This is a genomic window from Gordonia sp. Swx-4, from assembly GCF_030316175.1.
GTDB lineage: Bacteria > Actinomycetota > Actinomycetes > Mycobacteriales > Mycobacteriaceae > Gordonia > Gordonia alkanivorans.
In genome coordinates this window covers 4,826,378-4,940,796 of the sequence record NZ_CP128197.1, presented here as the reverse complement: position 1 = coordinate 4,940,796, position 114,419 = coordinate 4,826,378, and the positions used below count along the sequence as shown (strand labels likewise).

The window sequence follows — 114,419 nt, the reverse complement described above, 5'->3', positions numbered from 1 at the left end:
CCAGCAGGGTCCACTCGACGTCGATCCCGAACGCCGGTTCGTAACTGACACAACCCGGTTGCTCGAGGCCGATCGATGGCGTCTTGATCGACTGGTGGGCGCCGCCCTCGGCCGCCAGCGTCACCCCGGAGGGGGTGCCGACCAGGATCGACTGGCCGCCGGCGTAGATGCCGTACGACCAGGGTTCCAGGGCGCGTTCGACGAAGGGGTCGTAGAGCACGCCGATCGGCAGCAACGGCTGTCCCCAGCGGCTCCACGTGGCACCGAGTTCGCCGATCAGACCCACCAGATTGGTCTCGGCGATACCGAGTTCCATGTGCTGCCCGGTGGGCCGCTCGTTCCAGTGCATGATCGTCTCGGGGTCGTCGGCGAACCAGTTGTGCCGCTCGGTGGGCGACCAGACGCCGACCTTGTTCACCCAGCCACCGAGATTGGTGGTCGAGCTGACATCCGGGCTGACGGTGACGACTCTTTTCGCCGCATCCGGCGACTGGCGGGTCAGGTCGAGCAGCGACCGGCCGAGCGCGGCCTGGGTGGTGCTGGTGCCCTTCGGGGTGCGTCCGAAGTCGGACGGGATGTCGACATCGGGCAGCGGCGGGACCGGATCCCGTTGCAGCCGTTGTGCCGCAGCGGCACACAGTCGGCCCGCCGGGTCGTCCTCGGCGAAGCGACCCCACGGCTGGTCCGGGTCCATCCGGAGGGTGGCCGCCAGCTGTCGGTACTCCTCGACGGTCAGCAACGCCGAATGATTCTGTGGGTGGCCCTGGGTGGGCAATCCGTAACCCTTGATGGTGTAGGCGATGATCACCGTAGGGCGGGTGTCGTCGATTTGTCGATACGCCTGCGACAGTGCCTGCAGATCGTGTCCGCCGAGGTTGCGAACAGCCGCCAGGAGTGTCGAGTCGTCCAGCGTGGCAATGAGATCGGATATCTGCCGACTCTCGGAACCGGTGCCGGGCAGGCGGTCCCGGACCTCGTCCGCGGTGCAGCGAAGAAGTCGCTGGTACTCCGGGTTCGGCATCTGCAGGATGCGGGTCCGCAGTGCGTCGCCACCGGGGCGGGCGAAGAGCGATTCGAGCAGCTGACCGAACCGTACGGGGATGACCTGCCAGCCGGCCGCCTCGAACATCTTCTCCAGGCGACGGGCGGCGATGTTCGGTACGACGCGGTCCAGTGACTGGCGGTTCAGGTCGACGATCCACACCACCTCGCCGAGATCGGCGATCCCCGGATCGAGGATGGCCTCCCAGACGGCGCCCTCGTCGAGTTCGGCATCTCCGACGAGCGAGTACTGCCGGCCGCGGCCGGTGTCTCCGACGTGGGTGTCGACGTAGCGTCGTGCCATCGCGCCCCAGATCGGGGCGGTCGCGCCGATGCCGACCGAACCGGTGGAGTAGTCGACGGTGTCCGGATCCTTGGAACGGCTGGGATATGACTGCAGACCGCCGAACTCGCGAAGCGTGGTCAGGTACTTCTCGTCCAGCGTGCCCAGCAGATAGTTGATGCCGTGGAGCACCGGCGACGCATGCGGTTTCACCGACACGCGATCGCCGGGACGCAAGTGCTCGAACCACAGCGAGGTCATGATCGAGACCATCGATGCGCACGACGCCTGGTGGCCGCCGACCTTCAGCCCGGTGGGGTTCGGCCGAACCCGGTTGGCGTGGTGGATCATCGAGGTCGACAACCAGAGCACACGTTGCTGGATCGACTCAAGCGCGGCAAGCTCGGCCGTCACCGCGCCGTCCGATGCCGGCGGAGCGGTGACGGTCTCGAGGAACGCGGACTGGGGCACGGGAACTCACTTTCGAACACCATCCACGCGAACCGCGGCACGGCGTGCGGATGTGAATGTTGAATGGCGCCCCCTCGGCGGCGACGGATCGATCGCGGCCGACGGGGCGAAAACCGGGTCGCCGACGGGATCGTGTTCCGTCGAAGCTGGCCGGTTCTACGAGAAGGGGTGCACACAGTCCAACAACACCATTCTCTTTGCGCAATACTTGACGTCGAGACTGGGCAATATGCACAACCCTGATGGGTGTGTGTGGAACGGAGGTTGGCATCGTGCCAAGCGAACATCGGGCCGACCGGATCGACGCCAAGATCCTGACGGCTCTCGCCGACGACCCGCGAGCGACGGTGATGGCGGTCGCCGAACGGACCGGGCTGTCCCGCAACACCGTTCAAGCCAGGCTGAGCAAGCTTGATGCGGCCGGCGCCTTGCGGTCCTTCGAACGCCGCGTCGATCCGGCTGTCCTCGGATATCCACTGCAGGCCTACGTGCTCACCAATGTCACCCAGCGCAAGCTTGATCAGGTCGGTGCAGCGCTCGAGGCGATACCGGAGGTGCTGCAGGTCCACGGCCTCACCGGAGTTGCCGACCTCCTGGTCCACGTCGCCGCCAAGGATGCGGATGACCTGTATCGCATCGCCGGGGACATCCTGGACATCAAGGGTGTCAAGCGCACGACGACCGCCCTCGTGATGAGGGAGATGGTGGACTTCCGGGTTCGACCGCTCCTCGACGCTCTCGCGGAGTAGGCGCCTGGCGTCGATCCTGCCGAGCGGGTCAGCAGCGCGTACATCGAGCAGGAATCGAGAAGCTCCTCCGGGTCGTGCCGGATAGCGTCGAGGACGACCGTATGGGGAGCGAATCTAAGGAGGATCATGTCGATCTGGCAGTGGTATCAGCGGAAGGTGAACGAGCGCACCGTCAAACGGATTCGCAACAAGAGCGGGACGATGTGGGGCATGGACATGGTCATCCTGCGCACCAAGGGCCGCAAGTCGGGTCGGCAGCGAGAGACGCCGCTCAGCTGGTTCGCGCATGACAACGGCTGGCTGGTCGTGGCTTCCGGTGGCGGAAAAGGCAATCCGGACTGGTACGCGAACCTCGCGGCCCACCCCGACTCCGTAACCGTGGAACGGCATGGCGGACAACCGGTCCCGGTCACGCCGGTGGTGTTGACCGGTCCGGAACGAGAGGCCGCGTGGGATGCCGTCGTCAGTGCGCAACCCAGGTACGCGAAGTATCAGAAGAAGGCGACCCGCGAGTACCCGCTGGTGAAGCTGGTGTCCGCCTGACCCGGGCGAGTTACGACGGTCGATGAGTTTTTCCGACGAGCTGTGTCTATCCCTGCACGACCACCACACCGCTCGACCACCAGGGAGAACATCATGGCCACCGACATCACCACACGGAACTCGTCCGAGACCACCGCCAGCCGCAACTGGCACCGCATCGTGGGAATCGTCATCAGCGTCATCGTCGGCGCATTCCTCGCCTTCGACGTCGTCGGGAAGCTGGCTCGCCCGCAGGCGGTGATCGACGGCACCGAGAAGCTCGGCTTCGACCCCGATCAGGCCATCGTCATGGGTGTGGTGTTGCTCGTCTGCCTTGTCGTGTACGCGATTCCGCGTACCGCGGTGCTCGGCGCGCTCGGCATCACCGCCTACCTGGGCGGCGCGGTCACCGCGAACTTGAGGATCGAGGAGCCGCTGTTCAGCACGGTTCTGTTCGCGGTCTACCTCGGCGTCCTGATGTGGATCGGCCTGGTCCTGCGTCGTCCGGAACTGTTGAAGGTTGCCGGCTTGCGCCGCTGACCAGCACGAGAAGGCGTCGCGACGGCCTCGTGCCCGTTACCGATCTGGAATCGGACGGGTGCGGGGCCGTTGCGGTGGTCTCGCACTGTTACGCGAGTGACTGGTGTGACCAGAGTTAAGCGTATCCGGCTGGCGGCTGCCGCGACCATCGCGGTCGCCGCGCTCGGCGGTGTGGCCGTCGGATCTCTCCCCGCCGACGGGGCGGGCGTCGTGACAGTGGCGGACGCCGTCGACCCGGCCGGACTGTACAACGAGGCCCAGTCGAAGTTCGCGAACGGAGACGTCGCCGGCGGCCTGGCGGCGTTGCAGAAGGCGTTGACCCTGGCTCCCGCGGATACCGATGCGCTTGCATTACAGGCGATCTGGGCCGATCAGATGGAGCAGGCGTCGGTCAGCAATGCCGCGCTCAGCCGTCTGCGGGTGCTGAACCCGCTCCTCGCCACCACGGCCCGCAACGTGATCTCGGGAGTCGCCACCGCTGCGCAGATCGTGCCCGACACCACGCCCAAACCCGTGTCGGGTCGGGTCGCGATCGTCGTCCTCGGCTTCGGGTTGAACGCGAACGGAAAGATGGCCCCGGAGTTGGTGAATCGGGTGTCGGCGGGTAAAGCACAATCCGAGATCACCACCGCCGCACCGATCGTCGTCACCGGCGGGGCCCCCAAGAACGGCATCACCGAGGCCGCCGCGATGAAGACCTGGCTGGTCGAGAACGGCGTCGACACCGGCCGCATCCTGACCGAGGACAAGTCGGGTTCGACCGTGGCCAATGCGCAGAACACCTCGGAGATCCTGCGTGCGAAGGGTATTCGCGACATCATCCTGGTCACCTCGCCCAACCACATCCGTCGCGGGGCGGCGGACTTCGGTGCGACCGGGCTGCGAGTGGTCGGAACCCTCACCACTGCCACCGATCTCAGCAAGTACCTGACGCCGCTGACCAAGGATCAGACGCGGGGAATCCGGCTCGAGGCCACGCGTGCCGCTCGAATCCCCGCCACCCATCAGCCCGGTGCGCTCCCGCAGAATCTGCCCGATCCCGGGCCGGGTCTGCTCACCGATCTCGGCGGCCAGGTCCTGAAGCAGCTGCTCGATGCCGGATCGTCGGCCATCGGTTCGGGTACCGAGGGTTAGACCGAACGGGAGTTCGGTCAGAACACCACCGAACGGTAGTGGGTGACGAGGCGTCCCTTGTCGTAGATGTGGAAGGCGATGCCGGGCGGCTGTCCGCGGTTGACGATCTCGGTGCCCTCGAACGGCAGGTTGAGCGTCGATGCGACGCCCGGTGCGACGCACAGCGGGCGGTCGGCGAATCGGGTCACCGCGGGGGTGTGGGCATGTCCGCACAGGAACGCGACGATGTTCGGGTGGCGTTCGACGAGCGGGATCAGTCGCTCCTCGCCGGTCTGCCGGATCGAATCCATGAACGGCATGTGCAGTTCGACCGGCGGGTGATGGAAGGCGACGAAGACGGGCGTCTGCGGGTCCTCGGCCTCGAGGCGGGCCGACATCCAGGCGAGCGTCTGGTCGTCGATGTATCCGTCGTTTCGTCCGGGTATGGAGCTGTCGCACATCAGGAACAACACGTCGCCGACGCGGCGGGAGTGGTTGATGGGCCCGGAGGTCTCGGCGCCGAGCAGGGTGGCGCTGAACGGTTCGCGGACATCGTGGTTGCCGGCGGTGATGAGCATCGGCAGTGGACTCTCGAGAACGCCGTAGGCCTCTCGGTATTCGCTCGGCGCCCCCTCGTCGGCGAGGTCACCGGTGACCAGCAGGACGTCGATGCCGGCCGCGCGCGCGTTGATGTAACTCAGCGTCGACTGGATGCGGCTGCGATTGAACTGCGTCCCGTTGAAATGAAGGTCGCTGATGTGGGCGACAACGAACACGAAGAGCTCCTGTCACGGTCACTGACTCCCATGAGGCTAGTCCCAGGAACCGCGTGTACGCGCACCACGGGGGCGCCGCGAGTCGAAACACACTTCGCTCGCAATGGTGTGGCTCAGTCGTCCTACCGATCGGTAGGTTCTCTGGCGCACTGGCCCCGGCCGGCGCTCAGGCGGTCAGGGTTCGCCGGAACAGCGCCTCGAGCTCGGCGAAGTGGTGCTCGGCGGCCTCGTGGTGGTACGCGGGGATGTCGGACATCGTGTAGCCGTGCGCGGCACCCGGGTAGACGCTTGCCGAATGTGTGACGCCGCTCGAGATGAGCGCATGCTCGAATTGCGCGACCGCGGTGCGGGGAAGCGAGCGGTCCTTGTCGGCGTGGATGGCCAGCACGAACGCGTCGATGTCGACGAGGTGCAGGTGAGGGCTGTCGGGCGCGTCGGTCACCAGGTTGCCGGTGTGGAAGATCCCGACGGCGGCCACCTCGGCGGGACGCGCCGCCGCCAGGTTCAGGGCCAGTCGCCCGCCCATGCAGTACCCGGTGACGCCGATCGGGCCGGCGGAGACACCGGGCACCGAGCGGAGGGCGCCGAGGTAGGCGATGAGGTCGGCGCGGGCGACGTCGAAGGTGAGGGTCGATGCCCGGGGCATCACCGCCCGGAAGAACGCGCCGAGGGTCTCGGGCAACAGCAGGTCGTCGACCGGGGCCCACTCGTCGGCGGTCCCGTAGCGATAGAAGAGGTGAGGCACCGCGACCACGTAACCCCACGACGCGATGCGGTCGGCCATCGCGCGAATTCGCGGGCGGAGTCCGATCACATCGGTGATGAACAGGACGCCGGGCAGCGGCCTGCCGTCGGACACGGCCGGACGGGCCACGTACATCTCGGTGTCGCCGAAGGCCGCGGGGACCGTGATCGTCTCTCCGTGTACGTCGGGTGTCATTCGTGACTCCTCCTGGTGGGCTGCTGGTTCGGGGCGTTCGTCGAAACCGTCAGATCCCGGCTGGTGGCGCCGGGGTCGCGTCCGCGTCCCGGGACCGGTGACGCGGCAGGAACATCGCGGGAACGAAGATCACCGCGGTGAGCGCGAAGGCGACCCAGAATGCGTAGCCGAAAGCGTCCGCCAGAAGTGGACCGATGACGGGCATGGCTTCCGGTGGGACGGAACCGATCTGATCGGTGCCGCCACCCGAGGACGGGATCCGGTGGGCGTTCAGCTCGTGGGTCAGTCGCTGAGTCAGCGCCGTGACGAGCAACGCGCTACCCAACGACGCGCCGACCTGCTGGATCGCCGAGAGCGTGGGGGCGGCGCGGGTCACGACCTCCCTGCTCAGGTCGCTGTAAGCGGCCGAGATCGTCGGCATCATCACCGAACCCAGGCCCATGCCCCGGACGAACAGGGCGACACTCAGCCACAGGTAGGAACTGTCGGCGCCCACGTGGGTGAACGGGTACGTGCCGATCATCGCCAGCACGACGCCGACCGGGACCACGTACCCGGCGCCGATGCGGTCGGTGATCCGTCCGCCGATCACCATCGCCACGATCGCGCCGAGGCCCTGCGGGGCGAGCAACAGGCCCGCGTTCAGGGCTCCCTCGCCCCGAACCGTCTGGTAGTAGAGCGGAAGGAGCAGCATGCCGCCGAAGAGTCCGATCGCGACCAGGAACACCGAGACGGTGCCTGCGGCGAACACCCTGTTGGTGAGGAGCCGGACGTCGACGATCGAGTCGGTTCCCTTGCGCAGGCTGTGCCACGTGTAGAGGCCCAGCCCCACCGCACCGCCGACGAGCCAGCCGAGTACATCGGGTTCGCCGAAGCCGCCCTGGGAGCTCGCCCGCGACAGACCGTAGAGCAGGGAGACCAGGCTGCCGGAGAGTACGGCGAGACCGAGCAGGTCGAGGCGGTCACGGTCGGGCGCCGTGTCGCCGAACGGCAGTTTCCACACTGCGAGTGCGACCGCGACCAGGCCGACCGGCACGTTGACCAGGAAGATCCAGTGCCAGCTCGTGTACTCGACGAGCAGACCGCCGATCACCGGTCCCAGGACGGGGCCGAGGAGCATAGGGACGCCGAGGATGGCCATCGCCCGTCCGAGGCGGTCGGGGCCGGCGGCGCGGGTGATGATGGCCTGCCCAGCAGGCAGGAGCATGCCGCCGCCGAGACCCTGCAGAATGCGGAACACGATGAGGGTCTCGATCGACCACGCCGCCGCGCAGAGCGCCGACCCCGCGACGAACAGCGTCACCGCGGTGATCCAGGTCGGTTTGGGTCCGAACCGGTCCATCGCCCAACCGGTGAGCGGAATGACCAGGGCGACCGCGAGGAGATATCCGGTGACCACCCACTGCGTCGTCGACAGCGAGGCGTCGAGTTCGGTGCTCAGCGACTCCAGGGCGACATTGACGATGGTGGTGTCGAGAACCACCATGATCATGCCCGACACGATCACGAGACCGGTCACGATCACCGATCGGTCGAGTTTGTTCGACTGTGGGTGCGCGGGATTCGACATCAGAGATCTCCGGGGAGTTTGTCCCGGCGGATGCCGCGCCAGCTCGGGTGGCGTAGGTGGCCCGCGGTGGTCCAGTCCATGAAGCGCACCTCGCCGACGATCTTGGGCAGCACCCAGACCGCGCTCGACGCGATGGGCCGGTCGAGTTTGTCGAGGAACGGTGACCGCGAGATCTCCAGCGGCTCGAGTTCTTCGGCTAGCGCCCGTAATTGCGCGTCGGTGAACCCGGTGCCGACGCGTCCCACGTAGCGCAGTCCGGTCTCCTCGGGCAGTCCGAGCAACAACGACCCGATGGTGTGTGACCGGTTGCCGCGCCCGGGCCGGTAACCGCCGACCACCACCTCGATGTCGCTCCAGTTCTTGTGCTTGAGCCACTTGGTGGAGCGTCGGCCCTGCTGATACACCGAGTCGCGTCGTTTGGCGACAACACCTTCGAGGTTGTGTTCGCGGCTGTACTCGATCGCCGCGCTCGCGGGCGCCGGAAGCAGCGGCGGCACATCGACATACGGCGACCGGCGGAACGCGGTCGCGAGTTCCTCGAGGAGTTCGCGTCGTACGGACCACGGTTTCCGCAGCAACGACGTCCCGTTGAGATAGAGGATGTCGAACAGGTGCAGTTTGAGCGTGTACTGCTCCTCGGTGTGCTTCCGCGACGTGAACAGCGTGAAGTTCGTCCGGCCGGTCGAGTCGATGGCCACCGCCTCGCCGTCGAGGACGACGTCCATCAGTCCGAGATCGTCGGCGATGCCCGCGAATTCGGGGAAGTCCTTCGTCATGTCGATTCCCGACCGGGACGTGAGCCGGAACTCGCCGCCGATCGACCGCACCAGGAGCCGATAACCATCCCACTTTCCCTCGAACGCCCAGTCCCGTTCGTTGAGCTTGTCGATCGGATCATCGGTCGCGAGCATCGGTCGCGGATCGGTGAGGCTGTCGGGGACGATGGGGCGCGGCTCGTCGGTCATCAGGTGGGCGAGCCAGTTCTTGTCCCCGGTGCGGATCAGTGCGTACCGGCCCTGCACCTTCTCGCCGTGCAGGCGGACGATGACCTCTTTCTCGCGCCACTTCTCCAGCTCGAAAGTGCCCTTGTCCCAGATCGATACGTGACCACCGCCGTACTCACCGGCCGGGATGTCACCCTCGAAGTCGGCGTAGTCCATCGGATGGTCCTCGGTCTGGACCGCGAGCCGGTTCTGGTCCGGATCGGTCGGCAGGTTCTTCGGGACGGCCCATGAGACCAGCACCCCGTCGTGTTCGAGACGGAAGTCGTAGTGGAGGCGCCGCGCGTGGTGTTCCTGGATGACGAAGATCGGTTCGCGCGGGCCGGTTTCGGATTCGGTGTCGGCATCCTCGTCGGATTCGCGCAGGCGCTGCCGGTGGTTCTCGTCGCCGAAGGGTTCAGGTGTCTTGGACTCGTCCCGTTTACGACGGTACTCCCGCAGATTGATGATCTGACCCGCCTGCGAGTCCCCGGCGTCGGGCTCCTCGGCGCCATGTTTGTCGGCGTCGGTGGCCGGATCGTCGTCGTACGGCGCGTCGAGACCCCCGAGGAGATCGCCGACGTCGGCGACGCGGTCGAGGACCTCTGTGTAGAGCAGCTGGGCGATCTTCGGGTCCTCGATCTCGTCCCAGGTGCGGGGCGCGGCGACCCACGGTTGCTCGCGCCCGCGCAACGAGTACGGAGACAGCGTGGTCTTGGAGGCGTTGTTCTGGCTCCAGTCGATGAAGACCTTGTCGTCGCGGATCTTCTTGGACATGTTGGCGGTGATGAAATCGCTGTTCTGCCGGGCGAACTCGTTGGCCACCTCGCGAGCCACCTTTCGTGCGGCCTCGGAGCTCACCGGCTTGGGCAGTCGGGCGTAGATGTGGATTCCCTTGCCGCCGCTGGTCACCGGATAGGTGGTGGTGCCGCCCAGCCAGTTCCGGATCTCCACCGCCACGGCCGCGGTCTCGTGCAGGGGGACCCGCGGACCGGGGTCGAGATCGAAGACGATGCGGTTGGCCATGCGCTCGCCGTCGGGGCCGATCGGTAGTTGCCACTGCGGGACGTGGATCTCCAGCGCCGCCATCTGCGCCAGCCACACGAGCGTGGCGCGATCCTCGGCCAGTGCGTACTCGATGACCCGCTCGCTGTGCTGGATTCCGTACCGGCGAACCCAGTCGGGTGCACTGTCGGGCATGTCCTTCTCGAAGAACGGCGTCGACTCGACACCATTGGGCCAGCGTTTGCGGGTGACGATCCGGTTCCGCAGATGCGGCAGCATGACGTCGGCGATGCGCGAGTAGTAGTCGATGACGTCGTACTTCCGGGTCCCGGTCGCCGGATAGAGCACCTTGGAGAGATTGGTGATCGAGATCCGGCGGCCGTCGACCTCCAGGTTCTCTCCGCCTGCCATCACTCCATTGTCCACACCCGACGCCCCGAGACCGGTTGATCGACGCGTGGATGTCGGCCCCGCCGTGTTGCGCCCGGTTGGCGACGTGCCGTGCGAATGCCTGGCACAATGTTCGACATGCGCTCGATCTGGAAGGGCGATCTCAGCTTTGGTCTGGTGAACGTACCGGTCAAGGTCTATTCCGCGACGGAGAGTCACGACCGCAAGTCGTATCAGGTCGACTCCTCCGACGGGACCCGCATCCGCTACCGCCGGGTGCGCGAGGGAACCGACACCGAGGTCGACTACTCCGACATCGCCAACGCCTACGAGTCGGAATCGGGCGAGACGGTGATCCTGACGAAGGACGACCTGGCCACGCTGCCCGTGCAGAAGAGCCCGGAGATCTCGATCCTGGAGTTCGTGCCGGCCGAACAGGTCGACCCGATCTACTTCGACAAGCCGTATTACCTGGAGCCGTCGTCGAAGTCGCCCAAGGCCTACGTGTTGCTGGCCAAGGCCCTCGAGGAGACCGATCGCCTCGCCATCGCGACGTTCACCCTGCGCAACCGCACGCGGGTGGCGGCGTTGCGGGTCGTCGACGGGGTGATGACGCTGCAGACCCTGTTGTGGCCGGACGAGGTTCGCAAACCCGACTTCGGCTTCCTCGACGAGGACACCGAGATCCGCGATCAGGAACTGAAGATGGCGGCCTCGCTGATCGAGTCGATGGCCTCCGACTACGACCCGTCCGAATTCGAGGACCGGTACCAGGAGGAACTGTCCAAGCTGATCGAGGCGAAGGCCGAGGGCAGCGAGGCGTTCCCGGAGTCGGACGAGGAGAAGCCCGAGGAGGAGGACTCCGAGGTCGCCGATCTGCTTGCCGCCCTGCGTGCCTCGGTGAAGGATCGTGGCTCCTCCTCTGACGAGGACGAGGGCGAGGCGGAGAAGAAGGACACGGCCGCGAAGGCTCCGGCGAAGAAGGCCGCCAAGAAGGCGCCCGCGAAGAAGGCGCCGGCCAAGAAGGCGGCGTCGAAGAGCAGCTCTGGATCGTCGGGCAGCAAGAGCACGGCGAAGAAGGCGCCCGCCAAGAAGGCCTCCCGTAAGGCCAGCTGACTCTGCTCTCCGCGGGAAATTCGCTGGCCTGAGACCGGCGGCGTCCGGCAAGCTCGGAGGGTGAGCACCAACGTCGACATTCGTCTGCCCCGCGCCCTGAAGCCCCTGGCGCGACGGCAGTACCGGCTGCTGGCGTCGGGTCTGATCCTGGCGATGTTCGGTGACGGGATCTGGACCATCGCGGTGATCTGGCAGGTCATCGCCCTCAGCGGCGGACCGGGACAGGTGTCCCTGGCGGCCGGGACGGCCGCGGTCGGGATGCTCGTGTCGACCCTCGTCGGCGGTGTCCTCGCCGACCGGATCTCGCAGCGCCACATCATGATCGGTCTCGAGGTCACCAAGATGGCGGCCTTCGGTGCCGTGGGTGCGGCCTCGGTGTTCGGAGTCCTCGACCTCTGGATGGTGGTGATGGCGTCGCTGCTCGCCGGTGTCACGATGGGCATGTACTACCCGGCGTACTCGGCGTTGCTGCCCGGGGTGGTCTCCGCGTCGGAGCTGCAGGCGGCGAACGGCATCGAGGGCTTCTTCCGTCCGGTGGTGTTCCAGGCCGTCGGTCCGATGGTCGCCGGTGCGGTCATCGGCGCCACCGCGCCGGGTCAGGCGGTCGTGTTGGCCGCCATCGCGTCCATCGCCTCGGGTGGCTGTTACCTGGTGATGACCCCGGTGACCTCACGACGGCTCGGCGAACCGGAGACCTCTGAGGCGGAGGTCGCACGCACGAGCGCACGCGGCAGTGTCGTCGTCGACCTCGTCGAGGGCTTCGTCTACATGATCCGCACGCCGTGGCTGTGGGGAACCCTGTTCTTCGCCTGCGTCCTGGTTCTGGCGACGATGGGCCCGATCGAGGTGCTCGTGCCCTTCGCCCTGCGCGAGCGCATCGACGGTGGCGCCTCCCAGCACGCGTGGGTGCTCGCCGGCTTCGGCATCGGCGCAGCCGCCACCTCGCTGGTGTTCGCGTCGCTGCCGATGCCGCGGCGGTATCTGACCGTCATGTTCGGCATCTGGTCGTTCTCGAGCGTGCCACTCGTCCTGATGGGTGTCGCCGACGCGACCTGGATGTTCGTCGCGGCCGGTGTCGGCATGGGCGTGATGTTCGACGGCCCGATGGTGTTGTGGGGCACGCTGCTCCAGCGTCGTGTCCCGCCGGCACTGCTCGGCCGGATCGCGAGCCTCGACTTCTTCGTGTCGGTCGCACTGATGCCGGTGTCGATGGCGATCGCCGCTCCGGTGTCGTCGGCGATCGGACTGACCGCGACGTTCGTCTTGGCCGGCCTCCTGCCGGTCCCCATCGCGTGGGCCTTCTACTTCGCGGCCCGCATGTGGCGCGACGAGATCGAGAACCCACTGGTCGACGAGACGCCGCCGACGCTGGTGTCGGTGAACGACTGACCCTCCTGCCCGGTCACCGCAGCACCTCTGCGGCCCCGGTGACGACCAGATCAGTAAGATGTTGCAGCAGAGGGGAACTGAGCTTCCAGTGCTGCCAGTAGAGCGGGACGTCGAGGTGGTGGTCGGCGATCAGGCGCACGCGGCCGTCGTCGAGTGGCTCTCGGATCTGGACGACAGGAACTGCGCCCCAACCGATTCCGAGCGACACCGCGCGGTGGTACTCGGTGGAGGACGGGATGTAGGCCGCCGGCGGGTCGACGGCGCGTCCGGCCAGCGCCGCGACCATGTCCAGCTGGATGTGGTCGTTGCGGTCGAACTGGACCATCGGGGCCCTCGCCAGAGCCTCGGCGTCGAGGCCGTCGGAGAGCCAGGTGGCGATGAACTCCGGTGTCGCGACCGGCAGATACCGCATGCTGCCGAGGGACTGCAGGGCACAGCCACGGATGGCGATCGGGTCCGACGTCACCGCGGCGAGCGCGTCACCCGACTTCAGCAGGGCGCTGCTGCGGGTCTCGTCGTCGCGGAACACCTCGACGGCCACCGCATGCTCACGGTGGAACCGGGCGAGCACCGGGAGCAGCCAGGTCGCGAGCGAGTCCGCGTTGGTCGCGATCGGCAGATGCACACGGGGCCGGGAGGTCACCGGGGCGTCGTCGTCATCGGGTTCGCCGACGAACTCGGCGCGCGTCTCGGCGAGCAACAGCTCCCACTGCCTGGCCAGGCGGACCAGCACTTCGCCGTCCGGAGTCGCCGACGCCGGTTTGGTCCGGCGCAGCACCACCCGGCCGACCGCGGATTCCAGCGCCTTGATCCGCTGGCTGACCGCCGAGGGCGTGATGTGCAGCGACGACGCCGCGGCGTCGAACGTTCCTTCGCGCAGGACCGCGGCCAGCGTGCGCAGACCCTCCTGGCTGATGTCCATGCGATCAGACTAGATGAAGAACAGCTAATGATTCACAAGGAACATTCGCTGTACTGATCTCTGCGCACTCCATAGCGTTCACCGAGTGTCCAGTTACCTCCTCCCCGCGATCGCCGGTCTGCTCACCGGCGCGGGCCTGATCGTCGCGATCGGTCCGCAGAACGTCTTCGTCCTCCGGCAGGGTGTCGCGCGACGGCACACGGGGGCCATCGTGGCGGTGTGTGCGATCTCTGACGTCGTGCTCATCGTCGCGGGAGTGGCCGGGCTCGGCGCGATCGTCGCGGCGCATCCGCAGGTGATCACCGTCGCCAAGCTTCTCGGCGGTCTCTATGTCCTCGTGCTCGGATTACTCGCCGCCAAGCGTTGTCTGCGCAGCAACGAGGCCATCGCCGCCAACGCCGAGGAGGCGGAATCGGCCGGACGATGGGTCGCGGTGGGCACGGCGCTGGCGCTCACCTGGCTCAACCCGCACGTCTACCTCGACACCGTCCTGACCATGGGCGCGATCGCCAACGGTCACGGAAACGGCAAGTGGGCGTTCGCAATCGGGGCCTGCGTGGCCAGCATCCTGTGGTTCACCGCGCTCGGGGGAGGTGCTCGGCGCCTGTCGCATCTCTTCGCCAGCCCGCGGGCGTGGAAGATCCTCGACGCCGTCGTCGCGGTCATCATGATCGGGATGGCGGTCGCGCTCTTCGCCTCGATCTGACGGCGCGTCGTCGGTCACTTCCTCCGGGACATGCCTAGTCGAGATGTTTTTCGGGTACACCGGACAGCGTGATCCTCAGTTCTGCCGCCCCGCAGGCGCGTTCCGCGCCGGGCACGGTGCTGTCCGCCGTACGTCGGCTGGCGTCCGGCACCAAAGAGGTCCTCGCCCGCGGCGACCTCGCCGCCGCTGCGGCGACCCTGACCTATTACGCCGCCATCGCCGTCGTCCCGTGGGTGCTCCTCGCGATCTGGTCGACGACGTGGCTGCGCGGGGATGCGGCAGCCGAGTCGACCTGGCGTGAGCTGGCGGTCCTGATTCCGCCGGAGATGGGTGGCCGAGACGTCTTCGGCGAGGCGGTGTCGGTCGGCACCAGCCTGACCGGCTGGGGTGCGCTCGTCCTGCTCTTCCCCGCGTCGTTCTACGGGGAAGGACTTCGACGTGCCTGCCTGATGATGCATCCGGAGAAGGACCGCTTCACCGGATGGCGCTCCCGGCTCTCGATCCTGGTGTTGTTCGTCTTCGTGCCGCCGCTGACGGCGGTCGCGGTCGCGGTGGCATCGTCGATCACCACGCTCGCCCCCGACGGCGGGGGGACCGGCGACCTCGGGGATCTCGCGGCCCGTGTGGTGATCGAGTTCCTCGTCGTCTGGCTCACTCTCACGATCCCGCTGACCTGGGTCTACTGGAAGGTCACGCCCGGTGGTCCGTCTCTGTTCGTCTCGGCGGTGACCGCGTTGGGCGCCGCGTCGTTCATCGCGGGCTTCTCGCAAGGGTTCCTGCTGTTCCTGTCGCTGCCGATCGACGTCGGGATCCCCTACGGAGGCCTCCGGGTCATCGGCGGGGTGGTGGCGGCCGGACTGTGGCTCTACGTGCTGCACATCCTGGTGATCGTCGGCTGGGCCGTCGGACAGTCGCTGGGCCGGACCGCCGGAGGCGGCCGTGTCGACTGAACCGGATCATCGGGCCGGTCGCCGACAGGCCCGCCGGACACAACGGCATGCCGTGCTCGACGCATGGTCGGAGTTGCACGGGGGAATCGATCCCCGCGGGTCGTTCTGGGTCGAGCGGTGGGTGCTCCTCAGCAACGCGTGTGCGCGACCCCTCGTGCGACTGGGCATCACACCGAACGTGATCACCGTCTGCGGCGCCGCGGTCACCGCGATCGCCTTCGCGGTGACGTTCGCCGGGCGCGGCTGGTTCGCGGTCGCGGCCGTCGTGATCCTTCTCGCCGCGGTCCTCGACGGGGTGGACGGCGCCATCGCCGCCCAGACCGGCGCGGCCACGCAATGGGGCCGGGTCCTCGACACGATGGCCGATCGATGGTCCGACATCTTCCTGGCGGGCATCGTCGTGATGGCCGGTGCGCCGCCGTGGTCGGGGGTCGTGATCGCCGTGCTCACCCTGTTCCTCGAAGGCACGCGGGCAACGGCCCAGGCCGCCGGGATGAAGGGCCCCGGAACCGTCACGGTCTGGGAGCGGCCGTCGCGTGTGATCCTCGCCTTCATCGCGATGGTCGTGGCCACGGTCGTGTGGCAGGTCGGGCTCGCCGACGGCGTTGCCCGGACGCTGGCGGCGATCATCGCCGGGATCGGTGCGACCCTGGCGACGATCGGCCTTCTCCAGTTGTTCGTCGCGGTGTTCCGGCAGACCCGCGGGCTGCGCGCCTGATGCAGGCCCGGCGCCGTTCGATTCAGCCCCGGCGCGGCCGGAGGCCGGAGACGGCGAGCAGGATCGCGCCGACGGCGATCCAGCCCAACAGAATCCACAGCGGGCCGGCGAACGAAGCGTCGGGGAAGTAGGCGACCGACCGGGTCAGGGTGCCGCCGGCGCCGGTCGGCAGCCACTGCCCGAGGGCTCCCCATGGAGCCGGGAGCAGGTACGGCGACGATGCGAGCCCGGACAGCGGGTTGGAGATCAGCATCATCAGGATCGCGGCGATGCCGACGCCGGGTGCGCCGATGAGTGAGCCGGCTCCCGCGGTGAACCAGGAGATCGCGCCGATCATGAGGGTGAGAGCCAACGCCACCGGCACCACGCGCCCGTCGATGACCCCGAGCCACGACCAGACCGCCGCAAATCCCAGGCCGGCCACCAGCGGGCCGACCAGCACGACGGTGGCCTGCATCCACACCCGGCCGGCGAGGGCGATCGCGGCCGCTGCGCCCAGGGCGATACCTGCGATGAGCAGCGGCAGCAAGCCCGCCGCGAATCCGGTTCCGCGTGCATCGGTGGCCGGCGGGGCGACCACGGACTCGGTGGTGACCGGAAGTGACTGCGCGGTGGCGATACTCGCGCCGACGCCGGTGACGATCTGGGCGAGCGCCGGGGACCCGGCTTCGGCGGTCAGGGCGGTGACGCCCTGCGGGCCGACGGTGATGGCGCCGACGATGTCCCGGGACTCGATGGCCTCCCGCGCAGCGGCGGGATCGGCGAACTGCTCGACGGCGAAGGCATCCTCACCGGCGCGATCGGCCAGGACGGATTCGATGGCCTGCGCTGCGGGTGCCGGTGCGACCAGGCCGAGCGGGACGTCGTGCGGCTCGGGGTCCACCGCAAGGGACACGAACATGGCCGCGATCGTGCTGACCACGATCGGTATGGCGAAGACCAGGGCGACGACGATGCGCCACGACGGTCCGTGTGAACGGGATGGTTCGGGCGGCCGATCCTCGGTGGCGAGGTTTCGATCGGACGGTTCGGTGTACGTGGTCATCACTGCCTCCAAAAAGAACGAACTCTCGTTTTTAGAAGTATGCGCCGAGCGTTGATGGCAATCAAGAACGAATATTCGTTTTACACTTGTCGAATGCCGAAGATCAGTGCGGAACGCAAACTCGAGCGGAGTCAGCAGATCCTCGATGCCGCACGCCGCTGCTTCGCCGAGAAGGGGTTCCACCGGGCGTCGATGTCCGACGTCATCCGGGAATCCGGCCTGAGCGCCGGGGCGGTGTACTCGTACTACTCGTCGAAGGAGCAGCTGATCGCCGCGGTCGCGCGGTCGGTCTTCCTGGCCTACGAGTCCGGCCTCGGCGACCTCGTCGGCGGCGACGGCGCCCCCGCGTCACCCGAGGACGCCATCCGGATGCTCGCGGCGCGTGTGATGGCCGAGATCGCACCGCTGACCGACGACTTCCGGATGGTGATGACCATCTGGGGTGAGGCGGCGAACAACCCCGAACTGCGCGAGATCGTTCGCGAGATCATCCTCGGGCTTCGGAAGGTCTTCGAGCACGTCCTGGTCCGCTGGCGCGACTCCGGCCACGAACTGCCTGGTGAACCGGCAGAACTGGCCCTTCCGATGGTGTCGGTGATGCAAGGCGTCGTCGTGCAGCAGTCGCTCGTCGGCGACGTCGACCTGGACGCCTACGTGGACACCTGGTGTGCGTTGATGCGTGCCGCCGGCCTCGGCGATCAGGGCTGATCCGCCCGCACTGCCTACCATCGAATCCAGGGAATCGGCGCGCGATCTCCGTGTCGTCGTCCGGGACCGACCGGCCCATCCGATTCGGCCCCCGGTGACGAACAATGGGAGAACCTGGCTCGACCCACGATCTCGACTCTGATGAGGAACTGATGACCAACGACTCGGTGGTTCTCGCCGACGCCGACGGCCGCCCGTGCGGCACCGCCGACCGCGAGGGCGTGCACGGTCTCGACACACCGCTGCACTTCGCGTTCTCATGCCACCTGGTCGATGCCGACAACCGGATCCTCATGACCCGTCGCGCACTGTCCAAGCGCAGCTGGCCCGGCGTGTGGACCAACTCGTTCTGCGGTCATCCGCGTCCGGGCGAGGCCGTCGTCGACGCCGTGCACCGGTACGCGCAGCGAGAGCTGGGCATCGACGTCGACGACGTGCGATGCATCCTGCCCGACTTCCGGTACCGGGCCGTCGACGCGAGCGGCATCGTCGAGAACGAGATCTGCCCCGTGTATGTCGCGCGGCCCGTGGGTTCGCTGAAGCCGAGCCCGGACGAGGTCGCCGAGTACGCCTGGGCGGAGGTCCCGGATGTATGGGATCTCGCGTTGCGCACCCCCTGGGCCGTCAGCCCCTGGTTCGCCGACCAGGTGCGCCAGCTGCCCGGCCCCGATCCGTACGGAATCGTCGACGCCGCGGATGCGACCCATCCGATCATTGCCCGGGCATCGAATTCATGACATACCAACCCCAACGTCACACCGCAGGAGCCATCGGATGATGCATCTACCCGGTCATACCGAACTGGTCCCGCCGCATCGGCGGTACGACGCCGTCGCCGAGGCGAGCGCGGCGCTGGTGATCAGGTCGTACTCGAGTTCCTTCGGACTCGCCTCGCGCCTGCTCGCCCCGGCCATCCGCCGCGACGTCCGCAACATCTACGCGCTCGTCCGCGTGGCCGACGAGATCGTCGACGCGCCGCGTCCCGAGCAAGGCCTCGTCGACCGCAGCAACGAACTCGATCAGCTCGAGGATCAGACCTCGGCCGCGATGATCACCGGGTCGAGCAGCAACCTGGTGGTGCACGCCTTCGCACGGACCGCCCGCCGGGTCGGCATCGACCTGGACCTGGTGGCGCCGTTCTTCGCCTCGATGCGTTCAGACCTGACCGAGGTCGAGCACGACTTCGAGAGCCTGGCGTCCTACATCTACGGCTCTGCCGAGGTCGTCGGCCTGATGTGCCTGCGCGCGTTCCTCGCCGAAGAGGCGAAAGCCGAAGCGCGTTACGACCACCTCGCGCCCGGCGCGCGTCGTCTCGGCGCCGCCTTCCAGAAGATCAACTTCCTCCGCGACTTCGGCGAGGACAGTGACGGATTGGGCCGCCGGTACCTGGTCGGCCTGGACCCGGACAGCCCGGACGACGCCGCCTGGTCGCTGTGGCTCGATGACATCGATCTCGACCTCACCGCCGCGGCAGCCGCCATCCCGCACCTGCCGGCGAGCAGCCGCGTCGCGGTCTGCACCGCACACGATCTCTTCGCGGAACTCACTGCACGCCTGCGTGAATCGTCGGCCGCCGAAGCCAGACTGAACCGTGTCCGCGTTCCCAACGCCGGCAAGGCCAGGATCGCGGCGGCCGCCGTCGCCCGACGCGGGATGCCGCGCACAGCAAGGGGAGTGGACGCATGACCGCACGCAAACGCATCGCCGTCATCGGCGGCGGTGTCGCAGGACTGTCCACCGCCGCGCTACTCGCCCACGACGGCCACGACGTCGAGGTGATCGAGAAGAACGACGACCTCGGCGGACGTGCCGGGCTGTGGAGCAAGGACGGGTTCCGGTTCGACACCGGGCCGTCGTGGTGGCTCATGCCCGAGGTGTTCGACCACTACTTCGAAATGCTGGGCACGTCGACGAAGGAACAGCTCGATCTGGTCCGACTCGATCCCGGTTACCGAGTGTTCTTCGGGGAGAACGGTTCCGATGAACCGCCACTCGACATTTTCGGCGATTATGAGCGCAACCGAGAGGTGTTCGAGAACATCGAACCGGGTGCCGGAGCGGCTCTCGACTCCTACCTCCAGACGGCTCGCCAGGCATATGACCTTGCCGTCGAACGGTTCCTGTACACGAGCTTCGACTCCACCCGCGCGTTCCTGAGCCTGCCGGTGCTGAAGAACGCGCCGACGCTCGCGAAGCTGCTGACCCGCTCGCTCCAGTCCTTCATCTCGTCGAAGTTCAGCGACCGACGCCTGCAGCAGGTGCTCGGCTATCCGGCGGTGTTCCTCGGTTCGTCGCCGGAGCGGACCCCGTCGATGTATCACCTGATGAGCTGGATGGACCTCGCCGACGGCGTCCGATACCCCCAGGGGGGCTTCACGACCCTCGTCGACGCACTCGAGCGCGTCGCGCGCGAACGCGGCGTCGTGATCCACACCGGTACGGCCGCGACTTCCGTGCTGACGCGCAAACGGCCGGGTCGTCGACTCCGCCGTCGCGCCGAGGTGGTCGGTGTTCGCGTCCAAACCGCCGACGGGGGAACGCGGGATCTGCCCGCCGACATCGTCGTCGGCGCGGCCGATATGCACCACCTCGAGACCAAGCTCCTTCCCGGCGATCTGCAGACCTTCCCGGAGCGCTACTGGAAACGCGCCACCTCGGGACCGGGTGCGGTCCTCGCCTACCTCGGCGTGAGCGGTGAGCTGCCCGAACTGGCCCATCACTCGCTGTACTTCACCGAGGACTGGAAGACCAACTTCGACGCGATCTTCGAATCACCCACGCGCGTACCCGATCCGGCATCGCTCTACGTGTGCAAGCCGTCGGCGACCGACGACTCGGTGGCCCCGGACGGTCACGAGAACGTGTTCGTCCTCGTCCCGGTCCCGCCCGATCCAGGCCTCGGACACGGCGGAATGAACGGTGCCGGCGACCCCGACATCGAGAAGGTCGCCGACCGAGCCATCGCGATGATCGGCCAGTGGTCCGGAGTCCCCGACCTCGCCGACCGCATCGTCGTACGACGCACGGTCGGTCCCGCGGACTTCGTCGACAACGTGAACTCGTGGTGCGGCGGTGCCCTCGGACCGGCACACACGCTGCGCCAGAGCGCATTCCTGCGCTCGACGAATCGCTCACGCAAAGTCGAGGGGCTGTACTACGCGGGATCGAGCACCCGACCCGGTATCGGCCTGCCGATGTGCTTGATCAGCGCGGAACTGATCCGCAAGCGGCTCAACGGAGATCGCTCGGTCGGTCCGACGCCGACGCACTGACCCCTGCTGCTGCCTGAGGTGCGAGGAGCGCAAGCGGCCCCTCCCGCTGCCTGAGGTGCGAGCGAAGCGAGCCTCGAAGGCCTGATGAGATGACGTCACCAGGCCTTCGAGGCTCGTCGCTATCGCTCCTCGCTCCTCAGGCAGCGACAGTGGCCTGCCGTCGCTCGCTCCTCAGCCTGGATCCGTGGAGGGGTGTGGGTGAGTGGTGGTGGGGTGTGTGTGAGTGGTTGATCGTGTTGTGGGCGTCGGGTATTCGCTGATCTTGCGTCAGCTTTTTCACTGGGTTTCCTGGTCGTGGGTGGGCGTGTTGGGGTGTTGGGTCAGGTGGTGTTCACCGCGGCCCACAGGGTGGTGAATGCGTGTTGGGATGGCCAGTGTCGGGGCAGGTGCAGGATGGGTGTTCGTGCTGGTCGGGCCAGTCGGGCGGGCACGGCGATGAGCGTGCGGCGCAGCGTCGCTCCGCGCGCGGCTCGTAGTCTGGGGGCCGCGCTGAGCGCGGCGAGGGTGCGCATGAGGTTGTGGCTGATGGCGGTCAGGGCCAGCCAGGCGGCGTTGGCGCCGAAAACGCCGGAGGGAAGATGCGCCAGCGGTCCGTCGATGAGGTCGGCGAACACGGTCTCGATGACGGCGTGGCCGCGGTGGTTGATGTCGGCGGTAACGGTGTCGTCGGTGGTGTTGGTGAAAAACGAGTGATACCGCCAGGCCGGCATCAGGGTGTCGGTGTCGGCGGGGTGATGGGCTTTGACTCGCCGCACGATGAGTCGGGCGGTGATCGGGTGCGGTGAGAGTGGTTTGACCGTGTAGGTGGTTTCGGCGACTTCGGCATCAGAGATCAACTCGCCGGTGTCGGGGTCGGTGACCGCCCCGGGATAGGACACCGGTGTCCAGGCGTCGTCGCCGATGGCGGTGATTGCGCGGGTGATCGCGGTGTTGGTCCGCAGGACCAGCGAGAACGTGGCGCCCAGGCGTTGGCAGGTAGCCATCACCTCGGCCGACCCGTAGGCGGCATCCGCGCGCACGGTGATCTCACCGGCGGCTCCGGCGCGGCGGGCGGTGGCGATGGTTTCGGCGAGCATCGTTGCTGCTCCGGCGCCGGAGGCGGCGCGCCCGGCGCGCAGCCAGGCGTTGGCGATCACCGGTGGGTGCTCGGGTGCACTGAGGGTGGCGATCAGCGGTGAGAGGCCCCGACGCAGCAGTTCACGTCCGGCGATCTTGGCGTGTCCGTAGGAGGCGCCGGTCTTCTGGTAGCCATAGACCGGGCGCAGCAGGGAATCGATATCGAGGAACACGCGGGCACCGTCGGTGGGTAACAATCCTGCCCGGGCACACATCGCCGGCAGCGAGCGCGTCATCACGGCGTTGAGTTGTCGGGTGTGCCCGGGGGTGAACTCCCGCAGGGTTTGTCCGATCGTGGCCGGGGCGTATACGCGGTCGAACAGGCGGGTGTGCCCACCGGCCCGGACGATGTCGAGGTCGTCGATACTGTCAGCGCCGCAACATAACCCGGCGATCACGGTCAGCAGTTTCGCTTCCAGGTTGGCTCCGGCGGAAGCGACCCGGGTGGTGCCCAGATCGACCCGTTCGGCCAGCAATGCGGCCACCCCGGTCGAGTGAGCCAATTCCATCACCGGCACCAACCCGGCATGCGACACCAGATTGTCATCGTCAAAGAGTGCCGACGTGGCCGAGAAGCTGTGTGATACTTTCACTGAAAGTGCCTTCTGAGCTGGGATGTTTAGTGTCTCAACACCACCAATCATCCCAGCTCAGAGGGCATTTTTATATCACCGACACCCCACACCCCTCCACGGATCCAGGCTCAGGGAGCGAGAGTGGGTTCGCGTCGCTCGCTCCTCAGGCAGCAAGGGTGGGGTCGCCTCAGGGAGAAGGAGACCGGGCGATCAGATCCGCCACGATCTTCGCCGACATCATCACCAGCGGGAGTCCGCCGCCGGGGTGCGACGACCCGCCGACCAGGTACAGGCCCGGGATCGGCGAGGTGTTCTTCGGCCGTAGGAAAGCGGCGCGCGGACCGTTCGACGACGAGCCGTAGATCGAGCCGCCGGGAGTCATGGTGCGGCGCTCGAGATCTGCCGGCGTGACCAGCAGTCGGTGACGGACCTGGTCGCGGACGTCCAGGCCGCGGTCGGCCATCACCTGCATGATCTGGTCTGCGTACTTGTCCGCGAGTCCTGCTGCATCCCAGTCGACTCCGTGCTCAGGGTCGTGCCGCGGTGCGTTGACGAGCACGAACCAGGCGGCGGTGTCGGGACCTGGGACGATCTCCGGATCGTCGGGCGCGGAGATGTACACGGTCGGACGTGCGACAGGCCGCGGCGGGCCGTTGAAACCGAAGACCGCGTCGAACTCCTCGTCGTAGTCCTCGGCGAACAGAACGTGATGGTGGGCCTGATCGGCGGGCGGGTTGTCGAGCGCGAGGAGGAGGACGAAGCCCGACAGCGACGGTGTCGAACGACGAAGCAGTGCAGAAGGAATGCGAGCGGAACGGCGGGGAACAAGTCGGTCGAAGACCTGTCGGGCGTCGGCATTCGCCACGACGAGGTCGGCGGGGCGACGGTTGCCGTCGGCGAGTACGACGCCGTCGGCGCGGCCGTGCTCGTCCGTCGAGATCCGGGACACCTCGACCCCGAACTCGATCCGGCCGCCCATGGTGAGCAACCGATCCCGCATCGCGGTGGCGATTCGGCCGAGACCGCCGCGCACATACCAGGAACCCCAGGCCTGCTCGGCCCACGGAACTGACGCCAAAGCCGCCGGGGCGCGCCGCGGATCCGAACCGGTGTAGGTGGCGTAACGGTCGAGAAGCATAGCGAGCCGTGAATCGTCGAGATACTCGGACCCGAGGCCGCGCAACGTTTTCCAGGGCGCCACGGTACGGACGTCGGACGGGGTGGCGATCCCGCCGATCATCGTCCGCACGCTCATCGGCGACTCGAGGAACGGCCCGTGGGTGACGTCCCAGATCGCCTGGGCGCGACCGAGAAACGACGACCACTGGTCACCGGATCCGGGTCCGAGTGCGGTGTCGAGCGCGGCGGGGATGTCGTCGAGGGTGTCGGGCAGGTCGAGGACCGTGCCGTCGGGGAATCGATACCGGGCTGCGACCGGCAGACGGTCGAGTTGAAGGAACTGGTCCACCGGGGCGCCGGTGTCGTCGAACAGTTCGGTGAGGACGTGCGGCATGGTCACCAGAGACGGGCCGGTGTCGAAAACGAAACCGTCGTGCTCTATGACGCCGAGTTTGCCGCCGACGGTGTCGAATTGCTCGAGCACGGTGACGTCATGACCGGCCGCCTGCAGGCGCATCGCCGTGGCGAGTCCGCCGACGCCGGCGCCGATGACGATGACGCGGCTCATCGGGAGACCTCGATCGTGCGTCCCTTCCACTGCAGTTCGCCACGACGGCGGGCGATCGTCGAATCCGCGGCGAGAAAGGTGAACAGGACGATCGATACGGGGTGCCCGAGGGCGTCGGGGAAGGCGCGTCCGCCGGTGCAGCGCGCGGCCACGAGTCGTGAGGCGACGCCGGCGAGGTATCCCACCAGTCCGGTGCGCGAACCGGTGAGAGCGGCCAACGCCGGGATCACGTACGTGAGGCATAGAGCGGCGGTCACCGCCGACGTCCCGGCCGGGGAGCCGAATGCGGACCACAGTGACTTGCGGTATCCCGCACGGACTTCGTGCCAACCGTCGTACATGTGGCAGGTCGCCACGGTGCTTCCCTCGGCCACCACGCCCCGCCCGCCGGCAGCCTTGATCGCACGGAGAAGTGCGATGTCCTCCAGCACCACGTCGCGGACCGCCTCATGCCCTCCGGCACGGCGGTACGTGGCGGCGTCGACCATCAGGAACTGACCATTCGCGGCGGTCAGGGATTTGCGCGGGGAACGTTCGGCGAGGCCTAGCGGGAGCGTGCTGAGCCACGACCACTGCAGCAGGGGTTGCACCAGACGTTCGGCAGCACTGGTCGCGACCTGCCTCGGGTAGGGGCTGACGAGATCCAGCCCGGCGTTGCGCAACAACACGGACGACGACGTGAACGCCTGGGGTTCGACCACGACGTCGGCGTCGACGAAGGCGAGGGTGCCGTCGGGGGAAGCGTTGTCGGCCAACTGCTGACAGGCCCAGGACTTCCCGAGCCAACCCGGCGGTGGCGGGGAACCCTCGAACACCTCGAGCCGGTCGTCGCGGGCGGCCAGCCGTGTGAGGACGGCGTCGGTGCCGTCGACCGAACCGTCGTCGAGGACGAGCACACGAGAAGGCCCTGGCCATCGGTCGACGGCCTCGAGGACGGCGGTGATGCAGCGGTCGGCCCGGGTGATCTCGTTCCGCATGGGGATCAACACCGAAAGAGTCTCGGCGGGAGGGATGTCCGCGAGACCTGGTCGGCGGACGCGGATCGCGTTGTCGACGGTGAGAGCGAGCGACGCCAGTGACAGGCCGGTCCCGACCGCCACCGTGCGGCGCCAGAGGTCAGACGCTCGCACCGTGTCTCCTGGACCGGAGCGCCCGCACCTCGAGGACGAGCAGCGGGATCGCGACGACGCCCATCACCACCGCGCCGGTCAGCGCGACCGTCGGGCGACCGAAGAACACCGCATGCGCCATCACCGACGAGAAGTAGGTCCACAGATAGGCGGTGACAGGTACCGCGTCATCGGCGGCGTCGGCATCATCGGCACCGATCACCCGATCGAGGATGGCGATCATCAGGAACGAGACCAGGAGCCAGCCCGCGAAATTCGTCAACGGGATGTCGTCGACCCCGGGCAGCGACGGGTCGGGGAACTGCCAGACCCAGTGACCCTGGTCGACCATCTGCGGATCGAGGAAGACGTCCCAGGCCGTCAGCGCGTACGCCCCCAGGAAAGCGGTCACCACGCGAGCCCGTGTGCCGGACAAGCGCATGGCACCGACGAGTCGCCGCGTCACGGCGAGCGCCGGCCACGACATCATGATCCAGGCCAGCGGCACCAGAACCGGGACGCCGAGCACCTTGAGCCCCAGGCCGTCGGTGTATGCGTATGTGCCGAAGGGGAATCCGGTGCTGACGCCGACCGCCTCGGCGAGAAGTCCACCGCCGCCGGCGATCACGACCAGCGCGACCGCGGCCCCGAACCCGCGCGTGGCGGCGAGATGAAGGGCCGATGCCGACGCCAGCAACACCACGCTCGCGACGGTGAGCGGGAGTGTGCCACCGCCGGTCAGCGGAAATGCGATCTGGACCCCGATGGTCGCGGCGAGGAGAACCCATGCGATCGGGATGAGGTGGTGGCGGTGGGATGCTCTGCGCGGCGGGCCTTCGAGGCTCGTCGCTTGCGCTCCTCGCACCTCAGGCAGCGATGATGCTCCCGCTTGCGCTCCTTGTGATCCGGGCGGCAGATGTCTGGTTGTGCTCATGCCGATCTTCCCTGGTAGGTCCCGGTCACGTCGAGGACGGCGAACCGGGCGAACAGTTCCTCCGCGTACCAACGGGCGGGTTTGGTGCGCGAGATGGCGGACTTGTGTGCGGGCGAGTGGTAGGCGAAGTCGGTGAGGTCACGCGTGGAGTCCCACAGCGAGAAGGTTCCCTGGACGCCGATCGGCAACTCGCCGACGCCGAGCGCGAGCCGATTGCCCTGCGCGCCGGCAAGTTCCGACGCCACCGGCGGAACCGCCCGCCAGAACGACGCCATCGTCGTCGGCCGGAGCCGGGCTCGGGTGAGTGCCGCGACCGGACCCGTCCAGTTTCGTGCACGGTCAACCGGTGAACCTTTGCTCTCGTGGCCGAACGGATCGACCCGCGACCATTGTCCCTTCGATCGGAGCGGGCGCATCGTGATGCGAAGTTCCTCGGTGCTCGAGTCCTGCCAGCGTCGTAGCACTCGCGAATCCGACGATGCGCGAGCCGCATCGTCGTCGTGCCAGACGGTGAGCGCCGCCCAGTGCCGCAGATCGGCGCTCTCCATCGTGAAGGTCTGTGCGGTGCCGGTGCCGAGCAGTTTGGCGAACCGGAGTCCGGGGGTGGCGCGCAACGCACGCCGACCCGACGCCATCCGGCCGAGCGCGGGCATCACCCGGTCGACGCCCCAGATGCGCAGCTCGACCGTCGGGACAGCACGTGAGGTCATGAGCGGCGCCACACACAACGTTCGACGAGGGTGGTCAGGGCCTGACGGGTCTGCTCGTCCACCGATGCGTCCGCGACGACACCGAGTGCGTCCTCGGCGAGTTCGACGATGCGCTGTTCGACGCGTTCGAGTGCGCCGGTGGATTCCACGACGCCACGCATCTGTGCGGCGCCGGCGGCGTCGAGGTCCGGGTTGCCGAGGCAGTTGGCGATGATCCGCCGTTCGGTCCACGTCGCGGATTCCTCGGCCAGCGCCATCAGCATGGTGCGTTTGCCCTCGCGGATATCGTCGATCGCCGGCTTACCGGTGACCTTCTCGTCGCCGAAGACGCCGAGGATGTCGTCGCGCAGCTGGAACGCCTCGCCGGCGCTGAGCCCGATGCGGTCGTAGTCGGCGAGGAGGGCGGCGTCGGCTCCGGCGAGAGTGCCACCGAGCCGAAGCGGCTGGCCGATGCTGTAGCGGGCGCTCTTGTAGCGGAGGACGCGCTCGGTACGGTCGGGGTCGGTGTGATCCTCGGTCTGGCTGAGCATGTCCAGGAACTGCCCCGCGTATGCCTCGTCGCGCATCTCGGTCCAGGTCTCGCGGACGGCCTGGCGGGTGTCGCGGCCGACGGTGTCGACCGCCGCGGCGACCAGGTCGTCCGACCACGACAGGCACATGTCGCCGACGAGGATGGCGACCGCGGTACCCCAGGTGTCCGAATCTCCCCGGCGCTCGAGGGCACGGTGGGTGTCGGCGAAGAGGCGGTGGATGGTAGGCAGGCCGCGGCGCGTGTCGGAGTCGTCCATCACGTCGTCGTGGACCAGGGCGGCGAAGTGGAACAGCTCGATCGCGGACGCCAGCTCGACGACACCGGGGACCGCCTGTCCACGAGCTGCGCCGCGCGCTCCCCACAGGCAGAATGCGGCGCGCAGGCGTTTGCCGCCGCCGATGCGGGCAGCGATCGCGTCCGCCGCCGGAGTGAGTTCGGCACCCACTTTGTGCAGCGTCAGGGCGTGGCGACGGAAATGTGCAGTCAGCACCTCCTCGACGAGTTCGAGGTCGGTCGTCGCGTCGTCGATCGCGCGGAGACCGGAGTTCGTGTCGAGGACAGGCCGGTGGGGGAGGGATGAGTCGGTCATCTCGGCGGTCTGTGTCATGGCGAGGCCCTTCGGGGTGCGGGGTCGGCGCGGGGTTGCGGGTACCCGGTCTTCGGTGCCGTGACACCCGTCGGATGGGTGAGGGGCGCTCAGATGGCGGTAGGTTGGGTCGTATGGCAGTGGATGCAACGGTGCCCGTGGTGGCTGTGGGTCTGGTCGGCGGCTTCGCGGCGGCCCGCTACAGCGGTCGACGAGAGCTCGGCGGGGTGGTCCTCGCGGCGGCGGGTGCCTGGTGTACCCGGCAGTGGGCGGTCAAGCAGGGTCCGGCGGTGGCCGGTGGGTTGTTGGCCGGATATCTGGCGGCATTCGGCGGTTCGCATCCGCTCGCGAAGAAGATCGGCGCCTGGCCGGCGGTCGGCGTCGTGACGGTCGCCGCGGCCGGCGCGACCGCTGTCGCCACGCGCTGACACCCGGCCCGGGAATCCTCCCCGGGGCCTGCGATGCCGACGTTACGATCGGCTCCCATGACCACGGGATACGGGCGAGCGCGGCAGAACGACATCTACACCGCTGGTGTCCATCGGCGAAAGCCCCGCGTACCAACGGATTTCGCGGAACTCGAACGCCGTGCCAAGCGGTCGATGTCGGCTCGCGCGTGGGCGTACATCGGCGGAGGCGCCGGTGAGGGTCGGACGATGGCGGCCAACCGGCAGGCCCTGGACCGCTGGGCGATCGTGCCACGTATTCTCCGCGACGTCTCCGCGCGGAACCTCGAGGTGGAGCTGTTCGGACGTCGCATCCCGGCGCCCGTGCTGTTTGCGCCCGTGGGTGCGGGCTCGCTCGCCGCTCCCGATGCGGACCGTCTGATCGGTCATGCCGCCGCGGAGCTCGGTGTGCCCTACATCTTTTCGAACCAGGCGAGCGTGCCGATGGAAACCGTGGCGGCCGAGATGGACGGCGTGACCCCGGGAGCTCCCCGCTGGTTCCAGCTGTACTGGTCCACCGACGATGACCTGGTCGACAGTCTGCTCGCCCGCGCGGCGGCCATCAGCGCCGACGCGGTGGTCGTCACCCTCGACACCACGATGCTCGGCTGGCGGCCACAGGATCTGAACCTGGGATCGCTGCCGTTCGCGCGGGGCGAGGGGATCGCGCAGTACACCTCCGATCGGCGCTTCGTCGACATCGTCGCCGATCGGCTGCGCACCGCCGCCGAGGAGCGGCCGGAGATCTCGCTCGGCGCCATCGCGACCCTGATCTCGATCACGCGCAACGCACCCGGACGCTTCCTCTCGAACCTCACGTCGCCCCAGCCGCGGGCCGCTGTTCAGACCTTCCTCGACATCTACTCGCGCCCGTCGCTGAACTGGGACGACCTCGCCGGCCTGCGCGAACGCACGTCGTTGCCGATCGTCCTCAAGGGCGTGCTGCATCCCGACGACGCCCGTCGCGCCGTCGACGCCGGGGTCGACGGCATCATCGTGTCCAACCACGGCGGACGTCAGATCGACGGCGCGATCAGCACGATCGACGCCCTCGACGAGATCGCACCCGCGGTCGACGGTCGGATCAAGGTGCTCGTCGACTCCGGGATCTACACCGGCTCAGACGTGTTCAAGGCACTGGCGCTGGGCGCCGACGCCGCATGCATCGGCCGACCACACATGTACGGGTTGGCGCTCGCCGGTGCCGACGGCGCCCGGGATGCGGTGGCCGACATCATCGCCGAACTCGACCTCACCCTCGGCCTGGCCGGTCACACCGATGCCACCGCTCTCGATCGCGAGGCATTGCGGAGGGTCTGAACCGAAAAGCCCGCCCCGCTCGAGATGAGCGGGACGGGCTTCCCCCAACCGGGACAGAAGGCTCAGACCAGGGGCCGACCGGTGCGCATCCGCCAGCGGACGTCGGCGAGCAGGACGTTGAACGGGAAGCTGCGGACCGGCTTGGGTGCGCGGGTGATGATCGCGCGCAGAACGGCGTTGTGCTTGGCGAAGAACAGCTCCTGCCACGGCGACAGACGGACGTCCATCTTGCGGCGGAAGTTGTCCGGCAGGAAGCCGATCGCCAAGATCTCGAAGTACCAGCCCAGCAGCTTGGCGACGACCGGACCCAGGAACTCGGCACGGGCGATCTGCAGCAGGTACCCACGGATGACCGGGTCGATCTCGAGCGTCTCGACGGTCGAGTTCCAGTACTCCTCGAAGGCCTCGCGGTCGGCCGGCCAGGCTTCCCGCGGCACCTGCAGCGTGGTACCCAGCACGGCGCCGGCCTGGTAGAACTCGTCGGTCACCTCGGTCACCCCGCCGAAGATCCGGTGGACGTCCTCGGTCCCGCGGTACAGGCAGGCCGCGACCCAGAGCTGTAGTTTCGGGTCGAAGGCGTTGTACTTCACCGGGCTGTCGGCGGTCGAGCGGACCTGCGCGTGGGCCTTGCCGATCGCCTTGCGGTAGGCCTTGCGGTCCTTGGCGCTGCCCAGACCCGCAACCGCGAGGTAGCTCAGCGTGGTGCGACCCCGCTTGAGTGGATGCTTGAACAGGTTGCCCGAATCGACGCGGCTCTCGTAGACGCCGTAACCGACCGCGGGCAGGCTCAGCTGCATGATGACGTTCGCCGCGCCGGCGATGACGCCGATGCCCAGGGGGTCGAGATCCTGCGCGGAGGGCAGCGCGTCGAGCTCGGCGCGGGACATGCGTGCGGTCGACGGGAGGAACTCGGTGTCTGGCTTCTCCGCCGCGAGGAAGTCCGCGATCTCCGGCGTCACGTCCCCCGGCGTTTGCGGCGACAGGGCCGAACTTCCACTGGTGATAGGCTCCGTTGCCATCGAACACCCCTCCTGGTCGATTTAGGAAACGTTTGTTTCCCGTTTATAAAACATGAACTTACCGGGGTGTCAAGATAGGAACCATGGGAAGAGGACCTTCGACCCCGGAAACCGGGTCTGATGCGGCTGCGTCGGATTCGGCTGCTTCCCTTCGCGCATACGGCGGCGAGGGTGGCGATACCCGGGTCGCGCGACGCCGCGCATCGCTGATCGACGCAGCCCTCGACCTGCTCGGAGCCGATGACGCGGAGGCAGTCACGGTGCGCGGCGTCTGCCGGCGGGCCGGGCTGACCGCACGGTATTTCTACGAGAGCTTCGAGTCGGTCGATCAGCTCGTCGGTGTGGTGTACGACGAGGTCATCGAGGAGATCACCCACTCGGGTCTGGCGGCGTTCTCCGAGGGCGCGACCATGCGCTCCAAAGTGTCGGGAGCGGTTGCCGCCATCGTCGACCTCATCGACCGGGATCGACGCAAAGGCCGACTGCTGTTCTCACAGGCACTGCTGAGCCCGGTGATCGCCGCGAAGCGGATGGAGTCCACCGCCCTCTTCGCCGGTCTGACACTGCAGAGCACCTCGTCGATCCTCGACGTTCATGTCGGCCCCGCCCAGGCCACCGGCGTGGCGCACTACCAGGTCGGTGGGCTGAGCCGACTGCTCGCGGCGTGGCTCGAGGGAGACGTCGAGCTCTCCCAGTCCGACGTCGTCGACCTCAGCGTCGCGTTGCTCGTGTCCCCGGCGGAGATCCTGGAGAAGAGCCTGTCCCACGGCAGCGCCGATGGTGAGTAGTGCTCCACGGGCAGATATGGTCGATCCCATGAGCAGCGGAACCGGCGAAACCGACGTACGACCGGCGAAGCAACCTCTCGGCGCCTGGCGTGACTACGGCGAGCCCGAGCTCCCGATCCCGTTGGCCGCAGCCCTCGAGGCGTTCGCCGAGCAGGGCTACCACGGCACGTCGGTGCGTGAGATCGCCGCGCGGGCCAACCTCTCGGTGCCCGGGCTGTACCACCACTACCCGTCGAAGCAGTCCCTGTTGCAGGGCCTGCTCGAGCGCACGATGACCGACCTGCTGGCCCGTTCGGAGGCGGCGATCCTCGAGGCCGGCCCGGAACCGGTGAAGCAGTTCGACGCGGTCGTCGAATCCCTGCTGCGGTTCCACATGTACCGCCGCGAACAGGCCTTCGTCGGGTCCACGGAGATTCGGAGTCTCGACGACGACTACCGGCCGAAGTACATCGGTCACCGCGACCGTCAACAGCGGATGGTCGACGAGATCGTCTTCGCCGGCGTGGAGGCGGGCGACTTCACCACCGAGTATCCGAAGGATGCGGCCCGGGCGGTGGCGACGATGTGTGTCGGGGTCTCGACCTGGTTCAAGCTCGACGGTCTGCTGGGGCCGGACGAGCTGATCTCCCGGAACCTCCAGCTCGCCCGCGCCCTCGTCGGTTACCGCACCAACTGAGGGCACGGATTTCACCCGGTCAGCCTTGACCGGGATCGCATCGCCTGGCAAGGTATGGACGGCCGAACGATCGCTCGGTCGGCGTCGGGGTGAGTTTCCCGTCGGTCCAGCCAAAGGAGTCACGATGCCCATAGACCTGCGCCACGATCCCGCGGTGGTCGAGCTGGTCGAGAAGACCGAACGCTTCGTCCGCGACTACGTGTTGCCGCTCGAGGACGCGAACGGTGGCGACATCACCGCGGCCGGCGGCGACGACCTCCGTCGCGAGATGAACGCAAAGGCCAAGGCGGAGGGCATCTTCGCGCCGCACGCACCGGTCGAGTTCGGCGGACACGGACTCGACATGGCCGATCGCGCACCGGTTTTCGAGGCAGCCGGCTACTCCACCTTCGGCCCCGTCGCGCTGCACATCGGTGCACCCGACGAGGGCAACATCCACATGCTCGAGCGCATCGCCAGCGAGGAACAGCGCCACAAGTACCTGGCCCCGCTCGCCACGGGTGAGGTTCGTTCGGCCTTCGCGATGACCGAACCGGCACCGGGCGCGGGCTCGGACCCCAATGCGCTGCGCACGCAGGCGGTCCGCGTCGACGGCGGCTGGAAGATCAACGGCGAGAAGCACTTCATCACCGGTGCCGAGGGTGCGGGCTTCTTCATCATCATGGCCCGCACCGCGGGGTCGCCGGGTGATCGCGGCGGCGCCACGATGTTCCTGGCTCCGGCCGGCACCGCGGGAATCACCGTCGGCCGTCACATCAACACCATCGACAAGGCGATGATCGGCGGACACTGCGAGGTCACGTTCGACGACGTCTTCGTCCCCGACGAGGACATCCTGGGCGAGGTCGACGAGGGCTACCGCTACGCGCAGGTCCGCCTCGGCCCGGCCCGCATGACCCACGTCATGCGCTGGCTCGGCGCCGCCAAGCGCTGTCACGACGTCGCCGTCGACTACGTCTCGCGCCGTGAGGGATTCGGTGGCCGACTCGGTGACCTCGGCATGATCCAGCAGATGATCGCCGACAACGAGATCGACCTGGCCGCCTCGCGGGCGTTGCTGCTCAAGGCATGTCACGAACTGGACCTGGGCAACCACGCCTCCGACGAGACGTCGATCGCCAAGACTTTTGCCGGTGAGGCGTATTCGCGGATCGCCGATCGCAGCATCCAGATGTGCGGCGGACTCGGTGTCTCCGCCGACCTGCCGATCGCGCGACTGTCGCAGGAACTCCGCCCGTTCCGCGTCTACGACGGCCCGTCCGAGGTCCATCGGTGGGCCATCGCTCGCCGCGCTGTCGGCCGCGCGAAGAAGGCACAGGCTGCGGCGGGTGCGAAATGACCGGTGTCGAATCAGCTCTCGAGGCCGACAAGCTCCGTCGGCTCCTCGCCGACAACGGCGTCGAACTCGCCGGTGACCTCTCGATCGACCTCATCAGCGGCGGCAAGTCGAACCTGACCTACACCGTCACCGACGGCCAGACCAGATGGGTCGCGCGTCGTCCGCCGACCGGTGGCCTCACCCCGTCTGCCCATGACATGAACCGCGAGTGGGCGGTCACCAGTGCGCTGCAGTCGACCTCGGTGCCGGTCGCACGCACCGTCGCCTTCGACGCCGACGGTTCGATCGTCGGGGCGCCCTGCACCGTCGTCGAGTTCGTCGACGGACGTGTGGTGCGCACCGCGGAGGATCTCGCCGCCTACTCCGATGACGACGTGGCCGCCAACCTCGACGGACTCGTCCGGACTCTCGCCGACCTCCATGCCGTCGATTACCAGGCGGTCGGCCTCGGTGAGTTCGGTCGTCCGGCCGGATTCGCTGCCCGACAGGTGAAGCTGTGGGCCCGGCAATGGGGTCACGTGAAGACGCGCGAGTTGCCCGATGTCGAGCGACTCGTCGAAGCGCTGTCGGCGCGGGTGCCGGAGCAGGCGCGGGAATCGGTGGTGCACGGCGACTTCCGCGTCGACAACACCATCGTCGACGCGAACGATCCGGCGCGCATCGCCGCCGTCGTGGACTGGGAGATGTCCACCCTCGGTGACCCGCTCACCGACGTGGCGCTGATGTGTGTCTACCGGACCGGGGCCTTCGACCAGGTGCTCGGCTTCTCCGCGGCGTGGACCAGCGATCGCTATGCCTCCGTGGACGAGATCGCGCAGAAGTACGCCACCGCAACCGGTTCCGACCTCGGTGACTGGGACTTCTACCTCGGGCTCGCCAATCTGAAACTCGGTGTGATCGCCGAGGGCATCACCTACCGCGCGCTCTCGGGTGCGTCGGCGGGCGACGGTGCCGAGCGTGCGGGCGAGGCCACCGCAGCCTTCATCGCAGACGGTCTGCGTCACATCAGCTGAGCTCGATTCCGGGCAGACAGAGATACGGGGACAAGTGCATGAGTGAAGTGTCGAACACCCGGGCCGCGTTGGTCACCGGCGCATCCCGGGGAATCGGGGCGGCCATCGCCGAGAAGTTCGCGGCCGACGGCTGGGACCTGACGATCAGTGCCCGAGGTCGGGAAACGTTGGAGAAGAAGGCGGCCGAGCTCCGCGAGCACGGCGCAGGTCGGGTCGAGGTCGTCCCGGCCGACATGACCGACACCGACGCGATCACCGCGCTCGGTGCCGCGCACGCCGACGCCTTCGGGCGCTGCGACGCGTTGATCATCAACGCGGGCATGGGGTCCAAGGGCGCGGTGGCGGAGATGCCGGTCAAGCGTTTCGACCGTCTCTACGAGGTCAACGTGCGGGCACCGTACATCCTGCTGCAGGCGGCACTCCCGACGCTGCGGGCAACCGCGGAAACTTCAGGTGCTGCGAAAGTCATCGCGGTGGCATCGATCACCGGTGTCTACCCGGAGCCCGAACTCTCCGCCTATGGTGCGACCAAGGCTGCGCTGATCTCACTGTGCGAGACGTTCAACCTCGAGGAGTCGGAGAACGGCGTCAGCGCGACGACGATCGCGCCGGGCTACGTCAACACCGACATGACCGACTGGCTCAAGGACCGCATCCCGGCCGACGAGATGATCACGGCCGCAGACGTTGCTGTTGTCGCACACTCGATCACGCAGCTGTCGCGGTACGCGGTGCTCCCGAACGTGGTGCTCACGCGTCCGGGCACGAATCTGCATCGGGCGTAACGAGCTTCAACACAGGCGAGGAGCCGCGTCGAATCTCCCTGCGACGGGGGTGGTTCGACGCGGCTCCTCGCTTGCGTTCGTCTACTGTTGCGCGGCCGTAGGCCTCAGCGCACGGTCGAGACCCCGCCCTCGCGGTCGGAGAGGTGTCCGTGTTCGTTGAACGACACGACGGAGACGCCCTGGCGGCCCACGATGAGCTTGGTGATCGACGCATTGACCATGGTGCGCGCCATCGCCGGCCAGTTCTCGTCGGGGATTCCCCACAACTGGGCGATCCACTGGGTGATGGTCCCCGCGGAGGACACCACGAGAACGGTCTGGCCGGAACCCGCCACCTCGGCTGCCCGCGCCGCGGCGTCGTGCACGCGTGCCTTGAACTGGGGGTAACTCTCGGCGGGACCGCCGTCGGGACCCGGATCCGGCTCGTGATCGCCGGCGGCGATCCATCCCGCCAAACCCTTGTCGAGCTGCTGCTGGTAGGCACGGTTGTCGTGGTACATCTCGGGCGAGGCGTGCCCCACCAGTGCGGGCAGCGAGTACTCGTTCCAACCCGCGTCGACGTTGGCGTCGGGGCGGGATTCGAACCTACCGAGCACGCCGTTCAGTGTCTGGCTCTGCCGAACGAGGTCGCCGCTGACTGCTGCGGTGAACCGCTCCACCTGGCCGGCAAGGAACGACCCGGAGAGCGCGGCCTGGGTATCGCCGGTGGCGGTGAGTCCGCCGGGTCCGTTCCGGAGGTCGTCGGTGGCGTCGGATACGCCGTACGCCAACGCATTAGCCTGACCGTGCCGCACAAGATAGATGACGCCCATGAGTGAACATTATTCGATGGCGATGAATTCGTTTGCGGGGGCTGGTCTGTATTGGGTGAGGCCCCCTCCCGGCCGGCGATTCGCACGCGCTCGGGCGGTGGGGCCGAGAGACCCGATCTCGACTGGAGGCCGCCTGTGGCACCGATGCTCTTCGTCAATCTGCCGGTCGCCGACGTCGCGCGGTCACGACGGTTCTTCGGCGCGCTGGGCTTCCGGTTCGACGAGATGTTCTGCGATCCGGCCACGGTGTGCATGCCGATCAACGACACCGCGATGGTGATCCTGATGCAGCGCCGACGCTTCGAAGGGTTCGCGGCCATGAGCATCGCCGACCCCGCGCGGGGGCGAGAGGCTCTCGTCTCGTTCTCCGCCGACAGTCGAGAGCACGCCGACCGCCTCGTCGGCACGGCACTGACCGCCGGGGGCACACCGCTTCGTGAACCCGAGGACTTCGGGTTCATGTACTGCCACAGCTTCTGCGATCCGGACGGTCACGCCTGGGAGGTGGTCTGGATGGACCCCTCTCAACTGCCGCAGAACTCCGAGGATTGACCGGCGTCGACGTCAGTGCCAGGGGCTCGGCGCAGTTCGTGCGGGTGCGTCGTACGGAGTGGCGGGTAGCCCGAACCTGGCGAAATCCTCTTCCATGGTGTCGCTGAAGAACGCCACCACGTAACCGACCTTCTTCGCCTGCGCATCGATGTCGAGGACCTGGAGCTGGAACGGCCGATGGACGCCGTCGGGTTCGCGCATGTACAGACCGAACGCGGGCTGTCCGTTGGCGACCGTGGGCAGCAGGATCTGGTCGCCGGCCTTCTCCGCGGGGCAGTTCTTGCGGATGAGGGTTCCGATGGCCTCCGGGCCCTGGTACCAACCGGTGAATGGCGGCATCTCCCAGATGGCCTTGTCGGTGAACATCTCGGCGATCGCATCGACGTCGTAGCGCTCGAAGGCCGACACGTACCGGGCGAGCAGCTCCCGTTTGGCGTCGTCGTCGAGGACCGACGAGTCCGCACTCGCCGACTCCGCCTGGGGTCGTGCGGTCTTGAGCTGCTCGCGGGCGCGCTGCAGGAGACTGTTGACGGTCGCGGTGGTGACGCCGATGGTGTCGGCGACCTCGGCCGCCCGCCACTGCAGCACGTCACGCAGGATCAGCACCGCGCGTTGTCGTTCCGGTATGTGCTGGAGGGCGGCGATGAACGCCAGCCGGACCGATTCCCGTGCGCCGACGACGAAGGCGGGGTCGGCGGCGTCACCGGGGGTGATCTCGTCGACGGTGCCGGCGTACGGCTCCAGCCATGGCACCTCATGGTTCTGGAGCAGGTCGTCGGTGGGATCGAAGGCGTCGCCCCCGAGCCCGGACGGAAGTGGGCGACGCTGAGAACTCTGCAGCGCGGTGAGGCAGGTGTTGGTCGCGATCTTGTGCAGCCAGGTCCGCACCGAGGAACGGTGGTCGAACTTGGCATAGCCGCGCCATGCGCGCAGGAAGGTCTCCTGGGCGAGGTCCTCCGCGTCGTGGTGGGAGCCCATCATGCGGTAGCAGTGGGCGATGATCTCGCGACGGAACGGTTCGGCGATCTCGAGGAACTCGGCGTCGGAGACGGACTCGCCCGCGGTTGTGGTCATGCTCACAATTTACCGTCGATCACCGACACACTCGACTCGGTGGAACAACCGACCTCGGTCCGCTCGGCGATGGGCCGCAGGTCGGGTAGCCGCAGGGTGTCGGTGTGGAACCACAGAGGGTGCAACCCGGGTACGACGTCGCGGACGTGCCTGAACTCGCCGGTGAACGCGTAGTCGCGTGGGTATCGAAAACTCCGTCACCTGGAGGAACGGGCTTGCCGCCGCGGCGTCGGCGTTGCTAACTTGATCGACATGACGAGTGTCGACCGCAACCTGTCGGAGGTCACCTATGTGACCACCGCTCTGGGCTGCCGTCTGCCGCTCGCTCGCGTTCTCTGTTGTTGTCGTCGAATGCGCTGAGCCGACGCCTCGTCCGGGGTGTCGCTCCAAGTCTCTTTTCCGAGCACTTCAGCCACCCTGCCCCGCCCTCTGAGCGCGGGGTTTTCGACGAGGACGATCATGACTGCAATTCTTCCTGAGATCTCCGGCCGTACCCTGCGTACCGCGCCCACTCCGCTGACCCGGCGACCTGCATCGCGGCCGGTGCGCCGCGGACCGCAGGTCAACCGCCAACCCGTACCGTTGTCATCCGTACCTTCGTCGGTGCCGTCGCCCCGGCTCCCGGGATCGACCGCGGACCGACGCGGCGTGAAGAAGGGGGATCAGCGGGTGCACGTCTCGACGCCGCGCCTCGAGCTCTCGAACAAGCCGGCCGCGCTCGTCCTCCGGGCCGCTCGCTTGGCCGGCCCCCTCTTCCGCGATGATGCCGCCGAGCGCACCGGTCTGAGTATCTCGACGGTCAACCGCCAGGTCAGCGCTCTGCTGAAGGCTGGTCTGATCCGCGAACGCGCCGACCTGGCCCCGTCGGGAGCCATCGGTCGTCCGCGTCTGCCCTTCGAGGTCAACCTCGCCGAGTTCCTCACCCTCGGTATCCACATCGGATACAAGGTCACCTCGATCACCACCCACGATCTGCTCCACCGCGTGGTCGGTGCCATCCAGATCCCGACGCCGGAGGCCGACACCCCCGAGGAGACCCTCGCCGCGATCGGCGTGAGCGCTCGTCGATTCGCCGAGCGGTGGACCGGGAAGCGCGTGCTCTGGGTCGGCGTGGCGCTCGGTGGGCGTGTCGCCGATGGCGGCATCGTCGATCACCCCCGTCTCGGATGGGAAGGTGCGCCCGTCGGCCGGGTGATCGCCGAGGCCGTGGGCCTGCCGGTGTCCGTCGCCTCGCACGTCGAGGCGATGGCAGCCGCCGAGCTGGTCCTCAACCCCGTCGACGAGCAGTCGAGCTTCCTGTACTTCTACGCCCGCGAGATGCTGGGCATCGCCTTCAGCGTCGGCGGCACCGTCCACACCCCGACCGCGGGACCTCCGGTCATCGGACACTTCCCGACCGGCGCCACCACGCTGCTCGATCCGCACCGCACGGGTCGACTCGAGCCCGCGGTGAGCGACACCGGGATCGTCGAAGCCGCTCGGGCGCTGGGTCTTTCGGTGACCGACGTCGAAGGTCTGCACGGCCTGGCCCGTGCGGGTGACGCGACCGCGCGCGCCCTCTTCGAAGAGCGCGCCGAGGTGCTGGGCCGCACGGTCGGTCTGATCGCCGACATCTTCAACCCGGACCACATCATCCTCGGCGGTCAGGCGTTCACCGACTACCCGACCAGTCTTCCGACGGTGGCACGCGCGGTTCGGGAGACCTCGATCGTCGCCAAGCGTGATGTGCGAGTGTCGCATTCGGGAGCCACGGTGCAGCAGCAGGCGGCCGGCGCGGTCTCCCTGGACGCGATCTACAGCGACCCGCTGCAAGCGATCACTCTGACTGCCTGAACGGGCCGCTGTAGTCCCCTCGATGTCCTAGCGGCTCAGTCGATGGTCCGCTTGTTGTAGGCGCGTAGGGCGAACGGTGCGAAGACCAGGGTCAGCGCGACCGCCCAGATGATGGTCGAGATCACCGGATGCTGTAGCGGCAGCGCCGAACCCGGACCGAACTCCGGACCGTTGCCCCACAGCACACGCAACGCCTGGACGAGCGATGACATCGGATTCCATTCGGCGATCGTCCGCAGCCAGGTGGGCATCGGGTCGGTCGGGACGAAGGCGTTCGACAGGAACGTGATCGGGAACAGCGTCGAGAACATGAAGCCGTTCACCGCTTCCACGGTTCGCAGCCATGACCCGATGAGAATGCCGAACCAGATCATCGCGAAGCCGAACAGGAGTAGCAGGCAGTACGCGAGAACGGCGTCGATGAACGACCCGCGGATGCGCCAGCCGATCGCGAGACCGGTCAACGACATCACCACGATGCCGATGGAACTGTGCATGACACTCGCGATGCTCCGGCCGATCAGCACCGACGATCGCCGGATGGGTAGCGACCGGAACCGGTCGATGATGCCCTTCTCGAGATCGGCCGTGATTCCCGACGCCACGATGAACGCGGTGAACACGATGGTCTGGCCCATGATGCCCGGCAGCAGGAATTCCTTGTAGGAAGCGCTGTCGGTCTGGATCGACGCACCGAACACGTACGCGAACAACACGACGAACATGATCGGCTGGATCGTGACGTCGGAAAGCATCTCCGGCATACGTCTGGTGTGGATCATGTTGCGTTTGACCATGATCCAGGACTGTTGCCAGAGGGTGGTCGGATGGATGCGCGATGTGTTCGCGACCACCGCGTCTTTCTCAGCAGTGGTGGTCATCAGGCGATCTCCTCGTCGGTGGTGTTGGTGGTGTCCTCGGCGCGGTGGCCGGTCAGGGACAGGAAGACGTCGTCGAGGCTCGGGCGCGCGAGTCCGAAATCGTCGACGGCGATACCGCTTTCGTCGAACCAGGCGGCGACGCGGGGGAGGTCTCCGAGGCCGCCGGAGGCGGTGGTGAGCCGGCGAGCGGGGACGTCGACGAAGACCTCGGCACCGTTCTTGCGCAGCAGCGCCTCGGCCGCCGGAAGATCCTCGCCCCGGGACACGGTCAGCACGAGGCTGGCCGAACCGGCCTGTTCCTTGAGCTGCAGCGGCGTGCCGTGGGCGATGATCCGGCCCTTGTCGATGACGACGATGTCGTCGGCGAGCTGGTCGGCCTCTTCGAGGTACTGGGTCGTCAGCAGGAGCGTGGTCCCGTCGGCGACCAGGTCACGCAGGACATCCCACAGTTCCGAGCGGCTCCGCGGGTCGAGGCCGGTGGTCGGCTCGTCGAGGAACAGCACGGGCGGGGCGGCCAGGAGGCTGACGGCGAGGTCGAGTCGGCGGCGCATACCTCCGGAGTACGACTTGACGGGTTTGTTGCCGGCCTCGGTGAGGGAGAACTGCTCCAGGAGTTCGTCGGAGCGACGGGTCAGGGTCTTGCGACCGATGCCGTAGAGGCCGCCGATCATGCGCAGGTTCTCGCGACCGGTGAGGATCTCGTCGACGGTCGCGGCCTGGCCGGTGAGGCCCATGTTCTGCCGGACCAGGCCGGGCTGTTCGAGGACGTCGTAACCGGCGATCCGGGCGGTCCCGCTCGTCGGTGGTGACAGGGTGGTCATCATGCGGACAGTGGTGGTCTTGCCGGCGCCGTTGGGACCGAGCAGGCCGAGTACGGACCCGCGCGGGACCGTGAAGCTGACGCCGTCGACCGCGGTGAAATCGCCGAAGCGTTTCACCAGGTCGATGGCCTCGATCGCGACGTCGGGCGTCGCGAGGGCGCCGGGCGCGGCGGCGGGGTCTGTGACTGAGCTCATAACTCTCCACGGTATCGATGGGGTCTGACAAGGGCGAACGATTTTCCGGTGTCTCCGGGTGTAGATGGGGGACATCTCAGGGGCCGTCGGGGAACTCCGGTGTTCCTCGACATGACAGACCGTGACCCCCCACGGAACTCATCGGTCCGACGGCCCGAACTCCGACGGTCGGCGTGAGGTAAACGCTAAGACTTGAAGCTCACTTGAAGTCAAGAGGCGCTGTTGTTCCGCATCTGCGGATAGGTAGCCGGAGCTATCACGCAGATGTGGTTAGGGTGAACGTCGTGACCGCGATACGGATCAAGGATGCCGCGACTCTGCTCGGCGTCAGCGACGACACCGTCCGCAGGTGGATCGCATCCGGGGTGCTCGCACAGTCCGACGACGGCCCGGTCGCGACGGTCGACGGCGCCCGGCTCGCGGAGCTGGCGCGGGAGCGTGCTGTCGCGCCCGATGATGGGGTGCCTGTCGCGCGTTCTGCCCGCAATCGGTTCACCGGACTGGTCACCGAGGTTCAGGTGGACGGGGTCATGGCGCAGGTGACGATGCAGTGCGGGCCGTTCGAGGTGACCTCGCTGATGAGTGCGCAGTCGGCGCGAGAGTTGGCGCTGGAGCCGGGGTCGGTCGCGACCGCGATCGTGAAGTCGACCAACGTGATGGTCGAGACGAGCCGAGCCGATCGATGACGAGGTGCGTGATCTCCCTCGTGGTGGTCGGGATGCTGCTCGTCGCGGGTTGCTCGGCGAACGGGTCGGATGGGCGAGTCCTCGACGTCTCCGCCGCGGCGTCGTTGTCGAAGACCTTCACCGCGATCGCCGATGAGTTCGAGAGACAGCACGACGGTGTCGACGTCCGCCTGTCCTTCGACGGGTCGTCGACGCTCGCCAATCAGATCCGGCAGGGCGCGCCCGCCGACGTCTTCGCGAGTGCCGATCAGAGGAACATGTCGAAACTCGGCGAACTGGCCGTCGATCCCGAGATCTTTGCCACCAACACCCTGGTGATCGTCACCGCTCCGGGGAACCCGAAGAACGTCAGGTCCTTGGCCGATCTGACGAAGCCGGGCATCACCACCGTCGTCTGCCAGGTGGCTCAACCGTGCGGCGCCGCCACCGACACCGTGGTACGCCGCACGGGGATCACGATCGACGCGGTGTCGGAGGAGCAGTCGGTGAGCGCGGTGCTCACCAAGGTGGCGACCGGACAGGCCGACGCCGGGGTCGTGTATGTGACCGACGCCCGTGCGGCCGGTGACCAGGTGACCACCGTGAACGATCCGGCGTTCGCGACGGTCGTCAACGACTATCCGATCGCGGTGATCGCCGACGCCGATGACCACGAACTGGCCTCGCAGTTCCGGGACCTGGTGCTCGGCGAGGACGGTCGGCGGATACTGCGTGATGCCGGTTTCGGGGTGCCGTGACGATGCGCCGTCCCGGTCGCGTCCCTCGTGATCCCACCGGATTGCCGCTGTGGACATACAGTTTCGCCGCACTCGGTGTCGCGCTGATCGTCGTGCCGCCACTGGCTTTGCTGCTCCGGTCGCCGTGGGGCGGTTTCATCGAGCAGGTGACATCCCCGTCTTCGGTTGACGCGCTGCGGCTCTCGCTGATCACGGCCTCGCTCAGCACCGTCTTGTGTCTGATCATGGGAGTGCCGATGGCGGTGATCTTCGCGCGCCACGACGGCCCGTTCGTCCGTGTGCTGCGCTCACTGGTGTTGCTCCCACTCGTGCTCCCCCCGGTGGTCGGGGGCCTCGCGTTGTTGTACACCTTCGGGCGCCTCGGGATCGTCGGAGAACATCTGCACGACGCCGGTATCGATATCGCGTTCACCACGACCGCCGTCGTGCTGGCGCAGACCTTCGTCGCGCTGCCGTTCCTGGTGATCAGCGTCGAAGGTGCTGTGCGCGTGGTGGGTACGCGGTACGAGGAAGTCGCGGCGACTCTGGGTGCCGGACCGACCCGCACGTTGTGGAGGGTCACCCTGCCGCTGGTGGCGCCGTCGCTGCTCGCCGGTGTGGTCCTGGCGTTCGCGCGGGCGCTCGGCGAGTTCGGGGCGACGATCACCTTCGCGGGCAACGCTCCCGGTGTCACCCAGACGGCACCGCTGGCGATCTACGTGTCGGCGATCGACGACCCGCAGGCCGCGATCCCGTTGTCGCTTGTCCTGGTGGCGATCTCGCTGGTGGTCGTGGTGGGTGTGCACAGCCGACGACGACGCCGGACCGGGGCAGGTGTTCTGTGAGTGGCGAGGACCTGTTGGTGTCCATCGACCAGGCGGTGCCCCCGCTGACTGTGGAACACCGATTCACCGCAGGCCGTACGACTGCCGTCGTCGGACCGAATGGCGCGGGGAAGTCGACGATGCTGCGGGTGATCGCGGGACTACTGCGGGGGGACCGGGGATCGCGTATCAGTCTGGGCGATGAGGTGTTTCGTGACGATCGGGTGTTCGTGCCGCCGCATCGTCGGGGTGTGGCGCTGCTATCGCAGGATGCGCGGCTCTTTCCTCATCTGACGGTTGCGGAGAACGTGGCTTTCGCGCCGTCGGCGCAGCGGTTGACGCGTGCCGCGGTGGCGGAGAGGGTGACGCGGTGGCTGGCGGCCGTCGAGGTCGAGGAGTTGGCGGACCGGAAGCCCGACGAGCTGTCCGGTGGTCAGGCACAGCGGGTCGCCATCGCTCGGGCGATGGCCGCCGAACCACGGGTACTGCTGTTGGATGAGCCGTTTCGTGCGCTGGATGTCGATGTGGCGAGTCGATTGCGGGCCCTGTTGCGCGGTCTGCTCGCCGATCACGGCCGCACCACGATCATGGTCACCCATGACCCGGTCGACGCCCTCGGGCTTGCGGAGGACATCGTCGTGCTGGAACAGGGGGAGGTCGTCGAATCCGGCTCTACAAGACAGGTTCTGACCAACCCGGGGGCGAGGTTCACCGCATCGCTGTCGGGGCTGAATCTGTTCATGGGGCAGATCGGTGAGGACTCGACGGTCGTCGAGGAGTCAGGTAGTCAGGTGGTCGGGTCGGTCGGGGAGGACGTGCCCGTTGGTGGTCTAGGTGCAGGAACGCCGGCCGCGGCGACGTTCTCACCTCGTGCCGTCGCCGTGTATCTCGAAGAGCCGCACGGTAGCCCGCGAACAACGCTGCGCGCCATCGTCCGCGACGTGGTGCCCCGCGGTGATCATGCGGTGGTGAACACCGACGTCGGCGATCAGGTCGTGTCCGCCGAGGTCACCTGGGCGGCTGTTGCCGATCTGGGGTTGGTCGCCGGGCTCGACGTCGTGCTCGTGGTCAAGGCGAGCGAGGTACGCATCAGTGCGGTTGCCGAGCGGTGACTGCCGAACCTCAACTCGACTACGCGACTTCGATCGAAGTCTGGAAGTCGAGTTGACGTCTGCCGGATGCGGGCTGACAGGAGGTCTTACCGACTACGCGGTGAAGTACGCCAACATGAGGCCGGCAAGGAAGGCCAGTGCTGGATAGGTGAGCAACATCGAGACCACGCCAGTGAAGTAGGTACTCGGCTTTGTCCACCGATTGTCTTCTGCGTTCAATTGATTCGGGTCGTTCTGGTTTGCCATTGCTCTTCCATCTCGATGATTTCTCGTTCTACGTCGCCCCACGCTGCGACAGTCGTCGTTGCCGTGTAGATGGCCAGCGCAGATCCGAAGTCAGCCATCTGGTAAGACAATTGAGTCCGCCGGACCCGTAGATCGATTCCGCCAGACGTGTACTCCGCATCGTCAACACAACGGTACCCGTCGTCGAGTACTTGGTGCCCAAGTATCTCAGCGCCATCGAGAGGCGTGAAGTCCAGTGTCGTGTCAAGGCTTCCGAGGGGAATGGGCGGGACCTCGCCGAAACTGAAGTACTGGAGCACGACGTTCGCGACGAAAGGGGGTGTCGGCTCCTCGGCGCGGAGTAGTACCCGACTTGCGGAAGCCTGATGCGCGGCTTCTGGATCCATGTCGTACCAGAAAACTGAAGGTATGAATTCGAGTTCGGCTGTCACAGCGTGCAGCTTGGCCGTAGCGCCATAGTTGACGATTGCGTACTCGATCGCAGAGATCACTTCTCGACACCTACGAGGCGAGGAAATCGCCAAAGAAAAGCCCGGCGATGAATGCAACCCCTGTGGGAGCGCAAACCAAGGCATTCTTCAGCCAATCGGTTACGGCGACTCCGTTGTCGAGGGGAAGGCGGTTCGAACTGTGCCTCGGCCTGTCAGTACGACGTCTGTTCATCTGGTTTCCCCGTCCTATCAATCCATAATTGCTTGAACGCTGTCAGCGCCGGCCATACTGCCGATGGCAGCGCCGATGCCCGCCCCGATCGCGGTCCCAACTGGCCCGAAGAACGTTCCGACGACTGCCCCTGCGGCAGCGCCGCCGATCGCACCCCCAGCCGCAGATCCTGCGGTGACTGCCACGGCGTCGCCGAGGCTTTGGTCCCCGTCTCGGTACTTGCTGAACTCGTCCCATCCGGTGACAGCAACGCTGAGGACCTGGGAACCACGGAACAGTGCTCGCCCTAGCTTGTAATTCCGAGACACTTCTTCGGGGGTCAATCCGGACACTGAGCGAGAATGACGTGTCCCAGCGTATCGCTGCTTTTGGTCGAAGACCCACCCGATGTCCTGGCCTCGGCGCTCAATCGCGCCGAACGCCGCCGTCGCGGCAGCACTCTTCAGATCGATGTCGCCATAACCCATCGCGTTCAAGATGTACCTGGCCCGTGAGGGATCCATGCCGGCATGGTTGCCTTTCTTCAACTCGGCCAACTGCTCCGGCGTGACATCCATCATTCGTGTGAATCGGCCGAGTTGTTCAGGCGTGGCCGTGCCATCGCGTACCGCTTTGGCATCGCTTTCTGCGAGCGCGGCGTCGACGGCTCCTCGGTTCTTGCCAACGGAAGTGGGTGTGATGCCGCCGATCTCGCCGAGCGCACGACTGATCGCGTCCCGCGTCGCAGTCACCGTGTCATCAGCAGCAGTGGCGAGGCCTGACAGCGCGGACTGGTGCTCGAACGCTTCGCGGGCGTCGTACTCGGCACCATCCGGCGCACGGGCGGGATCGAAGTTGATCGCGTACCCACGGCTTCCGCGGTCGAGGATGTAGCCTCTGCTGTCGGCGAGTGCGGTCCGGCTTTCCAATGCGGTTATCGCGCTGCGAATGTTGGCGGCGCCGGTCTGCAGGACCTCTGCGAGGTCGCCGTATTCGTCGGCGGTGTTCCGGATCCATCGAGTGACGCCCTCGGCCCGGGTGTCGGCAGCGCCGCGCGCCTCCCCGTGCCATTGCCCGGACGTCAGATTCAGGACCGGATTGCCCGCCTTCGGTGCCTCGACCTCCAGATGGGCCTGCAGGCGAACGATGCCGAACGCTATCTGTGCCATGACCTCGGGCTCCCATGAGGCCACTTCGTCATAACTCGGAGGCATGAGTCTCTACTGCACCGACAACAGGACACTGAGCGGGACGACATGGTTCTTCTGGTCCCCTTGACGAGTGGGATAAGGTACTGCGTCCCGGATGCGGCCGGCGCTGTGACCGTCCGTCGCGACGGTGGTTTCCTTGGCGTCGACCACCAGTTCCGAGAACGCAGCCACTGCACCGGACGGGTTGGCAAGGGAGGTGGCGATGCGCTCGTCGGCAGTGGCCGCCACTACCGACATGTCAGCGGTCGCACCCTTGAAGGTGCCGGCCAGTTCGGCGAACGTCGACGACGTCCCCTCCAGGCCCGCATACGAGGACAGCTCGAGCGTCATCAGTCGCGACGCGCAGTTCGAGACGTGCGTCGCCGCGGTGTCGAGCGCTGATGGGTCAACAACCAAGTCCGACACAAATCCCCCCCTTTGATGTCGCAAACCACGATAGATGTGCGGTCGCCACCATAGTTCGGGAGGTCGCGGCCTTCGGATCTCTGTCCACAGGCGACCGGCGAACCTCAACTCGACACACAGACCTCGATCGAAGTCTGCCGGTCGAGCTGAAGTCTGCCGGTCAGTCGTTGAATGGCCCGTCGCGATGAGCTTCGCGGGGCTGATGCGGGGGACCGGGGATCGCGTATCAGTCTGGGCGATGAGGTGTTTCGTGACGATCGGGTGTTCGTGCCGCCGCATCGTCGGGGTGTGGCGCTGCTATCGCAGGATGCGCGGCTCTTTCCTCATCTGACGGTTGCGGAGAACGTGGCTTTCGCGCCGTCGGCGCAGCGGTTGACGCGTGCCGAGGTGGCGGAAAGGGTGACGCGGTGGCTGGCGGCCGTCGAGGTCGAGGAGTTGGCGGACCGGAAGCCCGACGAGCTGTCCGGTGGTCAGGCACAGCGGGTCGCCATCGCTCGGGCGATGGCCGCCGAACCACGGGTACTGCTGTTGGATGAGCCGTTTCGTGCGCTGGATGTCGATGTGGCGAGTCGATTGCGGGCCCTGTTGCGCGGTCTGCTCGCCGATCACGGCCGCACCACGATCATGGTCACCCATGACCCGGTCGACGCCCTCGGGCTTGCGGAGGACATCGTCGTGCTGGAACAGGGGAGGGTCGTCGAATCCGGCTCTACAAGACAGGTTCTGACCAACCCGGGGGCGAGGTTCACCGCATCGCTGTCGGGGTTGAATCTGTTCATGGGGCAGATCGGTGAGGACTCGACGGTCGTCGAGGAGTCAGGTAGTCAGGTGGTCGGGTCGGTCGGGGAGGACGTGCCCGTTGGTGGTCTAGGTGCAGGAACGCCGGCCGCGGCGACGTTCTCACCTCGTGCCGTCGCCGTGTATCTCGAAGAGCCGCACGGCAGTCCGCGAACGACGCTGCGCGCCATCGTCCGCGACGTGGTGCCCCGCGGTGATCATGCGGTGGTGAACACCGACGTCGGCGATCAGGTCGTGTCCGCCGAGGTCACCTGGGCGGCTGTTGCCGATCTGGGGTTGGTCGCCGGGCTCGACGTCGTGCTCGTGGTCAAGGCGAGCGAGGTACGCATCAGTGCGGTCGCCGAGCGGTGACTTGCAGACTGTAGGTCACGGACTCAGCATGGCGTCGCCGGTGCCGAATCTGAAGTTTGAAGGGCGATGTTTGCAGCGAACGGGGGCGGGGCCCTTCGGATCGACAGAGCACCGGCTCGCGCTAGCGCCATGCGCGACCTCGGCCGCCCAAGTCGTACAAAGCGGGTGGACCGAGGAAATCCTAGTCAGGAGTCGTAGCAACGAGTGTCGCGACACGTCCGACCTTCACGAGCGCGTACTCAAGCGCAGCAATCATCTTCGGTCAGTGATCTTTCCTGTCTAACCCCATGCGTTGATCCCTAGAAGAAGACCGAGGAAGAATGTAACCCCTGAAGGGGCGACGACAAGTTTGTTCATCAAATGTGTCTTCACAACAGTAGACGAGTGGGAATAACTCTCGGCCAACGATTGTCGGAGTTTGGCGGGACCGTTGTCCCGATGTCTTCCCGATTCGCGATTGCGCACTAGTCAAACCAATCCTTCACCATCTTGCCTAGGCTCGATCCGGCACTACGTCCCGGTGCTCGTCGGCAGTGGCCGCCACTACCGATATGCCAGCAGTCGAATCCTTGACGTTTCCGGCCAGTTCGCCGAACGGCGAAGACGTCCCATCCCACCCACATATGACTATAGGTAGGTGGCGAGGCCGATTCGTTTGATCATTGTCGATCATTTCGCGCCCATCCTCATATCGAAACGCCACATAAGAAGCCGAGCAACAGAGTGGCTGACGAAGGCAGACACTCCATGCAGATCTTCAGGTAGTCGCCGGCGCCAGCAATGGCTTCGGATCTGATGTCTGAGGCAGGTCGCCGGCGGCGCAGGGGATGTGGATCTCGATGCCTACTGCTTCGATGCTCTTTCATCTGTCAGCCAATCTCTTTCAGCCGACTGTCGTGGCTCTGAACCCAGGTAACTGCCGGTATGAACTCGGGGCGCGGATACTACGGCGAGTCGATCAAGAACCGCTGGAAGCGCTGTCCGTGCGGCCATACTGGCTCTTCCTGATTGACGGTGCGTAGAACGGGTTCTACCGGGCACAAGATGTAGGTCGGGTTCGGCGGCGGCGAGCCGGGGATGCGGGCGGGTCCTGTGGTGTGAAGATGAAAGCCCCTACACCTCATCACTCACACCGACAGGACCCTCGTTGCAGCGTAGCGCCATTGCCGACACGATTTGCCGCACGATCGAACTCGGGGTGACGATCACCGATGCCGCTCTCGACGGCGAGGATCGCACACACCTGTTCTGCGAGGTCTTGGCCCCGAAGAGTAGCTGCCCGAGGTGCGAGCGGGCGGGTCGGTTGCGTGATCATGTCGATCGTGAGGTGGCAGATCTACCGATCGTGGGCCATCCGACCCGGTTGCATCTGAGGGTGCCGCGCTACGCCTGCGAGAACGGCGCGTGTGGTCAGGGCATCTTTCGCGCCGACATCTCGGCGATCGTCGCGCCGCGCGCGGCGGTGACGCGCCGCACGATCGCGTGGATTCTTCGGCGGATGATTCTGGACAAGATGAGCGTCTCTGCGGTCGCCGCGTCGGTCGGGTTGGGCTGGAACACCGTGAATGCCCTCGCGTTGCAGGCGGCGCGTACGGTGGCTTCGGCGCCTGGCCGACTCGACGGTGTCAGGGTTCTCGGTGTTGATGAGCACAAGTGGAAACATGTTCGCGGCAATGGTGATTCGAGTTTCGTGACCGTGCTGGTCGACCTCACACCGATTGTGGATGGGACCGGGTCGGCGCGCTTGCTGGATATGGTGGGCGGCCGGTCCAAAGCGGCGTTGAAGGACTGGCTCGATGCCCGCGATGACTCCTTTCGGGACCGGATCCGGGTGGTCACCATGGACGGATTCACCGGGTATCGCACCGCGACCGCCGAGGCATTGGATAAGGCGCGGGCGGTGATGGACCCGTTCCACGTGGTCCATCTGGCCGCCGAGAAGCTCACAGTGTGTCGTCAACGCGTGCAACACGATACGTGTGGGCACCGCGGCCGCACGGGTGATCCGCTCTACGGTATCCGCCGACCACTGCTGACCCGGATCGCGTTGCTGACAGACAAGCAGAAGGCCCGGCTACGTAGCGGGTTGGAGGCTCACGAGGAGCACGTGGCCGTCTCGGTCACCTACGCGATCTACCAAGAGCTGATCAACGCCTACGGCCAGGAGAACAAGCGTGACGGCAAGATCGCGATGTACAAGCTGCTCAAACGGATTCATACCGGCGTTCCGTCCGGGCTGGCAGAGTTGGCCCAACTCGGCCGATCATTATGGGCGCGGCGTGCCGAGATCTTGGCCTACTTCGACACCGGCGCCTCCAACGGACCCGTCGAAGCGATCAACGGCCGCCTGGAACACCTCCGCGGGATCGCGTTGGGCTTCCGCAACCTCAACCACTACATCTTGCGGTCACTCATCCACTCCGGCGGCCTCGCACAACACCTCGACGCACTCTGAATCAGGAAGAGCCGCCATACTGCCGATGGCATCGCATCCAGGTCGAACTCGATGAAAGCCACTTCATCGAGTCGATACGTCCCCGGCGAACCGCCGAGGGACGAGAGGTATGTCAAGACGACGCCAGGTAACCGAGCAGAATTCCGATGCAGAAGGTCAGGATCGGGTAGGTGATGAACATCGACAGTTTGCCGGTGAAGTAGGTGCTCAGCTGTCGCCATTTATTGTCGTCGTCAACCACTGGTCTTCCATTTCTCTGATCTCTGATTGGACTGTTTCCGCCGCCGACACGGTAGTCGTGGCAGTGAAAATTGTCAGGGCCGACTGCCCGGTTGGGGTCCGGTAGGCCAGTTGCGCGCGGCGAACGCGCAACTCAGTGTCCTGTGCGGTGTACACGCCGTCGTCTGTGCAGAAGTATCCGTCTCGGTCGACGGTGTGGCCGATGACCGTGGCATGCGGAAGAGCCGTGATATCGAGCGACGTATCGAGTACCGAGAGGCGAACCGGTTCGATGTCACCGAGAGTGAAGTACTGAACAACCACGTTCGACACGAACATTGCTGGCGGCATCTCTGCGCGTAATAACACGCGACTTGCCATCGCACCGTGCGCGGCGGAGGTCTCGAGGTCGTACCACGCTGGCGGCGGATTGAAAGTCAGCTCAGCCGACGTCGCCCGGAGTTCGGCCGTGGCCGCGAAGTTGGCGATTGCGTACTCGGGCGCCGCGATCACGAGTTTGCCGCCCCTTCACAGATCAGTTTGATATCGCACCTCCACACATCAGTCCTAAGAAGAAAGTGAGGCCGGACGGCAGGCACGCCAGGGGTGTCCAGAACATGAAACTGGTTGTACTGTCGGACAGGCTGGTGGACAGCCTTCGTCGCAGACTTTTGTCTTGAGACCGAGGTTTCCACGGCGGCAGAGATTTCGGGTCGCCGTCACCAGAGTCAGCATGTCGCGCCATCAATCGAACCAACCTTTCACGACTTTCATTGCGTCGGATCCGGCTTTGCTGCCGATGGCGGCTCCGATTCCGGCTCCGATTGCCGTGCCGACAGGACCGGCAAACGAGCCCACCACGGCGCCTGCTGCCGCCCCTCCGATCGCTCCGCCGCCGACCGCTCCGACCACGGCGGTAACAGCGTCGCCACCATCTTGCTCGTCGCGATCGTACTTGCTCCATTCGTCGTAAACCGTCACCCCCAACCCGAGGAAGAATGAGCCTTTGGCCATCGACTTGCCGAGAGAGTTCATGCGTGCGACGTCGTCTGGACCCATTCCCGCTTGACCGACTGACCGCCTCGTCCGGCGGTAGGCCTCGGCGATGTCCTCTCCTCGTCGCTGAATGGCGGAGATAGCCGCGGTCGCCGCTGGCCCGGATAGATCACCTTCGAGCCCGAGAGCGGTCTTGATGTACTCGATTCGGGACGGGTCCAGTCCACTCAGTCTGCCCGCTCTTAGGTCCTCCAACTGTTGCGGCGTCAGCGCCATCATGCGCTCGAAACGTCCGCGTTGTTCGGGGGTGGCCGTGCCATCGCGGACCGCTTTGGCATCGCTTTCCGCGAGGTTGGGGTCGATGAGTCCTCGGTTCGAGGCCACAGACGGTGGCGTTATGGCGCCGATCTCGCCGAGTGCGCCATTAATAGCATCCCGGGTCGCTGTCACGGTGTCGTCAGCCGCAGTTCCGAGGCGGATGAGAGCGGCGTGGTGCTCGTACGCAAGCCCGGCGTCGTACTCTGCACCTTCAGGCGCGCGCGCCTGATCGAAGTTCACTGTGTAGCTGCGGCTTCCTCAGTCGAGGATGTAACCATCCCCGTCTGCGAGGATGGTGCGGTTCTCGAGCGCGGTGATGGTGCCGCGGATGTCGGCTGCGCCCGTCCGCAGTGCGGCCGCGAGGTCGCCGTATTCGTCGGCGGTGTTCCTGATCCAGCTCGTGAGTCCAGCGGCGCGATTATCGGCCGGCGTTCTCGCCTCCCCGTGCCATTGCGCGCCTGTCAGATTCAGGACCGGGTTGCCTGCCTTCGGCGCTTCGACCTCCAGGTGTGCCTGGAGCCGAACAATGCCGAACGCGATTTGTGTCATGACCTCTGGTTTCCAAGAGGTCACCTCGCTATAACTCGGAGGCATGAGTTTTACTGCACCGACAACAGGATGCTGAGTGGGACGACGTGATTCTTCTGGTCACCCTGACGCGTGGGATACGGAACGGCGTCTCGGATATGACCGGCGCTCTGACCGTCCGTTGCCACGGTGGTCTCCTTGGCGTCGACCACCAGTTCGGAGAACGCGGCGACTGCGCCGGACAGGTTAGCCAGGGATGTGGCGATGTGCTCGTCTGCGGTGGCGGCCACCACTGACATGTCGGCGGTCGCGCCTTTGAAGTTGCCGGCCAGTTCGCTGAACGTCGAAGACGTCCCCTCCAAGCCCGCATACGAGGACAGCTCGAGCGCCATCAGTCGCGACGCGCAGTTCGAGACATCCGACGCTGCGGTGTCGAGCGCTGACGGGTCAACAACCAAGTCCGACACAAATCCCCCTTTTGATGCCGCAGACCACCATAGATGTTCGGTCGCCACCCTAGTTCGGCAGGTCGCGGCCTTCAGATCTATGTCCACAGCCCACCGGCGAACCTCAACTCGACCCCCAGACCTCGATCGAAATCTGCCGGTCGAGTTGAGGTTCGCCGGTCAGTCGTTGAGCGGCCCGTCGCGATGGGTTTCGAGCACGCGCGCCTTGAGGTGCTTGTATCCCCGGACTCGCAGGGAGGGCATCGATTTGAGGTAGAACCGGTCGTCGGCGCTGATCTCGTCGGCGATGGTGTCATCGATGAGAGTGGTGCCGGGCCGGGCCGAACTCGCCAGCCGGGAGGCGATATTGACGGGTTCGCCGAAGACGTCGCCGAGCCTGGTCAGTACCGGGCCGCGGGCGAGTCCGACGCGGAGCGGCGGGACGTGATCGTTCTCGGACAGTTCGTGGATTCGGATCGCTGCTGCCGCCGCGGCATGAGCATCCTCGAAGGTGAACATCACCGCGTCGCCGAGAGTCTTGACCACGCGACCGCCATGATCGACGACGACGTCGAAGGTGTCGTCCTCGAAAGACCCGAGAAGTGCTTCGAGGTCGGCCAGATCGATACGGCGCGAGAGGCTGGTGTACCCGACGATGTCGGCGAATCCGACGATCAGATCGAACTGTTCATCCGCGGAGTGATCGGCGTGGCGTTCCAGCGCCAGCGCCATGTGGCGTCGCCAGATGAGCTGCTGGACCTGGCCCAGCGCGGCACTCATCTGCTCGAGGGACCAGGGGATGTCGGGGTCGTCGGCGATCTCGCGAAGTTGGTCGGCCTCCCAGTCGGCCAGACGCGACATGGTCTGGCCGATCGCTCGTGCCATCGCGATCTGAGTCGACTCCGGCATCGCCGCCGACGACGCGGCGAACATGCGCAGCGCGGCGACGTCACTCTCGGTGGCGACCTTGTCGTTGGTCGAGCGTCGCACGAAACCGAAAGCATTCCAGGCCTTCTCGGCGAAATCCGATTCGATGCCGAGCTCGGCGATCAGTTCGTCGCGCGTGTAGCGGGGTTCGTTGGCATCGTCGGCGGTGAGGGAGGGGGCGTCTTCCGGCATGCAGAAAGTGTCTCGCACTGCCGGGCCGTTGGGGAGCGCAACGGCGCCAGGGCAGTCAGATCGCCAGCACGCCCTTCATCAGATAGGCCATTCGAGCGGCGAACTGCGGGCTCTGTGCTCCTCGGCGCATCCGCACGGCGTCGTTGACGACCGACAGCGCCGCGTGTACGGCGACCGCGCCCTGGTCGCGCTTGAGCGAAGGATCCACCTCGACGAGCAGATCGATCCACCGCGCGACGTAGCGCCGCTGGATGTCGAGGAGGTCGGTGGCGCCGGGTTGCCCGGCGAGCACGGACGAGTTGTTGAAGCTGACCGAGAGGTCGGGCGTGCTGGTGATGACGTCGACATAAGAGTCGACGAGTGCCGCCAGGAGCTTCGCCGGGTCGTCGGTTGCGCCGTACGCCGCCATCACTCCGGCGTCCAGGCGCGCGCCGCTGCGATAACCGATGGCTACCAGGATCGCCATCTTCGACGGAAAGTGTTTGTACACACTGGGTCCGGCGATTCCGACGGCCCGTCCGATCTCGTCGACGCCGACATCGGAGTAACCGCGGTCGGCGAACAGGGCGGCCGCGGCGTCGAGGATCTCGTCGCGACGCGACCGTGTGACACCGGATATCACCGGTGCGGTGTCGAGGGTCGGTGCGGTCGCCGGACTCAGGGTCAGCAGGCGTCGGACCAGCTTTTCGATCTCCTCCTGGGCGCGGGCGCTCGACATTCGCGTGTGATGGACGGTCAAACTGCCGCTGACACTCAGTATCGCCCACGCCAACTGGACCGCCTCGCGCTCGGTCAGGTCGTCGCGGTCGGTCAGGATCGCCGCCGCCCACTGCCCGATCACCTCACGGGTGCGGAGCGCGACCTGCTTGTTCTGCTCGACGGTCAGGTAGTTGCTCGTCCAGCGCCAGAGCGAGGCCGTCTGCGGACTCTCGACGGCAAGCGCGCACACGGTCGATATCAGCGTCACCGCGTCGTTGCCGTCGCGGAGGACGCGGTCGGTGCACGCTTCGAGGTCGTCGACACCGGCGAGGACAGCCGCGGCGAGGAGTGACTGCTTGTCGTCGAAATGCCGGTAGACCGACGGGGCGGTGACGCCCGCCGAACGGGCGATGTCGGCGACCGACACCCGCGCGTAGCCGCGCTGGACGAAGAGCGACGCCGCGGAGTCGACGAGCTGTCGTTTGCGGTCGGCGCCCTTGGTGCGGGTCGTCTTTCGGTCAGGCATGGTGAACAGACCATAGCGCACATTCGGCGGAGATCCAGACCGGCTGAGCACGGGGTATAGCCAAATAAGTGATTCCGCGTTAGCCTCGGTGAGTAACCAACTGGTGGTTCGTGTGAAAGGAACACTTTCGTGCCTGATCAAGCATTCATCTACGAGGCGATCCGCACGCCTCGTGGCAAGCAGCGCGGCGGTGCGCTGCACAGCGTCAAGCCGGTCGACCTGGTCTCGGGTCTGATCGACGAGGTTCTGGCCCGCCACGGCGGCCTCGATCCCGCCGACGTCAACGACGTCATCCTCGGTGTCGTCTCGCCGGTCGGCGAGCAGGGCGCGGTCATCGCACGTACCGCCGCCCTCAACAGCGGCCTCCCGGAGACCGTTCCGGGCACCCAGATCAACCGCTTCTGCGCCTCCGGCCTGGAAGCCACCAACCTCGCCGCGGCCAAGGTCGCCTCCGGCTTCGACGACCTGGTTCTCGCCGGTGGCGTCGAGTCGATGTCGCGCGTCCCGATGGGCAGCGACGGCGGCGCACTCTTCACCGACCCCGCCACCGCCTACGACCACTACATCGTCCCGCAGGGCATCGGCGCCGACCTGATCGCCACCATCGAGGGCTTCTCGCGCGAGGACGTCGACGCCTACGCCGCCGAGTCGCAGGCTCGCGCCGAGAAGGCTTGGACCAGTGGCTACTTCGCCAAGTCCGTCGTGCCCGTCAAGGACATCAACGGCGTCACCATCCTCGACCACGACGAGCACCGTCGTCCGGGTTCGACCGTCGAGAGCCTCGGCAAGCTGAAGGCCGCCTTCGCCGCCCTCGCCGACATGGCCGGCTTCGACGACGTCGCGCTGCAGAAGTACCCGAGCGTCGAGAAGATCAACCACGTCCACACCGGTGGCAACAGCTCCGGCATCGTCGACGGTTCGGGCCTCGTGCTCATCGGTAGCGAGGAGGCCGGCAAGCGCAACGGCCTGACCCCGCGCGGCCGCGTCGTCGCTTTCGCCGAGGTCGGCTCCGAGCCCACCATCATGCTGACCGGCCCCACGCCGGCCACCGAGCTGGCGCTGAAGAAGGCCGGCCTGACTGTCGACGACATCGACGTCTTCGAGCTGAACGAGGCCTTCGCCTCGGTCGTCATGAAGTGGATGAAGGATCTGAAGATCCCGCACGAGAAGGTCAACGTCAACGGTGGCGCCATCGCCATGGGGCACCCGCTCGGTGCGACCGGCGCGATGATCTACGGCACCTGCCTCGACGAGCTCGAGCGCACCGGCGGCCGCTACGGCCTGATCACCCTCTGCATCGGTGGCGGCATGGGCGTCGCGACCATCATCGAGCGTCTCTGACCTTCACAGAAAGAACTTCTGAAACACCATGAGTGACAACATGATCAACTGGGAGAAGGACGCCGACGGCGTCGTCATCCTCACCATGGACGACCCCAACCAGGGCGCCAACACGATGAACGCGCTGTACCAGGAGTCGATGGCAGCGACCGTCGACCGCCTGGAGGCGGAGAAGGACGACATCACCGGTGTCGTCCTGACCTCGGCGAAGAAGACCTTCTTCGCCGGCGGCGACCTCAAGGACATGACGAGCGACCGCTCGAACGTCTCCAAGGCCGAGATCGCCACCCAGATCACCGAGACCACCAACGCCATGAAGAAGGTGCTGCGTCGTCTCGAGACCCTGGGCAAGCCCGTCGTCGCGGCCATCAACGGTGCTGCACTCGGTGGCGGCCTGGAGATCGCGCTGCACACCCACTACCGCATCGCCGCGGACGTCAAGGGTGTCCAGATCGGTCTGCCCGAGGCCACCCTCGGTCTGCTCCCCGGTGGCGGCGGCGTCGTCCGTACCGTCCGCCTGCTCGGCATCCAGAACGCCCTCATGGGTGTTCTGCTCCAGGGCCAGCGCTTCAACCCGACCAAGGCCAAGGAGACCGGCCTGGTCAACGAGGTCGTCGGCTCCATCGAGGAACTGATCCCCGCCGCCAAGGCATGGATCAAGGAGAACCCCGAGGCCCAGCAGCCGTTCGACGTCAAGGGCTACAAGATCCCGGGCGGTGCTCCCACCAACCCGGCCTTCGCCGCGAACCTCCCGGCTCTGCCGGCCCTGCTGCGCAAGCAGATCAAGGGTGCCAACATGCCGGCTCCGCGCGCCATCCTGGCCGCAGCCGTCGAGGGTGCCTACGTCGACGTCGACACCGCCGACATCATCGAGACCCGCTACTTCGTCTCGCTGGTCACCGGCCAGGTCGCGCAGAACATGATCAAGGCGTTCTTCTTCGACCTGCAGCACATCAACGGTGGCGGCTCGCGCCCCGATGGCTACGACAAGTACACCGCCAAGAAGGTCGGCGTCATCGGCGCCGGCATGATGGGCGCGGCCATCGCGTACGTCTCGGCCAAGGCCGGCATCGAGGTCGTCCTCAAGGACATCGACCTCGAAGCTGCCAAGCGCGGCAAGGGTTACTCGGAGAAGCTCGAGGCGAAGGCTCTCGCCAAGGGCAAGACCACGCAGGAGAAGAGCGACGCGCTCCTCGCCCGCATCCACCCGACCGTCGACCCGCAGGACTTCAAGGGCGTCGACCTCGTCATCGAGGCCGCGTTCGAGTCGGTCGAGGTCAAGCACAAGGTGTTCCAGGAGATCGAGGACATCGTCGAGCCCGACGCCGTCTTGGGTTCCAACACCTCGACCCTGCCGATCACCATCCTCGCCGAGGGTGTGAAGCGGTCCGAGGACTTCATCGGTATCCACTTCTTCTCGCCGGTCGACAAGATGCCGCTGGTCGAGATCATCAAGGGTGAGAAGACCTCGGATGCCGTGCTGGCCAAGGTCATTGACTACACCCTGCAGATCCGCAAGACCCCGATCGTCGTCAACGACAGCCGTGGCTTCTTCACCAGCCGCGTCATCGGCACCTTCGTCAACGAGGCCATCGCGGCCGTCGGCGAGGGCGTCGAACCGGCGTTCATCGAGCACGCGGGCACCCAGGCCGGTTACCCGGCCGCGCCGCTGCAGCTCATGGACGAGCTGACCCTGACCCTGCCGCAGAAGATCCGCAAGGAGACCGAGGCAGCGCTCAAGGCCGAGGGCAAGGACGTCCCGCAGCACGGCTCGAACGCCGTCGTCGACTGGATGGTCGAGAACGGCCGCACCGCCAAGAAGGACGGCAAGGGCTTCTACGACTACGACGAGAACGGCAAGCGCACCCAGCTCTGGCCGGGCCTGCGTGAGCAGTTCAACTCGGGCTCCAAGGAGATCCCGCTCGAGGACATGAAGGAGCGTATGCTCTTCGCCGAGTCTCTCGAGACCGTCAAGTGCTTCGACGAGGGTGTGCTCACCTCCGTCGAGGACGCCAACATCGGCTCGATCTTCGGCATCGGCTTCCCGGCCTGGACCGGTGGTGTCATCCAGTACATCAACGGTTACGAGGGTGGCGTACCCGGCTTCGTCGCGCGTGCCAAGGAACTCGCCGCCAAGTACGGCAAGCACTTCGAGCCGCCGGCCTCGCTCGTCGAGAAGGCTGAGCAGGGTGTCACCAAGCTGACCAACGAGAACCTCGCTGCCAAGTAAGGCTCTCGCTGGGTGACCAGCAGACATCAAGAGCCCCGGCCGGATTCGTTCCGGTCGGGGTTCTTGCGTTCGCTCATTCATTCCGTTCCCGCTCACCCTTCAACGGTGAGCGGGAACGGATTCAGTGAGCGAAACTAGGCGGCGAGGAGCCCGAACTTCTTGAGCCAGGGTCGAAGCAGTGGAACGAGCCGACGTTCCTCGAGGGTCGACCACGTCCATCGGACGACGGTGATGCCTTCGGCGCGCAGACGATCCTCGCGGAGCTTCTCACGAATCACGACATCCGTCGCCGATTCGTCTGCACCGCGCAGCCGACCGTACTTGTGGAGGCCGTCGAACTCGCCGACGAGCAGTTCCTCCCAGCCGAAGTCGCAACGGTACTTCTGACCGTCGACGGTGAACTCGCGCTGCAGCGTCGGAGTCGGAAGTCCCGCGTCGATCATCTGCGCGCGGCTCCAGGACTCGCCGACACTTTCGGAGGCGGCGTCTGCGAACGGCAAGGCGCGGCGAGCATTCCGGGCACTCTGGCGTCGACGGCCCGCGAGCAGATCTGCCATGACCGTCCGATCGGCACTCATCCGAAGTGCGGCGTCGAAGACCACGAGAGCCTGGTCGAAGCTCCCCATGGTCGCGACGTCGACGGCGGTACGTTCGATGGAGGTGACCCGCATGTCGTCGACCTCGACCACTTCGTCGATGTCCAATGGCGCGGCATGCAGGTGGCGGTGGGCGCGGATCGATCCGCCCGAGGCCCGGCCGGTGGTCACGTGGACGAGGCTGAGATCCGGATGGAGCATGGGTAACTCGTGAAGGGCTGCGGCGGAGACGTGGCTGAGTGGATGACCGTCGGAGGGGCCCGAGGTTGCGACCGCCAGGGCACGTAGGCGGTGGCGCTTCTCCAGGGAGTCCACGCCGGTCGGTTGGTCGGCGGCGGGAACCCAGACACCCGGTACCAGTCGTACGAGTTCGCGGCGCGTGACGGCGCCGGACAGTTGCTCGTCGGAGAAACCCGCGTGCAGTGCGCGTCGCGATGTACGAGCCCGAACCGATCGGTGGGGAAGGGTGGCATGGAGATACGACGCAGCGCGCGGCGATTGGGTTCCCGCTTGAGCGATCGCTCACACGATCCGTTCCCGCTCACTTTTCATGGGTGAGCGGGAACGGACATTGTGAGCGAAACTCAGTCCGCCGACGGCACCTCGGCACCGCCGACGCTGAGCACGACGCGCGCACCGTAGGGCACCGACTCGACGAGCCGCAGCTGCGCCAGCGCCGGGTGCGCGTCGAGGAGGCGACCCGCATTCGCAAGTGCCCGCAGTGACGCGGTCTCGGCCCGGGCCGCCTCGAGCTTCGCCAGACCGCGGGTCCTCGCGGTGACCACCTCGAGTGCGGCACTTCGGATCTCCGACGGCACGATGATGTCGCGGATGACGGCATCGAGGACCTCGACACCGACGGTTGCGGCGACCTCGGCCGCCGCCTCGCGGATCGGGCCGACGTCGACGACATCACCGCGTCGGATCAGGTCCTCCGACGCGGTGTCGGCGCAGACCTGGCGCAGTGCGATCTGCGCGGCCAGGTAAACCGCACCGATCGGATCGGCTGCCCGCTCGACGAACGCTCGCGCGTCGACAACCCGGGCACGCAACGACATCGAGACACGTATCGAGATCGAATCCGAGGTGAGGATCTCCTGCGGCGCAACAGGGATCAGTCGGTCGCGCAGGTCGACTGTCACCGTCGAATCGGGCTTGGAGATCCGATGACGACCGGTCGGCAGGGACCGGACCTCGGTACCCCGGTAGGTCAGCACCGTGTGACCCGGTGGGACGGTGATCTCGCGGTAGAACAGCATGGCGATCCTCCTTTCCGTTGCGTCGCAATGCTCGTCGGTCTACGTGGTGGCGACACCGCTCGCGGGCGGTCCGGCCGGTGGGATCGCATCGTCGAATCGCGAACGATCCGTCGACACGACCGCAGGACCGACCGATCCCGTGATCCCGGGAGCGGTGCCGTGATCAGGACTCGAACCTGAAAGGGTTGAGAAGACCCGTTGCCATCAAGGTAGGCACCAGGATTCCGACGCGCAGGAACACGTCGCGGTACCCCGCTCCGGCCTGCTGGTCCTCGTGCCGAACGGGAACTATGCCACCAGTGTCGATGGTGGGCAATCGATTATTCTCCGGTGGGTCGCTTCGGGCGCGCATGTCGCCGGGCCTTCGAGGCTCGTCGCTTGCGCTCCTCGCGCCTCAGGCAGCAAGGGGTGGCGCCTCGCACCTCAGGCAGCAAGGGGTGGCGCCTCGCACCTCAGGCAGCGGCGGGGTGCCGCCGGAGGTGAAGACTGCTACCGCTGAACACAACTCAGCGGGTCAGGAACGAGGTGACCGCCGCCTCGAAGGCCTCCTTGGCCTCGATCATCACCCAGTGGCCGCACTTCGGGAAGATGTGCAGCTCGGCGTCGGGGATGAGGCGCATGGGGACCATGGCCATGTCGGGCGGGCTGACGCGGTCGTCGCGGCCCCAGGTGAGGAGCGTCGGGCAGGAGACCTTGTGCATCGATGCCCAGTACGGAGGCGTGTCGGAGGCGGCCATGAACTGCTGCTGCATCTCGAAAGCCGCCGAGCCGTACATCATCTGGGCGGTCTTCTGGGCGTCCGGGTTGATCGCGGCTTCCCAGCGCTCTTCGATGAGCTCCTCGGTGACCAGGGAACGGTCGAAGACCATGGAGTTCAGCCAGCGGACGAGCTTGTCCTTATCGGGGGCGTCGGTGAACTCCTGCAGGAGTCGCAGGCCCTCGCTGGGGCTGGGGCTGAACACATTCGGGCCCACGCCGCCGATGGTGACGAGCTTCTCGACGCGGTCGGGCTTCTTGATCGCCAGGTTGACGCCGACGACGCCGCCCATGGAGTTGCCGATCATCGGGGCCTTGTCGATACCGAGCGCATCCATGAAGCGGATCACCGAGCCGCCGGCGGTGAGGACCGGGTGACCCTCGACCGCGTCGCTGACGCCGAAGCCGGGGAACTCGATGACGTAGCAGTGATGGGTCTGCGCGAAGTGGCCGAGGTTGCCGCGATAGTTGCGCCAACCGGTGACACCGGGACCGGACCCGTGCAGGAGGATCAGCGGCGGCGCTTCGGCGTCACCGGCCTCGTGGTAGCGCAGGGTGCCCTGGTCGGTCGTCAGTTCCCGTTTGGTCGCATCGAAGGAGACATCCACGCGAATAGACTAGAACGTGTTCTAATCCGTTGTCACGGGTGTGTGTGATCGTGTCCGTGACCTGCGGAGACGTGGCCGACTCCGATGATGTCGTGGAGGATGCGGTGCACGATCGCGTCGCCGACGACCTCGTAGTGGACCATCCGGCCGACCTTCTCCGACCGCACCCAGCCCTGGTCGCGGAGCGCCCGGATCGACTGTGAGGCGGCGTTCTCGGTGATGCCGATCGCGGCGGCGAGCTCGGCGACCGTCGAGCCCGGGTGGGCGTGCATCTCGGCGACGAGTCGTAGTCGCGTCGGGTCGCTGAGCAGGGTGAAGCGCGCGGCCCATGAGTCCGCGTCGAAATCGGTCACCGATGCCTCCTCTGCTCGTCCCGTCCCTCGAATTACACCACCGGCCGTGAATGCGGGGCCGAGTGGCGACCGATGTGTGTCTGGGGGAACATATGTCTGTGACGACACGTGTAGGCCGCCGGCCCCTCCGACGCGGCGGACGGCCGGTGATCGTCGCGTTCGCGGCGACGCTGCTCGCCGGAGTGGCCCTCGGGGGATGCGCCGAAGGGCAGGATGCCGGGTCGTCGGATCAGATCGTGCTCGCCGAGGGCCAGGATCTGGGCCGGTTCAACCCGATGCTCGGATACGGGCAGTCGGGTGTCTCGCCGATCTACGACGGACTGCTGGCTCCGGCGGCGGACGGCGACGACCGCGTCCCCGACCTCGTGCCCGCGTTGGCCGCGTCGGCGCCCGAACGCATTGCGCCGCGGACCTGGCGGGTGCCGCTGAAGGACGGCGTCACCTTCTCCGACGGCACCGCCTTCGATGCCGGCGACGTGGTCGCGACCTATCGTGCCGTGGTCGACCCGAAGGTGGCGTCGGGCATCTCCACGGACTTCGCCCCGATCGTCACGATCGAATCCGATGGGCCGCAGGCGATCACGCTGACCATGAACACCGAGGCCCACCCCGCCCTGTACCTCCTTCTGGGCATCGTCCCGTCGGAAAGGGTGGAGGCCGCCCCCGCCGCGAGGTGGAAGCTCAACACCGAGCCTGTCGGGACCGGCCCCTATCGCCTCGAGTCCCTCGATCCCGACCAGGCGGTCCTCGTCGCCCGCGACGACCGTCCGGAGCCGCCGGCGCTGCGCAGGATCGTGTATACCCATGTCCCCGATGACAACTCGCGGGCGCAGCTCGTGCAGACCGGCGAGGTCGACGGGGCGGGTCTTCCGCCGCGACTGGCCGACGCGTTCGCCGACCGTGCCGGAGTCGACGTCGCAGTGGTGGCATCGGCGGACTGGCGGGGCGTGTCGTTGCCGTCCGAGAACGCCTTCACCGCAGATCCTTCCGCGCGGCTGGCGATGAACGTCGGCGTCGATCGATCGGCGATCGTGGATGACGTCCTCGTCGGCAAGGGTGAGCCGGCCAGCACGCCGATCGCGAAAGTCTATGGAGACGCCTACGATTCCGACGCCCAGTTCGCCTACAACCGGTCACGAGCCGCGTCGATCCTCGACGATGCAGGCTGGCGGCCCGGGCCCGATGGCGTGCGTGTCCGCGACGGTGTTCGCGCATCCTTCGTGCTCCTCTACAACGCCGAGGACACCCTGCGTCGTGATCTGGCGGTGGCGTTCGCGGCGTCGATGAAGAGGATCGGGGTCGAGGTGCTGACGCGGGGCACCAGCTGGGACGAGATCGTCACCAAGATGGACACGGCGGGTGTGCTTCTCGGCGGTGGCGCGACCCCGTACAGCATTGACGCCCAGGTCTACGACGCCCTGCACACCCGTGTGCCGGGCTCCTCGCCCTACTCCAACCCCGGGAACTTCACGGCACCCGGTCTCGACGAATTGCTGGACGCGGCACGCGAATCAGCAGCGGGGCCGGAGAACGACGAACGGTACCGTCGCATCCAGCAGGTCTACGCCGCCCGGCCGTCGCAGGTCTTCCTCGCCTTCGTTCACCACGCCTATGTCGCGAGGAGTGTCGGATGGTCGCATGATGCGCCGATTCTCGAACCCCACTCGCACGGCGTGACGTGGGGGCCGTGGTGGAATCTGCCGTCCTGGACGCCGACGTCGTGACCACGCAGACCCGAGCGGCCACCGAGCCGGTCGCGGGTACCCCGCGTCCCGCCCCGGAAAGGCCCTTCGGCACAGTCGAACACACACGACGCCCCACTCGCTCCCGGACCGTCCTTCGACTCCTCGGACGTCGAATCCTGGTGATGATCCCCACGGTGCTTCTCGTGTCGCTGGGGGTGTTCGCGGTCGCCGCGGCCTCGCCGTTCGATCCGCTGACGGCGCACCTCGGCGACAATTACCAGTCGGCGACGCAGGCGCAGCGGGGTGCCGTGACGCAGGCATACGGACTCGATGACCACTGGTTCGCGGCCTGGTGGAAGTGGTGGGTCGCGGTGTTCCAGGGGGACCTGGGGTGGTCGTCGACCATGCGCCAGTCGGTGGCGGACGTGATCGGCCAAGGGCTCCCGTTCACCCTCGGAATGTCATTGGCGGCGTTGCTGTCTGCCGCGGCCGTCGCCATCGCTCTCGGCGCGGTCATCGGCATGCGGCGTGGTGGGCTCCTCGACCGCGCCTGCACGGCGCTCGCCGCGATACTCGCCGCCACCCCGCCGTTCGTGGTGTCCCTCGTGCTGGTCAGCGCATTCGCGGTGGGGCTCGGGTGGTTCCCGACGTCGGGCGCACGACGACCGGGTGACGACTATTCGTTCGACGGACTGATCACGCACGCGGTGTTGCCCTATCTGGCGCTGACGATCTCGATGATCCCGTGGCTGCTGTTGACGATGCGCTCGGCGGTCGTCGACGCGGCCGCTTCCGACGCGGTCCGGGGCGCCCGTGCCCGAGGTGTGGGCGGATGGACCTTGCTGCGCGGGCACGTCGTTCCGGTGTCGGTGTTGCCCACGCTGGCCCTGCTCGGGACACGGTCGCCCGAACTCATCGCGGGCGCCGCGATCGTCGAAACCGTCTTCGGCTGGCCGGGTCTCGCCGAGGCACTGGTCGATTCGGCAGTGGCACTCGACTTCTCACTTCTCGCGCCGTTGGCCGTCGGATCGGTTGTCCTCGTCCTGATCGGATCGGCATTGTCGGATGCGGCCGCGGTGTGGATTGACCCACGGATCGGGTTACGGGCATGACCGCGGTCTTCCAGCCGGCGTTGCGCGACGAGAACCGTTGGGCCACAGCGGCCGACCGGATCAAGACTGCCGCCCCGTGGATTGTTCTCGCCGTCATCGGAGTGCTCGCGGTCGGATGGCCGCTCATCGCGGGAGACCAGACCGCCGACTTCGCGCAGGCGTTGCGCGCCCCCGGCGACGGTGCACTGCTCGGCACCGACCATTCCGGGTACGACCTCGGGGTGCGCACCGCAGAGGGCCTGCGGATCTCGTTGCTGATCGCGCTGGCGTGCGCGGTCCTGGCCACGCTCCTCGGCGTGACGATCGGCATCGCGTCGGTGACGGCCGGGGGGTGGGTCGACGCGATCGTGATGCGCGTCGTCGACGGCGTCAACGCGTTACCGCACCTCGTCGTCGGCGTGGTGATCGCCGCGATGTGGCGCGGCGAGCCCGTTGCGATCATCGCCTCGATCGCGCTGACCCACTGGCCGGCCGTGGCACGGGTGGTTCGCGCCGAACTGCTCGAGGCGACCTCAGCGGGGTGGGTGGAGACCGCCCGGCTCGCCGGGGCGTCGCGGACGTTCGTCGCGACCCGCCACCTCCTGCCTGCGGTGTCGGGCCAGGTGCTGGTGGCGATGACGGTGCTTCTCCCGCACGCGGTGTGGCATGAGACGACGCTGTCGTTCCTCGGCGTCGGCCTCTCTCCGGACGCTGCGAGCCTGGGCACGCTCCTCGGGCAGGCCCGCGGCGACGTCATCACCGGCGCCTGGTGGACGCTGGTGGTACCCGGTGTGGCGCTCATCGTCACCGCGCTCGCGTGCTCGGGCGCTGCGGCCTCGCTGCGTCGGGCCACGCTGCCGCCGAGCGGGGAGGTGTGGCGTTGAGCGCTCGTCTCGACGGGGTGACCGTCGACGTCGCAGTCCGACGCCGCGAACGGGTACGGGTACTCGACGACGTGACCCTGGAACTGCCTGCCGGGTCGATGACGGCGCTCGTCGGCGAGTCGGGTTGCGGGAAGTCGATGGTCGCGGCCTCGCTTTGCGGACTGCTCCCACCTGGGTCGAGCGTGACGGGGCGACTCTCGTTGGGCGACGACTCTTTCAGCGGGGAGGAGATCAGTGGACGCGACCCACGCTGGCGAGAACTGCGTGGTCGCCGGGTCGGGTTGGTCCCCCAGTCGGCGGCGACGTCGTTCACGCCGGTGCGCACGCTCGGCTCTCAGCTCCACGAGGTGATCGCCGGCCTTGACGGCGCGCGCGACGCCGTCGAGCTGTGTCACGCTGTCCATCTCGATCCCGATGCGTTGGAGCTGTACCCCCACGAACTGTCCGGCGGTATGGCGCAGCGTGCCGCCATCGCCGCAGCCCTGGCCGGCGATCCGCAGGTGCTGGTCGCCGACGAGCCGACCTCCGCTCTGGACCCCGAACTCGCCGCCGCCATCTGGGACCTCCTGGCGGCTACCGCCCGACGCGGAGCCGCAGTACTGGTGATCACCCATGACACGGAGACGCTGAGGGGGGGCCTTCGTGACGCGTCCTCCGCAAGCTCCGGACGCTCCTCAGGGGGCGAGGGGTTGGGTGTCGCCGCAAGGGTGGGGGTTCGTTCAGGGGGCGAGGGGTTGGCCGGGGTCGCGGTCATGCGCGCCGGCCGGGTCGTCGAGCATCGCCCAGCCGCCGACCTCGCTACGTCCGATGACGAGTACGTCGCCGCCTTCTTCGAGCCGGTCTCATGACGGCGACGCTCGTCGGCAGCGGCCTGACCGCGAGTTTCGGCGATCGTGAGGTGTTCACCGGCCTCGACATCGCGGCGCACGCAGGATCGATCACCGGCGTCGTTGGACGGTCGGGAACCGGTAAGACGACGCTGCTGCGCATCCTCGCCGGTCTCGCCGAGCCCGCAGCAGGCAGCGTGGAGCAGCGCGGTGTGGACCCACGCCCGGGGAACATCGGGTTACTCGCGCAGCATCCCCGCGTGGTCGCGAACCCACGATGGACGTTGCGACGGATCGTTGCCGAACCCGCCGCGATCGTGCGACGGAACTGTGACGTCGAGGCGATCGCCGGCCGCGTGGGCCTCGACCCCGCTCTGCTCGACCGCTTCCCGTCACAGGTCTCCGACGGTCAGCTCCAGCGCGCCTGCGTCGGCCGCCTGCTGGTGCAGGCTCCACGGTTCGTGCTGTGCGACGAACCGACCGCGATGCTCGATCCCATCTCGGCGCGGGCGGTGATCGGACTACTTCAGGAGCTGGTCGACGACGGTGCGGGAATGGTCCTGGTCAGCCACCAGCGTCGGCTCGTCGGCGCGCGGAGCGATCAGATCATCGACCTGGACCCGTCGTGACGGGCGGTCGGCTCGCAATTCCGGCCCCCTGAGCGCCGTCCGAGGGCACATTGCCCTCGAACCACGCTGAGAGGGACGGAAATCACCACGGCGTCGAGGTCCTTGGCGGAGGGACGTGACCTACATCTGCAACCGCGCCGCGTCGTCCTCGCCCATGGCGTCTTCGAGAACCTCGGGGGAGTAGTCGACGTCGATGTCGGCGACCGAGCGGCCGCGGGCGGATTCGATCGCGGAGAGTCGGCGTTGGGCGCGATCGGCGGCGTAGGTGAGGAACTCGTTGTTGTCGAGGCCGAAGGGTTGTTCGTCGAACTGCTGGTTGACCCAGTCGATCATGCCGAGCGCCAGGGGGAGCAGTTCGTCCATCCGCTCGCCGACGGTGGCCCACAGCGAGTCGTCGGCGGCGACGTGGCGGCGGCAGGTGAAGGTGCCCCACGCCATGTGGCGCCGCTCGTCGTCGCTGATGAAGCGGATCAGCTTCTGCATGCCGGGGAAGATGTCGAAGCGGGTGCACACCTTCTGCCAGGCGTGATACCCGGTCAGCGCCAGGCTGCCCTCGATGACGTGGTTGTAGGTGACACTGGCGCGGATCTGGTTGCGCGGCGACGCGTCGTGTTCCAGGGCGTGCAGAGACTCCGGCAACTCCTCGTAGAACAAACGGCGATAGAAGGGGTTCTCGGACACGAAGGCCTGAAGGTCTCCCCGCAGGCCGACCGAGTCCATCCACATGCGGAAGACCTGGGTGTGCTTGGCCTCTTCGAAGCAGAACTGGGTCAGGTACATCTCGTCGCCGAAGCGGCCCTCGGTGGCCATCGCCTTCATGAACGGCTGGATGTCCTCGGTGACCGCTTCCTCGCCCGCGATGAACTGACTCACGAGATAGGTTGCGCTACGGCGCTGCTCGTCGTTCAGCTCCACCCAGTCCTGGGCGTCGCGCGAGAAGTCGATCGCCATCGGGTCCCAAAACCGTGAGTTCCCTTTGATGAAGAGACGCAACGGAAATGAGTCCCAGTTGAGACCTCCCGGCCGCAATGACGAGAAGTCCTCGCGGCCCTCTTCCTTGTGCTCGATAAGGGTCATGAGATCACCAGCCAACTGACGGGGAATATGCGAATACCCGACGCTAACCCTTTACTGCGCGAACGGTATCAGGTTCAGCGAATTCGCTTGTCGTGGCTGATGTTACGCCTTGTCGAGGACCGGCTCCCGGGCCGCGTCCGGATCTTGTTTCTTCGTGAGGGCGCTGGGCCACCAGATCTTGCGGCCGATGTCGAGGGTCAGGGCGGGAACCAGGAGCGTGCGCACGATGAGGGTGTCGATGAGGACACCGAACGCGACCAGGAACGCCACCTGTGCGAGGAACAGCAGCGGGATCACGGCGAGTGCCGCGAACGTCGCCGCCAGCACGACACCGGCCGAGGTGATGACACCGCCGGTCGCGGTGAGACCGCGGATCATGCCGATCCGGGTCCCGTGCCGCAGCGCCTCTTCGCGCACCCGGGTCATCAGGAAGATGTTGTAGTCGATGCCGAGCGCCACGAGGAACACGAAGGCGAACAGCGGGACCACCGGATCGGCGCCGGGGAAGCCGAACGGGCCGTTGAACAGCAGCGCCGCCACGCCCAAGGTGGTCGCGAACGACAGCACTGTGGTCGCCAGCAGGATCGCCGGTGCCAGGATGCTGCGGAGCAGCGCGACCAGCACGAGGAACACCACGATCAGGACGATCGGGATGATCAGGTTGCGGTCGTGGATCGACGTCTCGCGGGTGTCGAGATCGATGGCGGTGGTGCCGCCGACCAGCGCGTCGGCGTTCGGGACGGAGTCCACCGCCGATCGGATGTCGGTGACGGTCTCCTGGGCGGCAAGCGACTCCGCGTTGTCGGTCAGCGTCGCGGTGATCGCGACCTTGCCGTCGACGACCTTCGGGGCGTCGCCCTCGGTGATCAGTTCGGCGTTGGCCACGCCGTCGGTCGCACGAACCGCCTCGAGAACCGCGGTTCCGGCGGCCTGATCGGCGATGACGTAGGTGGGCGTGCCGCTGCCGGCGTCGAAGTGCTTCGCCTGGATCTCGGCGCCCTCCACGGACTCGACCGAGCCCATGAAGAAGTCGGTCGAGGCGATGCCGTCGGCCTTGAAGGTGGGGGCGAACGCCGCGCCGATGAGCAGCACGATCAGCGTGCCGGCCCAGATGGCGCGCGGCTTGGAGGCGACGGTGTCCGCGATGCGCTTCCACAGGCGGTGGGTGGCACCGCTGTCGGCCGAGGTCTCGGGGGCGTACTTGGGGCGAAGCGGCCAGAACGCGGAGCGGCCGAGGAGCGCGAGCGCGGCGGGCAGGAAGGTCATCGACGCCAGGAACGATGCGACGATGCCGATCGCGGCGACCGGGCCGAGGCTCTTGTTGGAGTTCAGATCGGACAGCAGCAGACACAGGACACCGGCGATGACTGTTCCCGCCGACGCCGCGACCGGCTCGATCGTGGCGCGCCACGCCTGCCGGAGCGCCGCGTATTTGTCCTCGGTCGCGATCAGTTCCTCGCGATACCGGGACACGAGCAGCAGCGCGTAGTCCGTCGCCGCGCCGAACACCAGGATGAACAGGATGCCCTGGCTCTGACCGTTGAGGTCGAGAACGCCCTGCTTGGTCAGGAAGTAGACGAGCCCCGACGCGAGTCCGAGGGCGAAGACCGCGGAGATGACCACCACGAACGGCAGGATCGGGCTGCGGTAGACGACGATCAGGATCAGGATCACGACGGCGCCCGCGACCAGTAGCAGCAGCCCGTCGATGCCGGCGAAGGCCTCGCCGAGGTCGGCGACCTGGCCCGCTGGGCCGGTGACCGCGACCGTCAGGCCGTCGGGGGCGTTCGCCAGTTTGTCGCGCAGGATCTCGACCGTGTCGGCGGGTTCGCCGGCGCTCTGGATCGGGACGAAGACCTGCGCGGCCTGGCCGTCCTGCGACGGGATGGGCGGGGAGACCGCCGGACCGAAACCGGGCGTGCCGGCCAGGTCGGAGGTGGTGGTGCGCAGGAACTCGAGGTCGCCGGGGGTGATCCCGCTCGAGCGTTCGGCGATGACGATGCCAGGGATCTCGTCGGTGTCCTGGAAGTCGGCCAGAAGGTTCTGAACCTGCGTCGACTCGGCCGAGGCGGGAAGGAACGAGCTGTTGTCGTTGCTCGCGACGCTCGCGAGCTTGCCGGCGAAGGGTCCCGTGATCCCGCCGACGATCAGCCAGGCGAGGAGTAGGAGCGCGGGGATCAGCCAGCGGAGCTTGCGGGTGGGACGGGGACTCGAAACGGTCTTGTCCGGCATGGGGCCATCGTTCCATGTGTTGCTCTCACGTGCCGACAAGGGGCTCGAGGACGGTCGCATGCAACCGATTCGACGCCGAGCACGTGCCGGATGGCCGCCGCGCAAACACACGGCACGGATCGCGTGAAATGGCTGCGGCAACCGAGTGCGTGGACCAACATGTGAGCTACGTCGCGTAAGTAGACGGCGATATCTGACGCCCTGTCTCGGGGCGGCACGAGCGAGGAGTACATGTGAAGACCAAGGGTGCAGTTCTCCGGAATCCGGGTGAGAAGTGGCAGATCGAGGAATTCGAGCTCGGCGACCCGGTGGCAGGCGAAGTCCAGGTGAAGCTCGTCAGCTCGGGTCTCTGCCACAGCGATCATCACCTCCGCACCGGTGACAGTCCGGCACCGATGCCGGTGCTGGGAGGTCACGAAGGTGCCGGTGTGGTGACCAAGGTCGGCCCGGGCGTCTCGAACTTCAAGGAAGGCGACCACGTCGTGACCGCGTTCATCCCGGCGTGCGGCACCTGCGAACCCTGTTCGCGGGGCCAGCAGAACATCTGCGACGAGGGTGCGCGTCTGCTGACCGGCCTCGCGATTTCCGACGACACGAACCGCGCGCACACACACGACGGGCTCCCGCTCGTGCAGATGTGCATGCTCGGCACCTTCGCGCCGTACATCACCGTCAACCAGGCATCGGTGGTGAAGATCGAGGACGACATCCCGCTCCAGGCCGCGGCACTCCTCGGATGCGGTGTGGCGACCGGTTGGGGATCGGCGGTCGAGATCGGTGGCACCCACGCCGGCGACACCGTGATCGTCGTCGGCATCGGCGGTGTCGGCATCAACGCGATCCAGGGTGCGGCCGCCGCCGGCGCCCGGCACGTGATCGCCGTCGACCCGGTGCCGTTCAAGCTGCAGATGGCCGAGAAACTCGGTGCGACACACACCTTCCCGTCGATGGAGGCGGCACTCGAGGCGATCGGCGACATCACCTGGGGCAAGATGGCCAACACCACCATCCTCACCGTCGGTGAGATCGACGGCTCGATGATCGCGCCCGCTCTGGCCCTCACCGGCAAGGGCGGACAGGTCGTCGTCGTGGGTATGGGCAACTTCCAGGCGATGGACGCCCAGATGAACCTGTTCGACCTCACGCTCATGCAGAAGCGGGTGCAGGGTGCGATCTTCGGCGGCGCGAGCCCGCGGACCCAGGTCCCGGCCCTGCTCAACGAATACCGCGCGGGCAAACTCAACCTCGACGACCTGGTGACCAACACCTACCGGCTCGACCAGATCAACGAGGCCTACGACGACATGCTGGCGGGCAACAACATTCGCGGCATGATCGTCTACGGGGAAGACGACTACTGATCGCTCCGACGACACGCGAATCGACGACGCCAGGTCACCCCGCGGTGGCCTGGCGTCGCTGATTGATCAGCAGGTTGAGGAATCGCAACCCCAGGCCGAGGAGCACCAGGGTGCTGGCCATCTGGATCGACACCGCTACCCGGGCGCCCTGTGAATCCGCGGCGATGTCGCCGAAGCCCGTCGTGGTGAACACCGTCAGGCAGAAATACAGGGCGTCCACGCGGGTGAGGTACTCGTTGAAGCTGCCCGGATCGTATTCGGAGAACAGGTAGTACGTGGCGGCGAAGGCGACGACATAAAAGGTCGCCAGGGCGACCAACATCTCCATCGCGGTCGCGATCGGATGGATCGACCGGGCGAACCTGCGGACCTCCCAGACGCAGAACGACACGAGCAGGGTCGCGCCGAGCAGCATGCCGAGGACGTTGAGGTCGCTGTTCTTGTTGATCGGCAGCAGAAAGTACCCGGCCAGCAGCACGACGGCGGCGCCGATGGGCCGGAGGAGCGCGACCGTCAGCTCGCGGCCCTTCGCCAGGACGAGGGCATCCCGCGACCCCGGTACCGGCGGCGGGGCGCCGTCATGCGGGCCGCGGGCGCCGGATGCCTCGCTCACCAGATCCGAACCCGCTGCTCTTGTTCGAGATACAGGTCGTCGCCGGGCTTCACGTCGAAGGCCTCGTAGAACGCATCCATGTTGCGCACGACGCCGTTGCAGCGGAACTCCGGCGGCGAATGCGGATCGATGGACAGGCGGCGGATCGCCTCGGCGTCGCGGGTCTTGGTGCGCCAGATCTGCGCCCAGCTGAAGAAGACTCGCTGCGTACCCGTCAGCCCGTCGATCACCGGGGGTTCGGTGCCTTCATTGGCGATCTCATAGGCAACCAGCGCGATCGACAGCCCGCCGAGGTCGCCGATGTTCTCACCGATGGTGAAGTCGCCGTTGACCTTGTGCTCCGGGTCGAGGCCCGTCGGGGTGAACTCGCCGTACTGATCGATGAGTTTACGTGTGCGGGAGGAGAACTCGGTGCGGTCGAGGTCCGTCCACCAGTCGACGAGGTTTCCGTCGCCGTCGTACTTCGCGCCCTGGTCGTCGAACCCGTGGCCGATCTCGTGGCCGATGACCGCGCCGATGCCGCCGTAGTTGACCGCGTCGTCGGCCTCGGGATCGAAGAACGGCGGCTGCAGGATGGCCGCGGGGAAGACGATCTCGTTCATGCCCGGGTTGTAGTAGGCGTTGACCGTCTGCGGGGTCATGAACCATTCGTCGTGATCGACCGGTCCGCCGATCTTGGCGAACTCGCGGTCCTGCTCGAACGACGATGCGCGCGCGACGTTCCCGATGAGATCGCCACGGTCGACGCTCAGTGCGCTGTAGTCGCGCCACTTGGCCGGGTAGCCGATCTTCGGGGTGAACTTCTCGAGTTTCGCGAGGGCCTTCTCCCGGGTGTCCGGGGTCATCCACGGGAGTTCGGAGATGTTGCGGCGATAAGCCTTCACCAGGTTGGCGATCAACTCGTCCATCCGGGCCTTGGCCTCCGGCGGGAAGTGTTTGGCCACATAGAGTTTGCCGACCGCGAAGCCCATCGCGCCCTCGACGAACCCGACGCCGCGCTTCCAGCGGTCGCGGATGGTCTCCGCGCCGGTCAGCGTGCGGCCGTAGAAATCGAAGTTCTCGTCGACGAAGTCCGACGACAGGTACGACGCCGCGGAGCGGAGGAGGCGCCACGTCAGCCAGGTCTTCCACTCGTCCAGCGGACGCGAGGCGATGAGTGCCGACGCCCCGGACACGAACGAGGGTTGGGCGACGACGACCTCGGCGAAGGTCGGATCACCAGTGGTGCCCAGGCCGCCCAACCACTCGCCGATCGGGAAACCGTCTGCGGCGGATGAGAATTCGTCCAGCGTCATCAGGTTGTAGGTGAGTTCGGCGTCGCGGCGCTTCACCACGTCCCAGTGCTCGGCCGCGATGGCGGTCTCGAGGTCGAGGATGGTGGCGGCGCGGGTGGCCGCATCGTCGAACCCGGCGAGGGCGAACATCCGCTCCACATGCGCCATGTAGGCGGTGCGGGTCTCCGCGTGCTTGTCCTCGCGGTAGTACGACTCGTCGGGCAAGCCGAGCCCGGACTGGGTGACGTGCACCAGATAGCGGTCGGACTTCTTGGCGTCGGTGTCGACGTAGTAGCCGAACAGTCCGCCGGCGCCGTGACGCTGGAGCCGGCCGATGCGCCGGGCGAGTGCGTCCACCGAGTCGATGGCGGCGATCTTCTCGAGCTCGCCGGTGATCGGGCCGATGCCGAGCGCCTCGATGTGGTCGGTGTCCATGAACGACGCGTAGAGGTCGCCGATCTTCTGTGCGTCGGAGCCGCTCGCGGGGCTCGACTTCGCACACTCGGTGATGATGTCGCGAACGTTCTCCTCGGAGTTGTCGCGCAGCACGTGGAACGCTCCGTCGACGGAACGGTCGTCGGGGATGACGTGCGACTCCAACCACTTGCCGTTGACGTGGGCGAACAGATCGTCCTGGATGCGGACGGAATCGTCGACCCACTCGAGGTCGAGTCCGGACTTGAGATCGGTATTCGAAGCAGTCACGCGCTCCATCCTGTCACCGGATGGGCGATCCGTCAGCAGCGTTCGGTACCGGCGAAATCGCGCGAGGTCCCGCGCAGGTCCCTACGGTGGATCCATGGTGGGAGAAACCAGCTACGACGTCGTCGTGATCGGCGGCGGGCCGGTGGGCGAGAACGCCGCAGACTATGCGATACGGGGCAGCGATCGCACCGCCGCGATCGTCGAACACGAACTGCTGGGCGGGGAGTGCTCCTACTGGGCGTGCATGCCGTCCAAGGCGCTGCTCGGCCCCGGGAACGCTCTCGGCGAGGCGCGATCGCTGGGCGGATCCCGGGAACGGGCGTCGGCGTCGAACCCGGAACCCTCCGGCGTGCTCGAGTGGCGCGACACGGTCACCGGCCGGCTGGACGACAGCTCGGCACATCGGGGCGGGGCGACGCACGACGACGCCGGTCAGGTGCGGTGGGCCAACGGTGCCGGTATCGAGGTGATCCGCGGCCATGGCCGGCTCGTCGGCGAGAAGCAGGTCCGAGTCGGTGACCAACTGCTGACCGCGCGCGAGGCGGTGGTCATCGCCACCGGAAGCACCGCCTCCGTCCCGCCGATCCCGGGACTGCGCGAGGCGCTGCCGTGGACGTCGCGCGACGCGACCAACATCCTCGAGATCCCGGAGCGGGTGGTGGTGCTCGGCGGCGGGGTCGTGGCCTGCGAGGCCGCGACGTGGCTGCTCGACCTCGGCGTGCGCGGCCTCGTGATGGCGATCCGCGGGGACCGGCTGCTGCCACGGATGGAACCCTTTGCCGGAGAACGGGTTGCCGACGCGCTGCGGGCGCGCGGCGCCGACCTCCGCTTCGGGACGACGATCGAGGCGGTCGACCGGCCCGATGCCACTGGCTCGGGATACGGGCGACTGCACGGCGGCCCGGCGGTCGTCCGGCTCACCGGCGACGGTGCGGGTGAGCTCACCGTCGACGAGATCCTGGTTGCGGCCGGACGGTCGCCGGCGACAACCGATGTGGGTCTCGACGCGCTCGGACTGACGGCCGAGGGGCCGCTGGGGGTCGACGATCACCTCACCGTGCCGGGCCACCCCTGGCTCTACTCGGTCGGAGATGTCAACGGCCGCAATGCGCTGACCCACATGGGTAAGTATCAGGCGCGGGTCGCCGGTGACGTCATCGCCGCGCGGGCCGAGGGCCGGGAACTCGACGACATCAGGTACGTCGCCGGTTCCGACCATGCCGCGGTGCCGCAGGTGGTGTTCACCCGACCGGAGATCTCGTCGGTCGGGCTGACCCGGGAGCAGGCCGCCGACGCCGGGATCGACGTGCGGGTCGCCGAGGGTGAGATCTCGGTGGCCGGGTCGTATCTGCTGGGGCCGGACTACTCGGGGTACGCGTCCGTGGTCGTCGACGCGACGCGGGATGTCCTCCTCGGCGCGACCTTCGTCGGACCGCAGACCGGTGAACTCGTGCACTCGGCGACGGTCGCGATCGTCGGAGAGGTTCCGCTTGCGCGGTTGTGGCACGCGGTCCCGTCGTATCCGACGGTCAGCGAGGTGTGGCTGCGGCTCCTCGATCAGCTGCGCTGACCTCGCAGAATCGCGACTTCATCACGGATTCGCGACGTCGAGACAGCGCGGCCACGTGCAGCGCTTCCGACCAGGCGAAATTGGTCTGACCACTTGACCACCTGACCGAGCGTGGTTACCGTCACACGTATGCCCTTCGAGCCGGTGACCCAGCAGAGCGCACCCGAGATCGTCTTCGACCAGATCGTCGAAGGCGTGCTGTCCGGCGATCTGGCTGCCGGCGAGGCGCTCCCCAGCGAGCGGGAACTGGCGCGGATGCTGGGGGTCTCCCGGCCGACGGTGCGCGAGGCTCTCAAGCGAGTCGCAGCGGCCGGCCTGGTCACCATCCGCCAGGGCGACGGCGCGCGCATCCAGGACATCGCCCGCACGGGCGGACTCGACCTGCTGCCGAGGCTGCTCCTCCGCGGCGGGGCGCTCGTGCCCGGCGTCGCGCGGTCGATCATCGAGGCGCGTGCCGCCGTCGGACCGGAGGTCGCCCGCCTCGCGGCGCGGCGTGCCACCGACAACGATCTCGTCGCGATCAGAGCGGTCCTCGATCATCTCGCCGCCGAGTCGGACCCGATCGGCCAGCAGGTCGCCGCCCTCGAGTTCTGGAGCGCCGTTGTCGACGCGGGCGACTCGATCGCCTTCCGGCTCATGTACAACTCGCTGCGCGCCGCCTACGAGCCCGCTGTCCCCGCTCTCGCCGGGGTCCTGGAACCCGAGGTCGGGAACATCGAGGGCTACCGGGCGCTCGTCGACACCATCGCCGCGCACGAACCCGAACGGGCCGAGGTCGCGGCCAGAGCTCTGCTCGAACCCGCGACGGCGACTCTGCTCGCAGTGTGCGAGGCACTCGAGAACGCCGAGACCGACCAGAAAACCGACACCAAACAGGGAGAGGGACACTGATGTCCGCCGACGAGATCGACATCCGGGCACGCCGACAGGTGGCCGCCGAGGAACGACGCATGCGATCGCGGCACTCGATGTCGTTGCGCGACGCCTTCGCCGAGTTCCTCAGGCACCCGTCGCCGTGGATCATGGCGGCTTTCCTCGTCGCCGCGCTGGTGGCACGAGTGTGGTTGGGCGGCTGGGGTCTCGCCGACCTGATCGTCCCCGTCGTCATGGTCGCGAGCTTCCCGCTGGTGGAGTGGCTGATCCACGTGTTCGTCCTGCATTGGCGCCCCAAGCGGCTGGGGCCGATCACCATCGATCCGCTCGTCTCGCGCAAACACCGGGAGCATCATCACAACCCCCGCAACATCCCGCTCATCTTCATCCCATGGCAGGTGCTGATCGTCGTGATCGTCGCCGCGCTCGTCGTCGGACTGCTGGTCTTCACCAGCGTCGAGCGGGGACTCACGTTCCTCGTCGTACTTCCGGCGATCGGCCTGGTCTACGAGTGGACGCACTACCTGATCCACTCCGACTACCGGCCGCGACACGCGTTCTACCGCCGACTCTGGCGCAACCACCGGTTCCACCACTACCGCAACGAGCACTACTGGTTCACGGTCACCACCGCCGGGACCGCCGACCGGTTGCTCCGGACCTACCCCGACCCGGACACCGTTGAGAAGTCGCCGACGGCGAAGGATCTGCACGCGCTGTCGCGGACGGAGTAGGACAGGGCTTCGACACGGCTCGTCGCAAGCTCCTCGCCCACTCAGCCGGCGGAGGAACCCCCGAGCCCTGTCGCCATCGACCAGACGAGGATCTCGGCGCCGGCGCCGGAGGTGATCGACATCAGTTCGGCGTCGACGGCGCGCACGGCGTCCCCGGCGTTCAAGGCGGCGGATTCCCCCTCGACGGTGGCCTCTGCCTGGCCCTCGACAACGAACAGGTGTGTGAAGCGGGCAGTCGGGAGTTCGACCGTCCCGCCGGGGCTCAGCCGAGCGGCAAAGAGGGTGGCGCCGGCGTTGGCGACCGAGATCGCGGCCCCACGGTCGGGGTCACCGGAGGCGACCGGGACCAGCTCGCCGGCCGCCAGTCGGTCGGCGACGTCGGCCTGGTCGTAGGACGGAGCGAGTCCATGCCGGTCGGGCATGAGCCACATCTGCACGTAGCGCACCGGTTCGGTCCCGGAACCCGGTAGCCCGGGCCAGGAGTCGTTGCGCTCGGAGTGTTCGACGCCGGTGCCGGCACTCATCCGTTGCACGAGACCCGGATAGAGCACGCCCGAGTGCCCGGCCGAATCGCGGTGCACGAGCGTCCCGGAGACCACCCAGGTGACGATCTCGCTCTCCTGATGGTGGTGGAGTTCGAAGCCCTCGCCGGGCGCCACCTGTTCGTCGTTGAACGCGAGGAGGGCGCCGAAGTGGGTGTTGTCGGGATCATAGTGATCGCCGAAGGAGAACCCATGCCGCGAGGTGAGCCAGTCGGTCGTCGTGACCATGCGATCGTCGCCGGGGATCACCGTGAAAGCCATGGGTCCATCATCGCAGTCGGACGACTCGGGCCGGGGTCCGGTTTGCCGCGGTTTCGTGAACGGAACCACCCCCGGCCGTCAGCTGTGGCGCGAAGATTGCGGGACGAGACGCGTTCGTGACCGGCTTGATTCCCGAATGGAAGCTGGGAGCGTCGATTTCGAGTGTTACAAGAGTGAAAATTGTCGTCATGAAGATCTGGGTCAAGCGCGCAACGTCCGCCGCTTGTGCCGCGGTCGCCTGTGCCGTCGTTGTGAGCTCCTGTTCGCTCACCGGAACGTCCAACACCGGTGCCGCCGCCGCCATCGACGCTTTCGCCACCGCGCTGAGCCGCCAGGACGCCGGCGGTGCCGCGCAGTTCACGACGGCCCCTGGTCAAGCCGGTGAGAGTCTGACCACGACGCTGAAAGAGATGTCGGCACAACGGATCGACGTCGACATCGAGAAACCCGTCGAGTACAGCGACGGCACCGCGACCTTCGCCCTGACCACCAAGTGGAACTGGGACAAGGGGCGCGTCTACGAGGCGAACAGCGAGGGAACCGCGCGGAAGCTGTCGTCCGGGTGGAAGGTCACCTGGGATCCGGCGGTCCTGCATCCCGGCCTCGGTGCCGGCGGCCACCTCCGCGAGATCCGCACCGACGCGACACCCGCGCCGTCGGTGCGCAGCTGGTCGGGCAAGGTCTTCATGTACCTCCAGCCGGTCAACGAAATCGTCATCGACCCTGCACAAACCCGCGATCTGGCGGCCACGACGCGAGCGCTGGCCGGCGTGATCGCGCCGATCGCGCCGCTGATCACCCCCGCGGTCATCGGCGAGAAGCTGGCCGAGACGCCGGGTAAGCCGGTCATCGCCGTCACGCTGCGCGATCCCGACATGCAGGTTCTCGCCGGCGACCCCGGGCGGGTGCCCGGTGTGAGCGTCAACCGCACGGACAAACTCGTGATGGCCGACCGTCGGTTGTCGTCGCCGCTCGAGGACGGCCTGACCAACTACTGGCAGGCGATCCGCGATGCCACGGCCGGCTGGCAGGTCGAGATGGTCAACCCGGGCCTCCGGCCGCGCCGCCTCGCCGGTGAACAGGGGCCGCCCGGACCGGATGTGTTGTCGACCGTCGATCAGGGTGTGCAGCTGACCCTCGGCGACGCTGCGGTCGAGGTGGGGCAGCCGGCCACGATCCTGACCCTCGACGCGCAGAGCGGCGCCATCCTGGGCATGGCGCAGAACACCTATGCGGTCGAGCGTGGCATCGAGATCGATCGGGCCTACCCGGTCGGCTCGACGCTGAACCCGGTCTTCGACGAGGTCGGGCGCATCGCCGGGCCGCAACCCGAGAAGGCGGAGACGTTGCTCGACCGCCTCGGTCTCGGTGTCCAGTTCACTGTGCCGGGGGCCAGTGTTCCCACGCCGGGCCAGCCCGGGATCGCGACCATCGGCTACCGCCCGGGCCAGACCAACATGTCGATGACCAACATGGGTGCGTTCGGCGTCGCACTGGCACGCGCCGCGGCGGGACAGCCGTCATCGGTGGCGCCGTTCGTCCTGAAGAACGTGCCCACCAAGGTCGCCGGTGGTGAGCTCGGCGGCCTCGACCCCGCGCTCGTCGGTCCGATCCTGAAGGCGATGACCACCACCGCGGCCACCGGAGACGCCAGCGACCTCACCCGTGCACCCGGCTTGAAGGCGCTCGTCGGGACCAACGGCCCGGAAGGCCCCGGCTGGTTCGTCGGTGTCCAGGGCGGTCAGGTCGTCGTGATCTACACCGAGGGGCCGAAGTCGGGCACCGCTGCGCTCCAGGTGGCGCAGAAGTACTTCACCATCAAGTAGGCGCGAACACCGGCAGTCCGAGACGCCGGCGAGGGGTCAGCGGGTGGCGGCGCGGCGGCCCAGGTAGGCGAAGACCGCGCGCCACCCGAGCAGGAACAGCGCCAGCGTCACGGTCGCGACGATGACGAAGCTGACCGCCACACCCTGGCTGAGGATGAACCGCAGGATCATCGCGACGGTCACCGTGCAGAACCAGATGACGATCCCGACCGGCACGACGCGGTCGGGCCGGAAGTCGTGGCCGAAGAAGTCGCTGGACCGCACGTGGGCGTACACGTAGGTGATCGACCAGCCGGCCGCACATCCGACCAGGAACGGCCACAGCGTGTGCAGGAAGGCGGCCGGTGCGTACCCCTCTTCGTGGCTGGCCCGGCCGATCACCACGAAGATCGTGATGGCCACCGCGTCGAACAGGGCGGCGACCGGTCCGGTCGCGGTCCCCCGCACCGGCGAGGTCCCCTCCTCGGCGGGGTTCGGGATCGACATGGTGGATTACCGTACCGGGTCCGGCGGCGGATCAGTGTCGGACCCTTGACCGGGTTCCGTACCGGAGGAGTCCTCGCGCGCGGCCGCGTCGACGTCGCGCTCCACCTCGTCGATGAAGGTGTCGTCGCGCCTGATCCGGTTGCGGAACATGAGCGCGATGACGACCCAGCCGACCGCCGCGACGAACACGTAGCTGATGATGCGGTAGATCAGGACGGCGGTGATCGCGTCGGCGGCGGGCATCCCGGCACTGGTGAGGGCCGGGACCAGCACGGCGTCGACTACCCCGATCCCGCCCGGGAGCAGCGGGATCGCCGTACCGACGGCCTTGCCCGCCGCGTAGGCGACCATCAGTCCCGCGATGCTCGGATGTGCGTCGACGGCCCAGCAGGCGAACATCAGACAGGCGACGTCGGCGACCCAGTTGAACAGGCTCCAACCGAAAGCGATGGAGGTGTCGCGCTTGGTGAGCTGGACCGCCCGGAGCTGTTCCAGCAGCTCGAGGAGCTTCTCGGTGCCGTGATCGTCGGGCTTGTTGCGGATCTGGTTGGTCCACCCCAGCATCCGGATGCCGGTGCTCTTCAACGATTCGGGATGGCTCGCGAGGTACTGCAGGACGACGGCGACGGCGAGCAGCCCGGCCACCGAGAAGACGACCGAGAACGGGCTGGTCTTGGCGCCGGCGAGCAGTGCGCCGCCGAAGCCGAGAACCGCGAGTCCGACACCCGCGAGCAGACCCGACATCACGACCTGCCACGACGCGACGACCGGGGTCGCGCCCCACTTGCGGGTCTCGCGGTAGGTGAAGGCCGGGGCGAGCACCTGGCCGCCCGGCATCGTCTGGCTCAGCGAGTTGGCGGCGAGGATGACCGAGAGCGACTTCCACTGCGTCACCCGGACGCCGGCCGAGCGCAACAGCGCACGCTGGACCTGAGCAAAGCTGTCCATCGACAGCATCGCGGCCACGACGCAGGCGAACACCCAGTGCCATTTGATCTCGCCGATGCGTAGCCACGCGCCCTTCAACTCGGGCCAGATCAGCACGATCTCGACACCGAGGATCACCAGGACGACGGCAAGGAGGACCCAGCGCACCCACCAGAAGCGGGGACGGGAGGCGGGGCGGGCGGTCACGTCCCCCGGCGAGCCAACATCCTCCGACATAGGTGACACCCTAGGCCAGGGTGTACTCCAGCATGTCCACCACCGTCGGGTGACTCCACTGTCTACTGTTGCTCTCGTGAGCGAAGCCGAACCGGCCGGTCGGCCGTCCGTTGCCCCCGACCTCGCGTCCCTCGACCGTGCCAGGGTCCACCCGCAGGTGCGGGCCGCCGCGGAATGGGCGTGGCGACTGCTCCTGCTCCTCGTCACCGCTTACGTCGCCGCGAAGCTGTTCGTGGAGTTCGAAGAGGTCCTGGTCCCGGTCGCGCTGGCGATCCTCGTGGCGGCGATGCTCGTGCCCGCGGTCGACGCCCTCGACCGTCGCGGGGTGCCGCGATCGCTGGCGGTGCTCCTCAACATCCTCCTGGCCCTGGGCTTCATCGCCGGGGTCATGACCTTCGTGGTGCGCGAGTTCATGCGCGGCGTCCCGCAGTTGGTCGAAGAGGTCAGCGCCACCGTGGAACGCACCAAGTCGTGGTTGATCGAGGGGCCGCTCGATCTCGACCCCGAGCAGGTTCGCAACGCGGGCACCGACATCCTCGACTTCCTGCAGCACAACCAGGACCGGGTCACCAGCGGTGCGCTCGCGACCGCCACCACGGCGAGCGAGATCATCACCGGTGCTCTGCTCACCCTCTTCCTCCTCATCTTCTTCCTCTACGGCGGCGGCCAGATCTGGCGGTTCTCGACCGGCGTCGTGCCCGACGGAAGTCGCGATCGGGTGTGGCGAGCGGGGATCGCCGGGTTCGGAACGCTCGTCGGCTATGTCCGGGCAACGGTCGCCGTGGCCTTCGTCGATGCCTGTGGAATCGGCGTCGGCCTCGCGATCCTCCAGGTGCCGCTCGCGCTTCCGCTGGCGTCGCTGGTGTTCCTGGGAGCGTTCATCCCGATCGTCGGTGCGCTGCTGAGCGGTTCGCTGGCCGTGCTGGTCGCCCTGATCACCCAGGGCTGGATCGCGGCGGTCGTGGCACTCGCGATCGTGGTCGGCGTGATGCAGCTCGAAAGCCATGTGCTGCAGCCGTTCCTGCTGGGCCGTTCGGTCCGGTTGCATCCGGTCGCGGTGGTCCTGGGCATCGCCGCGGGCCTGGTCTCGGCGGGGATCATCGGCGGCTTGCTGGCGGTGCCGCTGATCGCCTTCCTCAACACCGCGATTCGGCACCTGAAGGGCACCTCGGACGCCCACGCCGCTTCCGAGGCGGTCACCGGCGGGTACGTCGCCGAACCCAGTGAACCCGTGTGGGACACCGCCGATCCCGATGCGACCGCGGACGTGCTGGCCGAAGGCGGGACGACGGCGGACGGAGAGACCCCGAAATCGGCCGAGCCCGAGTCGAAACCGCAGGACCCCGGGACGTCATGAGCGCGCAGCCGTCGGCGCGGTGGGTCGCGCAGATGCGGGACACCGAGGCGGGCCGGTTGGCCCGCGCCGCCGACGTCGATCCGGTCGGCCCACTATGGCGTGGTGCGCAGATCTTCCGGCTCCTGTCCTATCTCTACGCGCTCGGCTTCCAGCTGGCGATCAACGACGACCTGGAACATCGGGCCGTCGCGTGGGCGCTCTTCGGTCTGCTGACCGTCTGGACGGCGGTCAGCGGCGTCGGGTACTTCGTCGGCTTCGCCCGCAACCGCTACTGGGTGAGCGTCGAGGTCGTCGTAGTCTGCGGCCTGATGCTGTCCACCTCGTATGTCGCCGACGCCGATTGGGCGTGGAACAACCAGACCTGGCCGACGACGCTGTGGGCCACCAACGCGGTCATCTCGGTGGCGATCCTGTCGGGACCGGTCGGCGGGATCGTCGCCGGACTCGTCGTCGGGGGAACGAGCACGTTCGTCAAGGGCGAGCTGAACCTGAACTTCGGACGCAACGCCACGATCATCGTGATCGTCGCGACCGGTATGGCAGTGGGGCTGGCCGCGGCGAATGCCCGGCGCTCCCATGAGAAGCTCTCGGCGGCAGCACGAATCGCGGCGGCAGCCGAGGAACGCGAACGCCTGTCGCGCGAGGTGCACGACGGAGTGTTACAGGTGCTCGCACTCATCGCCCGGCGCGGACGTGAGATCGGCGGGCCCACCGCAGAACTGGCTTCGCTCGCCGCCGAACAGGAACGGGCTCTGCGCCGATTGATCTCCGACGGCGACGCGAGCCCGGAATCCGTGCTCGACGGCGCAGGAGGAACCGCCGACGTCGACCTCGCGGCCGCCCTGCGGGTCTTCGCCGACGACCGGGTCTCGGTGAGCGCACCCGCCGACCCCGTTCCGGTACCGGCTCACATCGGGCAGGAGATCCGCGCCGCGGTGGTCAACGCCCTCGACAACACCCACCACCACGCGGGTCCCGGAGCGCGGGCCTACATCCTGGTGGAGGATCTCGGGGACGACGTGGTGGTGAGTGTGCGCGACGACGGCGTCGGGATCGGTGAGGGCCGGTTGGCGCAAGCGGTGTCGCAAGGCCGTCTCGGTGTCGCGAAATCCATTGTCGGACGGATCGAGTCGCTGGGTGGCAGGGTCGTCCTCGACACCGAACCCGGTGGCGGGACCGAGTGGGAGTTCACCGTTCCGCGGCAGTTGGGCCGGTAGGACCGAGGGTCGGCGGGACTGATGGGAGAGACGGATGGGCACGGTCGAATCGGAGGGTGGGCGCATGGTGGACGGTGAGGCCGGACGGCTGCGGATCATGGTCGTCGACGATCACCCGATCTGGCGCGACGCGGTCGCCCGAGATCTCGCCGACGAGGGCTTCGACGTGGTCGCCACCGCCGACGGGGTGGCCAGTGCGGGCCGACGTGCCGCCGCGGTCACGCCGGACGTCGTGCTGATGGACATGCAACTCCCCGACGGCTCCGGCGCCGATGCGACCGCGGAGGTGCTCGAGGTCTCGCCGCGCACCCGCATCCTCGTGCTGTCGGCCTCCGGGGAGCGCGACGACGTTCTCGAGGCCGTGAAGGCCGGGGCGAGTGGATATCTCGTGAAGTCGTCATCACGCGAGGAGCTGGTGTCCGCGGTCCGTGCGACCGCCGACGGACAGGCGGTCTTCACACCCGGACTCGCCGGCCTCGTCCTCGGCGAGTACCGCCGGATGTCGCAGCAGCCGGATGCCTCCCCGGCGACGCCGGTCCTGACCGAGCGGGAGACCGAGGTTCTACGACTCGTGGCGAAAGGGTTGAGCGCCAAACAGATCGCCCGGCGATTGTCCCTCAGCCACCGCACGGTCGAGAACCACGTCCAGGCCACGCTCCGTAAACTGCAGTTGGGCAATCGGGTGGAGCTGACCCGCTACGTCATCGAGCACGGCCTGGAGGAGGACTGAGTCCTCGTCCAGACCGTCCGTCGAACCTGTTGTGCCTGGCGACTATTCGGTGGCAGCGAGCGCGGTCGGCAGGACCGGCGTCGGCGGCGCCTCCCTCGGTGTGACCACCAGCAGCGTGGCCGCCGCGCCGGCCAGCGCGATGCCGGCAAACAGGTAGAACGCCGTGCCCGACGAGATCCCGGCGCCGATCAGCAGACCGCCGACGGCCGGACCGACGATCCCACCCAGGCGGCCGAAGCCGGCGCACCAGGCGACACCCGCGCCGCGGGCCTCGGTCGGATAGAAGTTCGACACGAAACCGTAGATCAGCACCTGGGTTCCGATGGTGCCCGTGCCGGCGACCGCGACAGCGGCGAGCAGGATCGGCAGCGGCAGACCGAAGGTCAGGCACACGAGCGCAAAGGTGGCCAGGCAGAACGATGTCGCGACCACCTGCTGCGGGCCGCGGCGATCGGCGAACCGGGCGGCGATCAGGCCGCCGACGATGGCGCCGCCGTTGAGGACCAGCAGGAACGACAGCGATCCCTTCGCATCGAATCCGTTCGCCTTCATGATCTGCGGAAGCCAGGTGTTCAGGCCGTAGGTCAAGAGCAGTCCGACGAAGCTCATCATTCCCAGAAGCATTGTGGGAACAGCGAATCGGCGCGTGGCGAGGGCGGCGAAGCCGAGTTTCGCGGGCACGGATTCCGGCGCGATGCCGAGATGGCGTGCGCGCAGATCGACGGGAATACCGGTGTGCGTACTGATCCGACGGGCCTCTTCGTACCGTCCGCGTGCCGCGAGCCACTGCGGGGACTCGGGCATCTTGAGCACCGCCAGCGGAAGGAGCGTGACGAGGGGCAGTGCTCCGATCCAGAACAGACCGCGCCACCCGATGTGATCGGCGAGCAGCATCGCCAGCACCGAGGCGAGGACACCGCCCGCCGGGACCCCGCTGTAGACCATGGCGTTGAACAGGTTTCGCTTGGAGGTCGGCGCGAACTCGGCGACCATCGCCCCCGCGGTCGCGACCAGGCCGCCGATGCCGATACCGGTGAGACAGCGCAGGATTCCGAACGAGACGAGGTCGGTCGCGAGCGCGGTGAACGCCATGCCGACCGAGAACCACACGATGTTGAACAACATCATCCGGCGCCGGCCGACCCGGTCGCCGAACGCTCCGGCCGCCAGGGCGCCGATCATCACGCCGACGAGGGCGTAGGAACCGAGAGCGCCGGCGGTGGCCGGGGTGAGACTGCCCAGTTGTCCCGGGTCCTCGAGCAGCGTGGGCAGGACCGTGCCGTAGACGACGAGGTCGTAGCCGTCGAAGACGATCGCGACGGCGGCGAGGGTGACGATCCAGAGCACACTGCGACGGTGCTCCGGAGACGTCCAGGTCGAAGAGTCCATGCGGGCTGTACCTCCAGCGTTGGTGGGCTGGAAGACATCATGCGTCAGGTGTGGGCACAGTCACATCGGGGCAATGTCCAGTCCTGACCAATCCGCGATTGATCCACGCCGACACCGGATCCATAACGAGAACGGCCGGCGGGGGCGAACCCCCACCGGCCGTCGGCGACTCACTTCTCGGTGCTCATTTCTCGGAGCGGCTGCGCTTCAGCAGCTCCTGCACGCTGATCTGGGCGTCGTCACCGGTCTCGTCCGAGCGGGCGTGCCGGTCGGTCCGCGGGCGTCGACGGCCCGAGTCGGCCTCCCCGGACGGCGGGACGGGGCCGGTTCCCGGACGGGGCGTGGCCGCCGGGGTGGCGTCCGGACTCAGTCCACGCTCCATCGGCGACGGTCCCGAGGTCCGGCGACCACGAGTCGTCGGCGTCGAGTTCTCCGGCGACACAGATGCGGCCAGCGGCCGGCGACCCGCGTCGTCGAGGGTCGGGCGTCGACCCAGTGGGGACCGCGAATCGGCGTCACGCGCAGGTGCGGCGGCCGGCTGAGGCGCCTGGACCGGCGGTGCCGGCGGGGGAGTGGTGCCCGTCGGGCGGTCGCCGTTCCCCGCGGGGCGGCGTCGCCGAGGCGGATGCCGCCCTCGCCGAGCGTCCACCCGCCGGTGTCCGGACGGTCGCTCTTGGGTAGACCCGATCGCCGGTACGGCGCCATCGGGCGCCGCTCGGGACGAGGTGCCTCGGCCGACGCGCCCGGTGCCCGGGAACCGGCCGGCTGCGCGGTGGGCGGTGCCGACGGACCGACACGGCCGGGGCCGCGCGACCGGGGAGTCCCCGGGCATGGGTGCGGGCGGGACGGGACCCGGGCCTCCGTTGCGCTGCACGGGTGCACCGGGTTGGCGCGTCTTCGCCGCCGGCGCGTTGGTGAGCGGCCCGTTCGGCTGGGGTACACCGGGCTGGGGCGCGTTCGTCATGGGTGCGCCGGGTGCGGGACGCGGGGAACGGGCTGCCGGCCGTCGCGTCCGGGTGCCCTCGGCGAGCGGGTGCAGGTCCGGTGGGCGCGGTGCGCGGCCGGGCTGCGGCCATGACCGAGGTCGGGGCCTCCGCGACCAGCGTGCCGGCACTCATCTTGCGGGCCGCGCGGGAGTCGCGCTGCTCGTCGGGCTCGTCCTCGAGGACGGCCTCGCCGAGACCGATCTTGCGCTGCACGGTCTGCATCCAGCGAGGTGCCCACCAGCAGTCGTCGCCGAGCAGCTTCATCACCGACGGCACGAGCAGCATGCGGATCACGGTGGCGTCGAGGATGAGCGCCGCGATCATGCCGTACGCGATGTACTTCATCATCACGATGTCGGACAGGCTGAAGGCGCCGGTCACGACGACTAGGATCGCCGCCGCCGCGGTGATGATCCCGCCGGTGTGGGCGATGCCGCTCCGGATGGACTCGGTGGTGCTGGCTCCCCGCTGTCTGGCCTCGACCATTCGGGAGAGCAGGAACACCTCGTAGTCGGTGGAGAGACCGAAGATGATCGCGATGATCAGGACCAGGATCGCGGCGAACAGCGGACCCGGGGTGAAGTTCGCGAGGCCCGCGCCGTGGCCGTCGACGAAGATCCAGGTCAGGATGCCCAGGGTCGCGCCGAGACCGAGAGCGGTCATCAACGCCGCCTTGATCGGCAGGACCAGCGATCCGAACTGCAGGAACATCAGCAGTCCGGTGATCAGGACCAGCATGATCGCCATCAAGGGCAACCGGTTCATCAGCGCGTCGATCGAATCCTGGGTGAGCGCAGGGGTGCCCGTCACGTACATGGTGAGGCCCTGGGTGTCGATCGCCCGGAGCTGGTCGATCGCCTTGGCCGCCTTGGTGCGGTCGACCAGGCCGGCCGAGACCTGGTAGACGCCCACGTTCGGGTACCGCTCGGCGTCGTACGAACCGAAGCCGGCCTTGTCGGGATCACTGAACTTGTTGGTGAAGCCCGGAACCTGGTCGGCCTGGCGGGCGATGGCCTCGAGCTTGTTCTGGTCTTCCTGGTTTGTCTCGTCGTAGACGATGACGAGCTTGACCGCCTCGGTGCGCTCGCTGGGGAAGTACTCGTCGAACTTCTCCTGCGCGACACGTGCGGAGTTGTCCGGCGGCAGGAACTTCTCGCTGATGCCGCCGAACTGGATGCTGCCGAACGGGACCGTCAGGGCGAGCAGGAGGAGCACGGTCGGGATCGCCGTCTTCAGCGGGTTCTTCATCACCCACGTCGCGAGGCGTCCCCAGAAGCCGTTCTCGACTTCCTGGCTGGTCTTCATCCGGCCGGAGAAGCGGTTCTCCAGCGCGACGGCGCGCTCCTCGGTCGAGAAGCGGCGGACCAGCGGGATCGCGGTGTACTTGAGGATCGAGCCGATCGACAGCATGTTGACCCGTGGCCCGAGGATGCCCAGGATCGCCGGCAGCACGGTGATCGACAGGATCGCGGCGAGGGAGACCGAGGCGATGGCGCCGTAGGCCACCGACTTGAGGAATCCCTGCGGCATGATCAGCAGGCAGGCGAGGGCGGCGACGATGATGGTCGCCGAGAAGACCACGGTCTGACCCGCGGTCATCACCGTTCTTCGGACCGCGGCCTTCGTGGAATAGCCCTCGCCGAGTTCCTCTCGGAAGCGCGAGACGATGAACAGGCCGTAGTCGATCGCGATGCCGAGACCGATCAGCGTGACCACCGACTGCGCGAAGATGTTGAGCTCGGTGGTCAGCGCGAGGATCTTCATGATGCCCAGCGATCCCGCGATCGTCAGGCCGCCGATCAGGACCGGCAGACACGCCGCGACGACGCCCCCGAAGACGAAGAACAGCATGAGCGCGACGACCGGCAGCGCGATCACCTCGGCGCGCTTGATGTCCTTGTCCATGCCGTCGGCCATCGACCCGGAGACCGGCTGCAGGCCGGCGAGTTCGAAGGTGGCGCCGGGTATGTCGAAGCGTTCGGCGATGTCGTCGAAGAACGGTTCGATGGTGTTGTAGTTGGCCAGCACCGTGGTGTCGTCGTTGCCGGCGACACCGATGCTGATGAAGGCCTGACGTTTGTCCGGGGTGAACAGTCGCTCCTGGACTGCACTCTGTGCGGGCTGGACGAGGAACGGGTCGTAGAGGCCCGGGTCGGCGCGCCCGACGATGTCGGGGTGGGTGGCGATGAGGTCTTCGACGAAGGTCTCGACCTTCTTGCCGAAGGTCGGGTCGTCGACCGTCGTGCCCTCCGGTGGCGTGACCAGGAGGATGACATCAGACGTGTGATCGCGTCCCAGTGCCTTGTCGGCGTAGCGGGCACCGAGATCGGATTCCGACGTGGGGTCGAACCAACCGCTCTGACTCAGATGCTTGCTGAGATCGAGACCGTATAGCCCGAGTCCCGCCATCAGTGCGATCATCACCGCGATGACGAGGAAGCGCATTCGATACACGAATGTGCCGATTACTCGGAACACGCTGATGTCCTTTCGTGTGCGACGTGTCGGGCGCCGGCCGCGATCGGGGGTGTCGGGCCGTCGATGCGCTCGGACGGGGCGCCGTGCCGGAGGTGAACGGTGCCGGTCGCGATTCTGTCAGTTCTTCGTGAGATCTTGACAGTGTTGCCTGAGTGATCCCTGAGGTGTCGGGGTCGGTGACGCCCTCAGTGAGCACCTCGGCGTCCTGCGACGAGGCACCATGCGCCGGTCAGCGCAGTAGTGCGCTGAGCGGCCGGAACGGTGTGAGCCAGGCGCCTTCGTCCGGGAGCGAGTCCAGCCCGATGCGGGGCAGGGGCTCCCGGAACACGCCCGGGATGTCCTCGAGGTCGATGAACTCCAGTTCCTCGGTGGTGAGGGCCCAACTGGCGTGTTCGCGGAATCCGATGACGGTGACGGGCACTCCGTCGCCGGCCACTTGGAGGAGCGGCTCGCGGAACGCCTGGCCGTCGGCGGACGCCACGATCACGCCGGCTAGTCCAACAGTGTGCCTGCGAAGTTCGATGTGGTCGAGCATGTCGGAGTCCACATCGCTGTCCTCCGACAGCTTCGGCTTGGCGAAAACCGCAAAACCGACGTTACGCAGGGCATCCACCCAGGGACGCACAACATCGGCACTACCTGGGGCGATGTTGGTGAAGACGGTCGCCTCGGGCTCGACGCCGCCGCCGTTCTCCGTGAGAGCCGACACATCTGCCGTGCGCTGCAGCAGCCAGCGGCCCAAGGCGTCGAATCGAGGACGATGTGCGGCGGTCGGACGGCCGCCGAGCAGGGCGCCGAGGCCCATGTCCATGTTGGGTGCGTCCCAGACCAGCAGCATCCGGCGTGTGCCGGTCTGGCCCGCGATGGTGTCCGCGAATCCGCCGGTTGTTCCGGCCGGGGTGGTCTGGTCGGTCATGCCGGGCTCCCGTCGAGGGTGTCGCCGGACGCGGAAGCCGGCGGGATGGGCCGCGTGTACACGAACTCGCTGACGTACCGGCCCTCTCGTTCCGCACGACCCTCGAACTTCGTCGTCGGCCGCTCCAGCAGGATCGGGGACTCGCGGGTGAGCTGAACGACGTGGGGGCGGTCGGCGTCCTGGGTGGCGAGCTTCTCGGCGATCCACTCGGCATAACCCGCGTGGTCGGTGGCGATGTGCAGCACGCCCCCCGGGACGAGACGGTCGGCGATCAGCTCCAGTGTGCCCGTCTGGACGAACCGGCGCTTGTGGTGACGCGACTTCGGCCAGGGGTCGGGGAAGAACAACCGGACGCCGGTGAGGCTCGACGACGGGATCAGTTCCCGCAGGACGATCGACGCATCGCCGCGGATCAGGCGCACGTTGGTCAACCCGTTGCGGTCGACGAGACCGAGCAGCTGGGCCAGTCCCGGCTTGTAGACCTCGACCGCCACCACGTCGACGTCGGGTTCGGCCTCGGCCATCGCCGCGGTCGAGATGCCGGTGCCGCTGCCGATCTCCAGCACCTTCGGGTTGTCCCGGCCGAACATGGCGTCCAGGTCGAGCTGGGGTTCGGGAATGCGCTCCGGACCGATCTCGAGGTCGCGGCCCAGGACGGGCCAGAGGGTCTCCCAGTTGCGTTGCTGTCCGGTCGTCAAGGTCCCCCGGCGGAATCGGAAGCTCGTCACGCGGGGGTACAACCGTGACCTGTCAGCGCTGTTGTTCACCCGTCCATCGTTGCGCATCGTGGCCTGTCCGCGAAGTCGCGGGTGATCGTGTCCGTCGAGCGGTCGGGGATTCGTGGGGACAGAGCGCGCTGTCGGCGGGGATGTGGAGGTCCGGAAGCCCATCGGGGCCAATCCGGATTAGTCTCGGGCCAGCCGCGGAACACGCGGGGTGTCTTGTGGGGAAGGGCTGTTGAGACGTGGGGGCGAACGTGCGCACAACGACGAACCCGCCACCCGGGTGGCGGCCGCCCCGGGATCCGCTTTCGGCGGCCGCTGAGCAGGGCGGACTCGCCGACCTCGTCGAGCCGTCGTCGCCGCTGGTCCCGGTCCTCTCCGCGGCCGGACACCGCTTTCTGCGTCCTCTACATGTGCAGGTGGTCGGCCGGCCGGGCGTCGGGCGCGACACGATGGCGCGCGCCCTGCGCGAGCGACTCGCGCCGACCGTGACCGGTCTGGGCGAGGACGCACCCGCCGCCGACCTCTGGCTGCACGTCCTGGCCGGGCCGCCGCGCCGCGCCGACCACGAACTGCTGAGCTCGCTGCCCGCCGACCGCGTGGTCGTCGTCCTCGGCAAGGCCGACACCCACCCGGACTGGGAAGCCGCCGTCGATGTCGCCAGGCGATGCTCGACGCAGCTGGGCCTGCCCGTGCACGCCGTCTCCCAACTGCTCGCGTGTGCCGACCTCGGCGCCGCGGAGTTCGCCGCCCTCACCCGGCTGGCCGCCGAGCGGGCCGAGATGCCGTCGATGGCCGGCCGGTTCCTCGCCGGTGCGCCCGAGTTGCAGGAGCGGTTGCTGCGGCAAGGACTGCTGCGCCGGATCGACGCGTTCGGCATCGGCACCGCGCTGCGGCTGATCACGGAGGAATCAGACGAGGCGGCCGACGCGGACGCGCTCAACCGTGCTCTTCACGCCCGAAGCGGGGTTACGCAGCTCGGCGCGGCGTTCGGTGACCGCGTGGGCCGCGTCCGCTTCTGGCGCGAGGTCGAGATCCGCGCCGAGCTGGAACGTGCCGCGGCCCGGGGCTGCGATCGGGAGAACGCCGAACGTCTGCTCGCGGCCGGAGGTGCCGGATGAGTACGCGGGTTCTCGAGGCAGCGCGGGAACTGACCGGATTCGACGCCGCGGCCGTCGGTACCGGCTCCGGGGTCCTGGTCGTCGGGACCGACGGCGTCGGAGTGCGCACACTCGTCGACGCCGTGCGGGAACTGGCCCCCGATCTCGAAACCCACGCCCGGGCCCTGGAGGTCGGAAACCAGCCGGGCGTCGCGCTGGTCGTCGTCGACCCGTCGTCGTCGGTGGGTGACGAGGAACTCCACCTCGTCGAGCGGGTGCGTGGGACGGTCGGGACCGTCGCGCTGGTGTGCACCAAGATCGACGCCTTCTGGGAATGGCCCCGCATCGTCCGTGCCCATCGCAAGACCCTCGATCCGTTCGGGACGATGCCGCTGTTCGGGGTGTCGGCGGCCGCTTCGCTGGGCGGCGCCGTCGAGGAGTCCGGGGTCGACGCACTGGTCGGCTGGATACGTGAGGCGCTCGAGGCCCCCGCCGCGGTGCGCGTCGAGCGGGCCCGCCTCGCTGCGGGAGCCGGGGCCGTCGAACATCTGCTGGACGACACCGACGCCGGAACCGACACCGACACATCCGGCGCGCTGGACGAGCTGATGAGTACGCGGCGCCGGCTGGTGTCGTCGCGGGATCGCGGTCGGGTCGATCGACTCGCGGCCGTGCGCGCCGGCCTGACCCGAGCCCGAGCGCAGTCCTCGGCCGAACTGCAGTCTCGTGTCCGCGGGCTCGCGGCACTGGTCGCCGACGACGCGCCGGGGACCGGCGCCGAGCACCAGTCGTGGCTGCGCAGTCGGTGGGCCGACCTCGCCGACGGAATCCGCCGGGACGCCGACGAGCGCATCGACGAGGTCGCGGCCACCTCGCTCGTCGGGCTCGACCCCGAACCGTCCCCGCAGGAGCCGTGGCCGGAGACCCCGTTGCCCGCCGACGGGCCGGGCAACCGGCGGCGGCGCGGAGGTGCGGAGGACGCGCTGCTCGTCATCATCGGCGCCTCGACCGGATTGGGCGTGGGGCGTCTCGTCGTCGCGCCGATGGCGTCGGTGCAGACACTGCAGTGGATCAGCATGCCGCTGACCCTGTTGCTGGGGATCGGCGTCGCGGTCTGGGTGATCCGCGTCCGGCGTGGTGCGCTGGATCGCGCCGACCGCACGGGCCGCAGCACCGAGCGGCTGACCGTCGCCCGCTCCGCACTCGACCACCAGCTCGGACTGCGGTTCGCCGCGGCCGAGACCCGGATCGCGGGGCAGATCGCCCGGGCCCACGAACGCAGAGCCCGGCGGACGAGCGAGCAGGTCGCGCAGATCGACGACGAGATCCGGAGGCTGCGCAGCGGCACGGCGAACCAGGACGTGCGTGTTCGCCGCGACCGCGCGGAAGCCGTGCACCGCGAACTCCTCGCCCGCTCCGAACAGCTGTGGGCGGATGACAAGGACGAGAACGACCCGAGCACGAATGATCAGGCCGGCTCCGGCGAGGACGGGACAAGGTGAACGAGATGGATTCGATCTTCGACGGCGACCACGCAGGGGCCGATCCGCGCGACAGCGGCCGACCCGACGCGGGGGCGCTGTCGGGCGGGTCGTTCGAGACCGCCGACCTGCCCGGCACCGGCCCCGGGTTCGAGCCGCACGTCGACTCGGTCGCCGCGGTCCATGCGGAATCGGCCGCCGACGACCTCGACGACCACCTGTGGATGCACGAGGACGGCCGCATCTGGGATCTCGGCCCGGCGGAGGTCGACACCGACAACGACGGGGTCAACGACTCCCTCACGCGAAACGGTCCGGACGGGTTCACCGTGTACACCGACAGCGACCGGGACGGCCAGGTCGACAAGATCACCGAGATCGGCGCCGACGGCGGCTTCAGCTCGGCCGTGCTCGACCCGGAGACCGGCGAGTGGATTCCCGGCGGCTCGGGGCGTATCGGCTGAGCAGGCCGACGGCCGTCTTCCAGGGACTTTGGTCCCATATCGCCTGAGTGTGGGATAAGCCGCAGTCGCCGACCCCCACACCTAGCGCCCGCTCGGTGCACGTATCCTGGACACCTAGACGACTGACCGGTGACCATTCCAGCAGGTCACACGCTCGCCAGGAGGCCCCAACGATGACCGCAGCCACCATTCCCGGACTGGACCCGAGCAGCGCGCCGACCAACCATCAGGGTCTGTTGGCCTGGATCGCCGAGATCGCGGAACTGACGCAGCCCGATCGGGTCGTGTGGTCCGACGGCAGCGACGAGGAGTGGGAACGCCTCACCGACGATCTGGTGAAGGCCGGCACCCTCGTGAAGCTCAACGAGGAGAAGAAGCCGAACTCCTTCCTCGCCAGCTCCGACCCCGCCGATGTCGCCCGCGTCGAGTCGCGGACCTACATCTGCTCGGAGAAGGAAGAGGACGCCGGTCCGACCAACAACTGGGTCGAGCCCGCCGAGATGCGCGCCACCATGACCGAGCTGTACCGCGGCTCGATGCGCGGCCGCACCATGTTCGTCATCCCGTTCTGCATGGGCCCGCTGGACTCGGATGACCCGAAGCTGGGCGTCGAGATCACCGACTCCGAGTACGTCGTCCTGTCGATGAAGATCATGACCCGCGTCGGTCCGCGCGTCCTCGAGATCCTCGGCGACGACGGCTTCTTCGTGAAGGCACTGCACTCGGTGGGTGCGCCGCTCGAGCCCGGCCAGGCCGACGTGCCGTGGCCGTGCAACACCGAGAAGTACATCACCCACTTCCCCGAGACCCGCGAGATCTGGTCCTACGGTTCGGGTTACGGCGGCAACGCCCTGCTCGGCAAGAAGTGCTACGCCCTGCGCATCGCCTCGGTCATCGCCCGCGACGAGGGCTGGATGGCCGAGCACATGCTCATCCTCAAGCTCACCAGCCCGGCGAACAAGGTCTACTACGTCGCCGCGGCGTTCCCGAGTGCCTGTGGCAAGACGAATCTCGCGATGCTGCAGCCCACCATCCCGGGCTGGAAGGCCGAGACCGTCGGCGACGACATCGCCTGGATGCGCTTCGGCGAGGACGGCCGTCTCTACGCGATCAACCCGGAGTTCGGTTTCTTCGGCGTCGCGCCCGGCACCAGCTACGACTCGAACCCGAACGCGATGAAGACCATCGAGGCCGGAAACACCTTGTACACCAACGTCGCTCGCACCGACGACGGCGACATCTGGTGGGAGGACATCGACGGGCCCACGCCTGCGCACCTCACCGACTGGCTCGGCAACGACTGGACTCCGGAGTCCGGTCACAAGGCCGCACACCCGAATTCGCGCTACTGCACCCCGATCTCGCAGTGCCCGTCGCTGGCCGACGAGTGGGACGACCCGAAGGGTGTGCCGATCTCGGCGATCCTGTTCGGTGGCCGCCGCAAGACCACCGTCCCGCTGGTGACCGAGGCCCGCGACTGGCAGACCGGCGTCTTCATGGGCGCCACCGTCGGCTCCGAGCAGACCGCCGCGGCGGAGGGCAAGGTCGGCACCGTGCGTCGCGACCCGATGGCGATGCTGCCGTTCATGGGCTACCACGTCGGCGATTACTTGCAGCACTGGGTCAACATCGGCAAGAACGCCGACGAGTCCAAGCTGCCGAAGGTGTTCTACGTCAACTGGTTCCGACGTGGCGACGACAAGCGCTTCCTGTGGCCCGGATTCGGCGAGAACAGCCGCGTGCTGAAGTGGATCATCGGCCGCATCGAGGGCGAGGCCGACGGTGTCGAGACGCCGATCGGCATCGTCGCCAAGCCGGAGGACATCGACGTGTCCGGGCTCGACGTGCCGGCCGAGGACGTCGCCGAGGCGCTGGCGTTCAAGGCCGACGAGTGGCGCGAAGAGATCCCGTCGATCGAGGAGCTCTTCGAGTTCATCGGCCCGAAGCTGCCGACCTCGCTGCGCGACGAGCTCGAAGGTCTCAAGCAGCGTCTCGCCTGATCCGCGGCCATCAGGCAGTTCGGCCTGAGGCTGATGTGACGGTTGAGGTATCGTGCCCCTCATGAAGCCACGTTTGTGGGGGGCCACGATCGCCGGAGCCTGTGTACTCGGGCTGTCCTCTCCGCTCGCAGTTCAACCAGCCACTGCCGCACCGGCTTCCGGTGCCGGCGTCAGCGCGTACTACACCGACACGACGACGCTCGGCGACTTCGTCCCGACGTTCAACCGGATCACCGGCCTGGACCGGACCGGTAACGGTCAGTACGCGCTGATCGCCGAAGACGTGCTCCCCGCACGGTTCTTCACCGCCCGGATCGGATACTCCTCGGAGACCGCATCATTCGTCGGTCGTCCCGCACTCAACGGTGGCGGCACGGTCCTCGGGCCGTGGTTCGTCCCGTTGCTGCCGGGCGGCGCGCAGTTCGAGGGCATCCGGAAGACCAACGGCGGTTACACCGTCGTCAGCGGCGGCAACAACCAGTTCGTCCGGCAGATCGGTCCGCTGGGCCAGTTCACCCGCGATCTCCCGCTGCCGGCCGCATGGCGTCCCTCGTCCAAGTCGGGCGTCGCCGGACAGCGTGGGCTCACCGGCCTCGCCGTCGGTCCCCAGGGCCAGGTCTCGGTGCTCACCGCGGGCGGACTCAAGCAGGACGGTCGCACCTCGGCGCGACTGCTCACCTTCGGCAAGCCCAACCGCGAATTCGTCTATCGCACCGACGCCAACAAGGTCGCGGCCGACGTGCTGGCCATCAACTCCACCGACTTCCTCGTCCTCGAGCGCGGTGCAGGGAAGCTGACCAACATCTTCTGGACCACCACCCGCGGCGCGACCTCGGTGACCGGCAACAAGAAGCTCTCCGGCAAGGAGAAGGCGATGCCGAAGCGTCGCATCTTCTCCACGACCGGCACGCCGCGCCTCGTCACCGGCGACATGTCGGGCCTCGCCTGGGGCAACTGGCACCCCGACAACCCGTTCGCCAACGCGCGCAGCAGGACACTGCTCGTCGTGTCCCAGAACGCCGGCGCGCCCACCCGCGTCCACTCGTTCGAGGTTCAGCTGCCCAGATAGCGACTCTCGGAAGCTCTGCCCTACCCAGCGAGCGGTGGGGATCGGTCCTCCGTCGGTTCGGGGCTGAGCGGGGAGCGGATGGGAAGGTGTGACAATTCCCGCCTCAGGGTGGTGTCAGGGGGTTACCTGATAGCCATTCGGCGTCGGATTTGGCACCGTTGAGGGCATGACGACGACTGATGCGGCCGCCCGCGATGCCGGAGCGCCGAAACACGGAGTGGCTGCGGGTGCGGAGAACCTGTCCAAGAGGTACGGCACGGGCGACACCGCCGTCGAGGCCCTGAAGGGCGTCTCGATCGAGTTCCGCGAGGGCGAGTTCACCGCCATCATGGGCCCGTCGGGGTCGGGCAAGTCGACGCTGATGCACTGCCTCGCCGGCCTGGACGTCGCGAGCGACGGCCGTGTCCACATCGGCGACACCGATCTCACCGCGTTGTCCGACAAGGCGATGACCATGCTCCGCCGCGACCGCATCGGGTTCGTCTTCCAGGCGTTCAACCTGGTGCCGACGCTCACCGCGAAGGAGAACATCACCCTCCCGGTCGACATCGCCGGCCGTACCGTCGACACCGAGTGGTTCGACGCGGTCACCGAACGACTCGGCATCACCGACCGACTCGGGCACCTGCCCAGCGAACTCTCCGGCGGCCAGCAGCAGCGTGTGGCGTGTGCCCGGGCGCTGATCGGCAAGCCCGCGATCATCTTCGGCGACGAACCCACCGGCAACCTCGACTCGCGGTCCTCGGGTGAGGTCCTGTCGATCCTCCGCGCCGCCACCGACGAGTTCGGGCAGACCGTCGTCATCGTGACCCACGATCCGCGCGCGGCGTCGTACGCCGACCGGGTGGTGTTCCTCGCCGACGGACAGATCGTGCAGGAGCTCGCCCGCCCGAGCGCCGACGACGTCTTCGAGGTGATGAAGAACCTCGACGTGGTCCACCACGCCGACGCTCCCTCCCAGTCGGCTCCCGCCGAGACCTCCAGAGCGCTCTGAGCCGTGGCGTCATCATCGGTGATGCGCCGGGTTTCCCTGCGAAACCTGCGGGCGCACAAGCTACGTCTGTTCCTGACCCTCTTCTCGATCGTCCTCGGCACGTCCTTCGTGGTCGGTTCGATCGTGTTCACCAACTCCGTCTCGAAGGCCTTCACCGACATCTTCGACAGTGCCGCGCAGGGTGTGGCGGTCGAGGTGACGCCCGCTGATCGGCAGTCGCCGGGCGTTCCGCTGTGGGTGGTCGACCAGTTGCGTGACCAGCGCACCGCACTCGGCATCGACAAGCTCGTCGTCAACAACAGCGGGTTGGTCACCGTCGCCGACTCCGACGGCAAGGCCATCCAGACGGGTGGTGCGCCGAGCGTGGGCACCACCTACATCCCGGAGAACGAGGCGCTCGATCCCGACGAGTCCCGGATCCTGCCGGGTGGTCGCGGGCCGGCCGACGCCGGCGAGATCGCCCTGAACGCCTCGGCTGCCGAGGAGGCCGGGCTGAAGGTCGGGTCGAAGACCAAGGTCGTCATCGGCCAGGGCAGTTCCACCCCGCTCGACGTCACCGTCGTCGGACTGATCGACCTGCCCGCCTCCACCGGCGGGTACGTCAACGCACAGTTCGACGCGGCGACCGCGTCGGGGCTCTTCACCGACGGGCGCCACGTCGGGCTCGTCGACATGTCGGCCGTCGACGGGGTGTCCCCGAAGCAACTGCAGGAGCGGGTGCGCACCTTCCTCGGCTCCGACGCCGATCTGTACGAGGTGCGGACCGGCGATCAGGTACGGGAGGACCAGAAGGCGCAGGTCAACGAGTTCCTGCAGATCTTCCAGTACATCCTGCTGGCGTTCGCGGCGATCGGCCTGGTCGTCGGCACGTTCATCATCTACAACACCTTCTCGATGATCGTCGCGCAGCGTAACCGCGAGTTCGCGCTGCTGCGTGCGGTCGGGGCGAGTCAGCGACAGGTGTCGCGGTCGGTCCTCTTCGAGGCGTTCGTCGTCGGTGTGCTCGGCGGAGCGCTGGGCCTGGCCATCGGCATAGGCCTGGCGGCCGCGCTCAAGGCGTTCACCAGTGCGTCGTCGGGTCTGCCGGAGGGCGAGCTGACGATCGGGGTCGGCGCGGTACTCGCGGGCATACTGGTCGGCGTCGTGGTGACGATGATCAGCGCATGGGTACCGGCAGCTCGTGCCGCCCGGGTGCCGCCGGTGGAGGCGATGCGTGCCTCGGCCGCCGAGGGATCGGCATCCCTGCGCAACCGCACCCTCATCGGTGCGGTCATCGGCCTGGCCTCGATCGTGGCGATCGTCGTCGGCGCGATGGACGAGGGCTCCGGACCGGCGCTGACGGTCGGCGCGGGCGCGGCCGGTCTGGTGCTGGCCGCGGTGCTGGTCGGACCGGCTTTCGCGCGGCCGTTCGTGGGAGTGCTCGGCCGTGTGGTCGGTGCGCCCTTCGGCACGATCGGACGGCTCGCACGCACGAATGCTGTTCGGAATCCCCGACGTTCGGCTGCGACGGCGTTCGCCCTGACGCTGGGCCTGATGCTGGTGGCGATCATCGGCACGCTCGGCCAGTCGTTCAAGGGCACGGTCGACGAGGCCGTCGACTCCGGCATCACCGCCGATTACATCCTCTCGGGCACCAACCAGGGGCCGTTGCCGCCCACGGTGGGTCCCTCGGTGGAGAAGGTGCCGGGTGTCGGCGAGGTGGTCTCGTTCGGCGTCGTGCAGGCGAAGGTCGACGATCAGCCGGTGCAGGGTTTCTCCGCGCTCGGTGGACCGCTGAGTGACGTCACGGTCATGGACATGGAGGACGGCGCGTCGTCGACGCTGCCGGCCGACGGGATGCTGATCAGTCACCGCACGGCGATGACGAAGGGCTGGGAGCGCGGCCAGGTCCTGAACTTCACCTCACCCATCGGTGAACAGGTTCAGGTCCCCATCGCGGGCGTGTACGCCGACAACGAGGCTCTCCAGCCGTGGGTCGTCGGTCCCGCGGTCTACGACCGCCTGGTCCCGCCCCCGGCGCGTTTCGACATCACGGTCTTCGTGAAGGCCGAGGCCGGTGCCGATCTGGAGACCCTGCGGACCGGGCTCGAGGACGCGACCGCCGGGTACCTGACCGTCCAGGTCAAGGACCGCGACCAGTTCAAGGGCCAGATCTCCGCGCAGATCGACCAGATGCTCGGCACGCTCTACGCGATGCTCGGCCTGGCGCTGCTGATCGCGGTGCTGGGCATCATCAACACCCTGGCGTTGTCGGTGGTGGAGCGGAAGCGCGAGATCGGCATGTTGCGTGCGATCGGCATGGTCCGAGGTCAGGTGCGTCGTTCGATCTACCTCGAATCGGTGCTCATCTCGATCTTCGGTGCCGTCGTCGGCGTCATCCTCGGAACGCTGATCGGCGTCGCCCTCGTGCGCACGCTGGCGGCGTGGGGTCTGGGCGCGCCGGTGATCCCGTGGTCGCTGATCGTGATCACGCTGGTCGCCTCGGCGGTGGTCGGTGTGCTGGCGGCGCTCTGGCCGGCGGTCCGCGCCGCCCGGACGGGGCCGCTCGAGGCGATCGCCGACCTCTGACGCCCTCCTCCTGTTCTGTGGCCCACGCGACCCGGGTTCTGTCCGGGCCGCGTGCTCACAGGTCGATATCAGGAACCGGATGACAGAATCGTCCGCATGACGCGACCACCCCAGGGCGATCCGAACGATCCGCGGAACAATCCGCCGGAGACCCGACAGTTCGATCCCGACTTCGACCCCTCGGCGCCGCCGTCGCAGGCCTACACCCAGCCGCACGCCGGTGAGCCGTATCCCGGGCCGTACACCGAGCCGCACGCCGGACCCCAGTACGACGAACCCCAGTACGCGGATCCCCGGTACACCGGCGGCTCGCCGTATGCGGGATCGCCGTACGACGCACCCCCGGGTGGTGAGCCCCCACGCGGCGGATCGTCGAAGGGACGCACCATCGGCCTCGCGCTGGTGGCGCTGGCCGCCCTGGTGATCCTCGGACTCGTCGTCGTGCTGGTCACGAAGTCCGGCGGTGACGAGGACTCACCCACCGCAGCGGGTTCGTCGTCGACGACGGCCACCAGTGAGGAGACGACGACCACCAGTTCGTCCCCGACCACCACGACGACGACGACCGAGGAGACGACGTCGAGTCCGAGCAAGAAGCCGGGTCCGGCGACGGTGGTCTACCAGCTCACCGGAAACGGTGACGTCGTGGCGCTCAGCTTCAGCAAGGGTGGCGGTTCGCCGACGGTCATCGCTGCCACCGGTTCGCCCTGGTCGCAGCGGGTGAACGTGAAGGGCAACAAGGCGACCCTGTCGGCCATCGTCGTCCGCGGTCCGGTCACCTGCAGCATCCTCGTCGACGGGGAACAGCTCGCGACCGCCACCAGCAACGGCGGCACGCTGAACTGCACCGCCGATCTCCCCGCGGAATAGGGGCTACCGCTTACGCAGCACCAGCACGAGGTTCGTGCCCAGCACCTCGCGGAGGCCCGGGACGCGCATGACCCACCACATCCAGCGCGGGATGTAGCGGGGGAAGGCGGCCAGCAGCTCGGCCCGATCGGTCACCGATCCCGCCCAGCGCAGGCCGTCGGCGGCGTGGACGGCGAACAGCGAGGTCCCGAAGAGGTTCTTGGGCGGGTGGCCGTGGCGTCGGGTGTAGAGACGTGCGGCGCGGTGTCCGCCGAGGTAGTGGGTGAGACCCATCTCGTGGCCGCCGAACGGACCCCACCACAGCGTGTAGCTGATGATGACGACGCCGCCGGGACGGGTCACGCGCAGCATGTCGTCGGCCATCTCCCACGGCGTCAGCGTGTGCTCGACGACGTTCGACGACACCGTCACGTCGATGCAGTCGTCGGCGAAGGGCAGATTCTGGCCCGACCCGCGGACCGAACCGCGATGTTCGAGACCGCCGGCGTGCATCTCCGTGGGGTCCGGCTCGACCGACATGTAGTGCGCGCCCCGTGCGCGGAAGGCGTCGGCGAAGTAGCCGGGACCGCCGCCGACGTCGAGGATGACGCCGCCGTCGAGGTCGGGTACGAACGCCTGCACCATCTCCGCGGTGTCGGCCGCCAGGGCGCCGTAGAACCGGGCGGGATCGGACTGCTCGTAGCGGAAGTCGTTCAGCAGCCCGGCCGCGCGCCGCAGGGTGGCCAGTCGGGCCATACGGTCGCGGCCGGAAGTCGTGGTCGTCATCGTCGGGAAACTCTAATCGACCGGAGTCTCGGCAGTTCATCAGCTACTCGGCGGTAGGCTGTCGTGCGATGCGCGTACCTTCCGACGTCCTGCTGCTGTGCTGGCGGGATACCCGCCACCCTCAGGGCGGTGGCAGCGAGACATATCTGGAGCGCGTCGGTGCCGAACTGGCCCGACGCGGTACCCGCGTCACCTTTTTGACCTCGGCGTATCCGGGCGCCGCCGGCGAGGAGTACCGCGACGGCATGCGGTTCGTGCGCGCCGGCGGGCGGATCAGCGTGTATCCGCGCATGCTGGCGACGATCCTGGCCGGGCGTCTCGGCTTCGGGCCGCTCCGGGACTGTCGGCCGGAGGTCGTCGTCGACACCCAGAACGGGGTGCCGTTCTTCGCGACCGCCGTCGCCTCGGCACCGACGGTGGTGCTGGTCCATCACTGTCATCGCGAGCAGTGGCCGGTTGCCGGTCGGTTACTCGGGCACGTCGGATGGTTCATCGAGTCACGACTCTCGCCGCGGGTTCATCGCCGGAACCGCTATGTCACCGTGTCCACGCCGTCGAAGACCGAACTCGTCGCGCTCGGCGTCGACGCGGATCGGATCTCCGTCGTGCGCAACGGCATCGACCCCGTCCCCGCCGGCGCTGTGCTCGCCGTACGGTCGTCCGACGCCGGCTCCGAGCCGGTGCGCCTGTGTGTCCTGTCGCGACTGGTGCCGCACAAGCAGGTCGAGGACGCGCTCACGGTGCTGGCGCAGCTGCGTCGTTCCGGGATCGATGTCCACCTCGATGTCATCGGCGGTGGTTGGTGGTCCGACGAACTGCGCTCGGCGGCAAGCGAACTCGAGGTCACCGACGCGGTCACCTTCCACGGTCACGTCAGTGAGGAGCGCAAGCACGAGCTGCTCTCGCAGGCGCGGGTCCACCTGATGCCCTCGCGCAAGGAGGGTTGGGGTCTGGCGGTGGTCGAAGCTGCGCAGCACGGGGTTCCGACCATCGGCTACCGCAGCTCGGTCGGTCTCGCCGACTCCATCGACGATGGCAACACCGGTCTCCTCGTCGACGGCGTCGACGAACTGGTGAGTGCCACCAGGAAGCTCATCGACAACCCGGACGAGGCCCAGCGGCTGGGGGACAGCGCCCGGGTTCGGGCGGGCCGCTACTCCTGGGCCGCCACGTGCGACGGGTTCATCGAGACGTTCGACGCCGTTCTCGCGCGCTGACGACGATCGCCCCCACGACCCCGGTCCCCAGCATCGCCGCCCAGAGAAGGTGTGCGGCGATCGCCATGGTCCGATCGGCCGCTCCCGCACCGCGATCGGCCGGATCGTCGACCCGGTACAACCGGAGATCGTCCCCGTCGTGGGCGAGGCGCGCGTCCGCCGCGAGCCGGGCGGGCGGGGAATTGTTCTCGACGAGAACCCAACCCACACCGAGTGCCGCGAGATCCTCGGGTGAGCCGCCGGCCTCGAGCGCCGACGCCACGGCCGCTGCGTGCTCACTCGGTGGGTCGACGACCTCGCCGTCGACGGTGAGTGCACCGGACTCGATCACCGGGGCCCGCAGCATCCGCGCCGCCGGATCGAGCGAGACGCCGTCCGCGAATCGGTAGTGCCGCACGGTGTCCGCGGGCCAGAGGGCGACCGAACCCTGATCGTCGGGCACTATCGCCGACACCGCGGCCCAGTCGTCGGGGTAGGCCACCGGCCGCACCGAACCGCCGGCACCCCAGGCGAGATCGGGCAGCGGGGCGACGACGAGTAACACGACCCCGACGAACGCGAAGCCCGACGGCACGCGCCGGCAGGCCGCCGCGACCGCACCGGCCACGGCCAGCGTGACCCCGGGGACGAGCAGTGCGGAGAACTTCTGGGTGTCGCGGAGCAGACCGGCACCGGGGACGTGTTCGACCGCGAACTCCAGCAACCACTCTCCCGGACCGAAGCTGCCGCCGATCAGCAGAACCGCGACGGCGACAGACAGTGCGGCGATTCCTCGCACCAGCGGATCGAGGGTCGTCCGACGACGGAAGAGGTGGACGGCGCCCATCGCGACCACGAGCAGCAGGCACAGCGTCGCGATCGCCGCCCACCAGATGGAGCGACTGGTGGGCACCGCATCAGCGTTCCAGATGCCGCCCAGCGAAAGGACGGTTCCCACCGGTCCCAGGCCCGGCTCCGACCGGAGGCCGAACGCATCGACGCCGGCGGCGGCGGAAGTCGTGGTGGCGTCGCTGATCACGGCCGTCACGACCCACGACAGAGTGCTCAGGACCCACAGTCCGGCGGCGATGAGTGCGGGGCGCAGGCCGACCGGACGGCACCCGAGCCCCACGATCAGCACGACCCCGGCGAGCACCGATCCCGTCGGTGTCAACCCCGCAGCGGCCAGCAAACCACCCAGCCGGAGAAACCGCGCCGCGTCGTGGTGATCCCGAAGTTCCGATGCCGCAACGAGAATCCAGCCCAGCGCGGCGTACCCGACCAGCAGACTCCAGTGCCCCTGCAGGAGACGTTCGGCGACATAGGGATTCCAGATCGCCGCGAGAGCGGCGGCCGCCGCGCCCGTACGCCCGGCGCCGGGGACGAGCCGGAATGCCAATCGGCCGAAGCCGACACCCGCGAACACCAAGGCGGCCAGCAGGATCGCGGTGACCACCGTGCCACCGTCGACCACTGTCGACGCCATCGCGACGAACCAGTCCTGCGGTACCGCGCGCGGCGGCAGGTCACCGATGCCCAGCGTGGTGTCGGTGACGTGGGTGCGCGGCGTCGACACCGCGTCCCGGTACAGCAGGTAACCGGGTCCGACGCCGATCGATCCGGGGAGCAGCGGCGCCAGGACGGCCACGGCCGCAACGGCACTCACCAGGTAGAGCGTCGGGAGCAACCGTCCGGAGAACACCGCGGCCCGGGTGGCTCAGAAGTGGTGGGTGTCCGACGGCGCGGGTGCGTGCACCGGGTCGTCGTCGAACTCCGACTCGGTGATGCCGTAGGCGCGCGCGAGGTCGAGGATCTTGGTGGCGCGTGCGATGCGGGGGAGGTCCGAACCGTTGCGGATCTCCCCGCCGTCGCGCTCGAACTCCGCGAAGAATTCCCGCGCCCAGGTGATCTCGTCCTGGGACGGCGACAGGCCCTCGTTGACCGGGGCGCACTGCGCGGGCGTCAGGCAGATCTTGCCCGTCATGCCGAACTCCGCACTCACCGCGGTGGCCTCGCTCAGTTTGAGGGCGCTCGAACCGACGGTCGGGCCGTCGATGGCACTGGGAAGGTGAGCGGCCTTGGCGGCGATGGTGAATCTCGACCGGGCGTAGGCGAGGGTCTGCGGGCTGTCGCCGAAGCCGGTGTCCCGGCGGAAGTCACCGATACCGAAGGCAAGGCGGAAGGTGCCCTTGGCGGAGGCGATCTCGCTGATCCGCTCGAGTCCGCGGGCGGTCTCGACGAGAGCGACGATCGGGAGGCCCGGTAGGCGCTTGGCGGTCTCGGTCACGTGGTCGACGGACTCGACCATCGCCAGCATCACGCCGCCGATCGCGGTCCCCGCGAGTGCCTCGAGGTCATCGGCCCACCACGGGGTGCCGAAGCCGTTGATGCGGACCCATTCACCGGCGCCGGGACCGGAGCCGTCCTTGGGGCCGATCCAGCGCACGACGTTGTTCCGCGCCTCGACCTTGTCCTTGGGAGCCACGGCGTCTTCGATGTCGAGCACGACGATGTCGGCGCGCGAGCGAGCCGCCGGCTCGAACTTCGCGTAGTGGGCGCCGTTGACCAGGAGCCAGCTTCGGGCCAGCACCGGATCGATACGCGAACCGACATCGGTCGATTCGGCGTCGTAGGTCGTGTTGTCGTCGTACATCGATATCTCTCGTTCGTGAATTCTGCAGCCTACCCATCGTTGCCTATGCCCGATGACCGGTGCAAAGCACCCTGCGCGCGGGAGCCGGTGTCAACTCGGCACACTTGTGCCATGCAGCAGACCAGGCCGACCGGACGGCGCCGGGCCGCTTCGGGCACCGTCGGCGCCGTCGGATCGGTGGCCGTCGGCTCGATGGTCGCCAACATCTGCATGTACGTGGTCCATCTGAGCGCGAGCGCGCGCTATCTGGATGTCAGCGAATACGGCGAGTTCGCGGTCCTGCTGTCGGCGATGCTCGTGTTGGGCGTACCCGCGCTGGCGCTGCAGAACGTCGTCGCACGCGAGGTGGTCCTGGGCTGCGACGAGCGCCGTCTGCGGCGGGTGGGGATTCAGACGACCCTGTATGTGGTCCTCCTGGTCGCGGTCGCCACACCGCTGGTCGCCCTGCTGATGCGCACCGATGTGGTCACGACACTGGCCGCCCTCGGCGCTGCCCCGTTCCTCGCACTGATCGCCGCAGGTCAGGGCATTCTGCAGGGGCGCGGCGAGTTCCGGACGCTGTCGTGGGTGTTGGCCGCGGTCGGGATCCTGCGCTCGATGCCCATCGTGGGCGCTTTCGTCGCGGGTGCCGGTCCGGCGGGCGGACTCCTCGCCGGAACCGTGGGTGCCGCGGTCTCGGCGGTCGTCGTCTGGCTGGTCGTCGGGAAAGTCGGGGAGCGCGCGTCGGACGCGGGCACGGTGGGAGTCCTCAGCGTGGTCCGCGCGTCGCAGGTCCAGTTGGTGCTCATCGTGGCGTCGTCGGTGGATCTGCTGCTCTCACCGCGGGTTCTCGACGCCGAGTCGGTCGGCGTCTACGCGCTCGGCGCGATAGCCACCAAGGTCGCGTTCTGGCTGCCGCAGGCCATTGGCGTCGTCTTCTACCCGCGCCTCGCCGACCCCGCCCGGTCCCGGGTCTCCCTGCGGCAGGCAGTGGCGGTGGTCGCCGGCGTCGGCGTGGTCCTGACTCTCGGCGCGGGGCTCGCGGGACCGCTGGTGCCGACCGTGTTCGGCGACGGCTACGACCAACTCGTCCCACTCCTGTGGCTCTTCGCCTACATCGGTGCCGCCCTCGCCGTCCTCCAGGTCGTGTTGCTGTCGGCGATCGCCCGTGATCGCACCCGCGTCGCCTTCGTGACGTGGATCGTCGTGGCGATCGAGGTGGTGGTCATCCTCACCGCTGCCGGTTCGGTGCTCGGGGTCGCGGCCACCGCGGCGGTCGCGGTGACGATCGCAGCCGCCGGCACGTGGGCGCTCACACGCTGATCGGCGGTTACATTCGGCCCAGACGCAGGAACGTTGCCGGGATCGGGAAGTTTCGGCAGGGTTGTGTGATGAGCGACAACGGAGTCACCAAGGTCACTGTCCAACGAGTCATCGAGGCACCGGTCGACGCGGTGTTCGACGTCCTCTCCAATCCCGAGAGGCATCAGGCACTCGACGGTTCGGGGTTCATCCGCGGCGTCGACCACGCCGATCGCATCCAGAACGTCGGTGAAGTGTTCACGATGAACATGGCGGGCGACCACATGGGCGGCGAGTACAAGACCGACAACCACGTCACCGGGTACGCCAAGGACAAGCTGCTGGCGTGGAAGACGACTCCCGCCGGCACCGAGCCTCCCGGCTGGGAGTGGTTGTGGGAGCTGGAAGCCCAGGGCCCCAACGAGACGCTGGTCCGGCACACCTACGACTGGTCGAAGGTCACCGACAAGAAGCTCCTCGAGCAGGTGAAGTTCCCGCTCGTGACCGAGGCCCAGCTCGAGGACACCCTCGGCCGTCTTGCGGCCGAGGCTGCTTCCTGAGTTCTATCCGTCGGTTCCGGCGGTGCCACCGCCGCCGGACCGCCGGAACCTCGCGGGCATCCACGCCGGGTTGATCAGGAGCGCCCCGACGACCAGCGCGGCGACGCCGAGGACGCCGGTCACGATCGGCACGATACGACCCCAGATCGTGATCGGCGTCGCGAGATCCGAAGCGAGACGCGACATCTGGGACTGTGTCGTGTCGTCGTAGGAGAAGGTCGCCTGCAGGTGCGGCAGCCGGAAGTCCGGCGGCACACCGGGAGTGCCGTCGGGGAAGGCGTAGAACTCGTCGACGGTGATCTTCGCGTCGACGATCGTGCCCGTCCGCGGTTCGACGGCCAGGTCCCACGAACTGCGGTGTCGCAGAGTGGCAGTCAGGTCGCGGCGCGGGCCGTCGATGCCGAACCACGATGCCGGCCGGGTGATGACGACATCCGTGCCGACCGGCCTGCCGAGCGCGGCCCGGGCGAGGTCGGTCTCGGGGACCTCGGCGCGGAACCGGGCGACGTCCTTGCCGACGACCTCGGTGTCGCCGTCGTACTTCAGGGGCACGGTCGTCCGCGTGACGACGTCGAAGAACTCGTGGTCGGTCAGGCGGGTGTCGAAGGGCAGCAGGTAGGTGAAACCGCGGCGGTCGGGCACCAGCACCGGCGCCTGATTGCTGTCGTACTGGATTTCCGACGCCCCGCGCGCGGACAGCTGCGGTTCGGCGGTCTCCCGGTCGAGGGTCACCCGGTCCTTGACCGCGTTGACCGTGGCGTCGTTGCAGGCGTCCGGCGAATCGGCGTCGGCGCCACTGCCGGGCCGCGGATCCTCCGGCTCCACCGCCCGGTCGTCGATGCGCAGCGTCTCGGCCTGGACCGAGGTGCCGGCCTGCAGCGTGACCCGATGTTCGTCGGACGGCTGGACCGCGACGACCCGCTGCTGGCGGACCAGATCGGCGTCGAGTGTCCGTGCCGCGGGTGTCGCCAGCGAGCAGCGGTCGAGGATCGTCGCGTCCTCGGCGGTGGCCACCGTGGTGAAGTCGGTGCTCAGCGGGATCTCGCGGAAGTTGCCGACGAGCAGTGTCGGCAGCGCGATGGTCACCGCGACGAGGAAGCTGCCGATGAAGATGAGCGTCGGTCCGGCCAGATCCGCGGTCGACCAGCGGTGAGGTGCGGACTGTTCCACCGCGGATGGGGGCACCGGGGACGGCTCCGAAGACATGGTGGCGAGGGTAGTGGATGCCACCGGGCTACCCTGTCACCAGCATGACCAGCACCGACTCCGCCCGCGACTCAGTCGCAGCATCGAACACCGATTCCCGCTCCGGCGCGCCGCGCTCCGACGCCGCCGGTCCGGCGGCCACGTCGCGACGCTTCTACCCACAACTCGAGGGCATGCGTGCGCTCGCCGCGATCGGCGTCCTGATCACGCACGTGGCCTTCCAGACGCGGGCCGTCGAGATCGCGGTCCTCGGCCCCGTCCTCGGTCGCCTCGACCTTGCCGTCGCGCTGTTCTTCGGGCTCTCCGGGTTCCTCCTGTGGCGGCCGTGGGTCGACGCCGCGCACCGAGGTGCCGGGCATCCGTCGATCCCGCGGTATCTCAAGCACCGCGCCGTCCGCATCTGGCCCGCGTACGTCGTGGTCGTCGTGCTGGTGCTTCTTCTCCTGCCGGAGGCCCAGGGCGCCGACTTCGACGTCTGGCTCGCCAACCTCACCCTGACCCAGGTCTTCGTGCCCCTGACGCTGACCGCAGGACTCACCCAGATGTGGAGCCTGTCGGTCGAGATCGCCTTCTACGCGCTGCTCCCGCTCATAGGTCTCGCACTGGTGCGGTTGCGGGGCCGACAAGCTGGTGCGCGCATCCCGGTGCTCTTGGTGCTCGGCGTTCTCAGCCTCGGCTGGGCCTGGGTCGGCACCTCGCTCCCCGTCGCCGATGGTGTGGAGACCAAGAACTGGGTGTTCGGTCACCTGCCGTGGTTCGTCGCCGGCCTGATCCTCGCCGAGGTCGCCGGCGTGCTCGACACCGCAGGAGCGCCACGCGGGCGGTGGATGAACCTGGCGATACGGCTCAGCGCGAACCGGTGGCTGATGTTCGGGGTCCTCGTCGTCGCCTACGGGCTGGCGTGCACCCGCTTCGCCGGTCCGACCGGTCTCGGCGACGTCACCAACATCGAGTTCGTCGCCAAGATGACTCTCGGTGCGCTGTGCGGCTACGCGCTTCTCGCGCCGCTCGTCTGCAACCCGGGGCCGTTCCGGTTCCTCACCTCACGCGTGATGCTCGCGCTGGGACGCTGGTCCTACGGCATCTTCATCTGGCACGTCGCGGTCCTCGCAGTAGTCTTTCCGCTGTTCGGCATCGTGCCGTTCAACGGCAACACTCTCCTGGTCCTGGTGATCACTCTGGGACTCTCGGTCGGGATCGCCGCGGCGTCTTACGCCTTCGTCGAGGAACCGGCGCGGAACTGGTTGCGCAACCGCGACACCCGACGACGCAACCGGCCGGCTGCTGCTTCCTCGTCGGCGGATTCTTCGGATTCCCCGGCCGACCAGAACACCAGCCAGCCGGTCATCAACACCGCGATCAACGCGGGCAACTGAACCCACCACTCCCAGCCGTGGTAGCCGCCGGCGGCGTGCCACGGACCGGCGGTCAGACCGACGGTCGCGAGCATCATCATCGCGAAGGTCGTTGTCACCCCGGCTTTCGGCGGGATCGCCGCGGCGACCACACCCACCCCGATGCCCACGGCCAGGCCCCACCAGCCCGACAACAACCACGACGCACCGAGAATCCCCAGACCGGCAGCCATCAGGGTGAACCGCCCGGTGGTCACGGTTCGCGGTTCGGCGACGGCCTCCCGTCGCGAGGACGGCCACCATGCCGCGACGAGCAGCAGGGCCATCAGCACGAGTCCGACGACAAGCGACCAGCGGTACAGCGAGTCGAACCGGTAGGTGAGCTCGACCGTGCCCGACGCCCCGGCCGGCACGATCCAGCCCTGCTGCCAGCCGTTCACGACCACCGGCGACAACTCCCGGCCGTCGACCCGCGCGACCCAGCCCGGGTTGGTGGATTCGGGGACCACGAGCAGGCGTTCGGGACCGGAATCGATCTGCACCGCACGACTCGCCGCGGTCCACTCGGAAACGTCCGGCGTGGTCGTCGCGGCGCCGTCCACCGGCGACCCGACCGTCAGTGACACGGCGTCGACGGTGAACGCCTGACCGGGATTGACGGACACCTCCTGCTGCCCGGCGGGCAACCGCAGCTCGCCCGGCGTGCAGGCACGGGCCACCACTGGTTCCCCGGAACGCAGTGCGGCCGTGGTGGTCCGCGCGGAGATCCCGACCACCTGACCGGCGGCGGTGATGCCGAGGCCATCGCCGCAGCGGATCTCGACGACCCGGTCACCGTCAGCGGGTGCGCGCGGTGCCGGGAAGACCTCGACCTCGGCGATGCCCGGTGGTGCGGGCGTCGCGAATCCGAGGCTGTTGACGTCGATCAGGTCGCGCTGTTCGCGGATGGTGATCTCGATGCGGTCGGTGATCGCCGGGTCGAGCCGCAGGACGCCGTCCTTGCCGACCTCACGGATCTGTTCGCCGGTGCCGAGATCGACGGCGACCTCGGTCGGGGTGGCCGGGTAGTCGCCCGGCGCAACGAGTTTCACTGATTCGACACGCTGCTCGGCGGGCAGGTGGACGACCAGGGTCGGCGTGGCGTCGTCGGCCGGCTCTTCGTCGTCCTCGCGATCCTCGGGCTTCTCCTCGTCGGGGATCTGCGGCGCGGTCCACGTGGTGCCGGGGTCGCCGTCGACGGCCGCGGCCGGGCTGCCGCGGGGGTCGGTGACCGGTCGCGGTCCGGTGGCCGTCATGCCGCCCGGTGTGGCGAGCAGTCGGTTGAGTGCGGCGCCGGGACGTGGCCGGAGAACGGCCGACGGGGTGACCGCGGTGTCCTGGGGAACCGACAGGGCGCGGCTGAACACCGACGACGTCTCCGGTGACAGGCCGAGGCCCGGTGCGCAGCGGGTCTTCTCGCGAGCCGGATCGGCGACGCACCAGGCCCGCCCGTTGAGTTCGGAGTACAGCAGCCACTGGGCGACGGTGGTGCCCGCCCCGAGTTCGGGCAGGACGACGCGGTGTCTGATCTGCAGCGGCGTGGAGGTGCGCAGGTTCGACACCTCCACCTCACCGAGGGCGAACTGGTTTCCGGCGGTGCCGTCCTCGGTGCGCAGGGCGCGGATCTGAATCCAACGGGTCGGGCCGCTCGGGGCGGTCACCGTCGTCGGCTCACCCGGCTCGAGCCCCGACGCCACGGTGCTGCCGGCCTCCGTGGTGATCAGGACGCTGGTCACGTCC

The 114,419-nt window shown here is 67.7% G+C and carries 103 protein-coding genes and 2 pseudogenes (2 of these 105 running past the window's edge); 56 read left to right on the top strand and 49 right to left on the bottom strand.

The annotated features are described in order from the left end of the window. Positions 1–1,738: the 5' portion of a thiamine pyrophosphate-binding protein gene (locus PWF70_RS22370; protein WP_085948632.1), read on the bottom strand. 557 nt of this gene lie to the left of the window's left edge; the window shows 1,738 of its 2,295 coding nt (coding positions 1–1,738); it begins with the start codon at positions 1,736–1,738; its stop codon lies beyond the left edge, outside the window. Positions 1,739–2,067: 329 nt separating this feature from the next. Between PWF70_RS22370 and PWF70_RS22365 the strand changes: the two genes are divergently transcribed. The 4 genes from PWF70_RS22365 to PWF70_RS22350 all read left to right on the top strand — a co-directional run bounded on the left by PWF70_RS22365 (position 2,068) and on the right by PWF70_RS22350 (position 4,740). Further along, positions 2,068–2,544, top strand: coding sequence for an Lrp/AsnC family transcriptional regulator (locus PWF70_RS22365; protein ID WP_006358001.1), 477 nt, complete (start codon positions 2,068–2,070; stop codon positions 2,542–2,544). A 126-nt stretch (positions 2,545–2,670) separates the two neighbouring features. After that, positions 2,671–3,087 (top strand): nitroreductase family deazaflavin-dependent oxidoreductase, encoded by a 417-nt coding sequence (locus tag PWF70_RS22360; RefSeq protein ID WP_035753701.1) that lies wholly within the window; start codon positions 2,671–2,673, stop codon positions 3,085–3,087. A 93-nt stretch (positions 3,088–3,180) separates the two neighbouring features. Further along, positions 3,181–3,606, top strand: a complete 426-nt coding sequence (locus tag PWF70_RS22355) for a DoxX family protein (protein WP_006357999.1) — start codon at positions 3,181–3,183, stop codon at positions 3,604–3,606. A gap of 105 nt (positions 3,607–3,711) precedes the next feature. Continuing rightward, positions 3,712–4,740 carry a YdcF family protein gene (locus PWF70_RS22350; RefSeq protein ID WP_006357998.1) on the top strand — a complete coding sequence of 343 codons (1,029 nt, stop codon included), beginning with the start codon at positions 3,712–3,714 and terminating at the stop codon, positions 4,738–4,740. 17 nt (positions 4,741–4,757) lie between these two features. Here PWF70_RS22350 and PWF70_RS22345 read toward each other — a convergent pair whose 3' ends face one another. The 4 genes from PWF70_RS22345 to PWF70_RS22330 form a co-directional block, all read right to left on the bottom strand. Continuing rightward, positions 4,758–5,495, bottom strand: coding sequence for a metallophosphoesterase family protein (locus tag PWF70_RS22345; protein ID WP_006357997.1), 738 nt, complete (start codon positions 5,493–5,495; stop codon positions 4,758–4,760). A gap of 166 nt (positions 5,496–5,661) precedes the next feature. Further along, positions 5,662–6,435: a dienelactone hydrolase family protein gene (locus PWF70_RS22340; protein ID WP_035753704.1), complete on the bottom strand. Its 774-nt coding sequence runs from the start codon at positions 6,433–6,435 to the stop codon at positions 5,662–5,664. A gap of 49 nt (positions 6,436–6,484) precedes the next feature. Next, complete coding sequence (locus PWF70_RS22335; RefSeq protein ID WP_035753706.1) at positions 6,485–8,005, bottom strand: MDR family MFS transporter; 1,521 nt, start codon at positions 8,003–8,005, stop codon at positions 6,485–6,487. After that, positions 8,005–10,401 (bottom strand): ATP-dependent DNA ligase, encoded by a 2,397-nt coding sequence (locus PWF70_RS22330; RefSeq protein ID WP_035753832.1) that lies wholly within the window; start codon positions 10,399–10,401, stop codon positions 8,005–8,007. Before PWF70_RS22330 ends, PWF70_RS22335 begins: the two co-directional genes overlap by 1 nt. A 117-nt stretch (positions 10,402–10,518) precedes the next feature. Between PWF70_RS22330 and ku the strand changes: the two genes are divergently transcribed. After that, positions 10,519–11,496, top strand: coding sequence for a non-homologous end joining protein Ku (ku, locus tag PWF70_RS22325; protein WP_442903323.1), 978 nt, complete (start codon positions 10,519–10,521; stop codon positions 11,494–11,496). 60 nt (positions 11,497–11,556) lie between these two features. Beyond that, the gene (locus PWF70_RS22320; RefSeq protein WP_006357992.1) at positions 11,557–12,885 is read left to right on the top strand and encodes an MFS transporter; all 1,329 of its coding nucleotides are present in this window, start codon (positions 11,557–11,559) and stop codon (positions 12,883–12,885) included. A gap of 13 nt (positions 12,886–12,898) precedes the next feature. Here the strand turns inward: PWF70_RS22320 and PWF70_RS22315 are convergent, their stop codons facing one another. Then, positions 12,899–13,807: a LysR family transcriptional regulator ArgP gene (locus PWF70_RS22315; protein WP_006357991.1), complete on the bottom strand. Its 909-nt coding sequence runs from the start codon at positions 13,805–13,807 to the stop codon at positions 12,899–12,901. A gap of 85 nt (positions 13,808–13,892) precedes the next feature. Between PWF70_RS22315 and PWF70_RS22310 the strand changes: the two genes are divergently transcribed. The 3 genes from PWF70_RS22310 to PWF70_RS22300 all read left to right on the top strand — a co-directional run bounded on the left by PWF70_RS22310 (position 13,893) and on the right by PWF70_RS22300 (position 16,181). Beyond that, on the top strand, positions 13,893–14,513 hold the full coding sequence (locus PWF70_RS22310) for a LysE/ArgO family amino acid transporter (protein WP_035753710.1): 621 nt from the start codon (positions 13,893–13,895) through the stop codon (positions 14,511–14,513). Between the two features lie 68 nt (positions 14,514–14,581). Continuing rightward, the gene (locus PWF70_RS22305) at positions 14,582–15,463 is read left to right on the top strand and encodes a YhjD/YihY/BrkB family envelope integrity protein (RefSeq protein WP_006357989.1); all 882 of its coding nucleotides are present in this window, start codon (positions 14,582–14,584) and stop codon (positions 15,461–15,463) included. Positions 15,464–15,515: 52 nt separating this feature from the next. Beyond that, positions 15,516–16,181 (top strand): CDP-alcohol phosphatidyltransferase family protein, encoded by a 666-nt coding sequence (locus tag PWF70_RS22300; protein WP_006357988.1) that lies wholly within the window; start codon positions 15,516–15,518, stop codon positions 16,179–16,181. A 22-nt stretch (positions 16,182–16,203) separates the two neighbouring features. On the opposite strand, the gene PWF70_RS22295 is transcribed toward PWF70_RS22300, so the two are convergent. Then, positions 16,204–17,226 carry an ABC transporter permease gene (locus PWF70_RS22295; RefSeq protein ID WP_006357987.1) on the bottom strand — a complete coding sequence of 341 codons (1,023 nt, stop codon included), beginning with the start codon at positions 17,224–17,226 and terminating at the stop codon, positions 16,204–16,206. Between the two features lie 93 nt (positions 17,227–17,319). Here PWF70_RS22295 and PWF70_RS22290 point away from each other — a divergent pair, with 93 nt between their 5' ends. The 4 genes from PWF70_RS22290 (at position 17,320) to crtI (ending at position 21,206) form a co-directional block, all read left to right on the top strand. After that, complete coding sequence (locus tag PWF70_RS22290; protein WP_006357986.1) at positions 17,320–17,934, top strand: TetR/AcrR family transcriptional regulator; 615 nt, start codon at positions 17,320–17,322, stop codon at positions 17,932–17,934. A gap of 152 nt (positions 17,935–18,086) precedes the next feature. Continuing rightward, positions 18,087–18,671, top strand: a complete 585-nt coding sequence (idi, locus tag PWF70_RS22285; RefSeq protein WP_006357985.1) for an isopentenyl-diphosphate Delta-isomerase — start codon at positions 18,087–18,089, stop codon at positions 18,669–18,671. A 37-nt stretch (positions 18,672–18,708) separates the two neighbouring features. Next, entirely contained in the window at positions 18,709–19,620 is a 912-nt protein-coding gene (locus PWF70_RS22280) for a phytoene/squalene synthase family protein (protein WP_006357984.1), read from the top strand. Continuing rightward, the gene (gene crtI / locus PWF70_RS22275; protein ID WP_006357983.1) at positions 19,617–21,206 is read left to right on the top strand and encodes a phytoene desaturase family protein; all 1,590 of its coding nucleotides are present in this window, start codon (positions 19,617–19,619) and stop codon (positions 21,204–21,206) included. The genes PWF70_RS22280 and crtI overlap by 4 nt, the downstream gene beginning before the upstream one ends. Positions 21,207–21,526: 320 nt before the next feature. Here crtI and PWF70_RS22270 read toward each other — a convergent pair whose 3' ends face one another. From PWF70_RS22270 to PWF70_RS22245, 6 genes are all read right to left on the bottom strand, one after another. After that, the gene (locus PWF70_RS22270) at positions 21,527–22,915 is read right to left on the bottom strand and encodes an IS1380-like element ISGosp1 family transposase (RefSeq protein ID WP_006360329.1); all 1,389 of its coding nucleotides are present in this window, start codon (positions 22,913–22,915) and stop codon (positions 21,527–21,529) included. A gap of 169 nt (positions 22,916–23,084) precedes the next feature. Continuing rightward, the gene (locus PWF70_RS22265; protein WP_006357982.1) at positions 23,085–24,584 is read right to left on the bottom strand and encodes a phytoene desaturase family protein; all 1,500 of its coding nucleotides are present in this window, start codon (positions 24,582–24,584) and stop codon (positions 23,085–23,087) included. After that, the gene (locus tag PWF70_RS22260; RefSeq protein WP_006357981.1) at positions 24,581–25,714 is read right to left on the bottom strand and encodes a glycosyltransferase family 2 protein; all 1,134 of its coding nucleotides are present in this window, start codon (positions 25,712–25,714) and stop codon (positions 24,581–24,583) included. The genes PWF70_RS22265 and PWF70_RS22260 overlap by 4 nt, the downstream gene beginning before the upstream one ends. Further along, a complete protein-coding gene (locus PWF70_RS22255) occupies positions 25,701–26,558 on the bottom strand; it encodes a carotenoid biosynthesis protein (RefSeq protein WP_006357980.1) in 858 nt (285 codons plus the stop codon). Before PWF70_RS22255 ends, PWF70_RS22260 begins: the two co-directional genes overlap by 14 nt. 65 nt (positions 26,559–26,623) lie before the next feature. Continuing rightward, positions 26,624–27,337 carry a hypothetical protein gene (locus PWF70_RS22250; protein WP_006357979.1) on the bottom strand — a complete coding sequence of 238 codons (714 nt, stop codon included), beginning with the start codon at positions 27,335–27,337 and terminating at the stop codon, positions 26,624–26,626. Then, positions 27,334–28,476 carry a polyprenyl synthetase family protein gene (locus tag PWF70_RS22245; protein ID WP_006357978.1) on the bottom strand — a complete coding sequence of 381 codons (1,143 nt, stop codon included), beginning with the start codon at positions 28,474–28,476 and terminating at the stop codon, positions 27,334–27,336. The genes PWF70_RS22250 and PWF70_RS22245 overlap by 4 nt, the downstream gene beginning before the upstream one ends. Before the next feature lie 113 nt (positions 28,477–28,589). Here PWF70_RS22245 and PWF70_RS22240 point away from each other — a divergent pair, with 113 nt between their 5' ends. Continuing rightward, positions 28,590–28,883 carry a hypothetical protein gene (locus PWF70_RS22240; protein WP_187346521.1) on the top strand — a complete coding sequence of 98 codons (294 nt, stop codon included), beginning with the start codon at positions 28,590–28,592 and terminating at the stop codon, positions 28,881–28,883. A 57-nt stretch (positions 28,884–28,940) separates the two neighbouring features. Next, positions 28,941–30,221, top strand: coding sequence for an alpha-hydroxy-acid oxidizing protein (locus tag PWF70_RS22235; RefSeq protein WP_035753713.1), 1,281 nt, complete (start codon positions 28,941–28,943; stop codon positions 30,219–30,221). A 62-nt stretch (positions 30,222–30,283) separates the two neighbouring features. Here PWF70_RS22235 and PWF70_RS22230 read toward each other — a convergent pair whose 3' ends face one another. Then, a complete protein-coding gene (locus tag PWF70_RS22230; protein ID WP_006357975.1) occupies positions 30,284–31,240 on the bottom strand; it encodes an oxygenase MpaB family protein in 957 nt (318 codons plus the stop codon). Between the two features lie 83 nt (positions 31,241–31,323). Between PWF70_RS22230 and PWF70_RS22225 the strand changes: the two genes are divergently transcribed. The 5 genes from PWF70_RS22225 (at position 31,324) to PWF70_RS22205 (ending at position 35,841) form a co-directional block, all read left to right on the top strand. Then, positions 31,324–32,028, top strand: coding sequence for a TetR/AcrR family transcriptional regulator (locus tag PWF70_RS22225; protein ID WP_006357974.1), 705 nt, complete (start codon positions 31,324–31,326; stop codon positions 32,026–32,028). A 28-nt stretch (positions 32,029–32,056) separates the two neighbouring features. After that, positions 32,057–32,704, top strand: a complete 648-nt coding sequence (locus PWF70_RS22220) for a TetR/AcrR family transcriptional regulator (RefSeq protein ID WP_006357973.1) — start codon at positions 32,057–32,059, stop codon at positions 32,702–32,704. Between the two features lie 124 nt (positions 32,705–32,828). Continuing rightward, positions 32,829–34,043 (top strand): acyl-CoA dehydrogenase family protein, encoded by a 1,215-nt coding sequence (locus tag PWF70_RS22215; RefSeq protein ID WP_006357972.1) that lies wholly within the window; start codon positions 32,829–32,831, stop codon positions 34,041–34,043. Next, entirely contained in the window at positions 34,040–35,056 is a 1,017-nt protein-coding gene (locus PWF70_RS22210) for a phosphotransferase family protein (RefSeq protein WP_006357971.1), read from the top strand. Before PWF70_RS22215 ends, PWF70_RS22210 begins: the two co-directional genes overlap by 4 nt. 38 nt (positions 35,057–35,094) lie before the next feature. Beyond that, positions 35,095–35,841 carry an SDR family NAD(P)-dependent oxidoreductase gene (locus tag PWF70_RS22205; protein ID WP_006357970.1) on the top strand — a complete coding sequence of 249 codons (747 nt, stop codon included), beginning with the start codon at positions 35,095–35,097 and terminating at the stop codon, positions 35,839–35,841. 104 nt (positions 35,842–35,945) lie between these two features. On the opposite strand, the gene PWF70_RS22200 is transcribed toward PWF70_RS22205, so the two are convergent. Then, the gene (locus PWF70_RS22200) at positions 35,946–36,653 is read right to left on the bottom strand and encodes a histidine phosphatase family protein (protein WP_006357969.1); all 708 of its coding nucleotides are present in this window, start codon (positions 36,651–36,653) and stop codon (positions 35,946–35,948) included. A 135-nt stretch (positions 36,654–36,788) separates the two neighbouring features. On the opposite strand from PWF70_RS22200, the gene PWF70_RS22195 reads away from it, so the two are divergent. Beyond that, the gene (locus PWF70_RS22195) at positions 36,789–37,205 is read left to right on the top strand and encodes a VOC family protein (RefSeq protein WP_006357968.1); all 417 of its coding nucleotides are present in this window, start codon (positions 36,789–36,791) and stop codon (positions 37,203–37,205) included. Positions 37,206–37,217: 12 nt separating this feature from the next. Here the strand turns inward: PWF70_RS22195 and PWF70_RS22190 are convergent, their stop codons facing one another. Beyond that, a complete protein-coding gene (locus PWF70_RS22190) occupies positions 37,218–38,279 on the bottom strand; it encodes a sigma-70 family RNA polymerase sigma factor (protein ID WP_006357967.1) in 1,062 nt (353 codons plus the stop codon). Positions 38,280–38,948: 669 nt separating this feature from the next. Between PWF70_RS22190 and PWF70_RS22185 the strand changes: the two genes are divergently transcribed. Further along, on the top strand, positions 38,949–40,112 hold the full coding sequence (locus PWF70_RS22185; protein WP_035753835.1) for an ROK family transcriptional regulator: 1,164 nt from the start codon (positions 38,949–38,951) through the stop codon (positions 40,110–40,112). A gap of 35 nt (positions 40,113–40,147) precedes the next feature. On the opposite strand, the gene PWF70_RS22180 is transcribed toward PWF70_RS22185, so the two are convergent. Together PWF70_RS22180 and PWF70_RS22175 are read right to left on the bottom strand one after the other, a co-directional pair. Further along, positions 40,148–40,993, bottom strand: coding sequence for an ABC transporter permease (locus PWF70_RS22180; RefSeq protein WP_042377106.1), 846 nt, complete (start codon positions 40,991–40,993; stop codon positions 40,148–40,150). Next, positions 40,993–42,009 (bottom strand): ATP-binding cassette domain-containing protein, encoded by a 1,017-nt coding sequence (locus tag PWF70_RS22175; RefSeq protein WP_006357964.1) that lies wholly within the window; start codon positions 42,007–42,009, stop codon positions 40,993–40,995. Before PWF70_RS22175 ends, PWF70_RS22180 begins: the two co-directional genes overlap by 1 nt. 284 nt (positions 42,010–42,293) lie before the next feature. On the opposite strand from PWF70_RS22175, the gene PWF70_RS22170 reads away from it, so the two are divergent. From PWF70_RS22170 to PWF70_RS22155, 4 genes are read left to right on the top strand one after another with little or no spacing between them, the layout of a single operon-like run. Next, positions 42,294–42,695: a TOBE domain-containing protein gene (locus PWF70_RS22170; protein WP_042377121.1), complete on the top strand. Its 402-nt coding sequence runs from the start codon at positions 42,294–42,296 to the stop codon at positions 42,693–42,695. A 32-nt stretch (positions 42,696–42,727) separates the two neighbouring features. Further along, positions 42,728–43,432: a molybdate ABC transporter substrate-binding protein gene (gene modA, locus PWF70_RS22165; RefSeq protein ID WP_006357962.1), complete on the top strand. Its 705-nt coding sequence runs from the start codon at positions 42,728–42,730 to the stop codon at positions 43,430–43,432. A gap of 2 nt (positions 43,433–43,434) precedes the next feature. Further along, on the top strand, positions 43,435–44,256 hold the full coding sequence (locus tag PWF70_RS22160) for an ABC transporter permease (RefSeq protein WP_085948631.1): 822 nt from the start codon (positions 43,435–43,437) through the stop codon (positions 44,254–44,256). After that, positions 44,253–45,347: a sulfate/molybdate ABC transporter ATP-binding protein gene (locus PWF70_RS22155; RefSeq protein WP_006357960.1), complete on the top strand. Its 1,095-nt coding sequence runs from the start codon at positions 44,253–44,255 to the stop codon at positions 45,345–45,347. Before PWF70_RS22160 ends, PWF70_RS22155 begins: the two co-directional genes overlap by 4 nt. Before the next feature lie 215 nt (positions 45,348–45,562). Here PWF70_RS22155 and PWF70_RS22150 read toward each other — a convergent pair whose 3' ends face one another. The 3 genes from PWF70_RS22150 to PWF70_RS22140 all read right to left on the bottom strand — a co-directional run bounded on the left by PWF70_RS22150 (position 45,563) and on the right by PWF70_RS22140 (position 47,776). Further along, a complete protein-coding gene (locus tag PWF70_RS22150) occupies positions 45,563–46,084 on the bottom strand; it encodes a hypothetical protein (RefSeq protein ID WP_006357959.1) in 522 nt (173 codons plus the stop codon). A gap of 189 nt (positions 46,085–46,273) precedes the next feature. Beyond that, complete coding sequence (locus PWF70_RS22145) at positions 46,274–47,404, bottom strand: hypothetical protein (protein WP_230461858.1); 1,131 nt, start codon at positions 47,402–47,404, stop codon at positions 46,274–46,276. Positions 47,405–47,455: 51 nt separating this feature from the next. After that, positions 47,456–47,776: a hypothetical protein gene (locus PWF70_RS22140; RefSeq protein ID WP_230461857.1), complete on the bottom strand. Its 321-nt coding sequence runs from the start codon at positions 47,774–47,776 to the stop codon at positions 47,456–47,458. Between the two features lie 282 nt (positions 47,777–48,058). On the opposite strand from PWF70_RS22140, the pseudogene PWF70_RS22135 reads away from it, so the two are divergent. Both PWF70_RS22135 and PWF70_RS22130 read left to right on the top strand, forming a co-directional pair. Beyond that, positions 48,059–49,000, top strand: a pseudogene (locus tag PWF70_RS22135) (sulfate/molybdate ABC transporter ATP-binding protein); the annotation flags it as partial. 1,147 nt (positions 49,001–50,147) lie between these two features. Continuing rightward, positions 50,148–51,455: an ISL3 family transposase gene (locus tag PWF70_RS22130; protein ID WP_006358292.1), complete on the top strand. Its 1,308-nt coding sequence runs from the start codon at positions 50,148–50,150 to the stop codon at positions 51,453–51,455. Between the two features lie 112 nt (positions 51,456–51,567). On the opposite strand, the gene PWF70_RS22125 is transcribed toward PWF70_RS22130, so the two are convergent. The 7 genes from PWF70_RS22125 to PWF70_RS22095 all read right to left on the bottom strand — a co-directional run bounded on the left by PWF70_RS22125 (position 51,568) and on the right by PWF70_RS22095 (position 56,306). Continuing rightward, positions 51,568–51,696: a hypothetical protein gene (locus PWF70_RS22125; RefSeq protein ID WP_262339053.1), complete on the bottom strand. Its 129-nt coding sequence runs from the start codon at positions 51,694–51,696 to the stop codon at positions 51,568–51,570. Next, positions 51,663–52,187 carry a hypothetical protein gene (locus tag PWF70_RS22120; RefSeq protein WP_006357055.1) on the bottom strand — a complete coding sequence of 175 codons (525 nt, stop codon included), beginning with the start codon at positions 52,185–52,187 and terminating at the stop codon, positions 51,663–51,665. Before PWF70_RS22120 ends, PWF70_RS22125 begins: the two co-directional genes overlap by 34 nt. Before the next feature lie 231 nt (positions 52,188–52,418). Next, complete coding sequence (locus PWF70_RS22115; RefSeq protein WP_006357056.1) at positions 52,419–53,228, bottom strand: hypothetical protein; 810 nt, start codon at positions 53,226–53,228, stop codon at positions 52,419–52,421. An 18-nt stretch (positions 53,229–53,246) separates the two neighbouring features. After that, positions 53,247–53,537, bottom strand: coding sequence for a hypothetical protein (locus tag PWF70_RS22110; RefSeq protein ID WP_230461855.1), 291 nt, complete (start codon positions 53,535–53,537; stop codon positions 53,247–53,249). 50 nt (positions 53,538–53,587) lie between these two features. Then, positions 53,588–54,031: a hypothetical protein gene (locus PWF70_RS22105; RefSeq protein ID WP_286352779.1), complete on the bottom strand. Its 444-nt coding sequence runs from the start codon at positions 54,029–54,031 to the stop codon at positions 53,588–53,590. A 111-nt stretch (positions 54,032–54,142) separates the two neighbouring features. After that, positions 54,143–55,081, bottom strand: coding sequence for an adenylate/guanylate cyclase domain-containing protein (locus PWF70_RS22100; RefSeq protein WP_006357059.1), 939 nt, complete (start codon positions 55,079–55,081; stop codon positions 54,143–54,145). A 55-nt stretch (positions 55,082–55,136) separates the two neighbouring features. Further along, entirely contained in the window at positions 55,137–56,306 is a 1,170-nt protein-coding gene (locus PWF70_RS22095) for a TetR/AcrR family transcriptional regulator (protein ID WP_139319553.1), read from the bottom strand. Between the two features lie 129 nt (positions 56,307–56,435). On the opposite strand from PWF70_RS22095, the gene PWF70_RS22090 reads away from it, so the two are divergent. Both PWF70_RS22090 and PWF70_RS22085 read left to right on the top strand, forming a co-directional pair. After that, a complete protein-coding gene (locus tag PWF70_RS22090) occupies positions 56,436–57,647 on the top strand; it encodes an acetyl-CoA C-acetyltransferase (RefSeq protein ID WP_006357061.1) in 1,212 nt (403 codons plus the stop codon). 28 nt (positions 57,648–57,675) lie between these two features. Then, positions 57,676–59,877 (top strand): 3-hydroxyacyl-CoA dehydrogenase NAD-binding domain-containing protein, encoded by a 2,202-nt coding sequence (locus PWF70_RS22085; protein ID WP_006357062.1) that lies wholly within the window; start codon positions 57,676–57,678, stop codon positions 59,875–59,877. A gap of 134 nt (positions 59,878–60,011) precedes the next feature. Here the strand turns inward: PWF70_RS22085 and PWF70_RS22080 are convergent, their stop codons facing one another. Further along, positions 60,012–60,674 (bottom strand): hypothetical protein, encoded by a 663-nt coding sequence (locus PWF70_RS22080; protein ID WP_373278702.1) that lies wholly within the window; start codon positions 60,672–60,674, stop codon positions 60,012–60,014. 383 nt (positions 60,675–61,057) lie between these two features. After that, positions 61,058–61,732 (bottom strand): slipin family protein, encoded by a 675-nt coding sequence (locus PWF70_RS22075; protein WP_006357064.1) that lies wholly within the window; start codon positions 61,730–61,732, stop codon positions 61,058–61,060. On the opposite strand from PWF70_RS22075, the gene PWF70_RS22070 reads away from it, so the two are divergent. Then, positions 61,731–61,895, top strand: coding sequence for a hypothetical protein (locus tag PWF70_RS22070; RefSeq protein WP_155225629.1), 165 nt, complete (start codon positions 61,731–61,733; stop codon positions 61,893–61,895). The genes PWF70_RS22075 and PWF70_RS22070 overlap by 2 nt on opposite strands. A gap of 343 nt (positions 61,896–62,238) precedes the next feature. On the opposite strand, the gene PWF70_RS22065 is transcribed toward PWF70_RS22070, so the two are convergent. Both PWF70_RS22065 and PWF70_RS22060 read right to left on the bottom strand, forming a co-directional pair. Further along, positions 62,239–63,096, bottom strand: coding sequence for an alpha/beta fold hydrolase (locus PWF70_RS22065; RefSeq protein ID WP_035753732.1), 858 nt, complete (start codon positions 63,094–63,096; stop codon positions 62,239–62,241). A 32-nt stretch (positions 63,097–63,128) separates the two neighbouring features. After that, positions 63,129–63,449, bottom strand: a complete 321-nt coding sequence (locus PWF70_RS22060) for an ArsR/SmtB family transcription factor (protein ID WP_035753735.1) — start codon at positions 63,447–63,449, stop codon at positions 63,129–63,131. A 92-nt stretch (positions 63,450–63,541) separates the two neighbouring features. Between PWF70_RS22060 and PWF70_RS22055 the strand changes: the two genes are divergently transcribed. The 5 genes from PWF70_RS22055 to PWF70_RS22035 are packed head-to-tail and all read left to right on the top strand — an operon-like array spanning position 63,542 to position 68,565. Next, positions 63,542–65,173: an ABC transporter substrate-binding protein gene (locus tag PWF70_RS22055; protein ID WP_231499026.1), complete on the top strand. Its 1,632-nt coding sequence runs from the start codon at positions 63,542–63,544 to the stop codon at positions 65,171–65,173. Then, positions 65,128–66,246, top strand: coding sequence for an ABC transporter permease (locus tag PWF70_RS22050; RefSeq protein WP_006357068.1), 1,119 nt, complete (start codon positions 65,128–65,130; stop codon positions 66,244–66,246). Before PWF70_RS22055 ends, PWF70_RS22050 begins: the two co-directional genes overlap by 46 nt. Then, the gene (locus PWF70_RS22045) at positions 66,243–67,109 is read left to right on the top strand and encodes an ABC transporter permease (RefSeq protein ID WP_006357069.1); all 867 of its coding nucleotides are present in this window, start codon (positions 66,243–66,245) and stop codon (positions 67,107–67,109) included. The genes PWF70_RS22050 and PWF70_RS22045 overlap by 4 nt, the downstream gene beginning before the upstream one ends. Further along, positions 67,106–67,957: an ATP-binding cassette domain-containing protein gene (locus PWF70_RS22040; protein ID WP_006357070.1), complete on the top strand. Its 852-nt coding sequence runs from the start codon at positions 67,106–67,108 to the stop codon at positions 67,955–67,957. Before PWF70_RS22045 ends, PWF70_RS22040 begins: the two co-directional genes overlap by 4 nt. Continuing rightward, the gene (locus PWF70_RS22035; RefSeq protein ID WP_006357071.1) at positions 67,954–68,565 is read left to right on the top strand and encodes an ABC transporter ATP-binding protein; all 612 of its coding nucleotides are present in this window, start codon (positions 67,954–67,956) and stop codon (positions 68,563–68,565) included. Before PWF70_RS22040 ends, PWF70_RS22035 begins: the two co-directional genes overlap by 4 nt. Positions 68,566–68,685: 120 nt before the next feature. Here PWF70_RS22035 and PWF70_RS22030 read toward each other — a convergent pair whose 3' ends face one another. Together PWF70_RS22030 and PWF70_RS22025 are read right to left on the bottom strand one after the other, a co-directional pair. After that, entirely contained in the window at positions 68,686–69,642 is a 957-nt protein-coding gene (locus PWF70_RS22030; RefSeq protein WP_006357072.1) for a R2-like ligand-binding oxidase, read from the bottom strand. A gap of 102 nt (positions 69,643–69,744) precedes the next feature. Then, positions 69,745–71,874, bottom strand: coding sequence for an MMPL family transporter (locus PWF70_RS22025; RefSeq protein WP_006357073.1), 2,130 nt, complete (start codon positions 71,872–71,874; stop codon positions 69,745–69,747). A 233-nt stretch (positions 71,875–72,107) separates the two neighbouring features. Here PWF70_RS22025 and PWF70_RS22020 point away from each other — a divergent pair, with 233 nt between their 5' ends. Then, a complete protein-coding gene (locus tag PWF70_RS22020) occupies positions 72,108–73,235 on the top strand; it encodes an NDMA-dependent alcohol dehydrogenase (RefSeq protein ID WP_006357074.1) in 1,128 nt (375 codons plus the stop codon). 34 nt (positions 73,236–73,269) lie between these two features. On the opposite strand, the gene PWF70_RS22015 is transcribed toward PWF70_RS22020, so the two are convergent. Together PWF70_RS22015 and PWF70_RS22010 are read right to left on the bottom strand one after the other, a co-directional pair. After that, positions 73,270–73,848: a potassium channel family protein gene (locus tag PWF70_RS22015; protein WP_006357075.1), complete on the bottom strand. Its 579-nt coding sequence runs from the start codon at positions 73,846–73,848 to the stop codon at positions 73,270–73,272. Then, entirely contained in the window at positions 73,845–75,836 is a 1,992-nt protein-coding gene (locus PWF70_RS22010; protein ID WP_006357076.1) for a M13 family metallopeptidase, read from the bottom strand. The genes PWF70_RS22015 and PWF70_RS22010 overlap by 4 nt, the downstream gene beginning before the upstream one ends. 85 nt (positions 75,837–75,921) lie before the next feature. Between PWF70_RS22010 and PWF70_RS22005 the strand changes: the two genes are divergently transcribed. The 3 genes from PWF70_RS22005 to PWF70_RS21995 all read left to right on the top strand — a co-directional run bounded on the left by PWF70_RS22005 (position 75,922) and on the right by PWF70_RS21995 (position 79,004). Continuing rightward, on the top strand, positions 75,922–77,397 hold the full coding sequence (locus tag PWF70_RS22005) for a dihydrolipoyl dehydrogenase family protein (RefSeq protein WP_006357077.1): 1,476 nt from the start codon (positions 75,922–75,924) through the stop codon (positions 77,395–77,397). Positions 77,398–77,526: 129 nt separating this feature from the next. Further along, positions 77,527–78,288, top strand: coding sequence for a FadR/GntR family transcriptional regulator (locus PWF70_RS22000; RefSeq protein WP_035753749.1), 762 nt, complete (start codon positions 77,527–77,529; stop codon positions 78,286–78,288). Further along, positions 78,288–79,004 carry a sterol desaturase family protein gene (locus PWF70_RS21995; RefSeq protein WP_006357079.1) on the top strand — a complete coding sequence of 239 codons (717 nt, stop codon included), beginning with the start codon at positions 78,288–78,290 and terminating at the stop codon, positions 79,002–79,004. The genes PWF70_RS22000 and PWF70_RS21995 overlap by 1 nt, the downstream gene beginning before the upstream one ends. Before the next feature lie 41 nt (positions 79,005–79,045). Here the strand turns inward: PWF70_RS21995 and PWF70_RS21990 are convergent, their stop codons facing one another. After that, a complete protein-coding gene (locus PWF70_RS21990; RefSeq protein ID WP_006357080.1) occupies positions 79,046–79,807 on the bottom strand; it encodes a pirin family protein in 762 nt (253 codons plus the stop codon). A 188-nt stretch (positions 79,808–79,995) separates the two neighbouring features. Here PWF70_RS21990 and PWF70_RS21985 point away from each other — a divergent pair, with 188 nt between their 5' ends. After that, entirely contained in the window at positions 79,996–81,633 is a 1,638-nt protein-coding gene (locus tag PWF70_RS21985; RefSeq protein ID WP_035753751.1) for an NTF2-like N-terminal transpeptidase domain-containing protein, read from the top strand. A 36-nt stretch (positions 81,634–81,669) separates the two neighbouring features. Here PWF70_RS21985 and PWF70_RS21980 read toward each other — a convergent pair whose 3' ends face one another. Continuing rightward, complete coding sequence (locus PWF70_RS21980) at positions 81,670–82,119, bottom strand: DUF3054 domain-containing protein (protein WP_006357082.1); 450 nt, start codon at positions 82,117–82,119, stop codon at positions 81,670–81,672. Between the two features lie 6 nt (positions 82,120–82,125). After that, the gene (locus PWF70_RS21975; protein ID WP_006357083.1) at positions 82,126–83,283 is read right to left on the bottom strand and encodes a lysylphosphatidylglycerol synthase transmembrane domain-containing protein; all 1,158 of its coding nucleotides are present in this window, start codon (positions 83,281–83,283) and stop codon (positions 82,126–82,128) included. A gap of 76 nt (positions 83,284–83,359) precedes the next feature. Between PWF70_RS21975 and PWF70_RS21970 the strand changes: the two genes are divergently transcribed. From PWF70_RS21970 to PWF70_RS21960, 3 genes are read left to right on the top strand one after another with little or no spacing between them, the layout of a single operon-like run. Further along, complete coding sequence (locus PWF70_RS21970; protein WP_006357084.1) at positions 83,360–84,640, top strand: AI-2E family transporter; 1,281 nt, start codon at positions 83,360–83,362, stop codon at positions 84,638–84,640. Then, entirely contained in the window at positions 84,637–85,857 is a 1,221-nt protein-coding gene (gene macS / locus PWF70_RS21965) for a MacS family sensor histidine kinase (protein WP_006357085.1), read from the top strand. Before PWF70_RS21970 ends, macS begins: the two co-directional genes overlap by 4 nt. A 34-nt stretch (positions 85,858–85,891) precedes the next feature. Then, the gene (locus PWF70_RS21960; RefSeq protein WP_006357086.1) at positions 85,892–86,587 is read left to right on the top strand and encodes a response regulator; all 696 of its coding nucleotides are present in this window, start codon (positions 85,892–85,894) and stop codon (positions 86,585–86,587) included. Between the two features lie 42 nt (positions 86,588–86,629). Here the strand turns inward: PWF70_RS21960 and PWF70_RS21955 are convergent, their stop codons facing one another. From PWF70_RS21955 to trmB, 5 genes are all read right to left on the bottom strand, one after another. Beyond that, on the bottom strand, positions 86,630–87,976 hold the full coding sequence (locus tag PWF70_RS21955) for an MFS transporter (RefSeq protein WP_006357087.1): 1,347 nt from the start codon (positions 87,974–87,976) through the stop codon (positions 86,630–86,632). A 184-nt stretch (positions 87,977–88,160) separates the two neighbouring features. Further along, the gene (locus tag PWF70_RS21950) at positions 88,161–88,358 is read right to left on the bottom strand and encodes a hypothetical protein (RefSeq protein ID WP_286352778.1); all 198 of its coding nucleotides are present in this window, start codon (positions 88,356–88,358) and stop codon (positions 88,161–88,163) included. 133 nt (positions 88,359–88,491) lie between these two features. Further along, a complete protein-coding gene (locus PWF70_RS21945; protein ID WP_286352777.1) occupies positions 88,492–91,440 on the bottom strand; it encodes an MMPL family transporter in 2,949 nt (982 codons plus the stop codon). A 229-nt stretch (positions 91,441–91,669) separates the two neighbouring features. Next, positions 91,670–92,356 carry an NYN domain-containing protein gene (locus tag PWF70_RS21940; protein ID WP_006357089.1) on the bottom strand — a complete coding sequence of 229 codons (687 nt, stop codon included), beginning with the start codon at positions 92,354–92,356 and terminating at the stop codon, positions 91,670–91,672. Beyond that, the gene (gene trmB, locus PWF70_RS21935; RefSeq protein WP_006357090.1) at positions 92,353–93,141 is read right to left on the bottom strand and encodes a tRNA (guanosine(46)-N7)-methyltransferase TrmB; all 789 of its coding nucleotides are present in this window, start codon (positions 93,139–93,141) and stop codon (positions 92,353–92,355) included. Before trmB ends, PWF70_RS21940 begins: the two co-directional genes overlap by 4 nt. 191 nt (positions 93,142–93,332) lie before the next feature. On the opposite strand from trmB, the gene PWF70_RS21930 reads away from it, so the two are divergent. The 8 genes from PWF70_RS21930 to PWF70_RS21895 all read left to right on the top strand — a co-directional run bounded on the left by PWF70_RS21930 (position 93,333) and on the right by PWF70_RS21895 (position 103,624). After that, a complete protein-coding gene (locus PWF70_RS21930) occupies positions 93,333–94,199 on the top strand; it encodes a hypothetical protein (RefSeq protein ID WP_050918619.1) in 867 nt (288 codons plus the stop codon). Beyond that, a complete protein-coding gene (locus tag PWF70_RS21925) occupies positions 94,196–95,680 on the top strand; it encodes an ERA-like protein 1 (RefSeq protein ID WP_042375089.1) in 1,485 nt (494 codons plus the stop codon). Before PWF70_RS21930 ends, PWF70_RS21925 begins: the two co-directional genes overlap by 4 nt. Further along, positions 95,677–96,123 (top strand): DUF6802 family protein, encoded by a 447-nt coding sequence (locus tag PWF70_RS21920; RefSeq protein WP_006357093.1) that lies wholly within the window; start codon positions 95,677–95,679, stop codon positions 96,121–96,123. Before PWF70_RS21925 ends, PWF70_RS21920 begins: the two co-directional genes overlap by 4 nt. 173 nt (positions 96,124–96,296) lie before the next feature. After that, the gene (locus tag PWF70_RS21915; RefSeq protein ID WP_042375092.1) at positions 96,297–98,123 is read left to right on the top strand and encodes a phosphoenolpyruvate carboxykinase (GTP); all 1,827 of its coding nucleotides are present in this window, start codon (positions 96,297–96,299) and stop codon (positions 98,121–98,123) included. Positions 98,124–98,184: 61 nt separating this feature from the next. Further along, positions 98,185–99,192, top strand: a complete 1,008-nt coding sequence (locus PWF70_RS21910) for an esterase-like activity of phytase family protein (RefSeq protein WP_035753757.1) — start codon at positions 98,185–98,187, stop codon at positions 99,190–99,192. Positions 99,193–99,358: 166 nt separating this feature from the next. Then, positions 99,359–100,186 carry an ABC transporter ATP-binding protein gene (locus PWF70_RS21905; protein WP_006357096.1) on the top strand — a complete coding sequence of 276 codons (828 nt, stop codon included), beginning with the start codon at positions 99,359–99,361 and terminating at the stop codon, positions 100,184–100,186. A gap of 21 nt (positions 100,187–100,207) precedes the next feature. Then, on the top strand, positions 100,208–102,754 hold the full coding sequence (locus PWF70_RS21900; RefSeq protein ID WP_006357097.1) for an ABC transporter permease: 2,547 nt from the start codon (positions 100,208–100,210) through the stop codon (positions 102,752–102,754). A gap of 96 nt (positions 102,755–102,850) precedes the next feature. Next, complete coding sequence (locus PWF70_RS21895) at positions 102,851–103,624, top strand: hypothetical protein (protein WP_006357098.1); 774 nt, start codon at positions 102,851–102,853, stop codon at positions 103,622–103,624. A gap of 3 nt (positions 103,625–103,627) precedes the next feature. Here the strand turns inward: PWF70_RS21895 and PWF70_RS21890 are convergent, their stop codons facing one another. After that, positions 103,628–104,389 carry a class I SAM-dependent methyltransferase gene (locus tag PWF70_RS21890; protein ID WP_006357099.1) on the bottom strand — a complete coding sequence of 254 codons (762 nt, stop codon included), beginning with the start codon at positions 104,387–104,389 and terminating at the stop codon, positions 103,628–103,630. A gap of 68 nt (positions 104,390–104,457) precedes the next feature. On the opposite strand from PWF70_RS21890, the gene PWF70_RS21885 reads away from it, so the two are divergent. After that, a complete protein-coding gene (locus tag PWF70_RS21885) occupies positions 104,458–105,606 on the top strand; it encodes a glycosyltransferase family 4 protein (RefSeq protein WP_006357100.1) in 1,149 nt (382 codons plus the stop codon). Here the strand turns inward: PWF70_RS21885 and PWF70_RS21880 are convergent. Then, the gene (locus tag PWF70_RS21880; RefSeq protein WP_155225622.1) at positions 105,572–107,287 is read right to left on the bottom strand and encodes an MmpA family trehalose lipid delivery protein; all 1,716 of its coding nucleotides are present in this window, start codon (positions 107,285–107,287) and stop codon (positions 105,572–105,574) included. The two genes, PWF70_RS21885 and PWF70_RS21880, sit on opposite strands and share 35 nt — an antisense overlap. A 15-nt stretch (positions 107,288–107,302) precedes the next feature. Beyond that, complete coding sequence (locus tag PWF70_RS21875; RefSeq protein ID WP_143933495.1) at positions 107,303–108,238, bottom strand: HpcH/HpaI aldolase/citrate lyase family protein; 936 nt, start codon at positions 108,236–108,238, stop codon at positions 107,303–107,305. A 111-nt stretch (positions 108,239–108,349) separates the two neighbouring features. On the opposite strand from PWF70_RS21875, the gene PWF70_RS21870 reads away from it, so the two are divergent. Both PWF70_RS21870 and PWF70_RS21865 read left to right on the top strand, forming a co-directional pair. Next, positions 108,350–109,540: a lipopolysaccharide biosynthesis protein gene (locus PWF70_RS21870; RefSeq protein WP_006357103.1), complete on the top strand. Its 1,191-nt coding sequence runs from the start codon at positions 108,350–108,352 to the stop codon at positions 109,538–109,540. Positions 109,541–109,608: 68 nt separating this feature from the next. Beyond that, positions 109,609–110,079, top strand: coding sequence for an SRPBCC family protein (locus PWF70_RS21865; RefSeq protein ID WP_006357104.1), 471 nt, complete (start codon positions 109,609–109,611; stop codon positions 110,077–110,079). A 3-nt stretch (positions 110,080–110,082) separates the two neighbouring features. Here PWF70_RS21865 and pgfA read toward each other — a convergent pair whose 3' ends face one another. Continuing rightward, complete coding sequence (gene pgfA / locus PWF70_RS21860) at positions 110,083–111,285, bottom strand: cell envelope lipid trafficking protein PgfA (protein ID WP_187346522.1); 1,203 nt, start codon at positions 111,283–111,285, stop codon at positions 110,083–110,085. Between the two features lie 44 nt (positions 111,286–111,329). Here pgfA and PWF70_RS21855 point away from each other — a divergent pair, with 44 nt between their 5' ends. Next, entirely contained in the window at positions 111,330–112,661 is a 1,332-nt protein-coding gene (locus PWF70_RS21855; RefSeq protein ID WP_006357106.1) for an acyltransferase family protein, read from the top strand. Between the two features lie 827 nt (positions 112,662–113,488). On the opposite strand, the pseudogene PWF70_RS21850 reads toward PWF70_RS21855, so the two are convergent. Beyond that, a pseudogene (locus PWF70_RS21850) lies at positions 113,489–114,419 on the bottom strand (DUF3367 domain-containing protein) (its annotated part continues 2,348 nt past the right edge of the window); the annotation flags it as partial.

Excerpts from the sequence above, each read along its gene's own strand:
- PWF70_RS22200 (WP_006357969.1), bottom strand. The coding sequence starts at position 36,653 with ATGGGCGTCATCTATCTTGTGCGGCACGGTCAGGCTAATGCGTTGGCG.
- PWF70_RS22225 (WP_006357974.1), top strand. The coding sequence starts at position 31,324 with ATGGGAAGAGGACCTTCGACCCCGGAAACCGGGTCTGATGCGGCTGCG.
- PWF70_RS22005 (WP_006357077.1), top strand. The coding sequence starts at position 75,922 with ATGGTGGGAGAAACCAGCTACGACGTCGTCGTGATCGGCGGCGGGCCG.
- trmB (WP_006357090.1), bottom strand. The coding sequence starts at position 93,141 with ATGCGCAACGATGGACGGGTGAACAACAGCGCTGACAGGTCACGGTTG.
- PWF70_RS22045 (WP_006357069.1), top strand. The coding sequence starts at position 66,243 with ATGACCGCGGTCTTCCAGCCGGCGTTGCGCGACGAGAACCGTTGGGCC.
- PWF70_RS21990 (WP_006357080.1), bottom strand. The coding sequence starts at position 79,807 with ATGGCTTTCACGGTGATCCCCGGCGACGATCGCATGGTCACGACGACC.
- PWF70_RS21995 (WP_006357079.1), top strand. The coding sequence starts at position 78,288 with ATGTCCGCCGACGAGATCGACATCCGGGCACGCCGACAGGTGGCCGCC.
- PWF70_RS21855 (WP_006357106.1), top strand. The coding sequence starts at position 111,330 with ATGACCAGCACCGACTCCGCCCGCGACTCAGTCGCAGCATCGAACACC.
- crtI (WP_006357983.1), top strand. The coding sequence starts at position 19,617 with ATGACCGCACGCAAACGCATCGCCGTCATCGGCGGCGGTGTCGCAGGA.
- PWF70_RS22335 (WP_035753706.1), bottom strand. The coding sequence starts at position 8,005 with ATGTCGAATCCCGCGCACCCACAGTCGAACAAACTCGACCGATCGGTG.
- PWF70_RS22295 (WP_006357987.1), bottom strand. The coding sequence starts at position 17,226 with ATGACCACGTACACCGAACCGTCCGATCGAAACCTCGCCACCGAGGAT.
- PWF70_RS22000 (WP_035753749.1), top strand. The coding sequence starts at position 77,527 with ATGCCCTTCGAGCCGGTGACCCAGCAGAGCGCACCCGAGATCGTCTTC.
- PWF70_RS21980 (WP_006357082.1), bottom strand. The coding sequence starts at position 82,119 with ATGTCGATCCCGAACCCCGCCGAGGAGGGGACCTCGCCGGTGCGGGGG.
- PWF70_RS21985 (WP_035753751.1), top strand. The coding sequence starts at position 79,996 with ATGAAGATCTGGGTCAAGCGCGCAACGTCCGCCGCTTGTGCCGCGGTC.
- PWF70_RS22265 (WP_006357982.1), bottom strand. The coding sequence starts at position 24,584 with ATGAGCCGCGTCATCGTCATCGGCGCCGGCGTCGGCGGACTCGCCACG.
- PWF70_RS22030 (WP_006357072.1), bottom strand. The coding sequence starts at position 69,642 with ATGACCCTTATCGAGCACAAGGAAGAGGGCCGCGAGGACTTCTCGTCA.
- PWF70_RS21865 (WP_006357104.1), top strand. The coding sequence starts at position 109,609 with ATGAGCGACAACGGAGTCACCAAGGTCACTGTCCAACGAGTCATCGAG.
- PWF70_RS22230 (WP_006357975.1), bottom strand. The coding sequence starts at position 31,240 with ATGGCAACGGAGCCTATCACCAGTGGAAGTTCGGCCCTGTCGCCGCAA.
- PWF70_RS22075 (WP_006357064.1), bottom strand. The coding sequence starts at position 61,732 with ATGCTGTTCTACCGCGAGATCACCGTCCCACCGGGTCACACGGTGCTG.
- PWF70_RS22160 (WP_085948631.1), top strand. The coding sequence starts at position 43,435 with ATGCGCCGTCCCGGTCGCGTCCCTCGTGATCCCACCGGATTGCCGCTG.
- PWF70_RS21895 (WP_006357098.1), top strand. The coding sequence starts at position 102,851 with ATGACGCGACCACCCCAGGGCGATCCGAACGATCCGCGGAACAATCCG.
- PWF70_RS22010 (WP_006357076.1), bottom strand. The coding sequence starts at position 75,836 with ATGGAGCGCGTGACTGCTTCGAATACCGATCTCAAGTCCGGACTCGAC.
- PWF70_RS21885 (WP_006357100.1), top strand. The coding sequence starts at position 104,458 with ATGCGCGTACCTTCCGACGTCCTGCTGCTGTGCTGGCGGGATACCCGC.
- idi (WP_006357985.1), top strand. The coding sequence starts at position 18,087 with ATGACCAACGACTCGGTGGTTCTCGCCGACGCCGACGGCCGCCCGTGC.
- PWF70_RS22140 (WP_230461857.1), bottom strand. The coding sequence starts at position 47,776 with ATGACGCTCGAGCTGTCCTCGTATGCGGGCCTGGAGGGGACGTCGTCG.
- PWF70_RS21950 (WP_286352778.1), bottom strand. The coding sequence starts at position 88,358 with ATGGAGCGTGGACTGAGTCCGGACGCCACCCCGGCGGCCACGCCCCGT.
- PWF70_RS22085 (WP_006357062.1), top strand. The coding sequence starts at position 57,676 with ATGAGTGACAACATGATCAACTGGGAGAAGGACGCCGACGGCGTCGTC.
- PWF70_RS22145 (WP_230461858.1), bottom strand. The coding sequence starts at position 47,404 with ATGGCACAGATAGCGTTCGGCATCGTTCGCCTGCAGGCCCATCTGGAG.
- PWF70_RS22110 (WP_230461855.1), bottom strand. The coding sequence starts at position 53,537 with ATGACACAAATCGCGTTCGGCATTGTTCGGCTCCAGGCACACCTGGAG.
- PWF70_RS22240 (WP_187346521.1), top strand. The coding sequence starts at position 28,590 with ATGGCAGTGGATGCAACGGTGCCCGTGGTGGCTGTGGGTCTGGTCGGC.
- PWF70_RS22190 (WP_006357967.1), bottom strand. The coding sequence starts at position 38,279 with ATGACCACAACCGCGGGCGAGTCCGTCTCCGACGCCGAGTTCCTCGAG.
- PWF70_RS22070 (WP_155225629.1), top strand. The coding sequence starts at position 61,731 with ATGGCGATCCTCCTTTCCGTTGCGTCGCAATGCTCGTCGGTCTACGTG.
- PWF70_RS22205 (WP_006357970.1), top strand. The coding sequence starts at position 35,095 with ATGAGTGAAGTGTCGAACACCCGGGCCGCGTTGGTCACCGGCGCATCC.
- PWF70_RS22025 (WP_006357073.1), bottom strand. The coding sequence starts at position 71,874 with ATGCCGGACAAGACCGTTTCGAGTCCCCGTCCCACCCGCAAGCTCCGC.
- PWF70_RS21915 (WP_042375092.1), top strand. The coding sequence starts at position 96,297 with ATGACCGCAGCCACCATTCCCGGACTGGACCCGAGCAGCGCGCCGACC.
- PWF70_RS22315 (WP_006357991.1), bottom strand. The coding sequence starts at position 13,807 with ATGGACATCAGCCAGGAGGGTCTGCGCACGCTGGCCGCGGTCCTGCGC.
- PWF70_RS21960 (WP_006357086.1), top strand. The coding sequence starts at position 85,892 with ATGGGCACGGTCGAATCGGAGGGTGGGCGCATGGTGGACGGTGAGGCC.
- PWF70_RS21875 (WP_143933495.1), bottom strand. The coding sequence starts at position 108,238 with ATGTACGACGACAACACGACCTACGACGCCGAATCGACCGATGTCGGT.
- PWF70_RS22100 (WP_006357059.1), bottom strand. The coding sequence starts at position 55,081 with ATGCCGGAAGACGCCCCCTCCCTCACCGCCGACGATGCCAACGAACCC.
- PWF70_RS22330 (WP_035753832.1), bottom strand. The coding sequence starts at position 10,401 with ATGGCAGGCGGAGAGAACCTGGAGGTCGACGGCCGCCGGATCTCGATC.
- PWF70_RS22280 (WP_006357984.1), top strand. The coding sequence starts at position 18,709 with ATGATGCATCTACCCGGTCATACCGAACTGGTCCCGCCGCATCGGCGG.
- PWF70_RS22340 (WP_035753704.1), bottom strand. The coding sequence starts at position 6,435 with ATGACACCCGACGTACACGGAGAGACGATCACGGTCCCCGCGGCCTTC.
- PWF70_RS21900 (WP_006357097.1), top strand. The coding sequence starts at position 100,208 with ATGCGCCGGGTTTCCCTGCGAAACCTGCGGGCGCACAAGCTACGTCTG.
- PWF70_RS22355 (WP_006357999.1), top strand. The coding sequence starts at position 3,181 with ATGGCCACCGACATCACCACACGGAACTCGTCCGAGACCACCGCCAGC.
- PWF70_RS22215 (WP_006357972.1), top strand. The coding sequence starts at position 32,829 with ATGCCCATAGACCTGCGCCACGATCCCGCGGTGGTCGAGCTGGTCGAG.
- PWF70_RS22360 (WP_035753701.1), top strand. The coding sequence starts at position 2,671 with ATGTCGATCTGGCAGTGGTATCAGCGGAAGGTGAACGAGCGCACCGTC.
- PWF70_RS22210 (WP_006357971.1), top strand. The coding sequence starts at position 34,040 with ATGACCGGTGTCGAATCAGCTCTCGAGGCCGACAAGCTCCGTCGGCTC.
- PWF70_RS21890 (WP_006357099.1), bottom strand. The coding sequence starts at position 104,389 with ATGACGACCACGACTTCCGGCCGCGACCGTATGGCCCGACTGGCCACC.
- PWF70_RS21955 (WP_006357087.1), bottom strand. The coding sequence starts at position 87,976 with ATGGACTCTTCGACCTGGACGTCTCCGGAGCACCGTCGCAGTGTGCTC.
- PWF70_RS22180 (WP_042377106.1), bottom strand. The coding sequence starts at position 40,993 with ATGACCACCACTGCTGAGAAAGACGCGGTGGTCGCGAACACATCGCGC.
- PWF70_RS22175 (WP_006357964.1), bottom strand. The coding sequence starts at position 42,009 with ATGAGCTCAGTCACAGACCCCGCCGCCGCGCCCGGCGCCCTCGCGACG.
- PWF70_RS22095 (WP_139319553.1), bottom strand. The coding sequence starts at position 56,306 with ATGCCTGACCGAAAGACGACCCGCACCAAGGGCGCCGACCGCAAACGA.
- PWF70_RS21910 (WP_035753757.1), top strand. The coding sequence starts at position 98,185 with ATGAAGCCACGTTTGTGGGGGGCCACGATCGCCGGAGCCTGTGTACTC.
- PWF70_RS22080 (WP_373278702.1), bottom strand. The coding sequence starts at position 60,674 with ATGCTCCATCCGGATCTCAGCCTCGTCCACGTGACCACCGGCCGGGCC.
- PWF70_RS22055 (WP_231499026.1), top strand. The coding sequence starts at position 63,542 with ATGTCTGTGACGACACGTGTAGGCCGCCGGCCCCTCCGACGCGGCGGA.
- PWF70_RS22250 (WP_006357979.1), bottom strand. The coding sequence starts at position 27,337 with ATGACCTCACGTGCTGTCCCGACGGTCGAGCTGCGCATCTGGGGCGTC.
- modA (WP_006357962.1), top strand. The coding sequence starts at position 42,728 with ATGCTGCTCGTCGCGGGTTGCTCGGCGAACGGGTCGGATGGGCGAGTC.
- PWF70_RS21975 (WP_006357083.1), bottom strand. The coding sequence starts at position 83,283 with ATGTCGGAGGATGTTGGCTCGCCGGGGGACGTGACCGCCCGCCCCGCC.
- macS (WP_006357085.1), top strand. The coding sequence starts at position 84,637 with ATGAGCGCGCAGCCGTCGGCGCGGTGGGTCGCGCAGATGCGGGACACC.
- PWF70_RS22245 (WP_006357978.1), bottom strand. The coding sequence starts at position 28,476 with ATGACACAGACCGCCGAGATGACCGACTCATCCCTCCCCCACCGGCCT.
- PWF70_RS22220 (WP_006357973.1), top strand. The coding sequence starts at position 32,057 with ATGAGCAGCGGAACCGGCGAAACCGACGTACGACCGGCGAAGCAACCT.
- pgfA (WP_187346522.1), bottom strand. The coding sequence starts at position 111,285 with ATGTCTTCGGAGCCGTCCCCGGTGCCCCCATCCGCGGTGGAACAGTCC.
- PWF70_RS21925 (WP_042375089.1), top strand. The coding sequence starts at position 94,196 with ATGAGTACGCGGGTTCTCGAGGCAGCGCGGGAACTGACCGGATTCGAC.
- PWF70_RS21940 (WP_006357089.1), bottom strand. The coding sequence starts at position 92,356 with ATGACCGACCAGACCACCCCGGCCGGAACAACCGGCGGATTCGCGGAC.
- PWF70_RS22035 (WP_006357071.1), top strand. The coding sequence starts at position 67,954 with ATGACGGCGACGCTCGTCGGCAGCGGCCTGACCGCGAGTTTCGGCGAT.
- PWF70_RS22235 (WP_035753713.1), top strand. The coding sequence starts at position 28,941 with ATGACCACGGGATACGGGCGAGCGCGGCAGAACGACATCTACACCGCT.
- PWF70_RS21870 (WP_006357103.1), top strand. The coding sequence starts at position 108,350 with ATGCAGCAGACCAGGCCGACCGGACGGCGCCGGGCCGCTTCGGGCACC.
- ku (WP_442903323.1), top strand. The coding sequence starts at position 10,519 with ATGCGCTCGATCTGGAAGGGCGATCTCAGCTTTGGTCTGGTGAACGTA.
- PWF70_RS22290 (WP_006357986.1), top strand. The coding sequence starts at position 17,320 with ATGCCGAAGATCAGTGCGGAACGCAAACTCGAGCGGAGTCAGCAGATC.
- PWF70_RS21905 (WP_006357096.1), top strand. The coding sequence starts at position 99,359 with ATGACGACGACTGATGCGGCCGCCCGCGATGCCGGAGCGCCGAAACAC.